The 115,343-nt window shown below is 52.0% G+C and carries 91 protein-coding genes, 1 tRNA gene and 2 riboswitches (1 of these 94 running past the window's edge); of the genes, 64 read left to right on the forward strand and 28 right to left on the reverse strand.

The window, feature by feature from the left end; genetic code table 11:
- The first annotated feature begins 182 nt into the window (after positions 1-182).
- From NSS83_RS22145 to NSS83_RS22185, 9 genes are all read left to right on the forward strand, one after another.
- On the forward strand, positions 183-3,410 hold the full coding sequence (locus NSS83_RS22145) for a cellobiose phosphorylase (RefSeq protein WP_341346478.1): 3,228 nt from the start codon (positions 183-185) through the stop codon (positions 3,408-3,410).
- 213 nt (positions 3,411-3,623) lie between these two features.
- Entirely contained in the window at positions 3,624-4,289 is a 666-nt protein-coding gene (locus tag NSS83_RS22150; protein WP_341346479.1) for a hypothetical protein, read from the forward strand.
- A 161-nt stretch (positions 4,290-4,450) separates the two neighbouring features.
- A complete protein-coding gene (locus NSS83_RS22155) occupies positions 4,451-5,440 on the forward strand; it encodes an ABC transporter permease subunit (RefSeq protein WP_341014930.1) in 990 nt (329 codons plus the stop codon).
- 18 nt (positions 5,441-5,458) lie between these two features.
- Positions 5,459-6,349 carry a carbohydrate ABC transporter permease gene (locus tag NSS83_RS22160; protein WP_341182839.1) on the forward strand — a complete coding sequence of 297 codons (891 nt, stop codon included), beginning with the start codon at positions 5,459-5,461 and terminating at the stop codon, positions 6,347-6,349.
- Positions 6,350-6,448: 99 nt separating this feature from the next.
- Positions 6,449-8,131 carry an extracellular solute-binding protein gene (locus NSS83_RS22165; protein ID WP_341346480.1) on the forward strand — a complete coding sequence of 561 codons (1,683 nt, stop codon included), beginning with the start codon at positions 6,449-6,451 and terminating at the stop codon, positions 8,129-8,131.
- 67 nt (positions 8,132-8,198) lie between these two features.
- A complete protein-coding gene (locus NSS83_RS22170) occupies positions 8,199-10,097 on the forward strand; it encodes a histidine kinase (protein WP_341346481.1) in 1,899 nt (632 codons plus the stop codon).
- Positions 10,094-11,677, forward strand: a complete 1,584-nt coding sequence (locus NSS83_RS22175; RefSeq protein ID WP_341346482.1) for a response regulator — start codon at positions 10,094-10,096, stop codon at positions 11,675-11,677. Before NSS83_RS22170 ends, NSS83_RS22175 begins: the two co-directional genes overlap by 4 nt.
- Before the next feature lie 212 nt (positions 11,678-11,889).
- A complete protein-coding gene (locus NSS83_RS22180; RefSeq protein WP_341346483.1) occupies positions 11,890-12,693 on the forward strand; it encodes an AAC(3) family N-acetyltransferase in 804 nt (267 codons plus the stop codon).
- Between the two features lie 93 nt (positions 12,694-12,786).
- The gene (locus NSS83_RS22185) at positions 12,787-13,422 is read left to right on the forward strand and encodes a histidine phosphatase family protein (RefSeq protein ID WP_341346484.1); all 636 of its coding nucleotides are present in this window, start codon (positions 12,787-12,789) and stop codon (positions 13,420-13,422) included.
- A gap of 465 nt (positions 13,423-13,887) precedes the next feature.
- Here NSS83_RS22185 and NSS83_RS22190 read toward each other — a convergent pair whose 3' ends face one another.
- The 3 genes from NSS83_RS22190 to NSS83_RS22200 form a co-directional block, all read right to left on the reverse strand.
- Positions 13,888-15,018, reverse strand: coding sequence for an IS4 family transposase (locus tag NSS83_RS22190; protein ID WP_341182832.1), 1,131 nt, complete (start codon positions 15,016-15,018; stop codon positions 13,888-13,890).
- 472 nt (positions 15,019-15,490) lie between these two features.
- Complete coding sequence (locus NSS83_RS22195) at positions 15,491-16,762, reverse strand: MFS transporter (protein ID WP_341182831.1); 1,272 nt, start codon at positions 16,760-16,762, stop codon at positions 15,491-15,493.
- A 5-nt stretch (positions 16,763-16,767) separates the two neighbouring features.
- Positions 16,768-17,673, reverse strand: a complete 906-nt coding sequence (locus tag NSS83_RS22200; RefSeq protein WP_341182830.1) for a winged helix-turn-helix domain-containing protein — start codon at positions 17,671-17,673, stop codon at positions 16,768-16,770.
- A 169-nt stretch (positions 17,674-17,842) separates the two neighbouring features.
- Between NSS83_RS22200 and NSS83_RS22205 the strand changes: the two genes are divergently transcribed.
- Both NSS83_RS22205 and NSS83_RS22210 read left to right on the forward strand, forming a co-directional pair.
- The gene (locus NSS83_RS22205) at positions 17,843-18,445 is read left to right on the forward strand and encodes a sigma-70 family RNA polymerase sigma factor (RefSeq protein ID WP_341182829.1); all 603 of its coding nucleotides are present in this window, start codon (positions 17,843-17,845) and stop codon (positions 18,443-18,445) included.
- The gene (locus NSS83_RS22210) at positions 18,432-19,583 is read left to right on the forward strand and encodes a DUF4179 domain-containing protein (RefSeq protein ID WP_341346485.1); all 1,152 of its coding nucleotides are present in this window, start codon (positions 18,432-18,434) and stop codon (positions 19,581-19,583) included. Before NSS83_RS22205 ends, NSS83_RS22210 begins: the two co-directional genes overlap by 14 nt.
- A 185-nt stretch (positions 19,584-19,768) precedes the next feature.
- Here NSS83_RS22210 and NSS83_RS22215 read toward each other — a convergent pair whose 3' ends face one another.
- Together NSS83_RS22215 and serS are read right to left on the reverse strand one after the other, a co-directional pair.
- Complete coding sequence (locus NSS83_RS22215) at positions 19,769-27,709, reverse strand: 5'-nucleotidase C-terminal domain-containing protein (RefSeq protein WP_341346486.1); 7,941 nt, start codon at positions 27,707-27,709, stop codon at positions 19,769-19,771.
- 649 nt (positions 27,710-28,358) lie between these two features.
- Positions 28,359-29,639, reverse strand: a complete 1,281-nt coding sequence (gene serS / locus NSS83_RS22220; protein WP_341346487.1) for a serine--tRNA ligase — start codon at positions 29,637-29,639, stop codon at positions 28,359-28,361.
- Positions 29,640-30,049: 410 nt separating this feature from the next.
- Here serS and ssuE point away from each other — a divergent pair, with 410 nt between their 5' ends.
- The gene (gene ssuE / locus NSS83_RS22225; RefSeq protein ID WP_341346488.1) at positions 30,050-30,619 is read left to right on the forward strand and encodes an NADPH-dependent FMN reductase; all 570 of its coding nucleotides are present in this window, start codon (positions 30,050-30,052) and stop codon (positions 30,617-30,619) included.
- 147 nt (positions 30,620-30,766) lie between these two features.
- Here the strand turns inward: ssuE and nrdG are convergent, their stop codons facing one another.
- On the reverse strand, positions 30,767-31,294 hold the full coding sequence (nrdG, locus tag NSS83_RS22230) for an anaerobic ribonucleoside-triphosphate reductase activating protein (RefSeq protein ID WP_341182817.1): 528 nt from the start codon (positions 31,292-31,294) through the stop codon (positions 30,767-30,769).
- Entirely contained in the window at positions 31,291-33,276 is a 1,986-nt protein-coding gene (locus NSS83_RS22235; protein WP_341182816.1) for an anaerobic ribonucleoside triphosphate reductase, read from the reverse strand. The genes nrdG and NSS83_RS22235 overlap by 4 nt, the downstream gene beginning before the upstream one ends.
- A 309-nt stretch (positions 33,277-33,585) precedes the next feature.
- A riboswitch (cobalamin riboswitch) is annotated at positions 33,586-33,817 on the reverse strand.
- A 340-nt stretch (positions 33,818-34,157) separates the two neighbouring features.
- Here NSS83_RS22235 and NSS83_RS22240 point away from each other — a divergent pair.
- From NSS83_RS22240 to NSS83_RS22255, 4 genes are all read left to right on the forward strand, one after another.
- Positions 34,158-34,466 (forward strand): MTH1187 family thiamine-binding protein, encoded by a 309-nt coding sequence (locus NSS83_RS22240; RefSeq protein WP_341182815.1) that lies wholly within the window; start codon positions 34,158-34,160, stop codon positions 34,464-34,466.
- A 47-nt stretch (positions 34,467-34,513) separates the two neighbouring features.
- Complete coding sequence (locus NSS83_RS22245) at positions 34,514-35,293, forward strand: sugar phosphate isomerase/epimerase (RefSeq protein WP_341346489.1); 780 nt, start codon at positions 34,514-34,516, stop codon at positions 35,291-35,293.
- Positions 35,294-35,391: 98 nt separating this feature from the next.
- Positions 35,392-35,463 (forward strand) — tRNA-Thr (locus NSS83_RS22250).
- 148 nt (positions 35,464-35,611) lie between these two features.
- On the forward strand, positions 35,612-36,760 hold the full coding sequence (locus tag NSS83_RS22255; RefSeq protein WP_341182813.1) for a hypothetical protein: 1,149 nt from the start codon (positions 35,612-35,614) through the stop codon (positions 36,758-36,760).
- Here the strand turns inward: NSS83_RS22255 and NSS83_RS22260 are convergent.
- Positions 36,739-37,488, reverse strand: a complete 750-nt coding sequence (locus NSS83_RS22260) for a YukJ family protein (RefSeq protein WP_341346490.1) — start codon at positions 37,486-37,488, stop codon at positions 36,739-36,741. The genes NSS83_RS22255 and NSS83_RS22260 overlap by 22 nt on opposite strands.
- Before the next feature lie 99 nt (positions 37,489-37,587).
- On the opposite strand from NSS83_RS22260, the gene NSS83_RS22265 reads away from it, so the two are divergent.
- Positions 37,588-38,010: an ASCH domain-containing protein gene (locus NSS83_RS22265; RefSeq protein WP_341182811.1), complete on the forward strand. Its 423-nt coding sequence runs from the start codon at positions 37,588-37,590 to the stop codon at positions 38,008-38,010.
- Positions 38,011-38,372: 362 nt separating this feature from the next.
- Here the strand turns inward: NSS83_RS22265 and NSS83_RS22270 are convergent, their stop codons facing one another.
- A complete protein-coding gene (locus tag NSS83_RS22270) occupies positions 38,373-38,750 on the reverse strand; it encodes a hypothetical protein (protein ID WP_341182810.1) in 378 nt (125 codons plus the stop codon).
- Between the two features lie 748 nt (positions 38,751-39,498).
- A riboswitch (cyclic di-GMP riboswitch) is annotated at positions 39,499-39,592 on the forward strand.
- A gap of 82 nt (positions 39,593-39,674) precedes the next feature.
- On the opposite strand from NSS83_RS22270, the gene NSS83_RS22275 reads away from it, so the two are divergent.
- From NSS83_RS22275 to NSS83_RS22325, 11 genes are all read left to right on the forward strand, one after another.
- Positions 39,675-42,641: a choice-of-anchor A family protein gene (locus NSS83_RS22275; protein WP_341346491.1), complete on the forward strand. Its 2,967-nt coding sequence runs from the start codon at positions 39,675-39,677 to the stop codon at positions 42,639-42,641.
- 781 nt (positions 42,642-43,422) lie between these two features.
- Positions 43,423-44,388, forward strand: a complete 966-nt coding sequence (locus NSS83_RS22280) for an alpha/beta hydrolase (RefSeq protein ID WP_341348757.1) — start codon at positions 43,423-43,425, stop codon at positions 44,386-44,388.
- 495 nt (positions 44,389-44,883) lie between these two features.
- A complete protein-coding gene (locus NSS83_RS22285) occupies positions 44,884-46,419 on the forward strand; it encodes an HD domain-containing phosphohydrolase (protein WP_341346492.1) in 1,536 nt (511 codons plus the stop codon).
- A 299-nt stretch (positions 46,420-46,718) separates the two neighbouring features.
- Positions 46,719-47,108 (forward strand): NusG domain II-containing protein, encoded by a 390-nt coding sequence (locus NSS83_RS22290; protein ID WP_341182807.1) that lies wholly within the window; start codon positions 46,719-46,721, stop codon positions 47,106-47,108.
- Complete coding sequence (locus tag NSS83_RS22295; protein ID WP_036700635.1) at positions 47,092-47,655, forward strand: Gx transporter family protein; 564 nt, start codon at positions 47,092-47,094, stop codon at positions 47,653-47,655. The genes NSS83_RS22290 and NSS83_RS22295 overlap by 17 nt, the downstream gene beginning before the upstream one ends.
- Before the next feature lie 19 nt (positions 47,656-47,674).
- The gene (locus NSS83_RS22300; protein ID WP_341346493.1) at positions 47,675-48,541 is read left to right on the forward strand and encodes an ATP-binding cassette domain-containing protein; all 867 of its coding nucleotides are present in this window, start codon (positions 47,675-47,677) and stop codon (positions 48,539-48,541) included.
- The gene (locus tag NSS83_RS22305) at positions 48,517-49,425 is read left to right on the forward strand and encodes an energy-coupling factor transporter ATPase (protein ID WP_341182805.1); all 909 of its coding nucleotides are present in this window, start codon (positions 48,517-48,519) and stop codon (positions 49,423-49,425) included. The genes NSS83_RS22300 and NSS83_RS22305 overlap by 25 nt, the downstream gene beginning before the upstream one ends.
- A complete protein-coding gene (locus NSS83_RS22310; protein ID WP_341182804.1) occupies positions 49,418-50,209 on the forward strand; it encodes an energy-coupling factor transporter transmembrane component T in 792 nt (263 codons plus the stop codon). Before NSS83_RS22305 ends, NSS83_RS22310 begins: the two co-directional genes overlap by 8 nt.
- 21 nt (positions 50,210-50,230) lie before the next feature.
- A complete protein-coding gene (locus tag NSS83_RS22315) occupies positions 50,231-52,156 on the forward strand; it encodes a U32 family peptidase (RefSeq protein WP_341182803.1) in 1,926 nt (641 codons plus the stop codon).
- A 124-nt stretch (positions 52,157-52,280) separates the two neighbouring features.
- Positions 52,281-53,564, forward strand: a complete 1,284-nt coding sequence (locus NSS83_RS22320; RefSeq protein WP_341182802.1) for an aspartate aminotransferase family protein — start codon at positions 52,281-52,283, stop codon at positions 53,562-53,564.
- Positions 53,565-53,581: 17 nt separating this feature from the next.
- Complete coding sequence (locus tag NSS83_RS22325) at positions 53,582-54,466, forward strand: UbiA-like polyprenyltransferase (RefSeq protein ID WP_341182801.1); 885 nt, start codon at positions 53,582-53,584, stop codon at positions 54,464-54,466.
- Between the two features lie 819 nt (positions 54,467-55,285).
- On the opposite strand, the gene NSS83_RS22330 is transcribed toward NSS83_RS22325, so the two are convergent.
- The 4 genes from NSS83_RS22330 to NSS83_RS22345 form a co-directional block, all read right to left on the reverse strand.
- Entirely contained in the window at positions 55,286-56,266 is a 981-nt protein-coding gene (locus NSS83_RS22330) for a polyprenyl synthetase family protein (protein ID WP_341346494.1), read from the reverse strand.
- 18 nt (positions 56,267-56,284) lie between these two features.
- Positions 56,285-56,734, reverse strand: coding sequence for a hypothetical protein (locus NSS83_RS22335; protein WP_341182799.1), 450 nt, complete (start codon positions 56,732-56,734; stop codon positions 56,285-56,287).
- Positions 56,735-56,972: 238 nt separating this feature from the next.
- Positions 56,973-58,850, reverse strand: coding sequence for an FAD-dependent oxidoreductase (locus NSS83_RS22340; protein ID WP_340757404.1), 1,878 nt, complete (start codon positions 58,848-58,850; stop codon positions 56,973-56,975).
- A 49-nt stretch (positions 58,851-58,899) separates the two neighbouring features.
- Positions 58,900-59,805, reverse strand: coding sequence for an FMN-binding protein (locus NSS83_RS22345; protein ID WP_341182797.1), 906 nt, complete (start codon positions 59,803-59,805; stop codon positions 58,900-58,902).
- Positions 59,806-60,289: 484 nt separating this feature from the next.
- On the opposite strand from NSS83_RS22345, the gene NSS83_RS22350 reads away from it, so the two are divergent.
- From NSS83_RS22350 to NSS83_RS22370, 5 genes are all read left to right on the forward strand, one after another.
- A complete protein-coding gene (locus tag NSS83_RS22350; protein ID WP_341182796.1) occupies positions 60,290-60,493 on the forward strand; it encodes a CsbD family protein in 204 nt (67 codons plus the stop codon).
- 193 nt (positions 60,494-60,686) lie between these two features.
- Positions 60,687-62,102, forward strand: coding sequence for an ATP-binding protein (locus NSS83_RS22355; protein ID WP_341182795.1), 1,416 nt, complete (start codon positions 60,687-60,689; stop codon positions 62,100-62,102).
- Positions 62,103-62,203: 101 nt separating this feature from the next.
- Positions 62,204-63,478 carry an MFS transporter gene (locus tag NSS83_RS22360; RefSeq protein ID WP_341182794.1) on the forward strand — a complete coding sequence of 425 codons (1,275 nt, stop codon included), beginning with the start codon at positions 62,204-62,206 and terminating at the stop codon, positions 63,476-63,478.
- Between the two features lie 24 nt (positions 63,479-63,502).
- Complete coding sequence (locus tag NSS83_RS22365) at positions 63,503-64,165, forward strand: oxidoreductase (protein WP_341182793.1); 663 nt, start codon at positions 63,503-63,505, stop codon at positions 64,163-64,165.
- 109 nt (positions 64,166-64,274) lie between these two features.
- Positions 64,275-64,655, forward strand: a complete 381-nt coding sequence (locus NSS83_RS22370) for a RidA family protein (RefSeq protein ID WP_341182792.1) — start codon at positions 64,275-64,277, stop codon at positions 64,653-64,655.
- A 121-nt stretch (positions 64,656-64,776) separates the two neighbouring features.
- On the opposite strand, the gene NSS83_RS22375 is transcribed toward NSS83_RS22370, so the two are convergent.
- Positions 64,777-65,541, reverse strand: a complete 765-nt coding sequence (locus NSS83_RS22375) for a TspO/MBR family protein (RefSeq protein WP_341182791.1) — start codon at positions 65,539-65,541, stop codon at positions 64,777-64,779.
- Positions 65,542-65,739: 198 nt separating this feature from the next.
- Here NSS83_RS22375 and NSS83_RS22380 point away from each other — a divergent pair, with 198 nt between their 5' ends.
- From NSS83_RS22380 to NSS83_RS22395, 4 genes are all read left to right on the forward strand, one after another.
- Positions 65,740-68,190 (forward strand): TIM-barrel domain-containing protein, encoded by a 2,451-nt coding sequence (locus tag NSS83_RS22380; protein ID WP_341346495.1) that lies wholly within the window; start codon positions 65,740-65,742, stop codon positions 68,188-68,190.
- Between the two features lie 125 nt (positions 68,191-68,315).
- Positions 68,316-68,534 carry a hypothetical protein gene (locus NSS83_RS22385; protein ID WP_341182789.1) on the forward strand — a complete coding sequence of 73 codons (219 nt, stop codon included), beginning with the start codon at positions 68,316-68,318 and terminating at the stop codon, positions 68,532-68,534.
- A gap of 328 nt (positions 68,535-68,862) precedes the next feature.
- The gene (locus tag NSS83_RS22390; protein ID WP_341182788.1) at positions 68,863-71,952 is read left to right on the forward strand and encodes a DEAD/DEAH box helicase; all 3,090 of its coding nucleotides are present in this window, start codon (positions 68,863-68,865) and stop codon (positions 71,950-71,952) included.
- Between the two features lie 39 nt (positions 71,953-71,991).
- Positions 71,992-72,966 carry a hypothetical protein gene (locus tag NSS83_RS22395; RefSeq protein WP_341182787.1) on the forward strand — a complete coding sequence of 325 codons (975 nt, stop codon included), beginning with the start codon at positions 71,992-71,994 and terminating at the stop codon, positions 72,964-72,966.
- Positions 72,967-73,955: 989 nt separating this feature from the next.
- Here NSS83_RS22395 and NSS83_RS22400 read toward each other — a convergent pair.
- Together NSS83_RS22400 and NSS83_RS22405 are read right to left on the reverse strand one after the other, a co-directional pair.
- Positions 73,956-74,618: a GTP pyrophosphokinase family protein gene (locus NSS83_RS22400; protein WP_341185151.1), complete on the reverse strand. Its 663-nt coding sequence runs from the start codon at positions 74,616-74,618 to the stop codon at positions 73,956-73,958.
- Between the two features lie 284 nt (positions 74,619-74,902).
- Positions 74,903-75,277 carry a hypothetical protein gene (locus NSS83_RS22405; RefSeq protein WP_341182786.1) on the reverse strand — a complete coding sequence of 125 codons (375 nt, stop codon included), beginning with the start codon at positions 75,275-75,277 and terminating at the stop codon, positions 74,903-74,905.
- 278 nt (positions 75,278-75,555) lie between these two features.
- Here NSS83_RS22405 and NSS83_RS22410 point away from each other — a divergent pair, with 278 nt between their 5' ends.
- The 3 genes from NSS83_RS22410 to NSS83_RS22420 are packed head-to-tail and all read left to right on the forward strand — an operon-like array spanning position 75,556 to position 77,596.
- Positions 75,556-76,386, forward strand: a complete 831-nt coding sequence (locus NSS83_RS22410; RefSeq protein WP_341182785.1) for a zinc ribbon domain-containing protein — start codon at positions 75,556-75,558, stop codon at positions 76,384-76,386.
- 36 nt (positions 76,387-76,422) lie between these two features.
- The gene (locus NSS83_RS22415) at positions 76,423-77,241 is read left to right on the forward strand and encodes a TrmB family transcriptional regulator (RefSeq protein ID WP_036722147.1); all 819 of its coding nucleotides are present in this window, start codon (positions 76,423-76,425) and stop codon (positions 77,239-77,241) included.
- A 49-nt stretch (positions 77,242-77,290) separates the two neighbouring features.
- Positions 77,291-77,596, forward strand: a complete 306-nt coding sequence (locus tag NSS83_RS22420; protein WP_341182784.1) for a hypothetical protein — start codon at positions 77,291-77,293, stop codon at positions 77,594-77,596.
- 345 nt (positions 77,597-77,941) lie between these two features.
- On the opposite strand, the gene NSS83_RS22425 is transcribed toward NSS83_RS22420, so the two are convergent.
- Both NSS83_RS22425 and NSS83_RS22430 read right to left on the reverse strand, forming a co-directional pair.
- Positions 77,942-78,895: a diacylglycerol kinase family protein gene (locus tag NSS83_RS22425; protein ID WP_341346496.1), complete on the reverse strand. Its 954-nt coding sequence runs from the start codon at positions 78,893-78,895 to the stop codon at positions 77,942-77,944.
- 190 nt (positions 78,896-79,085) lie between these two features.
- Positions 79,086-79,424 carry a hypothetical protein gene (locus NSS83_RS22430; protein WP_341346497.1) on the reverse strand — a complete coding sequence of 113 codons (339 nt, stop codon included), beginning with the start codon at positions 79,422-79,424 and terminating at the stop codon, positions 79,086-79,088.
- 527 nt (positions 79,425-79,951) lie between these two features.
- Between NSS83_RS22430 and NSS83_RS22435 the strand changes: the two genes are divergently transcribed.
- The 7 genes from NSS83_RS22435 (at position 79,952) to NSS83_RS22465 (ending at position 85,965) form a co-directional block, all read left to right on the forward strand.
- Positions 79,952-80,140, forward strand: a complete 189-nt coding sequence (locus NSS83_RS22435; RefSeq protein ID WP_019913840.1) for a hypothetical protein — start codon at positions 79,952-79,954, stop codon at positions 80,138-80,140.
- 409 nt (positions 80,141-80,549) lie between these two features.
- Positions 80,550-81,599, forward strand: a complete 1,050-nt coding sequence (gene coxB, locus NSS83_RS22440; RefSeq protein WP_341182781.1) for a cytochrome c oxidase subunit II — start codon at positions 80,550-80,552, stop codon at positions 81,597-81,599.
- Between the two features lie 128 nt (positions 81,600-81,727).
- On the forward strand, positions 81,728-83,566 hold the full coding sequence (gene ctaD / locus NSS83_RS22445) for a cytochrome c oxidase subunit I (RefSeq protein ID WP_341185150.1): 1,839 nt from the start codon (positions 81,728-81,730) through the stop codon (positions 83,564-83,566).
- Positions 83,567-83,572: 6 nt separating this feature from the next.
- The gene (locus NSS83_RS22450; RefSeq protein ID WP_341346498.1) at positions 83,573-84,199 is read left to right on the forward strand and encodes a cytochrome c oxidase subunit 3; all 627 of its coding nucleotides are present in this window, start codon (positions 83,573-83,575) and stop codon (positions 84,197-84,199) included.
- Between the two features lie 4 nt (positions 84,200-84,203).
- Entirely contained in the window at positions 84,204-84,527 is a 324-nt protein-coding gene (locus tag NSS83_RS22455; RefSeq protein ID WP_341014852.1) for a cytochrome C oxidase subunit IV family protein, read from the forward strand.
- Between the two features lie 28 nt (positions 84,528-84,555).
- Complete coding sequence (ctaG, locus tag NSS83_RS22460; protein ID WP_341185149.1) at positions 84,556-85,464, forward strand: cytochrome c oxidase assembly factor CtaG; 909 nt, start codon at positions 84,556-84,558, stop codon at positions 85,462-85,464.
- Positions 85,465-85,500: 36 nt separating this feature from the next.
- Entirely contained in the window at positions 85,501-85,965 is a 465-nt protein-coding gene (locus NSS83_RS22465) for a DUF420 domain-containing protein (protein ID WP_036722160.1), read from the forward strand.
- 525 nt (positions 85,966-86,490) lie between these two features.
- Here the strand turns inward: NSS83_RS22465 and NSS83_RS22470 are convergent.
- Entirely contained in the window at positions 86,491-87,174 is a 684-nt protein-coding gene (locus tag NSS83_RS22470) for a helix-turn-helix domain-containing protein (protein WP_341346499.1), read from the reverse strand.
- A 162-nt stretch (positions 87,175-87,336) separates the two neighbouring features.
- On the opposite strand from NSS83_RS22470, the gene NSS83_RS22475 reads away from it, so the two are divergent.
- On the forward strand, positions 87,337-88,347 hold the full coding sequence (locus tag NSS83_RS22475) for a phosphotransferase (RefSeq protein WP_341346500.1): 1,011 nt from the start codon (positions 87,337-87,339) through the stop codon (positions 88,345-88,347).
- Between the two features lie 320 nt (positions 88,348-88,667).
- Here the strand turns inward: NSS83_RS22475 and NSS83_RS22480 are convergent, their stop codons facing one another.
- Genes NSS83_RS22480 through NSS83_RS22490 form a run of 3 tightly spaced genes read right to left on the reverse strand, consistent with a single transcriptional unit; the run spans position 88,668 to position 92,745 of the window.
- Positions 88,668-90,257, reverse strand: a complete 1,590-nt coding sequence (locus NSS83_RS22480) for a methyl-accepting chemotaxis protein (protein ID WP_341346501.1) — start codon at positions 90,255-90,257, stop codon at positions 88,668-88,670.
- A gap of 29 nt (positions 90,258-90,286) precedes the next feature.
- Positions 90,287-92,287 carry a chemotaxis protein CheA gene (locus NSS83_RS22485; RefSeq protein ID WP_341346502.1) on the reverse strand — a complete coding sequence of 667 codons (2,001 nt, stop codon included), beginning with the start codon at positions 92,285-92,287 and terminating at the stop codon, positions 90,287-90,289.
- A 29-nt stretch (positions 92,288-92,316) separates the two neighbouring features.
- A complete protein-coding gene (locus NSS83_RS22490) occupies positions 92,317-92,745 on the reverse strand; it encodes a chemotaxis protein CheW (protein ID WP_341182775.1) in 429 nt (142 codons plus the stop codon).
- A gap of 211 nt (positions 92,746-92,956) precedes the next feature.
- Here NSS83_RS22490 and NSS83_RS22495 point away from each other — a divergent pair, with 211 nt between their 5' ends.
- The 6 genes from NSS83_RS22495 to NSS83_RS22520 all read left to right on the forward strand — a co-directional run bounded on the left by NSS83_RS22495 (position 92,957) and on the right by NSS83_RS22520 (position 99,108).
- The gene (locus tag NSS83_RS22495; RefSeq protein ID WP_341182774.1) at positions 92,957-93,916 is read left to right on the forward strand and encodes a tyrosine-type recombinase/integrase; all 960 of its coding nucleotides are present in this window, start codon (positions 92,957-92,959) and stop codon (positions 93,914-93,916) included.
- An 884-nt stretch (positions 93,917-94,800) separates the two neighbouring features.
- Complete coding sequence (locus NSS83_RS22500; RefSeq protein ID WP_341182773.1) at positions 94,801-95,529, forward strand: hypothetical protein; 729 nt, start codon at positions 94,801-94,803, stop codon at positions 95,527-95,529.
- Between the two features lie 52 nt (positions 95,530-95,581).
- The gene (locus tag NSS83_RS22505) at positions 95,582-95,992 is read left to right on the forward strand and encodes a GntR family transcriptional regulator (RefSeq protein WP_341185148.1); all 411 of its coding nucleotides are present in this window, start codon (positions 95,582-95,584) and stop codon (positions 95,990-95,992) included.
- Positions 95,992-96,921: an ABC transporter ATP-binding protein gene (locus NSS83_RS22510; RefSeq protein WP_341346503.1), complete on the forward strand. Its 930-nt coding sequence runs from the start codon at positions 95,992-95,994 to the stop codon at positions 96,919-96,921. Before NSS83_RS22505 ends, NSS83_RS22510 begins: the two co-directional genes overlap by 1 nt.
- A 2-nt stretch (positions 96,922-96,923) precedes the next feature.
- Entirely contained in the window at positions 96,924-97,826 is a 903-nt protein-coding gene (locus tag NSS83_RS22515) for an ATP-binding cassette domain-containing protein (RefSeq protein ID WP_341182771.1), read from the forward strand.
- Entirely contained in the window at positions 97,819-99,108 is a 1,290-nt protein-coding gene (locus NSS83_RS22520; RefSeq protein ID WP_341182770.1) for an ABC transporter permease, read from the forward strand. Before NSS83_RS22515 ends, NSS83_RS22520 begins: the two co-directional genes overlap by 8 nt.
- 264 nt (positions 99,109-99,372) lie before the next feature.
- On the opposite strand, the gene NSS83_RS22525 is transcribed toward NSS83_RS22520, so the two are convergent.
- The gene (locus NSS83_RS22525; protein ID WP_341346504.1) at positions 99,373-100,839 is read right to left on the reverse strand and encodes a 6-phospho-beta-glucosidase; all 1,467 of its coding nucleotides are present in this window, start codon (positions 100,837-100,839) and stop codon (positions 99,373-99,375) included.
- Positions 100,827-102,740 carry a beta-glucoside-specific PTS transporter subunit IIABC gene (locus tag NSS83_RS22530; protein WP_341346505.1) on the reverse strand — a complete coding sequence of 638 codons (1,914 nt, stop codon included), beginning with the start codon at positions 102,738-102,740 and terminating at the stop codon, positions 100,827-100,829. The genes NSS83_RS22525 and NSS83_RS22530 overlap by 13 nt, the downstream gene beginning before the upstream one ends.
- A 357-nt stretch (positions 102,741-103,097) precedes the next feature.
- Here NSS83_RS22530 and NSS83_RS22535 point away from each other — a divergent pair, with 357 nt between their 5' ends.
- The gene (locus NSS83_RS22535) at positions 103,098-103,937 is read left to right on the forward strand and encodes a PRD domain-containing protein (RefSeq protein ID WP_341346506.1); all 840 of its coding nucleotides are present in this window, start codon (positions 103,098-103,100) and stop codon (positions 103,935-103,937) included.
- Positions 103,938-104,130: 193 nt separating this feature from the next.
- Here NSS83_RS22535 and NSS83_RS22540 read toward each other — a convergent pair whose 3' ends face one another.
- Complete coding sequence (locus NSS83_RS22540; protein ID WP_341346507.1) at positions 104,131-104,742, reverse strand: TetR/AcrR family transcriptional regulator; 612 nt, start codon at positions 104,740-104,742, stop codon at positions 104,131-104,133.
- Positions 104,743-104,908: 166 nt separating this feature from the next.
- On the opposite strand from NSS83_RS22540, the gene NSS83_RS22545 reads away from it, so the two are divergent.
- The 6 genes from NSS83_RS22545 to NSS83_RS22570 all read left to right on the forward strand — a co-directional run bounded on the left by NSS83_RS22545 (position 104,909) and on the right by NSS83_RS22570 (position 109,764).
- Positions 104,909-105,910: an NADP-dependent oxidoreductase gene (locus NSS83_RS22545; protein ID WP_341346508.1), complete on the forward strand. Its 1,002-nt coding sequence runs from the start codon at positions 104,909-104,911 to the stop codon at positions 105,908-105,910.
- A gap of 140 nt (positions 105,911-106,050) precedes the next feature.
- Positions 106,051-106,749 carry an SDR family oxidoreductase gene (locus NSS83_RS22550; RefSeq protein ID WP_341346509.1) on the forward strand — a complete coding sequence of 233 codons (699 nt, stop codon included), beginning with the start codon at positions 106,051-106,053 and terminating at the stop codon, positions 106,747-106,749.
- Between the two features lie 675 nt (positions 106,750-107,424).
- Positions 107,425-108,039 (forward strand): sigma-70 family RNA polymerase sigma factor, encoded by a 615-nt coding sequence (locus NSS83_RS22555; RefSeq protein ID WP_339312557.1) that lies wholly within the window; start codon positions 107,425-107,427, stop codon positions 108,037-108,039.
- Positions 108,040-108,058: 19 nt separating this feature from the next.
- Positions 108,059-108,196 carry a YvrJ family protein gene (locus tag NSS83_RS22560; protein ID WP_339314738.1) on the forward strand — a complete coding sequence of 46 codons (138 nt, stop codon included), beginning with the start codon at positions 108,059-108,061 and terminating at the stop codon, positions 108,194-108,196.
- Between the two features lie 3 nt (positions 108,197-108,199).
- A complete protein-coding gene (locus tag NSS83_RS22565; protein ID WP_341346510.1) occupies positions 108,200-108,439 on the forward strand; it encodes a helix-turn-helix domain-containing protein in 240 nt (79 codons plus the stop codon).
- A 506-nt stretch (positions 108,440-108,945) separates the two neighbouring features.
- Positions 108,946-109,764, forward strand: coding sequence for a hypothetical protein (locus tag NSS83_RS22570; RefSeq protein ID WP_339312559.1), 819 nt, complete (start codon positions 108,946-108,948; stop codon positions 109,762-109,764).
- 96 nt (positions 109,765-109,860) lie between these two features.
- On the opposite strand, the gene NSS83_RS22575 is transcribed toward NSS83_RS22570, so the two are convergent.
- Positions 109,861-110,466, reverse strand: a complete 606-nt coding sequence (locus tag NSS83_RS22575; RefSeq protein WP_339312561.1) for a hypothetical protein — start codon at positions 110,464-110,466, stop codon at positions 109,861-109,863.
- Positions 110,467-111,241: 775 nt separating this feature from the next.
- Here NSS83_RS22575 and NSS83_RS22580 point away from each other — a divergent pair.
- Positions 111,242-111,541, forward strand: a complete 300-nt coding sequence (locus tag NSS83_RS22580; protein ID WP_341346511.1) for a hypothetical protein — start codon at positions 111,242-111,244, stop codon at positions 111,539-111,541.
- A gap of 66 nt (positions 111,542-111,607) precedes the next feature.
- Here NSS83_RS22580 and NSS83_RS22585 read toward each other — a convergent pair whose 3' ends face one another.
- Positions 111,608-112,492, reverse strand: coding sequence for an AraC family transcriptional regulator (locus NSS83_RS22585; protein WP_341348758.1), 885 nt, complete (start codon positions 112,490-112,492; stop codon positions 111,608-111,610).
- Positions 112,493-112,640: 148 nt separating this feature from the next.
- Between NSS83_RS22585 and NSS83_RS22590 the strand changes: the two genes are divergently transcribed.
- Entirely contained in the window at positions 112,641-114,299 is a 1,659-nt protein-coding gene (locus tag NSS83_RS22590; protein ID WP_341346512.1) for a family 43 glycosylhydrolase, read from the forward strand.
- 114 nt (positions 114,300-114,413) lie between these two features.
- Positions 114,414-114,620: a hypothetical protein gene (locus NSS83_RS22595; protein WP_341346513.1), complete on the forward strand. Its 207-nt coding sequence runs from the start codon at positions 114,414-114,416 to the stop codon at positions 114,618-114,620.
- A gap of 523 nt (positions 114,621-115,143) precedes the next feature.
- Here the strand turns inward: NSS83_RS22595 and NSS83_RS22600 are convergent.
- Positions 115,144-115,343 carry the 3' portion of a hypothetical protein gene (locus NSS83_RS22600; RefSeq protein ID WP_341182765.1) on the reverse strand. The gene runs 256 nt beyond the window's last position, so only the last 200 of its 456 coding nucleotides appear in the window; its start codon lies off the right edge, out of view; the stop codon is at positions 115,144-115,146.

The raw sequence follows: 115,343 nt of genomic DNA on the forward strand, positions 1-115,343 counted from the left end.
TGAATCTATCAGCTCTCCCTTCCTGCGGCTTTATGAAACTGTTGTACTTTGTTTGTATGAAATGCAATTGCCCTGCAAGTTAAATCCCATAAGCAAGCTCCGCACTTAAGCACTGGTTGCTATAGCAGATCGGCTGAAGCGGGGCACATAAGTATTGATAGATACTTTAGGAGGAGTAATTAATGAGCCATTATACTTTTGATTCAGGAAAATTTATCATCGAGCAGTTCCACGAAGGCAAGCCGTTTGCCAGCTTCCTGCCCGGCCTGGCCGGACTGAAGGGGATTCCGATGTGGACATTCTATGTGAACCGCGGCCAAGGGATCAGCAGCTTCGGCGTGCGGGACAAAAACTCGCCGATCATGGAGTTCTCGCCGGCCAACATCTCCTACAAGAATGTAACATCGACCGGCTTCCGCACCTTCATCAAGCTGAAGGGGAGCAGGGAGATCTATGAACCGTTCCAGTCGGCCCGTCCGGACCCTGAAGCCAAGCGGATCATGACCATTCTGCCGAACGGTCTAACTATTGAGGAGACGCATGAAGGACATGGACTGAAGAACACGGTCCACTACTTCAACCTTCCCGGGGATGATTATGCTGCGCTGGTCCGTCAGGTGGAGATTCAGAACATCGGCGGGGCTGAGCTTGAGCTTGAATTGCTGGACGGTCTGCCGGAGGTACTTCCGTTCGGGGTAGAGAACAGCAACTATAAGGAGATGGGGAACCTGCTCCGCAGCTGGATGGATGTGTTCAACCTGGAGAACGGAATCCCGTTCTACAAGCTGCGCTCGGGCACGAATGACGATGCCGAAATCGGTAAGATCGAGAGCGGGCATTTCTATCTCTCCTCCACAGCGGAAGGGGAGCTGCTCCGCCCGCTGGTAGACTATGAAGTGATCTTTGGCGGGAATACTTCACTGACCTATCCCGACCGCTTCGCGGCGCTTCCGCTGGCAGAGCTGCTGGCACAGCCGCAGTATCCGGTCAACAAGGTGCCGTGCGGCTTCAGCGGCACAGCCCGGACACTGGCCCCGGGGGCTTCGCTGAAGCTGAACACGATCATCGGGCATGTGAATGATATTGCCCGGATCAATGAACGGACGGCGGAGCTGTGCCGTGAGGAATATTTTGCTGCCAAATCCCTTGAAGCTGCTGCGCTGACCGAGGAGTTAACTGCGGATATCGCCACCCGGACGTCCTCGCCGGTCTTCGACGCATATTGCCGCCAGTCCTATCTCGATAATTTCCTGCGCGGGGGTTATCCGTTTATCTTTGACAATGGGGAAGAGGGCTTCGTCGTCCATCTCTATTCCCGCAAGCATGGTGATATGGAACGGGATTATAATTTCTTCTCGCTGGCTCCTGAATATTATTCGCAGGGGAACGGGAATTTCCGCGATATGAACCAGAACCGCCGCAACGACGTCTTCTTCCATCCCAAGGTGGGCAGCTTCAATATCAAAATGTTCTATAGCCTGATTCAGGCAGACGGCTACAATCCGCTCAGTGTGCAGGGCACCAGCTTCGAGATTCTACCGGGTGCGGAGGAGCAGCTTAAGACCTGGCTGGCCGGGGCGCTTGCGGAGCAGCATGCGGGACTCAACAAGCTTTTGGCCGGACGCTTCACCGCAGGCAGTCTGATTAACTATATTGCCGATCAGCAGATTGCGTTAGCCCTAAGCGAGCAGGAATTCCTCAGCGGGGTGCTTGCGCTGTCGCAACAGAACATTGAAGCCGCCTTCGGCGAGGGATTCTGGTCGGATCACTGGACGTATAACCTGGATCTGGTGGAAGGCTATCTGGATATTTATCCTGAGCGCCTTGGGGAGCTGCTGTTCGGAGATGAGACGTATGCGTTCTACGACTCTCCGGCCTATGTCCTGCCGCGCAGCGAGAAGTATGTAATCAGCGGCGGCAAGGTACGGCAGTTCGGAGCCCTGCTGGAGGACGAGGAGAAGCTGCACAAGCTGAAGCGCAAGGCATCCGGTACCGAGTGGCTGCGCACGCAAGGCGGGCACGGTGAGATCTACCGGACCAGCCTATTTGTGAAAATGCTGTCGCTCGCTCTGAATAAATTCGCCACGCTTGATCCCTACGGTATGGGGGTGGAAATGGAGGCGAACAAGCCGGGCTGGAACGATGCAATGAACGGGCTGCCGGGCCTGATCGGCTCCGGGATGAGCGAGACGCTGGAGCTGAAGCGGATGCTGGTCTTCATGGCGGAAGCGCTGAAGAACAGTGCGGAGCTTCCGTCCACAGTTGCCCTCCCATCGGAGATCGCGGCGCTGCTGACACAAGTAGGTCAGGCTGTAACGGAAGTGCTGGACGGCTCGCTGGACCCATTCGCGTACTGGGACCGCGTGGCCTCGGCGCGTGAGGCATACCGCGCGGACATCCGTTTCGGGATTACTGGTGAGACCAGCGATGTCTCCCTTAAGGTGATTCGCGGAATGCTGGAGCAATGGCTGCGCAAGACCGATCAGGGGATCGCGCGTGCGGTGGAGATGGGCGGCGGACTGGTTCCTACCTATTTCCGGTTCGAAGCCACGCGCTTCCGGCCGGTCACGGATGCAGCCGGCGAGCCGGTCATCAGCGGCTATGGACTGCCGAAGGCAGTCGTAGAGGAATTCGAGGCCTCGGCGCTGCCGTATTTCCTGGAAGGTCCGACCCGCTGGCTCAAAACGCTAGATGATCTTGAGACGGCCAAGGACATATACAGCAAGGTGAAGCAGAGCGGGCTGTTCGATCCGGTCACCTCGATGTACCGCACTTCGGTATCGCTGGAGGAAGAGGGGCATGAGATCGGCCGCATCCGGGCGTTCACCGCAGGCTGGCAGGAGCGGGAATCGAACTTCCTGCACATGTCGTATAAATACTTGCTTGAGCTGCTGAAGGCGGGGCTGTATGAAGAATTCTACAGTGAGCTGAGAACATCGCTGATTCCCTTCCTTGACCCTGAGGTCTACGGACGCAGCACGCTGGAGAATTCCTCGTTCATCGCAACGGGCGGCAACCCTGACCCGCATACACACGGACGGGGATTTGTAGCGCGGCTGAGCGGCTCTACGGCCGAGTTCCTGAGCATGTGGAGAACGATGATGGCAGGCAGCAGCCTGTTCGCTATGGAGGATGGCGAACTAACACTGGCGCTGCATCCGGCCCTGCCCGGCTGGCTGTTCGACGGGCAGGGAGAGGTCTCCTTCAAGCTGCTGGGCAGCACGGAAGTGACGTACGTGAATCCGCGTCATGCGGATACCTTCGGCGATAGCAAGGCGGTTATTCAGCAGATGAAGCTGGAATTCCGCAGCGGCGAGGAACGCAGTGTATCCGGCGGCCTGCTGCGCGGCGCAGATGCCGAGGCCTTGCGGCGCGGGGAGATTGCCGCGATCCGTGCGGTGATGGAATAACAGTTATAGAATGTATGGAGAGGAGGTCCTTGGGGGCCTCCTTTCTGATTGTCTGTTGTGAATAAGGCGAGTAGGCCGAATGTACTTGGAAAACCGATCACAATCGCAACGTGCTGACGCGGAGGCCTGCATAAGTGCAAATCCTGTCAAGCAAACAATTAGCTTATAATAGTGGGTATATATCTGTTAACAGGAGAGGAGCAGGATGAAGAAATGAGCGAGCTTAAGATGGGACTGATTGAGAAGTACTCTATGATTGTTCCGGCCGCGCAGCGGGAGGCATGGGAGGCGAAGGGTTGGGTGGAGGAACCTGCGTTCAGGGATTTCCACTATGAGGCGGAAGAAGGCGAGACGATGATGACCGCCAGACCCCGGACCCTGACAGAGATCGACACAGACTCGCTGCGGGGCAGTAGGGCAGTGAGTTTCTCTACCCATCTGGGAACCTATGGCATGGGCGGCCCCGGGTTCTTCGGATTGTTGCTGGAGAAGGAGGGGATTAGGCAGTATATTGTGTATGCCGTTTGGGCATCGGGCCAATATATTCTGCTGGATGGGAGAGTGATTGAATGCCACCTGAGATATAACGGGAGCCACCGGCCGTGGTTATCCAGCTGGGCAGGGGAGCCTGAGGAAGAGAACTGGGATGAGCTTACAGCAAAAATAACCGGGAGCGTAGTGTCCGCTGTCCAGCTGACGGATGAGGAGCTGCGGCTTGAGCTGACGCAGGAAGGCACGCGATCCCAGCTTATTTTCTACAAATACCATCAGGATCTGCCGCCGCTCGGAAACGGCCAGCCGCGCAAGCCTGCCTTTGAGGACAGCGTGATCGGTGATTATATTGTACTATCGGAGGAGCAGGCGGTTCTGCATGTGTAACAGGCCCCGGCTTGGGGAGTTCAGAAGAATGCTCCAAGCCGAAAAATGAGCCCCTAAATACGAAAAATGAGGCCTTTTACCGTATACCTAAAACGCATACAATACTTACATAGAGATGAAAACGCTTCACAATAAAGATAGGTATTTTGGAGGTCCATACGATGGAGAACAAACGTAACACCAAGCCGAATCCGGCTATGGGGCCGCTCATTCCGGCGTCAATCGAAACCGGTTCAGGTCGCAAAAACACACTGTGGAGAAAGTTTGTAGCCCAGCGTCATCTGCAGACCATGGCCCTGCTCGGCGTAGTCTGGATGATCATTTTCAACTACATCCCGATTTATGGCTTGATTATTTCCTTCAAGGAATATAACATCGTCAAGTCGATTGCCGAAGCCCCATGGGTAGGGCTGGAGCATTTCAGGGAGTTGTTCGCTGACGAGGATCTGCCGAATGTCATCCGTAACACGCTTGGCATCAGCTTGATTAAGCTGTTCATCGGTTTTCCGCTGCCGATCATATTCGCCCTGTTCCTCAATGAGGTCCGTTCCATCAGATACAAGAAGGCTATTCAGACGATCTCCTATCTGCCGCATTTCCTGTCCTGGGTTGTGCTTGGCGGGATTCTGGCCACCTGGCTGGCTGATGTAGGGATTATCAATAATATTCTGCTTGCACTCAATCTGATTGACAAGCCGATTACCTATCTGGCTGAGCCCAGTTACTTCTGGACCATTATTATTACTTCCGACATTTGGAAGGAGCTTGGCTGGTCCGCCATTATCTATCTCGCGGCCATCGCCGGCGTATCTCCGGAAATGTACGAAGCAGCAACGATTGACGGAGCGGGACGCTTCCAGAAAATGTGGTTTGTCACACTGCCGGCAATCCGGGCAACAATCAGCATTCTGTTCGTTCTGGCCGTCAGCGGGGTACTGAATTCCAACTTCGACCAGATTTTGGTCCTGCGGAACTCACTCAATGACAGTGCTTCTAATGTAATTGACTACTATATCTATCAAACGGGTATTGTCTCCAACCGCTTCTCCTATTCTGCGGCGGTCACCCTGGTCAAAGCGGTTATAGCACTGATTCTGCTGCTGATTGCCAACCAGGTATCCAAAAAAATCAACGACACGTCGCTGTTCTAGGACAAGGAGGACCTATATATGTTCGCTCTAAAACGTAAAACCAAAGGTGAAGCCATCTTTGATATCGTCAATAATCTGGTCATGCTCTGCGTCTGCTTCCTGACGCTGTATCCGATCTGGTATGTGCTGGTCAATTCCTTCAATGACGGGAACGACGCCATGCTGGGCGGGATCTACTGGTGGCCGCGGATGATCACGCTGAAGAACTTCGAAGCGGTATTCGCAAGCCCGGGCATTATGCTCGCCATGGGGATTACGGTAGCCAAGACCGTGCTTGGTGTCGCTGTCCATGTATTCTTCACTGCAATGGTGGCGTATGCTTTATCCCGCAGGGATCTGGTAGGCGGCAAAATCTACATCCTGATCGGCACTATTACGCTGTTCTTCAACGGCGGTCTGATTCCGACCTTCCTGCTGAACCGCGACCTTCATCTGCTGGATAACTTCCTGGTCTATATCATTCCGGTGATGTTCAGCTTCTTCGATCTCATTATCTTCATGACCTTCTTCCGGGAGATCCCCGAGGGTCTGGAGGAAGCGGCCCGGATTGACGGGGCCAATGACTGGTCTATCTTCCTGCGTATCGTTCTTCCGGTCTCCATGCCGGTCATTGCTACCATTGCGCTGTTCCACGGCGTGTATCAATGGAATGATTATTTTGCCGGAATTATCTATATCAACAATGTGGATCTGCAGCCGATTCAGACGTATCTGTTCCGTGTAGTCGCCCAGTCCAGCTCCAATACCATGATGGTGGCTGTCCAGGGTAACGCGGCAACGAGATCGGTAACGTCCCAGTCCATCAAGCTGGCAACCATGGTTGTCACTACGCTGCCTATCGTATTCGTCTATCCGTTCCTGCAGCGTTATTTCGTCAAAGGCATGATGATCGGCTCCATCAAGGGCTGATGATCTCCTTGCTACCAGGTAACTCCTCCAGCGCCCGGGTGTCTTATGGGCAACGGGGTTGAGCTTATAATTATTATTTTCTAGAAAAGGGGTAAACAAATGGGTATGAAACATAAGCCAAAGAAAATGGGCCTGCTGCTTGCAGGGCTAATGCTGACCTCCTTGGCGGCAGGCTGCTCCAGCAGCAATAACGCAAGCGGGAGTAATACACCGGCGAATGCGGAAGCTACCAAAGCACCAGCCACAGAAACAACAGCACCTGCACTGAACGCAGATGAGCCTGGCTGGAAAAGCGATACTTCACCGATCACCTTCGACTGGTACCTGAACTTTGCCTGGTTCGCCAACAAGTGGGGCGTTGACCCGACTTCGCAATATATTACGAAGAAGACCGGCGTTAACGTGAACTTCATCGTTCCTGCCGGCAATGAGAATGAAAAGCTGAATACGCTGATTGCTTCCGGCAAGCTGCCAGACTTCATCACGCTCGGCTACTGGGAAGATGCAATCAAAAAAATGGTGGAAGGCGAGCTGGTGCTTCCGCTGAACAAGCTGGCTGAGGAATATGACCCGTACTTCTTCAAGGTCTCGGATAAAGATAAGCTGGGCTGGTACACACAGCCGGACGGTAACGTCTACGGCTATCCTAACTCCTCCTCTTCTCCTGCCGACTACGAGAAATATGGTGATACTTATATCTCGAACCAGACCTTCGCAGTCCGTAAGGATATCTATGAAGCGATCGGCAGCCCGGATATGCGCACACCTGAAGGCTTCCTCGGCGCTCTGAAGGCAGCCCAGGAGAAATTCCCAGAAGTGAACGGACAGCCGCTGATTCCGCTCGGTCTGCATGAGTTCACCGAGAACGGCAATGATTCCCTTGAAGGCTACATTCAGAACTTCCTGAATATCCCTTGGGAAAAAGACGGCAAGGTCTATGACCGTGAGACGGACCCTGAGTATGTCCGCTGGATGAAGACCCTCCGCCAGGCGAACCAGGACGGACTGCTTGCGAAGGATATCTTCATTGACAAGCGTGCTCAAATGGAAGAAAAGATCGTACAGGGCCGCTACTTCGCCATGCTCTATCAACGTACGGACTTTGCTTCCCAGCTCGGTACGATTTTCCAGAAGAACCCTGAGCAGGTGTACATTGCAGTAGACGGTCCGGCTAACACCAAGATGGATCAGCCTGCACTGAACGGCCCCGGGATCTCCGGCTGGACGGTAACCCTGATCTCGAAGGATGTTAAGGATAAGGCGCGTGCGATTAAATTCCTCAGCTATCTGAACAGTGAAGAAGGCAACAAGGATCTTTATCTGGGCGAAAAAGGGGTCAGCTATGATACAATTGACGGCAAGGACCAGTTCCTGCCTGAAGCGCATAAGCTCATGAACTCAGACCGTGCAGCCTTCGATAAGCAATACGGCTCCTCCTTCACCTTCTGGATGCTGCAAAATACGAATATTACCGACCAGTGGAAACCGGAATCCGTTGAACCGTTCAAGCAACTGGAAGACTGGACCAAAGGCAAATCGATCAATACTTCAGAGTTCCAGTTAATCGATCCTACGGGTAACTCACCGGAAGGCATTATCGCCACCAAGCTGAAACAGCTCCGCGGCAAGACGATGCCGAAGCTGCTGATGGCTGATTCCGATGCGGAATTCGACAAGATCTGGACGGAATATATTGCGAAGAAGGAAAAAGAAGGCCAAGCGACCTTCGATGCTTACCGCCAGACGAAATATGAAGAGAACAAGAAAAAACTCGGAATGTAAGTTTTAAAATATAAGACCCAAATGGCCCGCATACTGCGGGCTTTTGGGCTATTTTCAAGAGGTGGGCATGAGAGAGAGAACAGGGGCATTATGGAACTCCTTCCACTACTGGTGGGGGCGGAGGTCACTGCAGAGCCGGCTGATTGCGGCCTATATCTTCATTATTCTGGGACCCAGCCTGCTGGTGTCCTTCTATTCGTATAAGGAAATCAACAACACCTATATGCGGGATTCAATTGAGAAGAACAGCTATCTGCTGCAAATGGAGAGAATGCATGTACTCAACCAGATTGAGGCCATGGAGCGGGCGCTTCAGATGGCGTATAACGATAAAAGTGTGCGCGATTATCTGATCAGTGAGGATGACCCGACCCTGGGCGAGCTGATTGATTTCAATACGACTACCTTTTTGAATTTCAGCCAGATCCAGTTCAATAACCCCAACATCGAGCATCTGTATCTGTTCTCTGCCAGTCCGAATGTATATGAGATATGGCCGGTTATTTTCCGTGAATCCCGGGTGTCGAGGGAGCCCTGGTTCCAGCAGGCCATGAAGCTGGAAGGGAGGCGGAATCTCTGGTCCTTTCAGAATACGGACATCGATCTGATGCAGCGCTCCTCGGGGGGATCCGGACAAGGTCAGCCGAAGGTATCCGTGCTGCGGGAGATCAGTATTCCGGCAGGGAATCATATCGGGATGGTCCAGGTGGATATGCTGCTGAGCAAATTCACGCCCAAGACCTATACCTCTGTACAGGATAACGAATCCCAGATGGTCATTGTCGATGATGCGCTGAATCTGTTCACACGTACCGACAACTCCTTCCTGACCACTGATTCCGGGCTGAGCGCAGCGATCAAGGAGCGGCTGGCCGTCTACCGCAAGACCGGGGAATGGGAGATGGATTACAAGGAGAACGGGAATTCGTACCTGCTGATTCAGGCGCCGGTGGAGCAGATCGATGCCTCCCTGGTCACGGTGGTCTCGATGAAAGGTCTGATGAAGGATATTTCGCGGACCCGCAATTTGATTATCGGGGTAAATATCGGTTTTATTTTCCTGGTTACGGCGATTACGTATGTGCTGAATGCATTCATTCTGAAGAATCTCCGCCGTCTGACAGAGACGATGAAGAAGGTACGCCGGGGCGAGCCGTATGGCAGCATTAAGGTCAGCGGAGGCGGAGAGGTCGGAGAGCTGGCGCATCATTTCTCCAAGCTCATGAATACGATCAATACGCTGGTTGCCCAGGCGGTCTATAAGCAGGCCCTGTCCAAGGAGGCAGAGCTGCGGACCCTGCATAATCAGATCGATGCCCATTTTCTCTATAATACACTGGAGAATATCAAGATGCTGGCCGAAATTGAGAACCAGCGAACCATCTCGGATGCACTGACCCGGCTGGGCGGGATGATGCGTTATAATTTCAAGTGGACCGGGGAATATGTGAAGCTGAGAGACGAGCTCCGCCACATCGAGAATTATATAGAGGTTATGAATATCAGGTTCGAACACACCATTCAATTGGAGCTTCATATTGACAGCGCTTATCTGGAAGTGGAGGTGCTTAAGATGTCATTGCAGCCGATTGTTGAGAACAGCGTGAAGCATGCCTGGAATGCAGACGGCGTGGAGTTAACGGACCGGATTGTGAAGATTGAGCTTACAGAGGCGGAGGGCGATATTTTCATTGTCTTGCGCGATAACGGGCTGGGGCTGACGCAGGAGCGGCTGGTAGAGCTGCATGAGGCGATCTATGCGAAGGAAGAGCCTGGAGCAGACGCTTCCGGGATCGGCAGCGGAGGATATAAGGCGGGAGGCGTCGGGCTGCGCAATGTGCATCAGCGCCTGCAGCTCTTTTACGGGGAAGCCTATGGACTGGAAGTGCAGAGCGAAGCAGGGAAGTGGACAGCGGTGTATATGTCTCTGCCCAAAGTTCTATTGACGGGGGATAATCAGCGATGACAAATCTGATGATTGTGGATGATGAGAGAATGATCCGTCAAGGTCTGAAGGCGATGATCGAACGGGAATATCCGTCGGTCTACAATATAGCGATGGCGGGAAACGGTGCAGAGGCACTGGAGCAGTACAAGCGGGAACGGCAGGATGTGATTATTACCGATATCCGGATGCCGATCATGGACGGGATTACGCTGCTGGCTCGGCTGTCTGCCGAAGCAGGGGCGGGCGGAGCTCCGGCTGTCATTATTCTCAGCGGCCATGATGATTTCGAATATGCCAAAAGCGCGATCCGCTACCGCGTCAAGGATTATCTGCTGAAGCCGATCCGCCGCGAGGAGCTGTTCGAGATTCTCGAACGCATAGCCAAGGAGGGGGAGGAGCGGGAATCCAGCAGCCATAAGCAGCTGCAGGAAGCAGAGGGCTACCGCCGCGAGCTGCGGGCGGCCCGCCTGCGCAGCCTCCTGTTGCAGCAGGAGGGCGAGGTATCGGCTGCCCAGCAGGAGGAGCTTGCGGGGCTGACGCTGCCTTTTACAGTAGGGGTGCTGAACTATTATCATAGTGACGGTACACGGATGAAGCCGGCAGAAGTGCAAGGGCTGCTGGAGCAACTGGGCGGACCGCTGGAGCACAAGTTCACGGAGATTCTGACGGACGGGGACGGGAAGCTGGTGCTTGTCGGAGAGGGGGAGAGCTTCCTGGAGCTGGCAAGTAAGGCAGAGTCCAAGGAGCTTACGCGGCTGCTGCTCGGAATCAGCAGGGAGAGCCACAGCGCCGACCAGTTCCGTGCCTGTTATCTGGAGGCTTGCCGGGCGCTGCAATATACCTTCCTGTCGCCGCAGGCCAGCTTCGTGGACTATGCGGATATTCAGGCTGGACGGCTGAGCTTCCCGCACCCGGAGGAGGAGCTGCGTAAGCTGCTCAATATGCTGGGAACCGGGCGAGAGAAGGAGATCAAGGCGCTGCTTGCGGTTATTTTTCAGACGGAGCATCTGTTGAGGCTGGATCTGAGTTACCTGGAGAATGTAGGGCGGAGTATGAATGAACGAGTATTGGATGAGGTATTCCGAACACACGGCGAAGCTTCGGTGGAGGTACTGAAGCTCTACCGCCAAGTGGGCAACCTGCATAATTTCCGCCATTTCCACGACTATTACCGTGCGCTGGAGCATCTGCTCCTAAGCGTTAACGATTATATTATAGGCATCAAATCCGCTCACACCGAGCATGCCGATATGGAGGAAGCAATGGCGTATATCGAAGCGAACTACGCCCGCCCGCTGAACATGGCGATGGTCAGTAATTACGTGTCCCTCAACTATTCTTATTTCAGCGAAGCATTCAAGGCTTATACCGGGGAGAGCTTCGTGCTGTATCTCAAAAAAGTCCGCATCGGCCACGCCAAAGAGCTGCTGGCCGATAACCGGGTCAAGCTGGCCTCCGTCTCTGAGTCCGTCGGCTTCGAGAACAGTAAGCAGTTCGCGCGGGTATTCAAGGAGCTGGAGGGCATCTCTCCCGGGGAATACCGGGCCAAGCTGCTGATGGGACGTTATCCCGGACAGGCTGAGGATAAGGAGTCTTAACGCTGGAGCAGGTGCAAGTGCAGGAGTAAGGAGCAGGTGTAGGTGCAGGAGCAGGAGCAGGAGCAGGAGCAGGTGCAGGTTCAAGTGCAGGAGCAGGTGTAAGTGCAAGTGCAAGTGCAGGAGTAATCACGGGCGTAAGATGTGGGCCGGGTGGCAAGGCTGCCGGTTCTGGTCTATGATAGGAGAGATGAACGGCTGGGAGGTGACTTACCATGGAGGAAGTACAAGGAACATTGATTACAGTAGATAGGCTCGCCGCCGATTTCCGGCGGTTGGGTGTGCAGGAGGGAATGACGCTGCTAATGCATTCCTCCTTCAAATCTCTCGGGCAGTGGGTGGCAGGCGGCCCCGTTGCCGTGATCCTCGCGCTGGAGCAGGTGCTGGGTGAGGAAGGGACACTGGTGATGCCGACGCAATCCTCGGATCTGACCGATCCGTCAGGCTGGAGCAGACCGCCGGTGCCGGAGGAATGGTGGCCGGGCATCCGCGAGCATATGCCGGCGTACGACCCGGACCTCACGCCGATTCGCGGCATGGGGATTATCCCGGACTGCTTCCGCAAGCAGCGGGGGGTGCGGCGCAGCAGTCATCCGATTGATTCTTTTGCCGCCTGGGGGAAGCACCGGGATGTCATTATTGACGGGCATGGCCTGGAATATGCCTTCGGAGAGCAGTCGCCGCTGGCCCGGATCTATGAGCTAGGGGGAAGCGTTCTGCTGCTAGGCGTGGACCATGGGAACAATACCTCGCTGCATCTGGCGGAGCACCGGGCGGATTATGCCGGGAAGCAGGAAGTGATCGCAGGCGCTCCGATGCTGGTGGACGGTGCGCGTCAATGGGTGGAGTTCCGTGATTACAACTGGAATTCGGATGATTTCGCTGAGCTTGGCGCGGACTTTGACAAGGAGACCGGGCAGATTGCCAAGGGCATCATTGCAGCATCTGCGGCGCAGCTTGTCCCGCAGCGGGAGATCGTCGATTATGGGGTGAAGTGGCTGGAACGCAGCCGTAGGTAGACCCTACGGATACGGCGGGCAGAGGCTGAAGTGATGCCGGAGCGGGACGATGTAAACATCGATACATACTTGGGTAAAGGGGAATCAGAATTCATGACTACTACGGTGTATATTACAAGACACGGTCAGACGGAATGGAATGTGCAGAAGCGGATGCAGGGCCATCAGGATTCTCCGCTTACGCCGCTGGGGGTACAGCAGGCAGAGTGGCTGGGCAAGGCGATGCAGGATGTCCATCTGGATGCGGTATATGCCAGCTCCAGCCCGCGGGCGCTGCGGACGGCAGAGATTATCCGGGGCGACCGGGAGATTCCGCTTACCGCCTATGACGAATTCAAAGAGATTAACCTCGGCGTCTGGGAAGGCCGGGAGGCCGGTGAACTGGAGGAGCAGTACCCGGAGCAGCACCAGTTGTTCTGGGGCGACCCGGCGCTGTTCAGCATCAAGGGCGGCGAGACCTTCGCCGCCGTGCAGGAGCGTGCGCTCGGCAAGCTGCGTGAGCTGATAGACCTGCATGAAGGCGGCACGATCCTCATTGCCACCCATACTGTAGTGGTGAAGGTGCTGATGGCTTATTTTGAAGGCCGGGCCATGGAAAAGCTGTGGGATCTGCCCTACATCCACCCTACCTGCCTATGCAGAATTGATATTACAGACGGCGTGCCGGAGATCGTGCTGCACGGAGATACCAGTCATTATGTGACTAGTGAGGGCGGCCTGGAGTCCTAAGCAGCAGTTACTGGATAGCAGCACAGCAGGTGCAGTTACGATAAACAGGCGATGCGCATGTGGCATCGCCTGTTTGGCGTGGGGCGGCTTGCGGCGTGTGACAGTTGCAGCGTGTGCGGAAATCCTGCATAAAATGCAACAATGGGGCTCGATAGGGGCGACCTGCGCAGAAATTCCTGCACGAAATGCAACAAACCAGCTCCTGCCAGCGCAGAATCGTCTGAATTCCTGCAAAAGTTGCAACAATCCAGCTCCCGCAGCGCCGAATCGCCGGAAATCCTGCAAAATGTGCAACAATTCGCCATAACCAGTAACAAATTTAGTGAAATCCTGCAAAATATGCAACATTATGGATTGATAGGGGCGACGTGTGTAGAAATGCTGCACGAAATGCAACACTGTGGCTCGATAGGAGCGGCGTGTGCGGAAATGCTGCACGAAATGCAGGCGTGTTGATTACCTATATTATGGGATTTCAAAAACACCTATATGATCTTTACGCCTGAGCAGACTCAACTGAATCTGCCACTCCAGCGGAAGATTAAATATACGCCAGTACTGCATAAATTCCCAAAGAGTCAGCCTAGCAAAGACCGGTACCTTCGGATGAATTTCATCAAAAATGTATTTCAGAAGCACATACGCGGTAAGGGCCACAAACAATTGGCTATATACTGCATTTTCGGTGGTTCCAAATAGACATGGGACATTCAAATGCTGTTTCACCCAGCGGAAAAAGACTTCAATCTCCCATCGTGCTTTGTAAATTTCAGCAATCACCTGAGCGGACTCTTTTCTCAAATCGGTCACGACACGTACGACTTCACCCCGGTCATTTTCAAATTCAACGACGCGGTGGCGCTGGGCGGATTGGTGTTTCCCTTGACCAATATAACAGGTGATATCGCGTACGATTTGGGTGTCTCCCTCCGCCGGTCGCCGAAGCTTTCGCGGCATCACCAAATGGAGGTTGTCTTTCAGACGAATCACAAAGGACTGACCTTGCTGCACATATTGATCCAATCGACCGATTTTGCCATACGCCCGATCCTGAACTAAAAGGTAGTCCTTATCGGCCAAGACTTCTCCAAATGGAGCGTCATTACGCCGGGCAATCGATTCGACCACCTTCACGGGTGAATGCTGTCCCTGCGAAAAAGCAACGTGCAGTTTAATGCCACCTCTAAATTTTTTATACGGAGCCCAAGACATGCGGGAGTTGGCTGCCGTAACCGTCGTAGAGTCAATCAGCAGCAGATCTTTAGGCAGATTCAGGTGCCGCCGGGTTTGCCGGTTACATTTCTGGACGAGCATTTGAAACAAACGCTTGAAGATATCGTAAGGCACTTCACCGGCTTTGCCCGAAAGGGTGGAGTAATGAACCTTGGGCAAACCGTAGTTCGAGCCCACCCGAGCACTTTGACGAAAGCCATCCCATTGGTGGTAGCAGGCTTGGACAAAGTAGTCGAACAACACACCGACGGTCATTTTGGTTCCCGTATCCTCGTAGTCCTTGGTTTGCCCGCTTACCTTTTGGACTTCTTCCGAAGTTAATACTTGTTTGAACACGGCCAAGAATGGGGTATATTTATTCATGAGGTCGCCTCATTTCGGTTTGGTTTGGTCGTACTTACCATTACCCGAAATGGCGGCCTTTTTTGTCCCTTTTTATGGGAAATCAACACGCTTACACGAAATGCAACACTGTGGCTCGATAGGAGCGGCGTGTGCGGAAATCCTGCATGAAATGCAACACTGCGGCTCGATAGGGGCGGCGTGTATGGAAATGCTGCATGAATTGCAACACTGCGGCTCGATAGGGGCGGCGTATGCGGAAATGCTGCACGAAATGCAACAAACTAGCTCCTGCCAGCGCAGAATCGTCTGAATTCCTGCAAAAGTTGCAACAATCCAGCTCCCGCCAGCGCCGAATCGCCGGAAATCCTGCAAAATGTGCAACAATGCGCCCTAACCACCAGCCGCAAACGGTAATCACTATAGAATCCCATCCGCAGACCGTTCTCAGTGCGCCGCCCCAAGCCCATAACCCATAATAAGTGTGTTTAATTTACAAAGAGATATTGCCTGTCAGTGCAGCCTCCTGGCGCTGGCGGTCCCGCTGCTCCAGCACAGACAGGTCGCCGTCTAGCATTTTCAATCCAGGCAGGCGCAGAGCCACTCCGGCGTAGAGCACCGGAAGCAGGCCTGCGGCAAGCAAAAGCACAGGCACCCCATACAGCTCGGCGACCGTACCGGCGGCCAAGGCGCCAACCGGGGACAGGCTCCCGCCAATCAGGAAGCGGACCGAATTCACCCGGCCCTGAAGCTGACCGGGCACGAGACGTCCGTGTAGGGAGGAGCTTAAGGAACTGAAGAACGGCCCCATCAGTCCGGCGGCGAATACGGCGAACAAGGCGAAGGCATAGCTGGGGATGAAGCCCCACAGCATGGTGACGATGCCCGAGCAGCCCAGGCTGCCAAGCATGACGGCGCGCCGCTGCTTAATCTCGCCCATGAGGGAGATGGCCCCGAGTCCGGCAAGGTAGCCAAGCGCAGACACTGTAGATAGCGTGCCTACAGCCGCCGCATCGCGGTGCAGCACCTCGCGGACATAAGGGACCATCATCGTCCATATGGCAGTGGAGCTAAGGTTACTGACGGCAGCCATCATCATGATCGTCAGCATAGCGGGGAAGCGCCGGTAGAACGAGAAGCCTTCGGCCACCTCCCGCAGATAGCCGGACACGGAGATGCCAGCGGCAGGCGGCCCGGCGGGCTTCCCCATCCGGGGCAGCCACAGCAGCATGGCAATTGCAGCCATATAACAGACGGCGTTGACCCCGAGCGCCGGCAAGGCCCCGCTGGCCGCGGTCAGGATGCCGGCAAGCGCCGGTCCGAGCAGCGCAGCGGCACCCTTGCAGCCGTCAATGATGGCGAAGGCGCGCATCAGCTTTCCGGTCCCTGCGATTCCGGGGATGACAGCCATGGCCGTCGGCAGGAACAGCGCGGAGCAGGCGCCGCTCAGGCTGGCGGCCGCGAACAGCTGCCAGAGCTGGAGATGGCCGGCAAGACCCATGCCGAGCGGAAGCAGGAGTGCCAGCAGCCGCAGCACGGCGAGGCAGGCCATGAACCGCACACGGGGCAGCCGGTCGGACAGCGGCGAGCCGAGCAGGCGCAGCACCTGCTCGGGAATCATGGAGCTGAGGGCAAGCGCCCCCATCGCTACCTTGGAGCCGGTCAGGTCATAGACCAGCCACTCCATGGCCAGCAGCCCAAAGGCATCGCCGAAGGCGCTGAGTGAAACTGTGGATAACAATCCGTAATAGCTCCGTTTCTGCAACCCGCTCACCCCTTCAGATAGTCCTCAATTTGCCCGGGCAGATCATCCAGCGCCTCCAGCCGCAGGCTGTAGGAGACAGTTTTGCCGCTGGTGTGAACGATGACCAGACCTGCTGCGCGCAGCGCGATCAGGTGGTAGTGAATCGTGCTTTTGGACAGCTGGACCGCCTTCACGATCTCCGTGAAATTCATCTGACGTCCGGTAAGCTGCCGGAGAATGAACAGCCGGGTCTCATCCGATAACGCCCGGGTAAGCCGCAGGAGCGCGGCAGCAGGCCGTCCTTCTCCGGGAGGGAGTGCATCGCAGGAGTAGCTGGTGAACACAAACTCATCATATTGAGAGGAGATGACCAGCGGACGGGCATGATACTGCGGAGTGATAATAACCTGCTTCAGCGTCTCCGACGGATAGAGCCGCATCCCTCCGGTAGCTGCCTCGTACACTGACATATCATTCTTGCCGTCCAGCATCGCTGCCCGTACTGCGGCCTCCTGCCGCAGCCCTTCTATAATGGCCGGATCAATACTGCTGAAATAGCTGTCATTCCACACCCGGATTACTTCAGCCGCTGCATCCCGCAGACCGGCAAGATTCGCAGGCACACTCTGCCCGAACCGCCCGGCAATGTCGTACAGCTCTCCCGGAGACAACCCCTCGAACCAATCCAGAAATTCCTCTGCCGTACGTTCTCCGGGACAGCTCCAAATGTAGGGAGAAAGACTGAAATTATCGGTGAGCTTCATCACTTCCTTCATACGCTGGAGCATGACAGGGGCGAACTGCGTCTGGACCTGGCGGACCCAGAGGGTCCCGGCATCCATAGCCGTATGGTTTTGCTTGCCGATAAAAGCGTTAAGGCTGGTAATGCATTCATAGATAGGCGCGAAGTCTACGGTTACTTTATAATCCATAAGGTATTCCTGCTTTCTGGTGTAGTAGAGTTAATTGTTCTATAAACATAGAACTTAAATTTGTTTTATCATAAACGAACAATTCGGGTTTGGCAAATAATTCTTTTTGGCGGGAGTGTCACAAAACACAGCTTTTTGCAGTTATACAGGCAGAGAGGAGAGAGAAGCTGTGGAACAAGCAGAAATCAGCGGGCCGGATAAACGGCCAGAGCAGGAAGCAGCACCGGAGCCGGCAGTGGAGCAGACGGTAAAGCAAATCCAGCAGGGGGATGTACAGGCATACACCGTGATCATTAGACATTTTCAGCGGCCGATCTACTTGTACTGCTACTACTTGCTGGGGAACCGGGAAGAGGCGGAGGATGCGCCGCAGGATATTTTTATCAGGGCACTAGAGCGGCTGCAGCAGTATTCGGAGGAAGTCTCTTTCTCGGCTTGGCTGTACACTATTGCGCGCAACCATTGCCTCGACCGGATTAAGCGCAGGAATAAGAGTTTCAAGCTGCTCAGTCTCTACAGGCAACATCAGCAGGAGGAAGAGCAGGCCGGAGACACAAGATATACAGAGATTGTCCACGGTCTGCTGGAGAAGCTGAGTCTGGAGGAGCGGCAGATTCTGCTGCTGCGGGCGCTGGAGGAGCATAGCTTTGAGGAGATTGGGATCATCATGGACATGAAGGCCGGGACGGTCCGCAAAAAATATGAACGGCTGCGCAAAGAGCTCGGACGCCGTCAAAATAGTGGAGGGAGAATCGCCCATGAACCAAGTTAAACGGGAGGAAGCCGAACTGGAGCGGATTGGACGCATGATCCGGGAGACCCCGGTTCAGATTGATCTGGAGGAACGCATCATGCGCCGGGCGCAGGGCGGGCAACGGTCAGGCATGAAGGCAGAGCCTAGAAGGCTAAGAAGAACAGGCCGGATGCTGCGGAAAAGCGCGGGGATCGCAGCGGCTGTACTCCTGCTTACCCTGCTGATTGCAAGCACTGAATGGATCTCGCCTACGCTGGCGGCATCCATTAAGCAAATACCGGGGATGAACTCAATCTTCCGGCTTGCCGGGGATCTGGGGCTGCAGAGTGCGGATGAGCAGGGGCTCGCAGCAGTACCGGAGCGCAGCGATACCCACGGCGGGTTAACGCTCAAGGTGTCTGAGGTGATGTACGACGGAATCCGCGTATCCCTTGGGATGGAGCGCCAGACGGATGTGAAGAAGCTGCAGCAGGGCGATATCAGCGGCCTGATGACAGATATCAAGCTGTCGGTGGACGGCGAAGATATTAACACCTATGGTCCGCTTGGCGGCAGCGGCGGCGGTTCCTTTGGTCCGTTCCTGCTGCGCGGGAAGGATGCCGATTCCAGGATCATTCAGTTCACGGATCTGCAGAATCAGGGCGGGCGGGCCTTCCCGGACACCTTCGATCTGACGCTGACTGTTGATATCCAGGGCATCGCGGAGCCTTTTGAAATCACGTTGCCTGTGGTCAAGAAGACCTATCGTAACAGCATTGCGGAGCCCATTGTCCGCAGCAGCACCGGCATGACCTTCACGCTGGAGACGCTGGAGCTTACGCCGATTACTACAAGACTCACCACACGGATTGAACGGCCTGCGGGGCAGCCTGTCGATGCGGTGAAGGACTTCTTGGGCTATGATCTTGTAGATGATGAGTGCAACGTATTGCAGGAGATTAATGGGGGGACCGGCTGGAGCGCCACGGGAGGAAACACTCTGCTGTCAGCAGCCCTATTCGAACCGCTGAAGCATCCGGGCGGACAGCTTACGGTCAAGCCCTTCCGGACACTGTCCATCAACAAGGACGGAGTGCGGGAGAAGGAGTATATCCCGGAATTTGAAGTGACTGTGCCGGTATCAGTGCCAGTACCATTGCCGATCACGGAGAAGTAGTCTTATGCTTCACAAAATAACCACAAAGCGGAGCTCCAGCTTCGATGATGACTCAGGTACTTTGCGGGGACCCCAAACATAAAAATTCTTATCTATCAAAAAAGGCGGTTCCCGCCAGCGCATCATGCGCCTTGGGAACCGCCTTTACTGATTTAAACCTCGTATAACGCTGTGGCGTGCGCGTGTTAGTTAATGAATTGCAGCGACTTCAAGGTCTTCTCCAGCATCGTAGCCGCTTCCGCACGGGTAGCCAGCTTCGCCGGAGCGAACGCACCATCAGGGGTTCCCTGAATGATGCCTGCTGAGGCGATCTCCGCTACCGCTGCTCTGGACCAGGCCGGGATGCTTGAGGCATCACGGAACTTAGCCAGCACAGCCGGATCTGCCGTCAGGGTCTTGCCGGTGTATTTCATGGCTTTGGACAGAACGGCTGCCATCTCCTGCCGGGTAATCGGACTGCCTGGCTTGAAGCTGCCGTCTGTGTATCCGGTAATCAGACCTGCGGCAGCGGCTGTCTGTACGGCCTCTGTATACCAGGCACCTGCGCTAACATCCTTGAAGGAGGTTCCAGAAGCTGCCGGGGCAAGGCCCAGGGAACGGGTGATCAGTGCCGCGAACTCTGCCCGTGTTATGGACTGTGCAGGCGAGAAAGCAGTATTGCTGGTGCCGGTAATCACCAGCTTCGAGGCCAGCAATTCAATGGCGGATTGTGCCCAGTGCCCGGTAGTGTCACCGAAGGTCTTGGACGACTTCACCACAGTATAATAGCTGTTGCTGTTGCGCTTAATCGTTACTTCCGTATGTCCGTCTGCCGGACTACCAAAGACGGAGGGCACGAAGGATAGCTTACCTGTGGCCGGGTCAAAGGCGACACCAGTCGCACCCTTGGCATCAACTGCACCAGTGGCCGTGATTGTCCGCTTCACATAAGTGCTGCCGAAGCTGTTCAGCGGAACGCTGGTGGTACCTGCCTGGGCACTGATGCTGAATTCAATGACGGGCGCAGCAACAGTGATCGTACCTGCCTGCGCGGCGATGGCCTTGTTCAGGCTGTCCAGTATAGCGGTATCTGCCTGAAGCAATGAGACCGTAATTGTGAAATCACTGGTGCCAAGCCGGGCGGCCAGAGCCGTTCCGTTAATTAGACTTAGCGGCAGGGAATAGGAAGCACCGCCGGTAGAGATGAAGGTCAACACTGTGTCCGGATGTGCCGCCGCCTGCTGCACCAGCACACTGCCTGGCAGTACAGCCTGCGCGCCGCCAGCTGAAGCCGTGAGCGGGAGCTTCAGCTCATTAGTACCGGCAGGCAAGGCTGCAAACTGAGCGGTGAGATCCGCTGCAGTGAATGTGGTAACCTGCGGCGCTGCTCCTGCGCTTGGAGCAGGGGTGGCCGATGGCGTTGCCGTAGGAGTCACTCCCCCGGTTCCACCTGGATTAGATCCGCCCGGACTGGTGGTTGGTGCTGGAGTCGGCACTGGTGTCGGTGTTGGTGTCGCGCCTTTGAGATCGGTGATGCGGCCTTCCGTACCAATATTCACCTGTTTGAGTTCTTTCAGATAATCGGTAAATACCTCATAGTCTGGCAAATACAACTCATAATAACGTCCGTCTGCTTTGGCCTGGGCCAATGAGCGGTAGAAGTCACCACCGCCAGCCATGAAAGAGTTGGTAGACAGAATGTAGTACGCACCAGGATCAATGGCGGTGTAGCTGCCATCGGCCTGCTTGATTTCTACAGAGATAATGCGCTGACCTTCCTGCTCTACAACATTTGTCGACGGGGTTATGATTTCCTCAGGCTTAGTGGAATCATAAGTGTATCGCATCCCTGAGACCTGAGCGAAACGGCCCTGGTCGTCTTTCAGCCCGCTAACACCATTCTCCAAAGCATCGATAATTTCCTGTCCAGTCACCTTCAGGGCAACCAGACTGTTGGAGAATGGCATTACCGTCAGCACTTCACCGAGGGTAATATCCCCTTGGTCAATACCGGCACGGATACCCCCGCCGTTCTGAATGGCTACGAAGCCCTTGATGGAGGAAAGCTCAGACTCTGGGATTAGCTTGCTAACCAGCTCCTTGGCTTTAACATTGATGCCGTCAGCAATCAGGTTGCCGAGATTGGTCTCTTCCTTACGGACCACACGGGTAAGTTTGCCGTCGATTAACCGGTCGTAGACCAGAGGGACAGCAGAATTGCCAACCACAGTCTGGCGAATTACGGCCAGATCGGTGTCATACTCAGCAAGCATTTCTTTGGCCGTAGCATCTTCGGCATACTTCGTTGTGTCGATTAGCTTACCGTTGTAGGTAGTAATGATGCCGTTATCGTCGAAATTAACATCGAGTTCGCCGAGGTACGTGCCGTATTCACCGGTCTGTACTATCAGTGTAGGCTCGGTGTCTGAATTGAAGACCACAGGAGCATCAAGCTTGGTATGGGTGTGGCCGCCGACGATAACATCGATGCCTGCAACCTCTACCGCCAGCTTCTGGTCAACGTTGTAGCCCAAATGAGATACAGCAATAATTTTGTTAATGCCCAGTGCCTGCAATGATTTGACTGTGTTCTCGGCGCTGGTCTTGTAATCTTTAAAGGAGATATTGTCGCCTGGTGAGGACAGACCCACCGTATCCTCGGTAGTCAGCCCGAAGATTCCGATCTTCTCGCCATATACTTCCTTGATGATGGAAGGGTAGATATGACCGTCTTCTACCGGAGTAGACTTATCTGATCCTCCGACCTTATTTACAAAGATATCCTTCAGCTCATTGTCTTTGGTAGTAAAGTCAATGTTGGAGCTGATAAACGGGAATTCAGCTTTGTTAACAAAGGCTCTTAGTGTTGGAAGTCCTTTGTCGAATTCGTGGTTCCCGAAAATCATGGCATCGTATCCGATGTAATTCATGAACTTCAGATCGGCGAGCCCTTCGAACTTAGTGAAGTAAAGGGTGCCGGAGAATACATCTCCTGCATCGAGCAGGATGGAATTATCGGTACGCTCCTGCTTAATTGCCGTCATCCGTTTAACCACTGTTTCCAGATGACTGTGAGTATCATTAGTGTGCAGGACTCTCAGAGAGAAGTCCTTATCTGGAGGTGTTGCACCCTTGAGGTCCGTAATCCGGCCTTCTACACTGGAAGTCACCGGATTATGTTTGTCCAGGTAGGACAACAGAACTTCGAAGTCCGGAAGACCAAGTTCATAATAACGCCCATCTGCCTTGGCTGTGGCAAGTGCACGGTAGAAGTCGCCGCCGCCTGCCATGAAGGAATTCGTGGACAGGATATAGTAGGCTTTGGGATCAATCGGCAAGTAGGAACCATCTGCCTGCTTGATCTCAACCGAAATGATACGATTGCCGGCTTGTGTTACCGTACCTGTTAATGGATCTACAATTTCAGGTGTCTTGGTAGAATCATACGTGTACTTCATACCTGATACCTGAGCGAACCGGCCTTGATCTGAGCTGAGTCCGCTGACCGAGTTCTCCAGTGAAGAAATAATTTCTTCTCCGGTAACTTTCAGTGCGACCAGACTGTTGTTAAACGGGAGGGTCGTCAATACTTCCCCCATGGTAATGTCGCCTTTGTCAATGGCTGCCCGGATACCGCCGCCGTTCTGGATAGCAACAACACCTTTGATGGTATCAAGATCAGCCTTCGGTACAAAGTTTGGCATGAGTTCTGTTACTTTCTCCGCGATACTGTCAGCAATCATATTGCCGATTGGCGTCTCTTCCTGCCGCACAACGCGAACGGATTTGCCGTCGATGGTACGGTTAGTATAGAGATCCACATTGGATTTTCCTACTACTTCAGCGCGGACAGCCGAAAGCTTGGAATCATATTCAGAAGCGAGCTTGGCTTTGGCCGCCGGATCGTCAGCATATTTAGCCACCTCCAGCAGCTTGCCGTTGTACGATACAATGTCGCCGTTCATGTCAAAGGTTACATTCAGTTCTCCCAGAAACTGGCCGTATTCTCCAGTCTGAACGACCAGAACAGGTTTACCTGTACCAACGTTGGTAACCGGTTCAGGAGGGTTGTCGATCTTGGTATGAGAATGACCACCGACAATGATGTCAATGCCGTCGACAGCTGCAGCGAGATCCTTGTCTACGGTATACCCCAGATGGGTTACCGCGATAATCTTATTAACCCCTTTGGCTTCGAGCATCGCTACAGTGTTCTTCGCGCTCTCTACATGATTCTTGAAGCTGATCTTATCTCCCGGTGAAGATAATCCTACAGTATCCTCAGTAGTCAACCCGAAGATACCAACCTTCTCCCCATAGACGTCTTTGATCACGGCCGGATAGATGTTGCCGTTGTAAGCCTTGTCCCCTTGGGCAATGGTGACAATGTCATCATGGAATTTGTCCGCAAGTTCACTGTTCTTGGATGTGAAGTCAATGTTGGAGCTTGCAAACGGGAACATTGCAGCCTCTACAAAATTCTTGAGGATTTCTGGATGTTCCTTGTTCTGGTCAAATTCATGGTTACCGAAGGTCATCACGTCATATCCGATGTCATTCATGAAATCAACGTCAGCCATTCCCTTGAACGTAGTCGAATATAGCGTTCCGGAGAAAACATCGCCTGCATCAAGCAGCAGGGTATGGCTATTGCGTTCCTGCTTGATAGCTGTGGTCCGTTTGGCAATTGTCTCCAAGTGGCCATGTGTGTCGTTGGTATGCAGAACACGCAAATCGAAATTGCTTAGATTGAATTGGGCTACGACCGGATCATGGTCGGATACCCGCCCGCGGGATTCCGGAAAGTCTGCGTTTAGATGGACGACATCGACCGTTGCCGAATTCGCGATATTTTTGCTGGCCAGAATATGGTCAAGTACTTGCGAGTTACCGTCATAGGTGTAGGTGTATTGCTCATTCAGCGGCAATTTCTCGATCAGATTGTCGAGCTCATTGCCTTTGAGAATGGCGGCGGTCTTGGTGAACTGGAAATCGTTCAAATCCCCGAGTGCCACAATATTGGCAGATGGATTGGCTGTCAGTACATCTTTGACAAAGGCGTTCACGACAGCAGCAATTTTGTGGCGCTGCACTTCACTTGAAAGCACTGGAGGCTGAACATTTCCGAACGGTCCGTTGTCACCGGATTTTGAATTAAAGTGGTTGGCAATTACAATGACTTTCTCGCCATTAAATTCAAATTGTGCTGCGAGCGGCTTGCGGGAATTCGCAAACGCACTGTTCGTCGGGTCGATTCTTCCCGGATTGTAGGTCAGCTCATCCGAAGCTGCGTCATAACTGACCGCTTGCAGGGCAGAGCCCTTTTGTCCGGTAATGCTGTCCGAAAGCTTGACTCGTGCCGTATTATACAGGAAGCCCACACGGATGTTGCCGCCTGGTGCCCCGCCGTCCGCGTTGTTTACAGGAGCAATATCGACATAATTGTAGGCCGGACCACCGGCTGTCTGAATGGCCTGGATCAGCTCGGCTGCACTGGCTTCGACGGTACCATTGTTGGCTTCCCCATCGCTATCCTGCATCTCTACAACGCTGATGATATCCGGCTTTTTCAGATTTACTGTGATAGATTGGGCCAGCTTCTGAATCTTCGTGGCACCTACGCCTGGATAGTAGTTCTCAATATTGTAGGAAGCAACCAGCAGCTTCTCTTCATCTACAGTAATGGTAGAAGTCTCCTGTGTGAAGCTGCTTGGGGTGATGCCCGGCAGGCTGCCAAAGGCAGGAATAACTTTGTAGTTGCCATTGTTGTAGCCGATAACGCCTGTAACATCACCATTGAATTTATCACCTGTACCGACCTGCTGGCCAGGATCACCGTAGGCGATCAGGAGGCGCTGCGGATTGAGATTGTCTACTCCTCGTAGCACGAGGCCTCCGGCAGGTGTAATGACATCTTCTTCCGTATTATCCACTCTTGCAGGAATATTATATACGATCGACGTACCGCCTCCGCTTGTCCAGTAAGGACTAATTATCGTGGGGGTAGGAAGGGTAACGAGCATACCTTCAAGAGACTCATAGAAATCCATGGCATCCTCAGAAGGCTGGAATTCAGCTAGGCTATCATTATCGATGATGGAAGAAGGGATAACCCGTCCGCCCTTGCCCAGTACTACAGGTTCCGGCAGGTCTGCTCCCTTAGCTATTGTATGGATGGTGCTGAGTGTAATTTGTGTGGAAGTCATGTTGCTGCTGCTTCCTTCATTATATTCGGATACAACTCCCGAGACGGATACATGATCGCCGATATCGGGCTTCAGGCTGACGCTTGTGCTGTATACGAATATTCCTTCGGATGTACTGTCATTATCGTCAGGTTCAGGGTCCTGAATGAAGAAGCCTTTATAATTGCCGTTTGCAAAAGTGTATCCATATTCAGTAACAATCCCTTCGATATCTGTAACAGTCTGTCCGGCATATTCAGAAGTGTGGGATTCTCCTTGAATATCGTGGATGCGCGGAAGCTCTGAAGCTACATATTCGAAAGTATAGACCTTACTGGTCTGGCTCTGGGATGAAGCAATCGCCTTAATCACAGTGTCAGCTATTATCGGAATTGGTGCGGTGTACAACGTGCCGGATGTTGTTGGCTCTGATCCGTCAAGCGTGTAATAGACTGCTGCTCCTGCGGTAGGACTGGACAGCGTAACAGAGCCGCCGATGATAATCCGGCCCGCGCCGGGACTTGCGGTAACAGAGAACAGTTCTTCTACCAGGCTTTCCGCACTTAGTGGAATGAATTGATAAACAGCATTAAATTGTTCGATTACACCAGTGATCCTGTCAAAATGTTTCCCGGCAGTCAGCTGAGAAAGTCCGGAGTAAATCGTAAAAGTCTGGCTGCCTTGACTGGCGGTGACCGTATTTCCATCTTTACTATTAACCGTCACATCTTCCAAAGTGACGAGTTGGGCTTCATGGGCTTCACCATTTGCAGCTGTCAAGTCTGCGGCGGTGATCAATTTGGCTGGAGGGACGCCTACATTTGCAGTGATAACTTTATATTCAAGTCCTGCAGCAGGCTTGAGCTCCTGCAGATTGCTGTAAATATCCATAGTACCTTGAACCTCAACGAGATCTCCGACCTCGGCGAATGTCGGGAAGCCGTACAGTACGATGGCTGCGGTTGCATCCTGAATATACATTTTTGCGCCGTCGATACGGGTAACTACACCTTCAGTCCAGACATTCTGGCCCTTGAGCGCAGGTCTGACAGAAGCAATATCCTGCTTCTCAAGGATGGTGTAATCGTAAGTCGACACCGGGCCGTACACTGAATCCGATACCGAGGCATAAGTCTTGATGGTGGTGGGTGCATTTAGCAGAATGGGTCCGCTGTATGGTTTGAATTCTTCGTCAGCGCCGTCTGTGTAGACTGCGGCGTACACGGATGCGCCTACGGTTGATGTACTAAGGGAGATGGCGGTGCCTGCGGGCCAGGCATTTGCCGCCGGAGAGGCAGTGACCGGTTCTACAGCCTGAGTCTGGCCATAGCTGCTGTTGCGGGGATCAGGGGGCTGGACGGTGAAGTCCGTGGTGTTATTATCGGTATCGAAGCTACGGTTATCGGCAGGGCCAATATCTGAGGTTTTGCGCACTGCAGCAACCGTACTGTTTAGCGCTCCTGTAGGTCCGCTGCCTTCATAAGAAGTTGCAGTTCCGAAGCCAACCATATCCACACGTACATTGGAGGCATCTACGAGGTCGACTTTACCACTGGAAGCTCCCATTTGTAATGTTCCTGTATAATCAGGGGCTGGTAATTCTACTGTACCTCCGGTACCAGCCGATTGCTGGATCAGAAAGTATCCCTTGGCTTCAATGGTACCTGTTATTACGGAGAAGAGGTCTGTTGTATCAAGGTTACCATTGACTCCGGCACTGGCATAACGCACCTTCCATCCGGTCAGATCAACCGGCTGCTCCGTAGGATTGTATAATTCAATGAAATCATTTTTGTATTTAGCGCCGCTGTTACCGCCGCCCCCGTAGACTTGTGAGATTACAATATTACTATTATCCGGTGTTGCCTGAGCACTTTGTCCGGCAGGTGTTACCAGTCCGAGCAGCATCAGCACGGATAGTCCTGCAGACAGCCATCTTCGCATCCTGTGAGAAATAACCATTATCCTAAACCCACTCCTCTCAAAAACTATGATTTGCGATCCCGATAATTCTACCATTCAATTGTAAAATAAAGGGTCGTTTCATATTAATATATATTAAAATGAGAGCAATTCAAAATTATAATAGAGAAGTTTATTCGAAACGCATAAAAATAGTAGTTATGTTTAGTACAAAATCTATATAAACAGCTATTCTCCAACAGATGAGGAATGGCTGTCTTTGTTAATGTTTAGGGAAATGTGATTTTCTTCTACTGTGGATACATCCAAAAGAGGCGTCAGACATGTATGCGGAAAACAGTATACAATGGGCCTGTGCAGGGGTGATCGGACCGAATGTATGCGAAAAACAGTATAGCAATGGGGCTGTGCGGAGGCGAGCGGACTGGATGTATGCGGAAAACAGTATACAACGGAGCTGTGCGAGGTCGAGCGGGCGAATGTATGCGAAAAACAGTATACAATGGGGCTGTGCGGGGGTGAGCGGGTGAATGTAAGCGAAAAACCGATTACAATGTGCTGGCGGGAAGGTGCGTAAGCCGGGTGAAGCTCATAGAGGGCAAAAACCAGGGGCATTACTGCCCCTGATCTCGCCTCATGCTTTTATTGTCCCAGGGTGCCCCAGAAGTGGACGATGAGTAAGCGGAGGTCACTTGGCTTCGATCCGCTCCACGCCGCCCATATAAGGCCGCAGCGCCTGCGGAATATAGATCGAGCCGTCCTCCTGCTGGTGGTTCTCCAGCAGTGGGATCAAAATGCGGGGCGTAGCTACCGCTGTGTTGTTCAGGGTATGGCAGTATTGCAGCCGCCCGTCTTCATCACGGTAGCGGATGCCCGAGCGGCGGGCCTGGAAGTCGAGCAGATTGGAGGCCGAGTGGGTCTCTCCGTAAGCTTCTCTGCCCGGCATCCAGGTCTCGATGTCGTACTGCTTGTGGGTCTTCATCGCCATGTCTCCGCTACAGACGGCGACTACCCGGTAAGGCAGCTCCAGCAGCTGGAGAATATGCTCGGCATTGCCGAGAATCTCCTGGAGCATCTGCTCCGATTCTGCCGGATCGTTCTTGCACATGACCACCTGCTCGATTTTCGAGAACTGGTGGACCCGGTACAGCCCGCGCACATCGCGGCCTGCCGAACCCACCTCGCGGCGGAAGCAGGCCGACATCCCGGCCAGCCGCAGCGGCTGAGCCAGCTCCAGAATCTCATCGCTGTACAGTGAGACCAGCGACACCTCCGAGGTCCCGGCCAGCCAGCGCTTCTCGCCGGTCAGCTCGTAGGTCTGATCCCGGCCGCCGGGGAAGAACCCGGTCCGCTCCAGCGCCTCCGGCCGGACGATCACGGGGACGTCCATCGCGGTGAAGCCGCGCTGCATCAGCACATCCAGCGCCAGCCGCTGCACAGCAAGGTGCAGCAGCAGTCCGGCCCCCTTCAGCACATAGCTGCGGGGCCCGCCTGCCTTGACGCCGCGCGGAAGGTCCATAAGGTCGTGCAGCTCTCCGAGCTCGACATGGTCCCGTGCGCGGAAGCCGAAGACCGGCGGCGCGCCATGCAGCCGCAGCTCCACATTCGCGCTGTCATCCGGTCCGATCGGCGTATCCGCCGACACGGGATTCGGCGCGAGCAGCAGCAGCTCTCCGCAGCGGCGTTCTGCCTCCAGCAGCTCCGCCTCCAGCAGAGTCAGCTGGCCGTTGATCACCCGCACCTGCTCCTTGGCCAGCTCGCCCCCCGAAACGTCGCCCCCGCGCAGCAGGCGCTCCACTTCCTTCGTCAGCGCGTTGCGCTCCGCCCGGCGCTGCTCGGTCTCCCGGCGGGCCAGCCGCCGCCGGTCATCCCACTCCAGAAGTTCCTCCAGGGGGAACTCCAATCTTTTCCATTCGGCAGTCTTCCGTACAATGTCCTCATTCTCCCTGATCCAATTCATATCCAACATCTGCATCCGCTCCTTAAGTTTGGGTGAAAAAAACGCAAAAAACGCCCTCATCCATGGGACGAGGAGCGTCAGCTCGCGGTGCCACCCAGGTTGACCCGATTCACATACAGCAGCCTTCGCTATGCGGAAATGGGGTCCTCTTTGGTCTTCGCGGTAACGGGCGAAACCCGGTAAACTTAGGGAACAGGAAGCTGCTCCGGTCGCAGACGCCTCGCGGTTGGATGCCGGTCGTTGGCCTGGTCGGGATATAGGTTTGCCGTTTATTATAACCAGAGAGGCAGCGGTTTGCAAGCATATATGGGGTTTGACAATATTCCTTGTACTCTGCTAGGATTATTACTAATTTAAAGTATTGGCGCCCGGCGAAACAGCCCGGCCCAGCCTATCATGCGGACGGAAGAGGTGCGGAAATGGCCAAAATAGTCGTAATTAACGGAACACCCTCCCTGGTCTCACGGATCAATGCCGTGATTGAATATGCAGAGAGTGCCCTGCAGGAGCGCGGGTATGAAGTGGAGCGGATCAATGTGGCAGAGCTTCCGGCGGAGGATCTGATTCACACCAAGTTCGAGAGTGAAGCTATCGTCAAGGCGAACGGGCTCGTGGCGGAAGCCGACGCGGTAATTGTAGTCAGTCCGGTGTACAAGGCGTCTTATACGGGAGTGCTCAAGACCTTCCTGGATCTGGTGCCGCAAAAAGGGCTGGCAGGCAAAATCGTGCTGCCGCTCTTCATGGGCGGAAGTCTCGCGCATCTGCTGGCGATCGACTATGCGTTGAAGCCGGTACTGTCCGTGCTTGGTGCCCGCTACATTCTTGGCGGCGTCTACGCCGTAGACTCCCAGGCGGTGCGAAATGACCAGGGTGTAGTTGAACTGGCGGAAGAGCTGAAGCTCCGCCTGGACAGTGTGCTGGAAGAGCTGGCGGAAGAGACGGAGCATAAGGTGGGGCGCAAGGCAGGGTCATCTGGAGCTGCGGAATAATATTATGCTACTGGTCCCACCCCGCCGGGGGGACTGTAGTTGAGACAAGTCTGTCCGGTAAAACACAAAGGCACTAAAGCACCCGAATGGGGGCATTTAGTGCCTTTTTTAAAATGTTCACGCTATACATAATCCTTCCGGCAATGTTCATACCCCTTGAAAGCTCAGCTCCGGCTCCCACAGAACGACCCTATCTCCCGCCAGACTCGCCGGAATATCGATAATCCGCTGGTTGCTGCTTCCCCGGTAGGAGAGGGTAAGGTCTTTGAGCTCTTCGACGAACCGTCCGTCGATCACGACCTGGCACAAGGCCAGCAGCTTCCATTCCGCAGAGCCCGGTGAAGCCGTAAGCTCCTCGTACGTATAGCCGGTATAGATCCATACCGGGAAGTCCGGCAGCTCGGCGCGCAGCTCATGAATGAAGCCAGCAGCCTCCTCAGCCGAGAAAAAAGGGTCCCCGCCCGCCAGCGTCAAGCCGTCCAGCAGCGGATTGCCTGCAATCTCCTCTATGATCTCCCGCCGCCGCTCCGGGGTGAAGACTTCCCCGAAGTTAAAGTTCCAGGTCTTCGGGTTGAAGCAGCCCGGGCAGCGGTGGCGGCAGCCGCTGAAGAAGAGGACGGCCCGCAGGCCTTCCCCTTCATTGATCGACTCCGGGTAATATCCGCAGATGTTCATAGATGCTTAACACGGTCCCGGACTTCGGCTTGCTTGGCGGCATTGAAGCGGGTCTGATAGTCACCGGTCAGATACCCGGTAACCCGGCGCAGACGGCGGATATGGGTGGTATCCTCATGGGCATTGCAGGTCGGGCAATTCGTGCCGATGACCCCTTCATAGCCGCAGCCGGAGCAGCGGTCAATCGGATGGTTAATGCTGAAGTAGCTGATGTCCTGCTCCAGCGCGTATTTGATGATTTTGACGAAAGCTGACGGGTTGCTCCGGGCATTGCCGTTCAGCTCGACATAGGAGATCGCTCCGGCGTTGCAATATTCATGGAACGGAGCTTCCAGGCTAATCTTCTTGGCTGCGCTCAGTTCATGGTAGACCGGAATGTGGAACGAGTTCGTATAGTATTCACGGTCGGTTACGCCAGGGATAGAGCCGAGCACGTTGCGGTCGATCTTCGTGAACTTGCCGGAGAGACCTTCGGCCGGTGTTGCGAACAAGGTGATGTTGAGGTTAAGCTCCTCGCTCTTGCGGTCGCAATATTCACGCATGTGGCGGACGATGGCTACAGCCTTGGCGTGAATCTCCATATCTTCGCCGTGGTGCTTGCCGTACATAGCTTTCATGCATTCTGCCATTCCAATGAAGCCCAGCGACAGACTGCCGTGCTTCAGCAGTTCGCCTACGCTGTCATCAGGGGCAAGCTGCTCGCCGCCCTCCCAGACGCCTTCACGCATCATGAAATCGGAGGCTTTGGCCTTCTGGGAAGCCTGAATACGGAAGCGGTGCAGCAGGCCGTCGAGCGCAATATCCATATAGTGAGTGAGGTCATCGAAGAACCCTTCTTCATCAGCAGCGAGACGGCGGTTGGTTATCGTGCCGTGGGCCAGACCAAGACGCACCAGGTTGAGCGTGTTGAAGGACAGGTTGCCTTTGCCGGAGCAGTGGTTACGTCCGAAGCGGTCGCCGAGCACACGGGTGCGGCAGCCCATGGTAGCGAATTCGGTATCCGGGTCAGCCGGATCATAATATTGCATATTCAACGGAGCGTCCAGGTTGGCGAAGTTCGGATACAATCTGCGCGCCGAGCACTCGGCTGCCTTCAGGAACAGCTCGTAGTTAGGATCACCCGGCTGCTGGTTGATGCCTTGCTTACATTTGAAGATCTGAATCGGGAACACCGGCGTCTCTCCGCTGCCCAGTCCGTTCATGGTGGCCGTCAGCAGCGAGCTGATCACAAGCTGGCCCTCCGGGGAGGTACAGGTGCCGTAGTTGATGCTGGTAAAAGGAATCTGTCCGCCGGAGCGGCTGGACATCGTATTCAGGTTATGTACCATACTCTCTGCGGCCTGCAGAGTCTCGCTCTCTGTCTCCTTAAGGGCAAAACGGAAGGCGCGCGGATACTGCTCAGCCAGATCGCTGCGGCTCATCGTAATCTCCCCAAGCTCAGACACTTCTGCATTCTCCTCGAAATACTCCAGACCTTTGCGGAAGAGCTTGGAGAAGGATTTGGTAACATAAGGGGCCAGATCATAATCCAGCTTGTTGGCGGATACGCCGCCGTATTGCGCATTCTGCTGTGACTGGAAAATAATCGCCACCAGCGACATCGCCGTCATAATCGAGTTGGGAGGCCGTACACTGCCGTTGCCGGTATTGAAGCCTTCACGGAGAAGCCGTTCGAACGGAATGAAGATGCAGTTCGTGGTTCCAATGGCGTATTGATCAAGGTCATGTACATAGACGACATTATCCAAGGTAGCCTGTACCAGCTGTGGCGGCATGGTGAAGTTGCGGGCATACCATTTGGAGTATTCACTGCCGAACTTGCTCATTTTGCCGGAAAAGCTCTCCCCGTTCAGGTTGGCGTTCTCGCGCAGCAGATCCAGATCCCGGCTGTCGATAATATCCCGTCCCAGATGAATGACCTCTTCCAAAAGATCCTCCTGTGCAGCTTGTCCTTCGTTATAACGTTTCTCCAGCAGTGTCATTATATAACTCTCTCCTCTCGGGTATTGTAAGCGTTAAAAAAGCACCTCCGGCCGGGAAGGCCGGAAATGCCCGAATGCAGGATGCAAAGCTCCAGAAAGCGGAAATTTGCCTGTGGTCTGGGTGGAATATACGAGCAGACAAGGGACGAATAGCTTTCGCCCGTTCTTGTATATTCCGCAGAGCCGATACCTGAAGATAATCATTTGATCGTCCTCAGGTATCGGCAGCCTCTGGCCCGATTGACGGAAGGCTAACTCTGCTATGGCAGGCCGCATACGGACACCTCCCCTGTTCCTCGCAGGAGTCTAAGCGGTGCCACCGAAACAGGCAGGTCTCCTGGCTTCCGGCAACTCCTCCGGCGCCTTCCCGGGGGGCTTATTCCGCCCCTTAGTGGCAATTAGCCGGAGAATGCGGCCCTGGGCATCGCACCCTGGGAGCATCCGGTTACAGTGGCGGGACCGCAGCGGCTTTGCACCGCGCTTCCCTATTAAGTCTCACCTCTATTACTAGGGGTGAAACACCTGTTTCTACTATATTTTGATATCGTTCAATAAACGTACCGCAATATATTGTGTTTGTAAATGTTTTTTTGCAATCCCGCACGGGGAGCGGGTTCGGCGCTTTTACTCACAGCTGATCCACAGTTAGTCCACAGGTAATCCACAACTTTCCTCTAAATCTGCCTTGAATTTTTCATAAATTCTCCGAAAATACGCCACAAAGAATCCATAAATAGAGTGCGTCTAATCCTCGTAATCTTTTTAACGAATATTGAGAGAGTAGCGGGGCGGGCAGGGGATTTGTGGGAAGCTTGGCGAAGCGGTACAATAAGAGGATAATCAGGGGGCAGGCAGATCAGATAATCAGGAGGGTGATTACGATGGCAATTGGCGAAGTGACCGTTATTCCGGTTGGCACAGGCAGTACCAGCCTCAGCAGCTATGTGGCCGAGATGCAGCGCGTGCTGGAGACGGTGGAGGGCATAACCTACGAGCTTACTTCCATGGGAACGATTATTGAAGGGCCGGTAGCGCGGATTCTGGCTGCGGTAGAAGCGCTGCATGAGTCGCCGTTCACCGCCGGGGCGCAGAGAGTCTCAACCTCGCTCAAGATCGACGACCGGCGCGACAAGCCCTCCACCAGCCGCAGCAAGCTGGAATCCGTGGAGCGCAAGCTGCAAGGAGAGTAACCATTATAGTATCTAATCAGAATTAACCGATAAGGAGCGGATTCTTCATGACAGAAGCAGCACAGCAGATCGGAATTCAAATGTATACATTGCGTGACCAGACGGAACGCGATTTCCTCGGTACACTGGCCAAGGTGGCAGAGATGGGGTACCACGCAGTGGAATTCGCCGGTTATTTCGGTGTATCTGCAGGGGAACTGCGCCGTAAGCTGGATGAGCTTGGCCTGGCTGCCCCTTCGGCGCATGTAGGCCTGGACTTCAGCAGTCTGGATAAGATGGAACAGGCATTAGCCAAAGAGATTGAATACGGTATAGAGCTCGGACTGCAATATATGATCACCCCGTCGGCACCGCTTCCGCCGAACCCTTCCATAGAGGATGTAACAAGAATCATTCCATTCCTGGAGAAGGCTTCCGCGATGGTCCGGGCGGCAGGGATGCAGTACGGTTATCACAACCATGATTATGAATTCGCAGAGGTTGACGGCAAGGCGGTCATCGATATCTGGCTGGAGCAGATTCCTGCGGAGCAGATGCTGGCAGAGTTCGATTTGGGCTGGGTACACAGGGGCGGAGCTAACCCGGCTCAATATGTATCACGGTACGCCGGACGTGTTCCGCTGGTCCACATTAAGGATTTCGGAGCAGACAATGAGGAGACTGATCTTGGAAAGGGAGAGGTAGATTTCCGGAGCGTCTTCGAGATCGCGGAGCAGAGCGGAATTCTCTATTATATTGTAGAACAAGAGGCTTATGAGGTATCCTCCCTTGCAAGCGCTAAGCTCGCGCTGGATTATTTCCGCGGGCTGGGACTGATGCACGGCTAATGCACGGCTGAGGATACAGCAACCAGCGGAAAAAGGGGTTGCGTTTTCCGCTGGAAGAGTTATAATATTTTTTGTTTGGCAGACACAGAGGTCTGTAGGCTGGTGTAGCTCAGGGGTAGAGCAACGCACTCGTAATGCGTAGGCCGGGGGTTCAATTCCCTTCACCAGCATATTTGTGAAGTCGATAGTGGCGCGGGTTTCCGGTTTTTTGGAACTGCGCCTTTTTTCTATACAAGCATCAACATCTACCATTCTTCTACCCTTTAGTTAAGTAGAGTGGGGAGCATATGGTTGGATGCTAGGAGGCAAGGATCTTATATGGGAAACCGGACATTCCTGGTTGTTACCAGTGCCGATACAGAGTGGATTGATTATGAGAATACAGCTTTCGAGACGAATAATTTTCTCGCTCCAGTATGGTTTTGTCTGGTCAGCCAAGACCAGTTTCAGCGCTATAGCAGCCAGCTTATGCAAGCTTGGAGCAAGATTCAACCCCATATGGACCAACCGGATGTGGAGGATTTGCCGGAGTGGGAACATTTTTCCGAGGCCTTCCAATGGCAGATTCCATGGGCGGATGCTGCAGAGCAATTGCGCCTGAGTTTACCGGGCACGCTGGCCCGTTTCCCGGCGCTTGCCACTCCTGTACAGGAGTGGCTGGAAACCTTATCGACCCATGTACAGCGTTATTCTGCTGCCGTTATTCATCTGGAGCTTTCGCAATATTTCTCGTTCACGGGCGATCCTGCCCTATATCTGAGAGATATTCAAGAGTACGTTACCCTCTGGCAGTCGCCGCAACCCTCGCAGGAGAAGGTCTGGCAGGGAGCAGCCGATAACTTTTATATGCTGAGTGGGGAGCATTTGCCATGGAGAGAACGAACGGCGGCTCAACCGGAGCAAGCTACCGATATTCAGCCAGCACAGTCCATTCCTACAGCATCCGGGAAGCGCCAGTCCAAATGGCGGCAGGAGCTCTACATCTGGTTACTTGCGATTCTATCCGCAGCCCTCTTATTTGCCGTCTATGTCAAGACCTCCAGGGGTTGGTTGGCGGTGCTCTGCTTCTTCATCCCCTCTCTGAGTATCGTTTTGTGGAATATAATTATCGGTCGTAAACAAACCTCCCGCCATCAGCTCGAAGCGGCTAGGACCTTGAAGAGGAACAGTCCCCCTTCTGATGCTGTGCTCAGAATTGAGTATTTCGACGGGCGTTCACCTATTGGGGCGGATGGCATGGAAATGGGTCCTTCGGAGGATAAAGCGTTACCGGATCTTATCCCCTGGCTGCAAATCCTGCAAGCAAAGGTGCTTTCATCTCATGAGGTTGAGCTCATCGTTTCTGCTAACCATTCACCAGTTGCTACCTTACAACTTCATTTGAGGCTGGATGAACAGTTGGATGCCAAGGCTATCGTATCAGCGGTTAATGCGATGGTGTTGGCTCATGACAAAGCATTGGTATGATTACATTCACTAACCGGCTTAGTGGCATCTCCCTGGTCGTTAGTACACCAGGATTGGGATTGGAAGGCCAGGAAGATAGCCACCCATCTGTTCGTGTTCTGGAAATGAATAAGCACTCCGCCGTCCTGCCATGTACCATTTTCTCGGGCGTACCCGCCCGCATTGCCTTGATTCATGTGGATATTATGAACGCCCTGTCCAGGAGAGAAGCCGAAGTATTTGTCGGGTTTATCCACAGGCCCCCAAGGTTCGCCGAACGCATACAGGGTGGCCCTCTGCTTGTGTGCTTCCTCGATGTAAGAGGTTATTTTGTCATAGAGATTATTGTGAGGATCGCTGTCCTGCAGTTCATTCCCGCCTGTATTAGGCAGAGCCACCATCTTGTTAGGGATCACGAGGTTTCCCCGGATGTAGTCAAGGGCAAGGCTCCGGTTCTCCCTGGTGATCTTCGTGAAGCCGGACTCAAGCTTGAGCCAGTGGGCTGTTTCTTCCGATTTTAAATCTTCGCCCACATAATAAAGTACCTGATTGGCAGTGTCTTCCGGTAAATGCTCGGCTTTATTGCTTGATTGGATGTTGATGGCTAATCTATACTTTTTGTGGTCATCGTCTTCAACGTCAACCAGCACCTGGATATGATTGTTTTTGTAGCCTAGCTTATATATGGTATTCTCATTGGATAATTTGCATTTTAATACCCCATACCCTTGATCTAATCCGTTACCCATCGCTCATCAGTCCTCCTTCATAGCTATTATTCTTTCCCATAGGAGGCCATAGTAATTCTTAGTAAAAAGTTGATCAAGATAAGGAGGCAAGCTGCACCTATGAAATGCCTAACCATTCGCCAGCCGTGGGCCACCTTAATTGCGCTGGGAGAAAAACAAATCGAAACCCGGAGCTGGCGGACCGCTTACCGGGGGGAGTTAGCCATTCATGCCGGGATGCAGGTGAATAAGGCGATCTGCCGGACGGAGCCGTATCAGTCGTTGCTGGCCCGTCACGGCTACACTGCGGACAATCTGCCAACCGGCAGGATCATTGCGGTCAGCCGCCTTGCGGATTGCTGTGAGGTGACGCCGGAGCTTGCGCAGCAAGGCTGGCCGGGTGGCAATGAATATGTATTCGGCAATTATGCCGAAGGAAGGTATGCCTGGAAGCTGGAGGAAGTTGTTCCGCTGGTACATCCTATACCTGCTAAGGGACGTCTGGGTTTCTGGGAATATCCTGTGCTGGAAGAGGAATTGTGAATTTCTTGCCGGCATTTTGAAGAAAAATTGCTCTGGATTGGTTATCAGCTGGTATAATTGGGATATTCGGCGGGAAATCTTCCTATATATAAGGATAGTTGTGCTCTGAGGCGGTCTACCGCTGGAGAGGGGCAGAAATGCCGGGAAGGAGCGTATGCATAATAGATGGGAAGCCTTCTAATTGCATGGCTTTGTATGCTTTGTTTGTTTCTTGCGTTCCGGGATCAGGTGAGCCGGAGAATCCTGTATCCGGTAGCTGTGGTGGTTATATGCGGCACGTTAGGGTATTGGACGTTGTTAATGTAACCGCATCCGGGTGATCATTTCATGCAGAAGTCTGCCGCTTGCGGCAGGCTTCTTTGTTAGCTCTGCTTCGGGCCCTGCTCCGTCTTCTCCATACCCAGATATCTGCGCATATGCAGAGTGGCCTGGGCGGCAATCACATCATCCAGCAGCAGCATCCGCTCGTGATAACCCCTGCAGACGAATCTGGCTTCAACGCCCGCCTCCAGCCGCTGCTGTTCATAGACCTTCAGACCACGGGCGCGCATCCCGGCACGGGTCTCCCGCAGATCGGCAGAAGCGGCATGGACGGCCCTCTGGATCACCTCCAGATAAGGCGCAGGCGTGCGCAGCTCTGAGGATATAGCAGAAGCATCGCGCTCGAAGGCGGATAGAATAAGCGGCAGCAAAATATAGGATTTGACCAGCAGGTTATCCTGGCTCTCTGCTCTGTGCATCCCTCTCAACTCCTTGAAGAGAACGTATATTCGCATTGTAACTCACCTTTCAAAAATTAATCAATGGGTTTTATAAATTAACTTAAATAATGTGATATTTTTCACAAAAAAATAGAACGAATTATTATATATTAAAATTGAAATAATAAAGATTGAAAAATAAATCAGCTCAAAGGAGAATGGCAATGAGTCATGAAGGAAGTCTCCGCCGTGGTTTGGTATTCGGGATCATTCTAAGTGTTCCGCTATGGGTATCGATGATTGGCTGGATTCAGCTATTCGGGTCTGCCTAGGCGACATTTTATTCAAAATATATGAATTCTATTAGCAGGTGTCGTCCCTATGGGCGGCACTTTTTTTAGAGCTGACATGCCCGCAAATAGGTAAAATTGCATTGAATAGGAGCGGACAGTAAGCCGAGACGGGGTGAGACTAATAAAATAGGACAAATGCATCAAATTTTAATAATATAAATTCATATAATTATAGAGAAGAGAGATAAACGGCTGCAGCCAATTCTCTGATTTCTCGACTTTTTTCGTCGGCGGCTAAAAAGAGACTCGCCCATAAACCCTTATGGTACAAGGGTTAAATGAGGAGTCATCGCGAAAATAATTTCAAGAAATATACTGGGAATGGATTGACAATAGGGTGGGCGAGCGGATAAACTGAAATTAGTACAAAAGTAACAAATGTCATAGACTCAACAACGAATTTACATAAGCAAATCACAATTTCATACCGAAATCATGTACAAACGCAAACCGTATCGAAAGAACGGGACGCAAAGTCAGGAATCTACTGTCTCTATAAGTTGAGGCTAAGGTCGTCCGGCCGCCGTGAAGCTAACCCTTCGTGGCGGTCTTTTTTGTTGTTATAGTCGCGTGACAGATTCATAGAATAGTAACTAGGAGGTGTGGACTATTGAAAAAAAGAGTACGTAAAACAGCCGCCATCATAATGGCGGGCCTATTGACCTTATCCAGTGCCTTTACGTGGGGGACAGATGTTAGAGCAGCTTCAGGGGTACCGTATACTCCAACACCGGTTTTAGGAATCGCAGGGAATTTTAATGCTTTTATTCTCGGGGATTTTACGCAAGGCAATGATCAGATTGAAGGCCGCCTGGCAGCGGCAGGGAACATTACCCTCACCGGAGGTTACGGGGTAGCCAGAGCATACAGGGATGCTGCGCCGACGGATGTACTTGTGGCCGGCAAGAATTTTGTACATTCAGGCAGTGGAGAGATCTATGGAAATGTGGTATTTGGGGATAGCTTTACCGCCAATGAGCCTGGTGTCAACATCAAAGGCGGGAAGAAAAATGCCAGCCCGATTGATTTTGCCGCCGAGCAGCAGATGCTGATCTCCCGATCTACAGAGTATGGGGCCTTGGCCGATACGAAATCGGTAGCCAATAACTATGGGACACTAACCATAAATGCGCCGGATGCCTTCAATGTTGTTCATCTGGATGCCCCGACTCTGGCAAAAACAAATAATATCCAGTTTAACATTGCCCCGAACGCTACGTTGATTATTAATATTAGCGGGTCTACAGTCAATGTGCCTAGTTTTGCAATGAATAACGGCAGAGCCAGTCAAGTGTTGTTCAACTTTTACGAGGCTTCTGAGGTGAATATCGCTTATACCTCTTTCTATGGTAGTATTCTCGCCCCCCAAGCGGATGTTCATTATGCCGGAGCAGAGCTGTACGGGACCCTGATTGCAAAATTTTTTAGCGGCGGGGTTGAGATGCACCTTGGAATGTACGAGGGAGAGGGGCCGCCGCCGAGTCCGACGCCGACCGCAACGCCGACACCTAGTCCATCACCGACACCAACGGCTACACCAACGCCGACAGTGAAACCTACACCGACAGTAACGCCAACACCGACAGTAACGCCTACACCGACAGTGAAACCAACACCGACGGTAACACCGACTCCAACAGTAACACCGACACCGACCATAAAACCATCACCTACACCTGTGTGCACTCCAACTCCAAAGCCAACGCCAACAGTGAAGCCGACGCCAACGCCAACTGTGAAGCCGACGCCAACACCAACCGTAAAGCCGACGCCAACACCAACAGTGAAGCCGACGCCAACACCGACAGTGAAGCCGACACCAACACCAACAGTGAAGCCGACACCAACGCCAACTGTGAAACCAACACCAACGCCAACAGTGAAGCCGACGCCAACACCAACTGTGAAACCAACACCAACGCCAACCGTGAAGCCGACGCCAACAGTGAAGCCGACGCCAACGCCAACAGTGAAGCCGACGCCAACACCAACCGTGAAGCCGACGCCAACACCAACAGTGAAACCGACGCCAACACCAACCGTGAAGCCGACGCCAACACCAACGGTAAAGCCGACGCCAACACCGACAGCGGTGCCAACACCAACAGTGAAGCCAACACCAACGCCAACAGTGAAGCCGACACCAACGCCAACTGTGAAACCAACACCAACGCCAACAGTGAAGCCGACGCCAACACCAACCGTGAAGCCGACGCCAACACCAACAGCCGTACCGACACCAACGCCAACGGCAGTGCCAACACCAACGCCGACAGCGGTGCCAACACCAACGCCAACGGCAGAGCCAACACCAACGCCAACGGCAGTGCCAACACCGACGCCAACAGCGTTGCCAACACCGACGCCAACAACAGTGCCAACACCGACACCGACAGCAGTACCGACACCGACGCCAACGGCAGAGCCGACACCAACGCCGACAGCCGTACCGACACCAACGCCAACGGCAGTGCCAACACCAACGCCGACAGCGGTGCCGACGCCAACACCAACGGTAGAACCTACACCAACGCCAACGGCAGTGCCAACACCAACGCCGACAGCGGTGCCTACGCCAACACCAACGGTAGAACCTACACCAACGCCGACAGCCGTACCGACACCAACGCCAACGGTAGAGCCGACACCAACACCGACAGCGGTGCCGACACCAACGCCTACGCCGACAGTAGAGCCAACACCAACGCCGACGATAGAGCCAACACCGACACCAACGGTAGAACCGACGCCGACGCCAACGGCCGAGCCGACACCAACGCCGACGGTAGAGCCAACGCCAACACCGACGGTAGAACCAACGCCGACACCAACGCCAACGGCCGAGCCGACACCAACGCCGACGGTAGAGCCAACACCGACACCAACGGCCGAGCCGACACCAACGCCGACGGTAGAGCCAACGCCAACACCGACGGTAGAACCAACGCCGACACCAACGCCAACGGCAGAGCCGACACCAACGCCGACGGTAGAGCCAACACCGACACCAACGCCGACGCCGACACCAACACCGACGCCGACACCAACACCAACACCAACACCAACACCGACGCCGACACCAACGCCGACACCGACACCAACACCGACGCCGACACCAACGCCAACGCCGACACCAGAGCCAACACCGGCACCAACGCCAGATCCGACACCAGTAACAACGCCAGCGCCAACATCGCCGCCGTTCAGTTTCCCTCCAGTGCCTACGCCGACTCCGATCATCGGATTTATCGTGAGTAATGATGTGGTTGTGAATGATGATCCGTTGCCGCTTGGACCTGTAGCAACTCCGATAGCTACCACAGTACCGGCCCCAACGCCGACACCGGTTGTAGCAGTTGCGCCAATAGCAGCAACACCGGAGCCAACACCGTCAACGGAACCGGCACCCGATGTAGTCCTTATTGATGATGAAGTTCCTCTAGGCGGTGTGCCTGTGGATGGAACTCTGCCGAAGACGGGTGAATCCAGTCCTGCACCTTATTATTTTGCCGGTTTGGCACTCGCGGGTCTGGGCTTGATTCTTAGAAGAACCACCAGAAACAGCACACGTAAGTGAATCACCGGAACTGAGATTTATATAAACAAACGATGACCCTGTAATTTGACAAGGGCTGCTTTCGGAGAAGAAGTTCTCCTGGAGCAGCCCTTTTTTCGTTGTTCAGGAAATTATGATTTACGTCCAATGAGGATAAGTTGTGCATAAAGTTGGGGATAAGTGTCTTGGAGCATCGGCAGGATGACTATATTCTGGATCAGTAATAGGAATGACTTCGCTAATTTCACCGAACACATGGACAGGCGTGTGGGCCGAATGTGGTCAAAAAACCGACCACATTCAATGCGGCGGAGGCGTGTGGGCCGGATATGGTCGAAAAACCGATTACATTCGGTGCGGAGGAGGCGTGCGGAACCGGATATGGTCGAAAAACCGATTACATTCGGTGCGGAGGAGGCGTGCGGAACCGGATATGGTCGAAAAACCGATTACATTCGGTGAGGCAGAGGCGTGTGGGCCGAATATGGTCGAAAAACCGATTACATTCGATGAGGCAGAGGCGTGTGGAACCGAATATGGTCGAAAAACCGATTACAATGGCGATACCGCAAGCCTTTTGTTCCTTTTGATACTTAAACAGCGGAGCGTGCTCCCAAGCGTCGCCGTAATTCATACATGAGCCGTTACTGTTACTGTAGAGAAAGAGGTTCGACTGAATCTTGCCTTAGCCCCGGCTGAATTTTCAGTTGGCCTTACTCCCGTGCTATACTAGGCTCAAATTACACTAAGCAGTTCCCTGGCTGGGGAATGGTTGCTTACTGAAGGAGGAACGTTGATGTGGATGATAACCCTGCTTGTGGTGCTGATCGTGGTGGCCGCAGGGGTGGGCTATGCCGGATTCTATTTTTATGGAGTAGCCATTAAGCGGGCCCCTAAGGAATTCCTGGCCAAGACCCCAGACCTTAAGATCGATCCGCCGCCGGTGGCTGGAGCCTCGTGGGGAGAAGGGGCGGAGTGGGTATCCCGGCAGACCTTCCGTGAGGTGGAGCTGGTGTCTGAGGATGGCCTCAGGCTGCAAGGCTATTATCTGGCGTCAGAGCGTGCTGCCGGACGGACGGTCATTGTTGCCCACGGGTATTCCGGGAAGGCCAAGGATATGGGAGCGACCGCTAAGAACTATTATGAGAATCTGGGGTATAATGTGCTGCTGCCTGATGCCAGAGGACACGGGCGGAGCGAAGGGGATTATATCGGCTTTGGCTGGCCGGAGCGCCGGGATTATCTGAAATGGATCGGATTTGTCCTGCAGGAGAACGGTCCGGACGCACAAATCGTGCTGCATGGCGTATCTATGGGCGGAGCCACGGTGCTGATGACGTCCGGCGAGGAGCTTCCTCCGCAGGTCAAGGCGATTGTCGCCGATTGCGGCTACACCTCGGTCAAGGCACAGCTGTCCTATCAGCTGAAGCGGATGTACCATCTGCCGAGCTTCCCGTTTGTGCCGGTAGCCAGTCTGGTGACCCGGATGAAGGCCGGTTATTCCTTCGGGGAGGCGTCTGCGCTGACACAGGTACGCAAGGCCAAGGTGCCGATTTTGTTCATCCACGGAGATGCGGATAAGTTCGTGCCTTATGCGATGATGAATGAGCTGTATGAGGCCTGCCGGAGTCCGAAGGAGCAACTGGTAGTGCATGGAGCGGGGCATGGCCTATCCTACGATACGGATAAAAGCACATACATCCGCACAGTAGGCGAATTCGTAGAACGCTATGTACACAGCCCGGTTACCGCTGCATCTGTAAGATAAAAGTCCCTAGAACGTAGACGCGCCCGATATCCGCTGACAGCGGTTATCGGGCGCTAATTATGTTCCACACATGGGGCCTTTCCCTGAAGAACAGGGAAGCAGCAAACCATGTCTTATCGGTATATAAATCCCCCGCCGTTTGTGAGCGAAACGGGTGTCGTTATTCCTTGTTATTTCCAGCAGCCGTGTGGCGAGAGAAATCCTTCCAATACGACAAAAGCCCTACCTCTCTTTTGTCCTTGCGGCTCCGTGGCCGCGCCAGTGTGAATCGGAATGCTATGTTCGAATTTAGTCTCATAAAAAGGAAAAGTACTGCAAGAAAACGTAAGATATTGTGTCCAAACCGCCGATAATATAGAGAAGTGATTCATCGGCCTGACATCTTCTTGGTGGGGATATACATACTCGAAAACAAATATTATTTTATTATAGCACGGGTATAATAAATATGCAACTGTACATTGGGCTGCGGCCGGGATGGAAATGAGGGGACCGATGGAACTATACAGAATTTTTTTGAAGAAACAGATCCGGAACTATATCTTCGGCTCAGCTGTAGCGGTACTCGCGGTCGGGAGTCTGCTTATGCTATCTTCCCTGGAGATCAGCCGGGTTGAATATTACCGCCTCCTGCTGGTGCTTCTTTGTTCCTTTGTGATTATGGCGTCCATAGAGATTACTGTCTTTCTCAGACAGACCAGACCTATACGGGCTGCGCTGATTCAGGAGCATGCTGCGCTATCGATGCTGGAAGAAGCATATCTGCACACGCACCAGCTGCCCAAACGGGCCATTCAGCGGATTATGGGGCCGCATCTGCTCGGATTATCCGTTCCGGCTCTGCTGCTGACCTTCTGGATGATTCATGCCGGCTGGGTTACGTTCCCTTATTTCTATCTGATCCTGGCCATGTGTTGCGCTGTGCTTGTGGCCTGTATGCATGCCCTGATTGAATTCTTCCTGACCTGCACCTCCATAATTCCGCTGATTAAGGAGTTCAGGAACCGTGCGCTGGAGCAGTATAGTGTTGATTTTTCCCTGGAGGGCTATGTGTTCGTGCCGATACGTCCCAAATTCCTGGTGAGCTGTATGCTGATCGGCACCTTCCCGCTGTTCCTGTTTATTATGGCGACACACATTCGTATGAACGGTGAGGGGGATTCGATAGTCGTCGTCGGGCTTCAGAGCTACTGGGCCTGGGCAGGGATGGTGCTGCTGATTGGCACGCTGTTCTCCTCCATTGCGGCCTGGCTGCTGACGAACAGCGTACAGCATCCGATCCATGAGCTGTATCAGGCGATGAACCAGGTGAAGGACGGCAATCTGGTCCAGGTGCAGGATGAGTACTCCGATGAGTTCTCGAAGCTGGTGGCAGGCTTTAACATGATGGTCCGCGGGCTGCAGGCACGGGAGCAGCAGAGCCGCCAGCTGCTGGACAGCTACTTCTCCACCCTTGCCGTGGCGCTGGATGCCCGCGATTCGTATACGGCAGGACACTCGCTCCGTGTAGCGGAGTATTCGGTGATTATCGGCCAGCTGGCCGGACTGAGGGGGCAGGAGCTGGATGATCTGCGCAAGTCAGCTCTGCTGCATGATATTGGTAAGATCGGGGTGAGAGACAGCATCCTGTTCAAGGAAGAAGCCCTAACCGATGAGGAGTTCCTTCAGATTCAGAGCCATACGGTGCTGGGAGAGAATATTCTGCGCCAGATTGAACCGGCGGACAAAATGGCACCCTTTCTCGGCGGCGTCCGCTCGCATCATGAGCGTTATGACGGCCACGGCTACCCGGATGGTCTTGCCGGTACGGCTATCCCCCTGCATGGCCGGATTATTGCGGTAGCAGATGCTTATGATGCAATGACATCCAACCGGCCTTACCGGAAAGGGATGGACCATGAACGGGCGCTCGGCATTTTGGAGCAGGGCAGAGGCAGCCAATGGGACCCTGAATTCGCCGGATTGTTCCTGGGGTATTTCGGCCGGAAGCCGGAAGCCCTTAAGGATGCTCAGCCTATCCAGGCGGGGTAATACTTTAGATGAATGCATATCCTAATATTCCTTGAAATATAAGAATTTATATGTTTCACCTGATAAACTGTTCTTCTATTTCTCGCTGAAACGGTACCGTCCTTTAAAAGGACGGTACCGTTTCCACTTGCCGAAGCGGATACTATCCAGTTTATGGAGGTTCCGCTTCAGCTTTGCGTGCCTATTTTGTGAACTGACAGGGAAATGCGACAATTAACGACTACATTCATTGAAGGATTGAGAGCGGACCGTTATAATTATTAAGTCTGGATTTTAATTAAAAAATAAGGGAGATTTCTATGAAACGCGCAGATGTGCTGCTGATTTCTGTCGTTCTGATTGCTGCGCTCGCTTTTCTCGTGCCAAGATGGCTGTCAAACGATGCTGATAAAGGTGGGCCGGGCAAAGAACTCAAGGCTAATATAACAGTAGATGGTAAGTTATTCAAAACGATAACCCTAACCAAAGAAGAGCAGACTATTGAGGTCCGCACCGAGCGGGGCTATAACATTCTGAAGGTGCATGATTACGGGGTTGAGATGTTCGATGCGGATTGTCCGGATAAGGTGTGCCTCGGCTTCGGCTTCATCACGCTGCCCAAGCAGACGATCGTCTGTCTTCCGCACCGGGTATTGGTTGAGATTGCAAGTGCGGCCGGGGAGGATGAAGTAGATGGCTATGTCCAGTAGTGAATCGGCTACAGCGCTGAAGCGGACCGTAATAATTGCTATATTCGCTGCCGTTGCTGTGGTGCTGAGTATTGTGGAGGCGCAGATCCCGCTGGCCGGAGTGGGGCTGATGCCCGGGGCGAAGCTCGGCTTCGCCAATATTATGATTTTGACCTGTATATACTTTTTGCGCGGACGTGATGTCCTGGTGCTGGTGATCCTGAAGACACTGCTGACCGCCTTCCTGCTCGGCACGCTGTCCAGCCTGCTGTTCAGCCTGTTCGGCTCCCTGTTCAGCTTCATTGTAATGTTCGCGCTGGTGAAGCTTGGCCGCAGAAAGTTCAGTGTCATCGGTATCAGTATTGCGGGAGGATTGGCCCATAATACGGGACAGCTGCTGGCAGCCTCGTTCGTATTTAATTCAACCAGTATTTTCTATTACCTGCCGGTTCTTCTGATCACCGGTATTATTACAGGCATTGCTGTCGGCTTCGCCGTCCGGTATGTGGTTGACTCGCTATCCAAAATATCCTTGTTTGAAGAGTTCCTGAACGGACCGGGTCACTAGCTGCGGAAGGATGAGTAACATGAATCAAGCGTACAACGATACAAAAGCTGGTGAGAAGCCGGCAGTTATTGCCCTTGAGGGCGTATCCTTCGGCTATGATCCGGAGCATCCGATTCTCCATAATATCAACGTGTCGATCCCGCGGGGTCAATGGGTGAGCATTGTAGGGCCTAACGGCTGCGGCAAATCGACCCTGGTCAAGCTGCTGAATGCGCTGCTTCCGAAGAGCGCCGGCCATATCTCTGTCTGCGGACATACGCTGCAGGAAGAGACGATTCAATCCATCCGGCAATGCATCGGAATGGTCTTCCAGAACCCCGATAACCAGTTCATCGGGCAGACGGTGGAAGAAGATATTCTCTTCGGCCTGGAGGGTCTGTGCCTGCCTTACGAAGAAATGAAGGAGCGGCTTGAATTCTATACCGGTAAGCTCGGGATCAGCCATCTGCTGTCCAAGCATCCCGGAGAGCTGTCGGGCGGGCAGAAGCAGCGTGTAGCCATCGCCTCGATTCTCTCTATGAAGCCAGGCATCGTCATCTTCGACGAGGCCTCTTCTATGTTGGACGAGGGCAGCCGCGATGAGCTTATGGGGATTCTGCGCGACATGCAGGCAGAGGGCAGCTACACGATCCTGCTGATTACTCATGATGCCGATGAGATTCTGGCGTCGGACCGGGTGCTGGCGCTGCACGGGGGAAACATCGCGGCAGATGTATCACCTGCTGAGCTATTCCGTGATGAGGAGCTGCTGGAGAAGTGTCATTTGCGGGAGCCTTATACTTGGCAGCTTGCCCGTGAACTGGAGAGCCGGGGAATTACGGTGGATGTACCCGCCAGCGAAAAGGAGCTTATAGACACACTATGGCAATACAACTACAGCAAGTAAGCTATACGTATGCTGACCGCAGTATGTGGAAGCAAACGGCGCTGCACGGGATTAATCTGGAGATTGCCGGGGGTTCGCTGACCGGAATTGCCGGAGCCACCGGCTCCGGCAAATCTACGCTGCTCCAGCTGTTCAACGGCATTCTCAAGCCGACAGAAGGCACGGTGCAGGTGCTGGATGTAACGATAACTGCAGGGGAGAAATCACCGAGGCTGCTTCCGCTGCGGCGGAGGGTAGGCCTCGTCTTTCAATTCCCGGAGCAGCAGATGTTCGAAGATACGGTGGAGAAGGATCTCTGCTTCGGGCCGCTGAACTTTGGAGTCAGCCTGGAGGAGGCCAAGGAGCGGGCGCGCAAGTCCATGACGGATATGGGACTGGATCTGGAGCTGCTGGAGCGCAATCCCTTCCGGCTCAGCGGAGGACAGATGCGCAAGGCGGCCATTGCCTCGGTGCTGGCGATGGACCCGGATATTGTGGTGCTGGATGAGCCGACAGCCACCCTGGACCCGGTAAGCCGTGCGGAGCTGATCGCTCTGCTGGAGCGGCTATGCCGCGAGCAGGGACGCACGATCATCATCGTGACGCACCGGATGGATGAACTGCTGCCTTATGCTGACAACTGGGTCCTGCTCAAGGAAGGGGAACTCGCCTTCCAGGGCAGCGGCGGCGAGCTGGCTGCTGATCCGGCGATTCTTGAGCGCTGCGGACTGCGGGTTCCGCAGTCTCTGCGTTACTGGCAGGCTGCCGCCGGGCGCTTTGGCCTTAGAGGCGAGAAGCCGCTCCTTACAGCAGAGGGCCTCGCGGGGCGGCTTGCGGCCTTGCTGGAAGAGCGCCGCACGCTGAATGCCTCCGGTTCGGAAGAAATGGGGGATGGCCATGAATGAGCGTCTGCTGCTGGGACGCAGCATTGATACGGGCTCCTGGGTCCATAAGCTGGATGCCCGGTCCAAGATTACCGGAATGCTGCTCTATGTAGCCATCATCCTGCTGTCCACTTCGTGGATATCGATCGGGCTTGTCGCGGTCTTCTCCATCGTGGTGATGGCGACGACCCGCATTCCATTGAAATATTTCATTAAGGCTGCGAAGCCTTTACGTTATCTGATGTTGTTCATCTTCATCGTACAGGCGCTGTCCGTGAAGGAAGGGGAGGTGCTATGGTCGCTTGGCTCATTCTCGCTGCATGCGGGCGGTCTGCGTCTGGGGGCATTCTCGGTAATACGCATGCTGTTCCTGCTGACCTTCACCGCGCTGCTGACCTTCACGACAACGCCAGGCAAGCTGAACCAGGGGCTGGAGGGTGTGCTCGCCCCGCTGAAGAAGCTCAGGCTGTCACCCGACCGGATTACGCTGATGATCAGCATCGCGCTCCGCTTCATTCCGACGATTCTGGATGAGGCGCAGATTATTCTGAAGGCGCAGGCCTCGCGCGGAGCGGATCTGAAGGAGCTGCCGCTTAAGGAGAAGGCGCGCATGCTCGTTTCACTGCTGGTTCCGGTCATCGCCAGTGCGTTCCGGCGGGCCCAGGACCTGATCTATTCGATGGAAGCCCGGGGCTTCCGCATGGATGCGCCGCGCAGCCGGTATCACCGGCTCAGGTGGGGCGCGGCGGATACGCTTTTTGTTGCTATGTTCGTTGTACTGGGAGTTGCAGTAGCATTATTGTAAGACATTTAGGGGGATACGGAAATGGCACGTTATTTTAATGGTAAAGAAGTGGAGTTATTGGCACCTGCGGGAACCTTCGAGATCTTCAAGGCTGTCATTGAATCGAAGTGTGATGCGGTGTATTTCGGCGGTCCGGTGCTGAACATGAGAATGATGCGCAAGGGCTATAACTTGAGTCATGAAGAGATTATCGAAGCCTTGAATATCGCCCATAGTATGGATAAAAAAGTATATATCACGGTAAATAATCTGTTCAGCGAAGAGGATGTAGAAGAGGCCAGAGCGTACCTTAGCTTCCTGGACACGGTCCGCCCGGACGCGCTGATCGTGCAGGATATGGCGGTGCTGGAATTGATCCGCGAGATGGGGCTGAATCTGCCGGTTCATGCTTCCGTCATGATGAATGTGCATAATTTGGAGATGATCCACGCGCTGAAGGAGCTGGGCGTCAGCCGGGTCGTTACCTCCCGCGAGATGGATCTGCAGACCGCGAAGCTGCTGGGCGCAAAAAGCGGCATGGAGCTGGAATATTTCATTCATGGTGATATGTGCTCTGTCCACGGGGCGAACTGTTACTTTAGCTCCCAGGTGTTCGGAATGAGCAGCAACCGGGGCAAATGCATGAAGCCTTGCCGCTGGGATTACCGGATCAAACGTGATGGCTATGTCTTCCCTGCGGAATATCCGCTGGCGGTGAAGGATATGTTCATGTATGAGCATCTTCCGGAGCTGATTGAATCCGGCATTACTTCCTTCAAAATCGAAGGCCGTATGCGCGATAAAGACTTCATGGTGATGCTGTCCAACAGCTACGGCGATGCGATTGACCGTTATATTGATGATCCGCTGGGCTTCGACCGCACCAAGGATTCCAAAGAGCTGTATAACAACCGTAAGCGCGATTTCTCCACGGCGTATGCTTTTGGCAAACCGGGACTACCTAATATCAACCGCCGTTATGAGGGAACAGGCAAGTTCTACAGCACCGGCAAAGTGTTCAGTACGCCGACTGCCGAACGTGAGCTGTCTGCGGAGCGGGTGACGGAGCTGCGGGGGCGAATGGCTGAAGACAGACGCAGCATCCTTAACAAGCCTGAGCTGGCAGTACGTGTGAATAATATGGAGCAGGCGCGTCTCGTACTGGAGATGGGGGTAGACAGCTTGTATCTGCCGGGCGATGTGTTCGAGCCGGACCGTCCGTTTACGAAGCAGGATATTAAGGAGCTTGGAGCGGTAAAAGGTCATACCAAGCTCTATCTCGGCCTGCCGCGGATGATGAATGAGCTGCATTTCGACCAGTATGATCATCTGCTCAGCGGAGAGCGGCTGCCGATTGACGGCCTGATCATTACGAACCTGGGAGCGATCCGCCGTTACCGCACGACCGGTTATCCGATGATGGGCGATGCTAATCTGAATGTCTACAACCATCTGTCTGCCGGGCTGTATGCGGGACTGGGCCTTACTAAGCTGACCGTTTCACCGGAGATGACACTGGAGCATTTCGCCTCCTTCACCTCACGCAGCGACTTGCCGCTGGAGGTTGTGGTGCACGGAACGCCGGCGCTGATGTATATGGAGCATGATCTGTTCGAGAATACAGAGGTGATGGAGCCGATTGGGGAAGAAGACAACCAATATGTCCGCAATGATGTGCTGGTGCTTAAGACTGACAAGGGCGAGAACCCGGTCTACCGTGACCAATATGGCCGCTGCCATCTGTTGTTCGCCAAGGAACTATGTTATCTTCCGATGCTTAGTGAAATGAACGGCCTGGGGATTGCCAGCTTCCGGATAGAAGGCGCAACATACAGTATCAAGGAACTGCGCACCATTATTGCTGCTTATCAGGCTGCGATGGATGGAACGAAGCCGGAGGATGATCTGCTGGGCGGACTGAAGCCGGTATATGCGGGGTATACCCTCGGTTCACTGCAATTTAACTAATGCTAATAATTCAATTTTAAAATAACGCTGCTGCGAGTATAATAAGGGCATATGGCGCAATTATAAGTACCTTTTTTCACAAACTCATGTTGAATCATCAGCGATTGAAAGCGAGGGGAATCTCATGGAACAGAGCGTCATCATTGGAAGAGAAGCGGTAGCTGCCAAAAGAAAGCAGTATTTCTACCCGTGCACCGCACATTTTTACCGGGATGCCCCGCAATTGGTACGCGGAAGCATGCAGTACGTCTACGATGAGAACGGCAAGGAATACACCGACTTCTTCGCGGGAGTCTCTGTGGTTGCCTGCGGCCACTGTAATCCGGCTATTACTTCACGTACGATAGCACAACTGCAGCAATTGCAGCACACCTCGCCGATCTATCTGACCCAGCCGAATGTAGACTTAGCGGAACGTCTGGAAGAAGTGCTGCCGGGCGCGTTGCGCCGGACATTCTTCGTCAACAGCGGCTCAGAGGCGAATGAAGGGGCGCTGCTGCTGGCGCGGATGCATACGGGCCGCAAAGGCTTCATTGCTCTGGAGGCCGGCCTGCATGGCCGGACCAATCTCACTATGAGTGTGACCGGGCTGCAAATGTGGAGAACCGATGCTTACCTCGATGAGGATGTAACGTTCATTAAGCGCCCGTATCATCCGGAATTGACGCTGGAGGAAGCGGCGGCTCAGTCCATACAGAATTTGAAGGAAGTACTCGCTGCCCAGGGAGACACCATCGCTGCTATGATCGTGGAGCCGATTCAAGGGAACGGCGGTATCGTCATGCCTGCGCTGTCTTACTTCCGTGAGGTGAAGGCGCTGCTTGAGCAGTACGGCGTACTGCTGATTGACGACGAAATCCAGACCGGCTACGGCCGGACGGGAGCAATGTTTGCGATGGAGCATTTCGGCGTCGTGCCGGACATTATCAGCATGGCTAAGGCGCTGGGGAACGGAGTGCCTATTGCTGCCTTTTCTACGACGGATGAGATTGCGGCATCGCTGAACAAGCCTTCCGCCTCGACGTTCGGAGGGAATCCGGTCTCTGCGGCTACAGCGCTGGCGGTGCTGGACTACATCCGTGATGAACGGCTGGCGGAACGTGCGGCTGAGCTCGGCGGGCAGCTGAAGCAAGGCTTGCTTGCTCTCCAGGAGCGTTACCCTGCGTTGATTACTGATGTACGGGGCAGCGGACTTATGCTGGGGGCTGAGCTGGCCGGCTCGGTGACTGAGGACGCTGCGGCTGTGACAGACTATGTGCTGGAAGAGCTGAAGGACCGCGGATACCTGATCGGCAAAAACGGGATAGGCCGCAACGTTCTCGCCTTCCAGCCGCCGCTAGTTGTCACTTCCGGGAATATCGATGCCCTGCTGGATGCACTCCGTGAAGTGCTGCAAGCGATCCACTAAGAAAGAGGCCTAACATTATGGTTATCATTAATGCTTTTAAACATACGGCGCTTAAATTGAAAATGTTCAGCGAGCTGGTGATGTTCTCCCATACGCTGTTCTCCCTGCCGTTTGCCATCATCTCGATGGTGTGGGCGGCTGGCGGCTGGCCTTCCGGCCATATGATGTTATGGGGACTGATCGCGCTGATCGGGGCACGCAACGGGGCGAATGCGTTCAATCGTTTGGTGGACCGCACCTTCGATGGCAACAATCCGCGTACCGCCCACCGGCATCTGCCGCAGCGTCTGCTCGCCGAGAAAGAAGTCATTCTGTTCATTATCATCAATTATGCTCTGTTCATTGTGGCTTCCGGCATGCTGAACCTGCTCTGTCTGGTGCTGTCACCGGTAGCCATTGTACTGATCTCATCCTACTCTTATACGAAGCGCTTTACCTTCCTCAGCCATCTGTATCTGGGCTTCGTGATTGCTTCGGCACCAATTGGCGCCTGGTTTGCGGTTACAGGGAACATCGCGTTCACGCCGTTCGTGATCGGAACCGTGGTAATGCTATGGATTGCCGGCTTTGATATCATCTACGGAACTCAGGATATTGAGTTCGACCGGAAGAACGGCTTATGGTCCATCCCGAGCTTCTTCGGCCTGGAGAAAGCGCTGCGGATCTCCAAGGGGCTGCATTTCATTATGGTAATGCTGCTGCTGTTCCTGTACCTCTGGCGTGATCTCGGCTGGATGTATCTGGTCGGCATCGGCATTGCTACGGTACTGCTCATGGCGGAGCACAAGATCATCAAGCCTGCTAACCGTAAGCTGATGAAGGTGGCTTCTTATAATTTGAATCAGGTGATCAGTATGGTGATATTACTTTGTACGCTGATTGATTATTTTTACGTTAATTAGAGGTGGGGGTGGGGGGCGGCGCGTCGGGTGCGCTGGAGGTTGGGGCGCTGCACTGCGCGGAATATTTGGACTTCCGGTCGCTGTTAACTTCGGATTCCCTGATTATAACCGCTGGCTGCGGTAGGAATCCGAAGTTAAAGGCGAACGCTTCGCTCCTCCAGTTCCAAAATTCCTCTCCGTTCCGTCCTAACCTCCCCAGGCAAGATTAACTTCAAAAAGACAACAGGCCTCCCCAGCAGGGGCAGGCAGCAAAAAAAGCGCGAAAAGCTTAGAGCTTCGCGCTTTTCTTCTTTTTGGGCAGCAACCTTAAGACCGAGACCGAGACCGAGACCGAGACCGAGACCGAGACCGAGACCGAGACCGAGACCGAGACCGAGACCGAGACGAACCTCGAACCCGGAACCCCGAACCCCGAACCCCGAACCCCCCCAAACCTGTAACATCCCTGTAGCTAAACACGTTCACGTTCGCTTCGCTGCGTTCACTTGTTTAGCGAAGTGGCAGTAACCATTGGCATGGCAATTGCATTCCGTACATTAGAATCCGGTGAAATTAGTCTTAAAATCGCATCGGTTGCACTTTGTACAGTAGAATTTGCTCAATGGATGTGAAATGGGCACTTTTTACGAAATCAATGGTACAAAATACAACAGAACACGTTTGAGCTTAAGAATTGGTGGAATCTGTTGTACAAAGTACAATCATCAGCATTAGATTCCAAGGGTCCATCCCTTGAACCCGCCAAGGCAACAAAAAAGAGCCTGATTAAAGGCTCTTGATTGGGAAAATATTAAAACGTGCCGGCGGGCAAGACCCGGATCAGCGGTCACGCCCGGCGAAGTATTGCAGCAGGGTCTTCAGATCGGCATGTGCAGGGAAGCTGGAGAGCTGCTCCACAATTCCGGCAGCCTGGGACAGGTAGCCCTGGCTGAGGGCCTCTGAGCGGGCTAGGGCATCACTGCCTCTTACCAGCTCCAAGACCTGCACGATGTCCGCAGGAGAAGAGTCAGGGCCTATTCTGCGGATGACAGGAGCAAGCTCAGCATCCTGTAAGGCGAAGAGCACCGGAAGGGTAACCTGACCGTGGCGAAGATCGCTGCCGGCCGGCTTGCCGAGGACATCCGCCGATTGCGTGAAGTCCAGGATGTCATCCTGAATCTGGAATGACATCCCCAGCGCTTCGCCGAAATCATAGAGAAGCTGGGCAGTCTCTGCACTGCTCTCCGCCGACAGTGCGCCTACCCGCAGGCAGGTGGCCATCAGCAGCGCGGTTTTGTTACGGGACTTCTCCAGATATTGCTCCAGTGTAAGATCATAATCGAAGGCATGCTCCAATTGCTGGTATTCACCGAGACATAGCTGGCCCGTAGCGACAGAGGACAAATCGTGAACGTAACGGTCCTTATCCCCGGTGTACTTGCTAAGCAGTTCAATAATGCGGGCAGACATATAATTACCGATATGGACAGCGGATAGAATCCCGGTCTTGATATGCAGCGCAGGCTCGCCCCGCCGCAGCTCGGCGTTATCAATAATATCGTCATGAATCAGTGAGGCCACATGGATAAATTCAGCCGCAGCGGATAATTGCAGGGTTCGGCGTTCGGCGGATTTCAGTCCAAAACGGCTGCCGACAATGACCATCAGCGGGCGGAGGCGTTTGCCGCCGGAGCCTGTCAGTTCAAGAATGCTCTGCGCCAGCTGCGACTTTTTGGGAACATCCTTATCGCGGGTCACCAGATTCTTAATTTCGCGGTTAATTTCATTCAGATCGATATTCAGTGCTTCATGCAGCTTCATCGTTCGTGTTCCCACCTGTCAAATGGCTTTGCTGGTACGGCTTCGTTGTCTGCGCTCCTGAATGAGGAATTCACCCAGCTCCCTGGCAGGATTGTGTTCCGTGAACTCTCCATTTGAACGTTCGATCTGCATTTTTTTGATGGAAGGGGCCATGTAGGCCACCAGATCCAGCTCCCGGCATTTCACTGCAAATTGCAGATAGAAGCTGTAGAGGTAATCTCCATCCAAAATATTGCGGGTCAGGTCAGGATGATGTGGGACACATTCCATATGGCGCTGTGCTGCCACGGTAAGAATGGTATAAATGCCTAGTAAATGGATTTTGCGGTCATATTCCAGATCATGGCGTTCCAGTACCGAGAGCATTTGCTCACATTCTGCCGGAGAGAGAGACAACTGAATTCCGGCAATATCAGACATTTCAGCCTGAAGCAACCGGAACGTATCTTCAATGATTTTTTGGTCCACAAGCTTCTCTCCTTCTTGTCGGTTTTGCTGGAGGAACCGGATCCCTGATTATCCCTACAAAACCACTTTGTTGAAAATGCGCACATAAATGTACAAGCACCTCGTTAAACAAGGAGAGTAATGTGTCCTAGGGACACATTACTCTTAAGAATATCCTATTCAGCTTGCAGCAGCGCAGCTTATGCATCCGCCGCTGTTATAAATGAATGTAGTTCTTAACCACCGGTTACCCGGTTCATCAGTCGGTATACAGATACCAGCGCCGGACGAGGGGAATCCTCTTCCACTGCTTCTTGAGCCAAGGAAGAACATAGTAATCCAGACCGAACACGCTGCCGGAACCGCCGATGCAGGCAATCGCTGCCCCAACATACCAGAGCATTTCTGTTGCTGCCATCTTGGTGGTCCAGATCATAACCGCCATACCTATCGTGGCCAGAGCCGAGATAGCTGTGAACAGACCAACGATCAGCATTACACCGAAGACGATCTCGGCACAAACCATACCGATTTGGAACCATTTAGCCAGGAAGGTGTAAGAACCGTCCGGGTTGTAGAACATGAGATCCATGAACCAGTTAGAGATATCATAAATGAAGCCTGGAACCGGAAGAGCCGATACAGCTTCTTTGGCAGTGGATACTGCGGAAGCGGCAGACTGGGCATCTACGGTAGTTTTGACTGCATCCACAGCCTGACTTGCTGCTGATGTGGCGTCTGCATAAGGAGCCGCAGGAATCAGGAAAATCTTATTTGGATCAACCCAGATTTTGCGGATCTTCTCTATACCTTCATATAACCACATTCCCCCGAGCAGCATACGGAGCGGAACGAGCCAGAAGTTCGGCGAGCGCTTGGAGAAGTAACCGCCGACGAAGCTCTTGCGGTTCTCAACATGGAAGAACTCGTGCATCATGTATGTCCAGACCTTGTTGAAGCCCACAACCTGGGACAGATAGAACATATTGATGAAATGTTTGGACAACATAGCCATGAAGCCGGTCAGCATGAAGAACTTGCCCGGAAGACCAACGTTCGCTACACCGTAGCGGCTGCCGATCGAAACCATAGTGCCGTGGAAGCCTGGTTTGTATGCTTTTTTAGGCGTACCCTTGATATCGGCAGTGATATTCCCTGCGATAACTGGAGCGGCTTGTTCAGCATTCTCAACCATTTGCGGAACTGGACGCTCTTCGCCTTCAGGGATGAAGAAGATGTTATCCCCTACAACGTATACGTTCTTATGGTCAACACTTTCAAGGTGTTCATTGGTAACAATACGTTTGCGGCCTTGCTGCTGAACATCAAGGTTGCCGACGATTTCGGAGCCTTCAACACCGGCTGTCCAGACGATGGTCTGTGCATCCACGATGTTCTTCTCGCCGAGGGCAACGGAGCCTGCGCCTACTTCGGTGATTTTGGCGCCGGTAACGATTTCTACCTTCAGCTTGCGCAGACGGGCTTCGGCTTTCTGAATCAGCTTATCCGGCAGGATAGGCAGAATCTTCGGAGCCATATCAGCCACGACCAGTCTGACTTCGGAAGGATCGATGAAGAATTCTCTGCAGAGCTCGTCGCGCTGTTCGGCCATTTCACCTACAAGCTCAACGCCGGTGAAGCCGGCACCGATGATTACGAAGGTCAGCATAGCGCGGCGTGTAGCCGGGTTCTTTTCCTTCGCAGCTTTGGTGTACATGTCGCGGATCTGACGCTTCAGGGCAACTGCATCATCGTAGGACCAGAAGGAGAAGGTGTTCTCTTCTGCTCCAGGAATTCCGAAGAAGGTTGGCTTGCTTCCTGTGCCGATGACCAGATAATCATAAGCATAAGTGGCTTTGTCGGACTTTAGCTTCTTGTTCTTGAAATCAATGTTGCTGATCTCATCCAGAACAACATCTACCTTCAGGCCGGCAAAGATTTTCTTCAAGTCAATTTTGATCGAATCCTCAGGTGCGCGATTCGCAGAAACCTCATGCAGCTCAGTCAAAAGAGTGTGATATGGATTTCGGTCGATCAGTTTGATTTCTACATCTTTGTCGTTCTTAAATTTCTTTGCCAGTTTCTTAGCCGTGAGTACGCCGCCGTAGCCGCCGCCCAAAATGACTATTTTCTTCAAGAGAAACTCACCTCATTCATCTGATTAGCTGCAAAAGGGTAGCGAATAATTATTTCGCGCCTTCGAGTGCTTTTTGTGCAAGTGTGAAATATTCACCAACGTGGATAGATACGCCGGAGATTGCGTCTGTCTTACCTTCAGCATCCAGGGTAGGAGCTACGCCTTTGTTCTCAAGGAAGTATTTCTCGGCAAGGGCGATTTCTTCATGCCATTCAGCAGCAGCGCCGCCGGCTTTCATGCCGTATTTGCCGTCTACAGAATATTGTTTCTTATCGTCGCCTGCAGCATTCACACCGCTGAAATTAACAGCTACAACGTTGCCGTTAGCAACAGACAGAGCTACAGTGGACTTCCAGCCGGATTTAGCATCCATTTCGCCTTCAGCGGTATATCCGCCATCTTTGTATGGGCCTGCTTGTGCAGGGCCGGCAGCAAGTGCAGCCTGAGCCGCGCCAACGAAATCACTAACGTGTACGGATACACCGGAGATTGCATCTGTTTTGCCTTCAGCATTTACAGTAAGAGCAGCAGGATCTTGTTTTTCAATCAGGTAGGCTTCAGCAAGAGCAGCCTGTTCATGCCATTCGGACTTTGCACCACCGATTTTAACCAGACCGTAGTTGCCGTCCTCGGATACTTTTTTCTTCAGGTCGCCCGCATTTTTAACATTGAAAGCATTCCAGTCAGCTTTGGTGATTTTGCCGCCTTCTACAGTCAGTTGTACAAAGGTCTGCCAGCCAGTCTCTGGATCGGCATCCACTGTACCGTAGTAGGTTCCGTCCTGGTACTTGCCTGTTTCGGCTGCTGGTGCAGCAGTTGCTTCAGCTGCGGCAGTAGCAGTTGCTACAGGTGCTGTTGTTGCAGCAGCGTTCTCTGCTTTGTTGCTGTTGCCACAACCTGCGAGTAAAGTACCCAGTACCAGAGCGCTCGACAAGATTACAGAAGCTTTTTTCATTTTGATATGACCTCCAAGAAAATAGTTTAAAATATATATATTAAAATGTAAAACATTTTAATAGCGTTGGAAGTGATAAAAATCACTTTATAAATGATAAATGTCACTCTCATCTCGGTCTTAAGTCCCTTTTTGTAGCAGGCATACGACATATATCGGCAGGCAATAAGAAAAAATTTAATCATATCGTTTCTTGTTCGATGGCATTTTAGCACAAGCATTGAAACTATCATGTGAAAATAATCACTTAAATCATAAATAAATTTACTTCTGAAGTATATCAAATTTTAAGATAGTTGAATAGCTTTTTATAAAGACTTTTATGTGACAAAAGTTGAGTTATTTTGCACGGTTTTACCCCGTTGCAGGTTGCAGCCCCTGCACTCCTTGGCGATTCAGCGAAAAGTCATAGGGGTAATAGATCACAAGCAATTATAAGCTTTCGCCAGACATTAAATTAGACAACTAAGGAGATGAGCTTGTAGTGGATAACAATGTGATCAAAGGTAAGTGGCTGCAGATTAAAGGTGAAGCCAAGAAGCAATGGGGCAAGCTGACAGATGATGATCTGGATGTCATCGACGGTGAAAAAGACAAGCTGGTAGGCAAGCTGCAGGAGCGTTACGGCCATTCCAAAGATGAAGCCGAAGCGGAGTACCATAAGTGGGAGTCCTCCCACCGCAGCTAATCAGCAGTTCATAATAAAGGAAAGAGCGCAAATTGTATCTGATTTGCGCTCTTTTGCTGTCTTCCGGACATGCGGCAGCTTTCATTCTCATATATATACATATGCAATAGCCCTCACGCTTCATGTTTTCATTCCTCCAGTATGATACTATAAACATTATATGTGAACTTATTTTCGCTGCAGGAGTGAAGCCATGGAATATGTCAAAATCTTTTTTGTGAATACAGCTTTACTAATCACTCTGTCCTATCTGGCGAATCTAATATACAAGTACACCGTAACCCACGCATCCGAGCCTGTTAAAAGAGTAAGCTGGGTGCTGCTCGCGGTCTTCGCAGGGTGGATCAGCACCTTTTTCGGCTACAGACTGCATGAGCATGTCATTTTTGACCTGCGGTACGTACCGCTTATCATCTCAACACTGGCTTACCCCCAGCCCTTGGTTCTGATTATCATTGGAATCGCAACCGGGCTTACGCGCCTGACCTTCGGAGTGAACGAGGCAGCGCTGGTAGGCGTGCTGAATCTGACTATCCTGGGCTTTGTCTGTGCCGCTCTAAGCCTATGGATGAAGCGTTCGTCTTTCTCGATGATGCATAAGGGGATTGTCACCATCTTGGTAGTCAATGTAGTGAATGTGCTGAATATTGCCGTATTTGGGGTCATTCCCACACATGATTACATAACGAAGATTCTGCCGGTTACCTTTCCCGCAGGCCTTGTCCTCAGCGCTCTGTTCGCGCTGATTATCCGCGATTTCCATCTGGACCTGATGCGTACCGGACAGATCATTAGAGCGAATAAGCTGTTGTCCGAGCAGACGGAGGAGCTGCATAAGAATAAAATTGTGCTCGAGGAAAGAGCCAAGCAGCTCATGCTCGCCTCACAGTTCAAATCGGAGTTCCTGGCGAACATGTCCCATGAACTAAGAACCCCGCTGAACAGCATTATTAATCTGTCCCAGATGATAGAAGAAGGCGATGGGTCCCTGAGTGCGGAGGAGCTTGCTGAATATGGCGGGATCATTCACCGGTCGGGGGAGGATCTTCTGTCGCTCATCAATGATATTCTCGATCTGTCCAAGGTGGAGGCCGGGAAGCTGGATATTATTATAGAGGATTTAAATACCAGCGAGGTCCCTGATCTGCTCGTTCAGCAGTTTGGCGTCTTAGCCAGACAGAAACAGCTCACCTTCAGCGTCTCTCTGGACGAAGGGGTACCGGCCGTGATCTACACGGACCCCCAGCGGGTGCAGCAGATTCTGCGCAATCTGCTCTCGAATGCGTTCAAATTCACGATGACTGGCGGGGTCACTATGAATATCCGTGTAGTGGAACGTCAGGAGGGGGCTGCTTCGCAGAAGTGGATTGCCTTTGAGGTGCAGGATACCGGAATCGGCATTCCCCCGGAGAAGCATGATTTGATCTTCGAAGCCTTTGAACAGGCGGATATCAATGTCAGCCGCAAGTATGGCGGTACGGGACTGGGTTTGTCTATCAGCAATGATCTGGCCAGGCTCCTGGGCGGATTCATTACCCTGCATAGCCATGAAGGCCAGGGCAGTATATTCTCCCTACATTTGCCTCTACATTCAGGCGCGTCCGTCTAATCCCCGCAGCTCCAACTTTATTTGTGATTTCGGTGTATTGACAGGAATCTGGTGCTGAGTAGAATGAAGCAAAAGCCGCATCAAAGGAGAGTCATTCCCCCATGAACATCATGAGAAGCCGGCCGCTGCGGAACCGTTCCAAGGATTTGCGCAAGGCCTCCGTACACCGCAAGAATCTGCAGATCGCTACCTTTGAGGGGATACCATCCACCATATTCCAGGTGCTGCTGCAAGGCCAATTTCTTACAGGATTCCTGTTATACCTGGGTGCCAGCTCCAGTCAGATCGGATTTGTCCTGGCGCTTACTACGCTGGTGAACGTCGCACAGATCGGTGTGGCCTTCCTGATCCAGAGGCTGCCGAGCCGTAAGTGGGCGCTCGTGACTTTTATTGGCTTACACCGTCTGTTGTGGGGATCTACGGGGCTGGTTCCGTTTATTTTCCCGCAAGAGCACTGGGTTACCGCCTTCATCGTTCTGTATACCATTGCTTTCATTGCGAACACCGCCGGTGGTGTGCTCTGGAACTCGGTTATCAGTGACCTGGTGCCTGCAAGGGTCCGGGGCCGGTATTTCGGCATTCGTAATACATTCCTTAATGCACTGGGAAGCCTGGTGATGTACGGGGGCGGTATTATTCTTGACCGTTATCCGGGCGGACACGGATTCCTTATCCTGTATATTGTAGTGTGGATTTTCTCGATCTCGAACATCGTGGTGTTCTTCTTCTACCCGGATGTGCCGTTTGAGAAATCCGAAGAGAAGGCCTTTCTGCCGATGCTCAGGAAGCCGCTTCAGGACAAGCTGTTCATGAAATCCACGCTGTTCCTGTCTGCATGGCTGCTGCTGCAGAACCTGACTGTCCCGCTGTATTCGTATGTCATGCTGCAGCTGCTGAATATCAATTATGAGAAGCTGTCCCTGTTAAATGTGGCACAGACGGTCTTCATGATGGCCAGCTTCTATGTATGGGGCAACCTGAACGCCAGGCACAGTAACAAGAGGCTGCTGCTCTGGACCTTGCCGATTATCGCGGTCTCTTCCCTAATCTGGGGGCTCTTGTCCGTGCTGCCGATGCTTCCTGTATTATTCGCAGCCCATATTGTGTTCGGTGTGGGCGTGGGCGGCTTCAACCAGCTCGCGTTCAACTTCATTATTGGCGATACGCCGAAGCGCGAACGGCCGATGTATATGGCAATGTATGCGGCGCTTACCGGACTGGCGGCCTTCTTCGGCCCGCTGCTGGGCGGCCGTATCTACGAATGGATTAAGGAATGGCCGCAGTGGATGCAGATCTACGGCATGCAGTTAGTGGTAGGCGTGCTGATGATACTCCTGGCACTGCTGCTGGGCCGCCGTATTCTGAGGGATGAATAGGAGGAAGATAAGGAGGCTATTTCGGTGAGAAGAATTGCATTGGTACTGGGAGCTACAGGCCTGGTCGGCAGTGCGTTGACCCGGGACCTGCTGGGCGGGAGTTGGGACGAGGTCCGTGTACTGGTCCGCCGTCCGCTTGCGCTTGAGCATCCCAAGCTGAGACAGATTCAAGTAGATTGGGACCGGCTTGAGCAATACAGCGGGGAATTCGCCGGTGTATATGCAGTATTCTGCTGCCTGGGAACAACAATTAAGCAGGCGGGTTCGCAGGAGCAGTTCGAACGTGTAGATTTGGAATATCCGCTTGCCGCTGCGGCCCTGGCCAAAGAGCATAACGTGAAGCAGTTCCTGGCTGTGTCCTCTATGGGAGCCAGCGCCAAATCACGCACCTTCTATAGCCGGATTAAGGGGCGGACGGAGGAGGGCCTGATTGCTGCCGGATTCCACGGCCTGCATCTGTTCCGGCCGTCCCTGCTGCTGGGCGACCGGGCAGAATTCAGGCTGGGTGAACGCGCAGCGGCTGTGCTGATGAAGGCGCTGGATTTCGCCATGGTAGGCAAGGCTGCGAAGTTCCGGGCCATTCCAGCAGCCACGGTTGCGCGGGCGATGATGAATATTGCTCTGGCTGATACAGGCGGCGTGCATATCTACACGAATGAAGTCATTCATGTGATCGGCAAGCATTAACCGGGCAGCAGGGTTTGCAAACCGCAGACTACAGGACTTACAATAGGCATACGATTAGAATGTATATAGCGGTCTACAGGCCGCGTACAGCATGCAGGAGGCGTTCACTATGTCCAAGAAACAAGTAGCTACAAACAAAGCTCCCGGAGCGATCGGCCCTTACAGCCAGGCGATTGTTGCCGGCAACTGGGTCTACACTTCAGGCCAGCTCGGAATGGACCCGCAGACGGCGGAACTGCCGGTCAGTGTGCAGGAGCAGGCACGCCAGTCGCTTAACAATGTGAAGGCCATCCTGGAAGAGGCCGGAGCATCAATGGATCAGGTAGTGAAGACAACCGTGTATCTGAAGGATATGAATGATTTCGCGGCGGTTAACGAGGTGTACAGCACCTTCTTCACCGAGCCCTACCCGGCCCGCAGTGCCGTTGAGGTAGCCCGTCTGCCGAAAGACGCGCTGGTCGAGATCGAAGCGGTAGCGCGCAAGAAATAAGACCCCGGCCGGTTACAACCGGTCAAGGTATAGCACAGCGAAATCCCCCGCACGTGAATCAGGCGTGCGGGGGATTTTGCGTTCACATATCCCAAAACAGAAAACCATTAATTCAATTTATCTAGTATCTGCTGCGGGAACGGCGCGGAGTCAGCAGCAGCCAGATACTGTAGAGCAAGAGAAGTCCTGCTGCAATCAGGCTGGTGAAATACACCTCATTCGTGTCCTTATGCTCCATAGCAATGGCGATGTAGGCCCAAACGAAGACGAGCGGGTAGATGCTGTCCCGGTACGGGTAGCTTACCAGCACAGCCAATACAGCACCGACGCAGAGCATGATGACTGCCCAGAACGGGGCACTGAGTCCGAAGCCGTCCCAGTCATTCTTCACCAGCACAACGCTGACATTGACAATGGTGGCTACCGAGATCCAGCCGAGGTACAGGCTGAACGGCAGCTTCACGAGCCATTTCTCGCCAGCCGTGGGATCTGCGATGAAGCGGGTCTTGCGGTAAATGACGATCAGAGAGAGCAGCAGAAGCACCATCGCCACCAGCGACAGCTCAATGTACAGATAATGCCAGAGGAGCAGCCAGCCCATATTGAAGATACAGCTGAGCATGAACCAGATCCCGATCCGCTGGACAGACTCCCTGCCCCCGGTATCGCTGCGGAACTGATAAATAATGAATCCCGCCAGCAGCAGATAGATCAGGGACCAGATGGAAAAAGCATATCCGGCCGGTGTGAGGTACGTATGATACCTGTCCGAGATTTCGGCGGTGCTGTTCCCGCCAAGCGGCAGGACGACCGAAAGGGTATTGACGGCAATGACGCCGAGGAAGAGCAGCAAATTCCCCCACTTATAAGGATTAGTTCCAGTCATATGACCACTCCCTAACTTGGTTTATAATTACGTTTTGGCCTTGGCCTATATAGAATATACCCGCTTTGGCAGCAAATAAGACTAATCCGGCGAAAAAAATGACCAATTGGTCATAACAATTGCGGATAGTATTCCTGAGGCCCGGGGTAATATGTAGTCAGGAAGTAGATCAGCAAGCAGCGAAGGGAGAGAAGATACATGGAGAGCAGTGAGGCGATACGCCCCGAGAAGATGGGGCCGCTGGTGATGAAGGAGACCTGGAACACGCCGGGCAGTGTGGTGTCCTGGGAACGCTCCGAGAATATCTACATTGTCAGGGGGGAATGCGCCGGAATGGCTTTTATCTTTCTGAGCGATGATATGTTCCGGATGAAGGTCTTCCATGATAAGGTGCCGGACCTGACCACCTCGGAAGCGGTGCTGAAGGACTGCTGTATTCCGCATCTGTTTCCGGTAGAGGAGACGGAGGAGCAGCTCATTTTCTCTACGGGTGCCATCCGGCTGATTATTGAGAAGGTCTCATTTCTGCTCCGTGTGGAGAATACGTCAGGCAAGGTGGTTATGCAGCAAAATCTGACGAGCTGGAACCCGCGCGGCGCAAGCCATGCCGAATATGATATGCAGCCGGACTCGCATTTCTACGGACTGGGTGAGAAGTCGAGCTTCCTGGATAAACGCGGGGAGCGTTATACGAACTGGAACACCGATGTGTTCGCCCCGCATCTGCCGGAGATTGAAGCGCTCTATGAGTCGATTCCGCTCATTATCCACATGCACGGTGACCTCTCCTACGGGCTGTTTCTGGATAATACGGGCCGGAGTGATTTCGACATGCGCTCGCACGGCATTGCTTTTACCATTGGCTGCTCTACAGGAGCGTACGATATCTATTTCATTAACGGGCCTGAGATGAAGGATGTCGTCAAAAGATACACCACGCTCACCGGCCGGATTGCGCTTCCGCCGAAGTGGGCGCTTGGTTACCACCAGTCGCGCTACAGTTATATGAATCAGCAGGAGGTGCTGCAGCTGGCCAAGACCTTCCGTGAGAAGAATATCCCGTGCGATGTGATCTATCTGGATATCCACTATATGGACGAGTACCGCGTATTCACTTTTGACCCTGTTAACTTCCCTGATCCGCAGAAAATGATCTCGGAGCTCGCGGAGCTGGGCGTGCGCATTGTCCCGATTGTCGATCCCGGCGTCAAAAAAGACCCCAAATACGAGGTGTATAAGCAAGGTGTGCTGGAGAAGCACTTTTGCCGCCGCCTGGAGGGCGATATTTTCTTCGGTGAGGTGTGGCCGGGGATCAGCGCCTTTCCGGATTTCAGCGACAGCCGGACTGCCGAGTGGTGGGGAGATCTGCACAAATACTACACGGAGCTTGGCATTCAGGGCATCTGGAACGATATGAACGAGCCTGCGGTCTTCAATGAGACCAAGACAATGGATCTGGATGTGATGCATTTCAACAACGGGCGGCCGGTTACTCATGAGGAGTACCATAACTTGTACGGGATGATGATGTCCAAGGCGACCTATGAGGGGCTGGCCGAGCATATGGGGGGCGAGCGTCCGTTTGTGCTGACCCGTGCCGGGTATGCGGGCATCCAGCGCTATGCGGCCGTATGGACCGGCGATAACCGCAGCTTCTGGGAGCATATGGCGATGGCGATGCCGATGGTGCTCAACATGGGGCTGTCCGGGCTGGCCTTCTCGGGGCCGGATATCGGCGGGTTCGCCCATCATACGTCGGCGCAGCTGCTGGTGCGGTGGACGCAGATGGGTGTCTTTTTCCCATACTGCCGCAATCACTCCTCCATCGGGACGCTGCGCCAGGAGCCGTGGTCCTTCGGAGAAGAGGTGGAAGGGATTCTGCGTGAATTCATCGGGCTGAGGTACCGCTGGATGCCGCATTTGTATAATCTGTTTCATGAAGCGGAGAAGAGCGGTCTGCCTGTCATCCGTCCGCTGGTGCTCGAATATCCGCGTGATCCGCATGTCAGTAACCTGTGCGACCAGTTCCTGCTGGGTGAAAATGTGCTGATTGCCCCGGTCTACCGCCCGGATACGGATCACCGCTCTGTCTATCTGCCGGAAGGCCGCTGGCTGGATTATTGGGACGGGGAGATCCACGAAGGCGGACGCCATATTCTTGCGGCTGCGCCGCTGCACATCATGCCGATGTATGTGAAGGCAGGAAGCTTCGTGGCCGAAGGCCCGCTGAGACAATATGCGCTGGAGGATACGGAGGAGACAATTATTTTCCACCTCTATGGGGCGGAAGCGGCTGAGGGCTTCTCTTCGTCCTTCAGGCTGTATGAGGATGACGGCCACAGCTTCAGCTACCGCAAGGGGCAGTATACGGAGCTTACCGTGCAGGCTGAAGGCGGGGAAGGTGTGCTTGCACTGAAGTGGGCATATGCGGTGCATGACTACAAGCCGCGCCGGGAGACGCTGCGGTTCGCGCTCTGCTATCCGTTCTTCACTGTTGCTGCGGTAGAGGGGCTTGCGGAGATTAGTCTGGAAGAGCTGAATGAAGGGGCGCTGGGCTGGGCCCGGAACGGCAAGAACGGCGCGATCATCGTTCAGGTAGCGGACGCTGCCGGGGGCGGGGAGCTGCGGATTCTGGCGGATACGGATTAGGGGGCAGGTAAATATAACCCGTCATAGTGTGGTAGTCCAGCACGAGTTGCTGCACGGGATTGGAGGACCGGCTTGCCTGGAGAGGCAGGCTGGTTCTTTCTGCTGTGCTAGGGGAGAGGCGGCTGATGCAACCCCAACCTGATGACAGTGATGCTGCACTTTTCGGGACTTTCCGCGGCTATATGCTGCCCAAAATGCAACAATCCCTGTATTATTTCGAGCATTACTCCAAAATGTTGTATGAAAGGCATGAATCCCGCTCATCCAAGCGGCTGGTAGAGAGAATTGCTGCCATTCTTACAACTTTCCCCCTGAAGGCCGTCTATTATTTGAACCAGAGTTGACATTTGTGCAACACCTTGGTGCTTTGCATCATTTATGGCCCATTTGGCGCTGCTATCCCGCTGCCTGGACAGTAATGGCCTGATCTGAACAACAATCTGCTGAATATCACAGAAAATGTGCAGAAAAGTTTTTAAATATAGGCTTTTTCGTATAAGATGAAGGGATGAAGAAAAAGTTGCAGCAAACAACGTAACAGGAAGGCTGTACGGTTAGAGCTATTATCGCCGGAGCAGCTTCATAATATATTTCTCGCGCAGCAGGAGGCAGTCTTCCGGAGTGGAAGGGCTGCTCTTGCTGTTTGCTCACAAGAATGGAGATCAACCAACAATGATTAAGCATCTGTATGCAATATGGTTAGGGGACGTATTATTCTGCTTCTCGGGCGAAACCTCCGAGCCGAAGGTGGACGCATGGACACGTGTGATCAAACGGCTGGAGCTCCGCAGTGGCTGGCGTCCTTTTGCGGGTGCTGCCCTGCGGCTGGCGGAGGTGAAGTATCCTGCGGCCGCTGCTGCGGAGGGCAAGCCGGCGCGGCGCGGACTGCCTGGACGCACGCTGGAAGGACTGGCGCTGTCTCCGAAGGATGCCTTCGAGCTGCTGCTGGCCTGGGATGAGCAGGCGAGCCGCGCCCAGGGCATTGAGCCTGGAGGAGAGCTGCGCTACTGGTCGGCAGCGGCCCGCTTCGCGCTGGAGCTGATGGGCAAAGGCGGGATTGTGCCCGGAGCTCAGCCCCCGCGCAAGGTGGGCTCGCGGCGGCGCGGCGGCGAACAGGCTGCTGCCGTATGCTGGTCACCGGCGTTCCGGGAAGAGGCGGATAAGGAGTTCTTCCTGCAGATGGCGGCTTCTATGCCGGTGCTTGCGCTCGGCACGCATGTAGCAGAGGAAGGCGACCTGTCCTCGCGCGAGGAAGCGGGCGGGTATGTGCTGTATTCCTTCCTGCAGGCGGTCATGACCGCTGAGATCAAGAATGTGGTTGCCGCCCATGAGAGCGCGCTGGCGCCGTATAAGGCTAACTACCGCCGCGGCTATTCTCCGCTGACTGAGCTGTGGTGGAACAGTCTGCTCACCGGCAGCCGGGATATTCCCGTGCAGGGGACCCCGGCTGAGGTGACGGAGCTGCTGACCGTGGTGAACGAGACGGCGGCCCATGAGGTGCCGCATTTCGAGACCGAGGAGGCCCGCAGCGGACAGCTTAGTCTGGGCCTGCGGCTGGAGCCGCCGGCGGAGGAGAGCGAGCTGTGGCAACTGACCTTCTGGGCGGAGAGCCGGGAGGAGGGGGAATTCTGGATTCCGGCGGAAGCGGTGTGGAGCAGCCGGGAGCGGGAATTCACTCTCTGGGGCAAGCGATACCGCAATATCCAGCAGCAGCTGCTTGCTGCGCTGGGACGGGCGGCGAAGAGTTCGCCGGATATCCGGCGATCGCTGGCTGAACCGGCTCCGCGCGGAATTGAGCTGGCGCCGGAGCGGCTGTATTTCTTCCTGAAGGAGAGCGTGCAGCTGCTGCGGGAGCGGGGAATTACGGTGCAGATGCCATCGCGCTGGAGCCGTGAGGGACGTCGGCGGATCGGCATGAGAATGAAAATGCAGCCGCCGGTTGGCGGAATGGATGGTCCGGTTCAGCCGGCGCTGGGCATGGAAGAGCTGATCTCCTTCCGCATTGAAGCCTCTTTGGGGGATTCGGACATCACTGAGGATGAACTGAATGCCCTGGTGGAGGCGGGTGTGCCTTTTGTGCGCTTCCGGGGAGAATGGATTGAAGTGGACCCGAAGGAAGTGCGTCAGGTCCTGAAGTATATTAAGCGTGGTGAGAGCGGAGAGATGACCGCAGCCGACTGGATGCGCCTGGAGGCTGAAGAGGGCGAGGAGCGGCTGTGGAAGGGTATGTCGGTTACCGGCATGGAGACCTCGGGCCTGCTGGCTTCCCTCATGAATGGCGATGTGCTGCGCGGAATGCCGCTGCGTCCCGTGCCGGAGGATCTGAACGGGACACTGCGTCCTTATCAGGAGCGGGGGTATCAGTGGCTTACCACGCTCAGCAATCTCGGCTTCGGCGTCTGCCTGGCTGACGATATGGGCCTCGGCAAAACCATACAGGTCATCACCTGCCTCCTGGACCGGGCGCTGAATGCCCCGCCAGGTGAGAAGCAGGAGCCTGTGCTGATTCTCTGCCCGACCTCGCTGCTTGGCAACTGGCAGCGGGAATTGCAGCGCTTCGCCCCTTCGCTTAGCCTGCATATTCACCATGGAGGGCGGCGGGTGCGCGGCGAAGGGTTCAGGGAACTGGCGGCCAGCCATGAGATTGTGCTGACTACCTACCATTTGGCGGGCCGGGACAGTGAGGATCTGGCCGGGGTACGCTGGTCTACCGTTGTGCTGGATGAAGCGCAGTATATCAAGAATCACCGCACCAAGCAGGCGCAGAGCGTCATGAAGCTGAGCGCGCCGAACCGGATCGCAATGACCGGGACTCCGGTGGAGAACCGGCTGGGCGAGCTGTGGTCGATTTTCCATTTTCTCAACCCAGGCTATCTGGGTACGTACCATTCCTTCCGCCAGCGTTATGTGTCGGGAGAGGGCGGCGAACGGCTGCGTGAGCTGCACCGGCTGGTCTCGCCCTTCCTGCTGCGGCGTCTCAAGAGTGACCCGGATATCTCGAAGGATCTGCCGGAGAAGCTTGAGCTGAAGTCTTATTGTCCGCTTACGGAGACCCAGGCCGCGCTGTATCAGGGGGTTGTGGATGAGATGCTTGGCGTCATCGGTGAGCGCTCGGGCATGGCCCGGCGGGGACTGGTGCTGTCTTCCCTGACCAAGCTGAAGCAGATCTGCGATCATCCCCAGCTGTTCCGCAAGGACGAGGGGCGGAGCCTGCGCAGTGAGCCTTCGGGCAAAATGGACGTCATGTTCGAGGTGCTCGACAGCATCTCCGAGCTTGGCGAATCAGCGCTGATCTTCACCCAGTATGTAGCTATGGGCGAACTGCTCGTCAGCCGGCTGGCCCGAAGATACGGGCAGACACCGTTGTTCCTGCATGGCGGCATCTCGAAGCGTGATCGCGACGAGATGGTGCATGCTTTTCAGGAGGGAGAAGGTCCGGCCTTCTTCGTTCTCTCGCTTAAGGCAGGCGGCGTCGGCCTCAATCTGACTCGGGCCAACCATGTGCTGCATTATGACCGCTGGTGGAACCCGGCTGTAGAGAATCAAGCGACGGACCGCGCCTTCCGGATTGGACAGCACAAGAATGTACAGGTGCATAAGCTGATCTGCCAGGGAACGCTGGAAGAGCGGATCGACGAGCTGATTGAACGCAAAAAAAGCCTGTCCGAGCAGGTCGTCGGCTCCGGCGAGAACTGGTTGACCGAGATGTCGAACCATGAGCTCAAAGAGCTGATTGAACTGCAGGGACAGGATTGGATGTAGATTGTGCAAAAGATTGTAAGGCAGAAGGAGGAAGCATCTATGAATGAGCTGCTGGAGCTGCGGCTGGAGGTGCTGCCCGGGGTCATCAAGGCCACCGGGACTGTGGGGCCTGCTGCTGAAGCAGCAAACAGACGCAGCAGCAAAGCTGGAGCGGGGAAAGAGAAGCAAGGGGAGCTGGGCCGGCGGGTGGAGAATAAGCAGCTGGTGCAGCCAAGGGAAGGAGAGCGGGTGGAAGCAGTGCCGCAGGTGCAGCAAGGAGAAAGGGCAGGGAACAGGCAGGGGGCGGAGCAAGGGCAGGGAAAAAGGACGGAACCCGTGCTGCAGGTACAGCAAGGACAGCAGGCGCCACTATCGCAGGTGCAGCGGGAGGCTGTCACTCTGCTTATTCCACAGTGGACACCCGCCCGGAAGAATGAAGTGCTGCATCAGCTCGCTGCGCATCCGGGTGAACTGTATGACCTGCTGCAGGGCAGCCTGAATGGCGGGCTTGCTGCGCTGGAGTTGCTGCCTGCGGATGATGAGTTGAGGCTGGCAGCGGATGAACAGGGCACGGGTCTGCTGCCCGCCGAGAAACTGGTGGAGCGGATCAGTCAGCAGCTTACCCAGGAGCCGCTGCTTGCGTTCGCCCTGCGCGGACTGTCCAAGGAAGAGCTGCTCTCCGGTGTGTTCGCCCTGTGGGCGGAACAGGAGAACGAGCGGAGTGCGGAAGAAGATGCGCCTGCATCTGTGTCGCTCGCGGCCGAGTTAGCCCGGCTGGAGCGCAAGGGTCCGGCTGTATCCTCTGGAGAATGGCTGGCCGAGGCTGCGGCTGAAGGCTCACTGCACCAGCCGGGGCCGCTGTTTCATGAGATCTCCTCGCGTCCTTTTCCGGCAATGCCTGAGGTAATGGAACCGGAGGAGGATTGGAGCGCACTTCTGCCGCAGACACCGAAGGCCCGTGAAGGGCTTGCGCTGCTGATGCGCCGGGTCTCGGAAGCCGCCGCGAAGCGGGCGGCGGGCTTGAATAAGCTGTAGCTGCGGGTTCGTGAGGTGGGCTTGAATAAGCTTTGGGTGCATGGGTTCGTGAGTAGGGGCTTGAGTAAGCTCCAGGTTCGTGGATTTATAGCTGGGCTTTGAGCAAGTTGTAGGTGCGTGGATTGGTGAGTAGGGGCTTGAGTAAGCTGTAGGTGCATGGGTTCGTGAGGCGGGCTTGAATAAGCTGTAGGTGCATGGGTTCGTGAGTAGGGCTTGAATAAGCTCCGGGTTGCACGGATAGGTTCAGTGGGATTGAATGAGCTGTAGGCTACAATGTTTGTTCGGCGACTGAAGCTGCTCTTTAAGTAATATAGAGTGTAAACTAGACCAACTGGTGGAAATGAATCAGATGCTGGGACACGAACGCAAGAGATGATCTTACAAGTAATATTAGTTTTGAGAGCAGTGCGCCGGGTAGGTTGCGGGAGGCTGCAAGGGAATGAAGGGGATAAATCCCACTGAATCAGCCAGAAGTCGGCGGAATGGAGAAATGAAAGGGAAAAATCCCTTTGATTCAGCCAGAAGTCGGCGGAATGAAGAAATGAAAGGGAAGAATCCCTTTGAATCAGCCAGAAGTCGGCGAAATGGAGAAATGAAAGGGAAAAATCCCTTTGATTCGGCCAGAAGTCGGTGTGCTGAGGTAGCCAATATTCTTCGGGCGGGAATGAGGTGCAGAAGTGCCCCTGAATTGGCCTAAACCGGGCGGAAGGCGGGAATGAGGGGCAGAAGTGCACCTGAATTAGCCCAAACCGGGCGGGAGGCGGGAATGAGGAGCAGAAGTGCCCCTGAATTAGCCCAAACCGGGCGGAAGGCGGGAATGAGGTGCAGGAGTACCCCTGATTTAGCCCAAGCTGGGTGGTAGGGCGGCCCTACCACATCAAGCCAAAAACAAAAGAGGAGCACAAAAGTGCCCCTCTTGTAGCCGGATAAAGGCCTAGCTGCGGCCAATTCATCCTAAGTTTATGTGTGTTCTGTACTGCACTGCACAATTAAGACTCGTTACCGCTGCTGCCTTCTGACAGCTCCAGGATCTCCCGGCGCAGACGGAGCATCTTCTGGTCGAGCTCATCGGCGGCACGGGCGGCTTCCTTCAATTCCTCGGCCACATGAGAGGGCAGCTGTTTGTCGAATTTATAGTAGAGAATATGCTCCATGCTGGCCCAGAAATCCATGGCTAGCGTACGTAGTTGCATCTCTGCCTTCACCCAGCGTGTGCCATCCAGCAGCACCAGCGGTATCGCCACGATAAGGTGCAGGCTCTGGTAGCCGTTCGGCTTCGGATGGGCGATGTAATCCTTAATCTCAAGCACACGGATATCCTCGCGGGCGCACAGGTGATCCACCAGCCGGTAGATATCCTTCACGAAGGCGCAGACAATCCGCATCCCTGCAATATCATGGATGTGCTGTTCCATATTATCCAGGTTCAGCTCATAGCCCTTGCGCTGCATCTTTTGCACAATGCTCTTCGGTTCTTTGATCCGGCACTTCACATGCTCGATCGGGCTGAAGCCGTCACGCACCTGCCACTCGGTCCGGATGATATCGATTTTATTCTCAAGCTCATTCAGAGCATGGCGGTACAGCGCCGGCAAAGCCTTGAAATTCTCAACCTGCTTGGCAAAATCCTCGTTAATCTGCCACTTCTGCATATCCTTCACGTGGACCTGCAACTTGTTCAATGTTACTTTTGTACTATCATATTCTTCCACTGAAACTCTCCCGGTGATCGTAATTTGTGACTGTAGACCATGAATGGATGACTACGGCAATCATATACAGCGCTAGCTGCGGTTCTGATTCTATTTTAACCGATGTACAGCCCCGGAAGCAAAATAAAACCGTAACCCTGGCCGAAGAGAAACATTCTTCCCTCCGGCGCGTATTAGCACAGTATAGGCATTAATCCGTTCTTATGGCGTAGCTCCGTTCATTCTTATTTGTTGGTGGGGGAGCCAGTGCCGTAACCTTCATCCTGGTAGCCCGTATTCTCGAGCTTCTGCAGGACGTTCAATCCTTCGATCTGAAGGCGGGTCTCGTCAGTGCCGTGGTCGTGCAGATACTGGAACAGGCGGATGGTGGCGTCATCGAACTGCTCTGCGGCATCATCATGATCGGCTGACTTGTAGGGAACCAGAGCACGCCTGAAGGCGTATTCATCCCCGCTGGCCAGATCGGCCAGGAGATCCTGAAGCACGGTCAGCCCGTCACTGGACAGCAGAACTTCGTAGTCACCGGATTCGCCCCTCTCTTCCTGAATCAGACCGTGATTCACTGAGACGAAATATCGGTTAAGGTTATCGTTAGGCACAATTCATCCCTCCATCATTCGATAATGTACGGGTACGCAGGAACGAAGAACAGCAGAAGGCAAAATGTATGATTGCTTCTTCCGCAGCATACTCATTCCAATATGAACGCTAGCCGCTCTACTTGGTATTTACCACATGACGACAAATAATGAATCTGCCGTGGACTTTTGGTATGATAGAATCACGTTTCCGCTGCTGCATGGAGCGGCAATCGGAATGGAAGGATATACGCGGCTGCGAATCAGCCTATTCTCACTCTGGAGAAGGAGGAACTACAATGAATTTACTGCAACGCATTAAAGACGGTGCCAGCCGGGTGAGTGAAAAAGCGCAAAGCTCGGTGGAAGTGAGCAAGCTGAATGGGCAGATTTCGGATATTGAGCATGAGATGCAGGTTGAATTTCTGAAAATGGGGAAGCTGTTCTACGAGGGATATCGTTCAAGGGATATGTCGGTGGCTGAAGGCAAGATGATCGAGCTTGCGCGGGGCTGTAACAAGCTGCAGGAGCAGATCGAGGACGTACGCTCAAGAATTGCCGAACTGAGGAATGAACGCTTGTGCGCCTGCGGTCAGATCGTAGGGCTGGATGCCAATTTCTGTCCGCATTGCGGACGTAAGCTGGAAGCACGCAAGCCGGAAGATAAAGAGATTTCACTGCGTAAAGAGCCGGCTTCGGCGGCCGCCGCTGCTGCAGCGCCATCTGCGGTTACCGTACATACGGTGCTGGAGCATGAAGATGAGGAAGACCAGTACTACGGCGAGGAAGAGCTGACCGAAGCGGAACGCGAGCTGGCGAGAAGACCCGAAGCACGTGTGCAGTACGCGGAGGTGCTGCCCGAACTGGAGGAAGAGACAGAGCTGGAGGAAGCAGAACGGATGGCTTCAGGTTCTGACCGGAGCCGCCGGGAGGCAGATGAACTGGAACGGGAACGGGAGCGGCAACTGGAGCTGGACCGCCGGATCAGGGACTGGAAAGCAGGTGAGCCAGCCGAAGAGCGGGTGGCCGGAGACGCGGATACACGGGAGATCGTGAATTGCCAGATCTGCCGCGCCGATCTGCCGAAGGGCTCCATGTGGTGCCCGCGCTGCGGCTCGGAACAAATATAGACAGTGTAGTACTGACAGCTTAGGGGGACAACATAGATGGAACAGTTGCTGCTGCATCTGCGCAATTTGGGTTTCACAGAGATGGAATCCAAAATTATGGTTGAGCTGGCCACCAAGGGCCAGGCTTCGGGCTACGAAGTGGCAAAGCAGCTAGGAGTATCAAGATCGAACGTATACGCGGCGCTTCAGCGCCTGACTCAGCAAGGCTATGTGCGCTGCGGAGAAGGGGAGCCGGCACGCTATAGTGTGCTGGACCCGGAAGAGCTGGCCACGATGATATCCGGCCGGGTGCAGGCCTCGCTTGCCTATATGGAGAGTGAAATGCCGCGCGGGGGGCCGGTCAGCCCCTCCTTCTACAACGTGGAGGGTGACCGGAATGTCATTGGAGAGCTGGTCCGCCAGCTGAATCTTGCCGCTCAAGAGATTGTAGTGGATGTGTGGCGGGAGGAAGCCTCGCTGCTGCGCAGTGAGCTTGAGCAGGCGGAGAAACGCGGAGTGAAGCTGCTGTGGGCTTTTGACGGCGGCGATGCTGTACCGGCACCTTATCCGGTATGGCCGCCCCTGCCGGGTAAGCCGGAACGCAGCGGAGGCCGTAAGTTCTCCTTCGTCGTGGACCGGAGCTGGTGCATGCTCGGCATGCGTTATGAGGACGGGAGCGCCCAGGCCGTGATTACCGAGCATCCGGTGCTGGTGGAGCTGCTGCTCAAATCTTTTACACAGGAATTGGTATTGTTCGAGCTGGAGGAAGATATGGGTCCCGAACTGCAGCGGCGCTACGGGGAGCGCTACAGCCGGATCTACAGCAAATATGTGCTGCATGATCAGGAGGAATCCGGAGAAGAGCCGGAGGAATAGGGCTGGAGTAGTAAGTGCCCAAGTTCACTAAGCAAGGGAGGTGACAAGCATGGAGTGTATTGTACATTTTGAAGTGCAGCATGCAGATGGCATCAAGCCGCTGCGCGGACTGCTGTTCCTGGAAGAGGGCAAGACCCCGGGAGAACGGGAGCTGGTGGAGATGTTCAAGGACATGAAGTTCAACGTCCGGCTGGATAACCGGGAGAAATGGATTTTCAAGCCCGTGGCTCCGGGAGAAAGTTATTCCGAGATCCGCATTACCAGCTTTGACAACGGGAAGAAAAACAGCAAGCCGGAGGGTGAGCTGAAGTCGATTGTCGGCAACTTGCTGCCCCAGAAGCCAACAGGGCTGTAACCGGAGCGGCGGGGTTCCAGATAACAAAGAGCAGGTCCAGAGGAATTCCCGGGGCCTGCTCTTTGTGTTGGGAGAAATATTATTCCAACTTTTTCATTAGCCAAACCAATCTGCTTCCTTCTAACGGACCTGAGAGACTCTATTCCTTGGAGAACACCACTTTTGGTGTCTTAACGGACAGAGTGGACCTTAAGGTAGCTCAAAACGATACTTAAGAGCAGTATTTCAGAGAATAAGGTCCGTGTGGTCCCTTACTTGCCTGATTTATGACTTTCATCCAGAATAAGAGCGCCTCAGTCCGTTATGCCGAGCCACATATGTGCCTACAGTCCCGCCGCACCCGTCCTAGACGCTGGCGTGACAGGAACCAGGCCCGGCTTCGCCCGGCGCCCCGGCTGCTGCCAGCGGCGAGAGCACGCGCAGCGCGCCCGGCTCGCAAGCCACGGCCAGCGGCGCGGTGCCCAGCGCTTCGCCGTCGCCGATGGCGTGGCGCGGCTGTGCGAAGTGCACGGCTACGCTGTGTCCGCGCAGCATCGTGACATAGGGCAGCTTCGTGTGCCTGCCCTTCACCACCGTCGGGAACAGCCGCAGCAATTGCCCGCGGCTGACCCCGTGCACGACGCAGACGTCAAGCAGGCCGTCGCCTGATTCCGCCTGCGGGCAGATCAACAGCCCGCCCCCGTAGCTGGGCAGGTTGCAGACCGAGACCAGCCACGCCTGATCGAAGGCCTGCTCCTTGCCGTCGCAGGTCACGCTGACGCGGCAGGGCTTGAAGGTCATCAGCGTATGCAGCACGCCGATGATATAGGCTAGGCGCCCGGCGCCAATGGCGTTACACAGCCGCTTGTAGCGGCTGCCGTTCACATTGACGGCCACCTGCGCGTCGAAGCCGCTGGCCACCGCGGTCAGGGTGAGGCCACCTGCCGCGTGAAGCAGATCGGCTTCGATGCAGTGCTCCTGCAGCGCGTGATCCAGCGCTGCCCCGGGCGCGAGCGGGATGCTGAACCCGCGCGCGGTGTCATTGCCCGAACCCGCCGGGATGACTCCCAGCGGGACCCCCCTGCGCCGCAGTGCGCCCAGCACACTGTGGATCGTGCCGTCGCCGCCGACAACGATGGCGGCGCGCCAGTCCTCGCGGCGGGCCAGCGCGTGCAGCACCTGGCTCTCTGCGCTGTCAGCGCTCTGTGTGAATAGCGCTTCATACGCAGCGGCCCGCTTCTCAAGCAAGGCCTGGATGGTGTGCCAGGTCCGCAGCCCTGCTCCGCCGCCGGAGCGGGAATTGATGATGAACAAATACATGGATGCTTCCCCCAGCCTGTAGATTCCTGCATGTCTTATCCCATTGTAAGGAGCGGACAGGCAAAAGGGAAACTATTTTGAAATACAAGAAATTATAGGTTTCACACGATAACTTATCCTTCTATTTCTCGCCGAAACGAATACCGTTCTTTTAAAGGACGGCATTCGTTTCCACTTGTGCATCATGGAGTTACAGCTGCCGTAGCTGGCTTTCGGCGATTTCCCCCACCCAGGGGAGCTTGAACCATCTGCTGCCGAGGGCATGGTAGATCATCAGGAGCCAGACTGCGAAGCTGCAGAGGGAGATCAGGGCGCCCGCGAGATCACCGAGAAGCGGAATGAAGCCGCTGAGTACATGAGCGATCATAAGGACTCCGAAGGCAATCAGGGATTGAAGCGAGTGGAACAGGACGAAGCGGCTGCGCTTCTCCAGAGCGAGGAAAATAATCGCACCGATAAACGGGAAGAAATAACACAAGGCAGCGGCAATGTTATCGGGCAGTCCGGTGGATGATCTGAAAGGCGTCAAAGGGCTCACTCTCCTTGGATTGTAGAGGAAAAGGCAAGGGACATTCGTGCTTCTTCCCTACAAGCCTATGAGGTGTCCAGGCAAAGTATGAGCTATGCGGAGCTGCTGTCCAATAATTTCTGGGGATAGGGGGCATACTATTGTCAGGTTCCGAAACGAGAGGGCAAGCATATACTATAAAAAATTTCCATTTGCATTTTTACATGGAAAGGTGGAAGTTAATCTGGAATATGATACAATATAACGATAAGGCCCGAAAGGAGTGATTCAGCAAGTGGCTCTTCGGGTAATTAAAGTGTCAAGGTGTCTTTGCAGTGGGACATCCTTACTCTCAGCCCAAATCACGACGAACCTGCTTCACCGGCAAGGCGGAATTCCAAGGTACTGGAATGGCAGTCTGGACGGGTAATGCAAGCCGCGTATGTGTAATTGGTTCTTAACTTGCATTTCAAGGTTACGGCGAACTTTTCATCATGCATTCTCTACAACGGAGCATTCATTTTCAATGTTTTGGGAGGGAACTGATCATGGCAAGTAAAGGTCATAACGAAGTCAAGGAAAGTCTACGGGAAATGACACGTATTTTCCGGCCCAAAGATCCCAAGAAATTTGTGAAAGAGTATGTCCGGAAGTATCGGATCACGGGAGGCTATGAGGAAGAGCTGACCATGGTGGTGGAGCATGAACTGGTTAGAATGAATTCATCCGTCTCCTGAAGAAGCGGGCAGATTCTGTTTCGTGCTGTGTGATGCCGGGCAACTATATATGTAAGCTACATTCAAGCGATAACATCCATGAGGATTCTCATAAACCGTGCCCGGACAGCCTGCTGCTTCTGGAATCGGTTTTTTTTGTATGTTCTTTGCAGATTATCCTCGTATGTCAAATGAATGTTTAGACACAAATACATATGAATACGCTTCAGAAGTAGTTTAACAGTTTTCCGGAAAAATTGAAAGCGCTTATAAAATCAGTATTGACAAGCTTTCGGAGACTTTAAAATGATTTTGTGAATTTGTTGTGAACGATTGACAAAATCGTAGGCCGAACTTATATTAATAGTGATTGTTATAATTGACAGGAAAATACTCTAATCTACGAATTCGGGAAAAGCGGGGTAGATCAATGATGAAAACATGGCAGGCTGGTAAGCGGCTTCTTCCCATGACCGCAGCACTTGGACTCCTTCTGGCCGGATGCGGGCGGGAGGACTTGTCGGTACTCAGACCGCAGGGACCCGTAGCGGAAAGCTCTTACGGACTGATGAAGCTGTCAATCACGATCATGATTGTGGTGCTGCTGATCGTCTTCTCCATTGCGGCTTATGTATGGATTCGCTTCCGCCGGAAGAAGGATCAGAATGAGATTCCGGAGCAGGTGGAGGGCAGCTTCAAGCTGGAGGTGCTGTGGACAGTCATCCCGCTTATTCTCGTCATTGTGCTGGCGATTCCTACGGTGAAGGTGGTGTTCGCTGCCGGCAATGATCATTCGGATGACAAGGATGCGATCAAGGTCAAGGTGACCGGCCACCAGTACTGGTGGGAGTTCGAATATACGGATTATGGAATAACGACCGCGCAGGATCTGATTATTCCTACAGGCAAGCACATTGCCTTCGAGCTGAGCACCAAGGACGTGCTGCACTCCTTCTGGGTACCCTCGCTGGCCGGGAAAATGGACACCAATCCAGACGGCACGGTGAACCGCTTCAGCTTCAGTGCGCCGAATGAAGGCGTTTACCGGGGGAAATGCGCAGAGCTGTGCGGACCCTCCCACGGGTTCATGGAGTTTAAGGTGAAGTCGGTCAGCGGTGAGGCCTTTGACAAGTGGGTGGCTTCGATGAAGGCACCGGAGTCGGTGATGCCGGAAGACCCGGTACTGGCTGAGAAGTTCAAGTCCCAGTGCCTTAGCTGCCATGCGATTGGCAGCATGCCTGCATCACCGGTCGCTCCCAGCCTGACCGGAATTGGTTCCCGTGAATCCGTTGCCGGGATTTTGCTTAATGATGACACCCGTGAAGACGGAGCGCCGGTTCTGGAGAATCTGAAGACTTGGCTGCATGATCCGCAGAGCGTGAAGCCCGGCAACAAGATGCCGAATCCGAAGGATAAGGGCTTAAGTGATGAAGAGATCGACGGCATTGCCGAATTTTTGGCCGGTTATACGCTGGATTAGGGGCCTATGACTGAAGTGGAAGCAGCATATTTGATAAGGGGGTACGTACCTTGGCTCACGCAGCGCAATCCTTGCAGCCCTCCCAGCCCTTGAAGCCCGGCCACAGCGCCAAGCGGCATACCGGGCTGATGGACTGGATTACCACCGTCGACCACAAAAAAATAGCCATCCTGTATCTATGGGCCGGCGGCCTGTTCTTCGGCATCGGTGGCCTGGAGGCAATCCTGATCCGTATCCAGCTGATCAAGCCGATGAACACCTTCCTGGATGCCCAGACCTTCAACGAACTGATTACCATGCACGGCACGACCATGATCTTTCTAGGAGTCATGCCGGTTATTTTTGCGCTGATGAATGCGGTGATTCCGCTGCAGATCGGCGCGCGGGATGTCGCCTTTCCTTTCCTCAACTCGCTGGGCTTCTGGACCTTCCTGTTCGGCGGTCTCTTGCTTAACCTCAGTTGGGTGATGGGTGGCGCACCGGATGCGGGCTGGACAGCGTATACCCCGCTCTCCGGTAAGGGATACAGCGCTACGCACGGGGTGGACTTCTATACGATCGGGCTGCAGATTGCGGGCCTGGGCACCCTGATTGGCGGAATTAACTTCCTGGCTACCATCATCACGATGCGCGCGCCGGGGATGTCCTTCATGCGGATGCCGATGTTCGCCTGGGCTACCTTTATTACCTCAGCCATTATTCTATTTGCCTTCCCAGCGGTTACCGTAGGACTTGTCCTGCTTACCTTCGACCGGATTCTGGACGCCAATTTCTTCAATGTTGCCGGTGGGGGCAATCCCGTACTGTGGCAGCATATCTTCTGGATCTTCGGCCATCCCGAAGTATACATTCTGATTCTTCCGGCCTTCGGCATCATCTCCGAGGTCATTCCGACCTTCTCGCGTAAGCGGTTGTTCGGATACAGCTCCATGGTCTTCGCGACGATTCTGATCGCCTTCCTGGGCTTCATGGTCTGGGCGCATCATATGTTCACCACCGGCCTCGGTCCGGTCGCGAACGCCTTGTTCTCCGTGTCTACTATGCTGATTGCCGTTCCGACCGGGATCAAAATCTTCAACTGGCTGTTCACCATGTGGGGAGGACAGGTACGGTTCACGACTCCGAACCTGTTCGCGGCCGGGTTCATTCCCACCTTTACGATGGGCGGGGTAACCGGGGTGATGCTGGCCTCCGCGCCGGCCGACTTCCAGTTCCATGATACGTACTTCGTGGTGGCGCATTTCCACTATGTTATTGTCGGCGGTCTGGTGCTCGGGCTGTTCGCCGGGCTGCACTACTGGTGGCCGAAGATGTTCGGGCGCATGCTCAGCGAGACCTTGGGCAAGTGGACCTTCTGGACCTTCATTATCGGGTTCCACTTGACGTTCTTCGTGCAGCATTTCCTGGGACTGATGGGGATGCAGCGGCGCGTATTCACCTATTTGCCGAACCAGCAGTTTGATACGCTCAACCTGGTCAGTACAGTGGGGGCGTTCCTGATGGGAGTGGGTATGATTATCTTCCTGGTAAATGTGTTCTTGACCTCCAGACGGCCGGCGGATGCGCCGGAAGATCCGTGGGAAGACGGGCGGACCCTGGAATGGACGATCCCATCGCCGCCGCCGGAATATAACTTCAAGCAGACGCCGCTGGTGCGGGGCCTGGATGCTTTCTGGAAAGAGAAAATGGCCGGGCATAAGGGGATGACCCCGGCGGAGCCGGTTGGCCCGATTCATATGCCGTCGGCCACGATTCTGCCGTTCCTCATGTCCGTCGGTATCTTCATTGCAGGCCTTGGCTTCATGTTCAGCCGTGATGAATTCAGCAGCAGCATCATGAGTTTCCTGTTCAATAACTATATTGTTACGGCGCTGGGGCTTCTTATTACCTTCGGATCAATGCTGATGCGGTCGCTGTTTGACGATCACGGCTGGCATATTGAACCCGAAGAGCTGGAAGGAAGGTGAGCAGAGATGACAACGGCACATGCTGAAGCAGCGGACGGTACATTCCCGCATGAACCTGAGAAAGCGACCCTGGAAGGACGGAATAAAGTGCTGGCCTTCTGGCTGTTCCTCGGAGGGGAAGCGGTACTCTTCGGCACCCTGTTCGCGACCTTCCTGGCGCTGCGCAATCAGACGAATGAGGGACCTTCGGCGGCGGAGCTGTTCCATCTGCCGCTGGTTGCGGCAGCGACCCTGCTCCTCCTGGTCAGCAGTCTGACCAGTGTGTTCGCCATTCAGGCTATGCACCGGGGGAATGTGGCCCAGCTCAGGAACTGGCTGCTGGTAACCGTCCTGCTTGGTCTTGCATTCCTGATCCTGGAGATCTACGAGTTCAGCGTATATGTCAGACATGAGGAATTCGGGATGACGACGAGTGCGTTCAGCTCGGCCTTTTATACGCTGGTCGGGTTCCATGGTGCCCATGTGGCGTTCGGAATTCTGTGGATCGCCGTGCTGATCGGACAATTGCTGCATAAAGGATTGACGGTCGTTACCGCACCGAAGATCTATGTGTCGGCAATGTATTGGCATTTCATTGATGTGGTGTGGGTCTTTATCTTCACAGTCGTATACCTGCTCGGAAAGGTGGGGTGAAGCCATGACGACGAAGCAGCCTTCAACAGATTCTGCGGTGAAGCACCGGCACCGTCCGGAAGGACCGCAGCGGCATATTGTGGTGTTTGTATTCTCCGTGGTGCTGACGCTGATCGCTTTTGCCGCGGTGGCGGCCGGAGGGGTGAATGCTACCTTTGCGATCATCCTGCTGCTGGTAATGGCTGTGCTGCAGGTGTTCCTGCAGATGGGCTTCTGGATGCATCTGAAGGACAAAGGGCATATGCTCCCGATTATCTTCATGCTGGGCGGTTTTTTTATCGCAGGCACCTGTATTGTAATGGCGCTCTATTGGGTATGGTGGGATTGATTCTATCTCCGGGGAGGTCTTGAGGATGATACCGGGATTGCAATATTTCAGCTTTACGGAACTATGGAGTCCGCTGTTTCTGGCCCTGATGCTCCTCCTGACTGCCGGATATTTTGTGCTGATCGGACCGCTGGCCTCCCGTTTTGAGGGCAGCACTGCAGTCCCCTTCTGGCGGAGGGGGCTGTTCTTATGCGGAATGCTGGCCCTCTATCTCGCGCAGGGAGGACCAGTCAGTCTGCTGGGACATATCTTATTTTCCTTCCATATGGTCAGTATGGCCTTGTCCTATCTGGTGGCGGTCCCGCTGATTATGCTCGGGATCCCCGACTGGTGCTGGCGCGCCCTGCTGCGGGTGAATCCGCTGAAGGGACTGGCTTTTCTCGCGAAGCCGGTGGTGGCGGCCCTGCTCTTCAACGGCCTGTTCTCGCTCTATCACATCCCCGTCATCCATGATTATGTCATGCTGCATTTCACCGTTCACCGTCTGTATTATGGCGTCCTGTTCCTGACCTCGGCGCTGATGTGGTGGAATCTGATCAACCCCCTGCCGGAATACCGGGCGCTTAGCGGTCTGGGACAGGTGGGTTTCATCTTCCTGAACATGGTGCTGCTGACACCGGCCTGCGGGCTGATCATTTTTGCGGGCTCCCCCCTCTATGCTACATATAGCGACCCGGGCACCTGGGCGAAGGCGATGGGCTACTGTGTTCCGCAGAGTCCGGCTGCATTACTGCAGGCTTTTGGCGGTCCCGGCTTCTTCGGATCTCTGTCCCCCAAGGTAGATCAGCAGGTTGGAGGCATCGTGATGAAGTTCATTCAGGAATTTATTTTCGCCTCGATGCTTGCTTATGTGTTCTATCATTGGTATAAAAAAGAGAACGGACAAGAGGACACAGATGTGTCCGCGTCACCCTCTGCACTGGCGGAGGAGGTCTGAACTATAATGAGCTGGTAAGTACCGAGGGGGATATTCATGGATATTTTCACATTGTTTCCTACGATCAGCACATCGTTCATCGTCATAAGCGCGGTGCTGGTGGCAATCGGCTGGAGACAGATCATTCAAGGCAAACGCGAAGCGCACAAGAAGACGATGATTGCGGCTGCGGTGGCAGCGATTCTGTTCTTCCTGGTGTACTCGTCAAGAACGGTGTTCGTAGGCAATACCTCCTGGGGCGGCCCGGATGAGCTGACGACGATCTACCATGTCTTCCTGATCTTCCACATCGTGCTGGCTACCGTCGCTGCCGTATTCGGCATCACTACGCTGACGCTCGGCTTCAAGGCCAAGTATGCCAAGCACCGGAAGTGGGGACGGGTGACCTCTGTCATCTGGTTCATCACCGCCATCACCGGAGTTGCTGTCTACGTGCTGTTGTATATCTTCTATCCAGGCGGCCACACGAAGCCGGTCTGGGAGATCATCCTGGGCGCTTAAGCCGAGGGGAAGAGAAGCCTGGAATCATAGGGGAAAAGCCTGTCCATCTGCCGCTGCTGCGGGGGAGGGGCGGGCTTTTTTAGGCTGAACGAAATCGAAAATGATTAGGTTGCTATATCTTTTTTGCTGCTACCAGTGAAAAAAAGATGTGCTCCATTATTGCTGGTAACTCCTGATGATACACATTAGGATAACGTGTCATATTAGTAAGTTTGGCATCCGCGGGGGGATGAATATGATAAGGCTCAGTGGATGTCTGATAGCGCCTATCATCTTTATGCGGCTCGCTGTGGAATTTTAAAATATCTGCCCCGTGTTCATCCACCCAGTCGTAGAAGTATATCTCTATTCGTCCCCTGCTGAGATGTTCAGTTATAAGTAAACGGGACATATCCGTGAACACAAATGTGTGCCGGGTAAATGAGATGGAGGTGAACAGACCGCTGCCATCCCCATCACATGAGTTCATAATAATATTCGAAAAGTCTTTCTCCAACTGGCTGATGTTGGATGGAGGGCGAGTATTCAGTCCCAGTTCCTTTCAACGGAGTACAGCAGACTGGACCATTGTACTGCGTCCCGAGATTGTGCTGGGGTCAAATCAGTTTTTTTGCCCAGTGTCTCTTCGAATGTTCCGCCATATTTTTTTTCAAAATGAACGACAGCATTAAGTATTTCAGCCATTTCCTCAGCTGCTGTCATTTCTTTATTTCTGCCTGAACGTATTTGCTCTGCTTCATAACGTATTGCAGCATCTGCTATAGCTGACTTCATTCCAGTAGGAGAAGTATAAACTGCGTTCTCAGGAAATCTAACTTGTTTGTAACGCTCTCCTTTTTCAACACCGTCAAATCGCCCAAGGGCAATCCAATTATGGATCGTAGCAATACTTACCCCGAAGAATCGGGCGACATCTCCTGTTGTGTAGACTTTAGTGCCTAATACTTCAGCCTCCATCCCTACAGTAACCATGTGGATTAGCACTCGTTGCAGAGCCTGCTCGGAATTACCATGAACCAAATGACTATCCACGGCCTGAAGCACTTCTGAAGGATTATGAATGGAATTCCGTTCAATATAATTGGCCAAAGCCTTAATAAACATTGACATCTGCGTTTCGGTCTCGTGTAGATGTGTCTTGAATACTTCGGAGATCGACAATGCTTCTGACAATGCTCTTTCCTTTTCTGTTACATTAAACATATACATCACCTCAACTCCATTCTAACACTTCTCGTTTAAACTTAAAACAACTTAAAATTTACCGTGATTAACTTAAACTTAACTTATATTATTGCCTGTTTTCGAATGATATAATGTATGTTATTAAAAAAATCCAGAAATAGAAGGTATACATACAAAGGAGAAATTATGGACCCACACATCAAACGAATGTTCATGGACGAACATGCTGCTGAAGGTGCTAGGCGCTTTGGGATTAACCCTGAGGAGCTGATCTTCATTGGAGGCTTTCAAAACTTTATTTATTCCTATATTCGCGATGAATCCCAATATATTCTTCGGTTTACTCCGGGGACACTTCGTACCTCTGAAGGAATTGCAGCCGAAATCGAATGGATTCGTTACCTCGCGGAGAAGGGGGTGTCAGTGTCAGCTCCGGTCTCATCGGTGAATGGAAGGGATGTTGAGCGTATTCATGGGCATCCGATGGATTTTTACGCAGCCTCGTTCAATTATGCACCCGGCACAAAAGTTGGATATCCGGAGTGCCTGCGGAACCCGATGCTATACGAACAATGTGGCCGTATTACAGGCCGTCTTCATGAACTGGCTAAGCGGTACAAGCCGGTATTCAGAAGACATACCTGGGAGACTAACGAATACCTCGTGCGGGCAAAAGATTATTTACCGGCAGAGCTTAGGCCCATTTTGCATGCCCTTGATGAAATAAAAGCAGAGTTGGCCAGTCTGCCTGTTACCTCAGATAATTTTGGATTAATTCACGGGGATATCAACGTAGGTAATTTCATGGTAGATGAATCAGGGAAGATCACGCTTTTTGACTTCGATGAGTGCCAGTACAGCTGGTATGCTGAGGATATTGCTATCCAGCTCTATTATTTACTATATGTATTTGGAGAAGATTCGAGGTCTGAACGTAAGGAGCAATACGAGCTTTTTATCCGGCATTTCGAGCTAGGCTACACGGAGGATGGCAGGCAGCTCCCCGATGGCTGGAAGAGTCAGCTGGAGTTGTTTCTTAAACTGCGTGAGATTATCGTAGTTGTGGGCATGCACCGGAGTTGGGATTTAACACAGGCTGACGATTGGACCCGTGGGTTCTTGCAAGAGAGTACAGTGCGTATTACCAAGGGGATTTCGTTAATCGATGGGTTCGGGGAAGAGGGGCCACAATCATAGTTGGAAAAAGCACATTTAATTTCAGTGATACAGACGGTTGCAGGTAAGCAATTGGAAAAAGTCCACCTAATTTCGAGAAATTCCTCTGTTTAGACGAAATTGTAGAAATTAAGTGTTGTTTGTCCCACTACTGTTTGCAAATGGGGCGATGCCGTCAAAATAGATGGACAAAATCCAATTAACGTCACTGGTTGCGTTTAGAACTGTACACTTTTCCCGGCCGATCCCGCAAGAACAAGTGGAAACGGCTTTGCCGTCCTTTAACAAAAAAACCTGCAAGCTCCCAAAGGGAACTTGCAGGCAGCCGTATAAACCAAGAACTACAACCGGAACGAAGACACCGTGCTCTGCAGCTCCTCGGCCAGGCTGGCCAGGGACTGGGCGGAAGAGGCGGTCTCTTCGCTGCTGGCGGCGGACTGCTGGGTGGTGGCGGAGATGCTCTCCACGGCAGCGAGGACGTTGGTGGACTGGGCGGCTTGTTCTTCGCTGGCGGCGGCGATTTCGGATATTTTCTGGCCGGCGTTGTTGACCATCGTCACAATCTGATGAAAAGAAACACCGGTCTTCTGCGACAGCTCCGCACTCTCCTGCACAGCGCTTACGCTGTAGCGTGTATTCACCTGCATCCCCTTGATGATGCTGGTGATCTGCTTGGTGGCCTCGCCGCTGCGCTCAGCCAGCTTGCGCACCTCGTCGGCCACAACCGCGAAGCCGCGGCCCTGCTCGCCTGCTCTGGCTGCTTCAATGGCGGCATTCAGAGCGAGCAGGTTGGTCTGATCTGCAATATCCTCGATGACATCGATAATCTCACCGACCTTCTGCGAGTCCTCCTCAAGCTTAGCCATCTGCCCGCTGACAGCCTGCATGCTCTCCATCGACTCCTGAATGATGCTGTTCCCGTTCTCGGCAATGGTTACCGTCTCATCGGAAATCATCGAGGCCTGCTCGGTATTCTGGGCTACAGAGTGGATTGCACTGGAGAGCTCTTTGAATAACTCGCTGATGGTCCCGGCATCATCCGCTGTAGTCGTGCTGCCGCTTGCCACCTCTTGCGTACTGGCGGAGATCTCCTCGGCGGCGGCGGACAGGCTCTGGGAATGCAGCAGGATGGAGCCCACTGTCCTGCGGAGGCTAGCGACCATCTCGTTCACCTTGGCAGCCAGAATGCCGATTTCATCTCTGGTATCGATATCGGATTGGCTGCGCAGGTCGCCGTCAGCCACCTTCGAGAGAACCTTGACAACCTTCGCCAGCGGATTAGAAATAATGCGGGAGATGATATACCCTAACAGGATGCACAGAATGACCGCACCGATAATGATGCTGAGGGTAATATTACGCGAAGAGCTATAGAGTGCAGCTCCGTTCTGTCTGGCCTGATCCGCTTCCTTGGTGTTGGTGAGAATCAGTTCGTTCAGGATCTGCTTCAAGGTATCGCCTTGATTGTTAAGCGTGCTGCCGCGCAGCATCTCCAGCAGCTTCTCGTCCTGTCCGCTCAGGGAGAGGCTGACAAGAGAATCGTAGGTTAGCAGATAGTCATTCCATGCTGCTTCAAAAGGGGCAATGGCTTGAACCGAATCCGCGCTCAGCTTGGTTTTGCGGAAGGCTGCGATGTTATCGAGTACGTTCTGCTTCTCTTTTTTATAATCATCCACCCGCTGCTGGCGTTCTTCAGGGGTCTTCTTAATGTACAGATCCCTGACGATAACGCGCATGACGGAGAAGCTGTTCTGTGAGCTTTGCAGGGAGGAGACGGGAACCAGGTTATTCACATACATGTCGTCCAGACTGTTATTAATCGAGCCGAGGTTGCTTAGTCCATAGAGGCCCACGAAGGAAAGAATGACAGCGACAGTCAGGAAGGACGAGATTAATTTCACGCTTGTTTTTAGATTATAGAACCATTTCATACCTGTTTCCCCCAATAAAGATGATTTTGTTAAGCGAAAACTCCCGTAGTGAAAAATAAGCTGGCTATGTCTATGATCAGTGCGATATTTCCATTTCCCAGGATGGTAGCTCCTGATATATTCTCAGTCTTGCCCATGTAGGCGCCGAGCGATTTGATTACGATATCCTGATTGCCGATAAGTGTATCCACGGCCAGTGCCAGCCGTTTCTCGCCCCGCCCCACGATAATCAGCGGAATGGATGCTGCGCTGCCGCCAGCAGCGGAGGGAAGGCGCAGGATATCCTGCAGCCAGACCACCGGTACGAGCTGGCCCCGTGCGGTAATGACAGGCTGGCCCCGGACAGAGCTGATCTCCTCTGGAGCGACGCGGACGATCTCGGCCACACTGCTCATGGGAATCACGAAGGTGGCTCCCCCGGCATGAACGAGCAGACCCCGGATGATGGCGAGCGTCAGGGGCAGGCGGATTCGAAAGCGGGTGCCTTGCCCCCGGGTGGTCTCGATATCGATCATGCCGTTAATCCGTTCAATGTCATTACGGACGATATCCATCCCGACTCCGCGGCCGGAAATATCACTGATTTGCTGAGCTGTGGAGAAGCCGGGCCGGAAAATAAGCCGCAGCGCCTCATCCTCAGTCATCCCGCCGGCCTCTTCTGCCGTAATGATGCCCTTCCGCAGAGCAGACTCTGCAATCAGGGCGGAATCGATCCCGGCCCCGTCGTCCTCGATGACCAGGATGACCTGGTTGTCCTCGTGGGAGGCGGCGACGCGGACGGTTCCTGTCTCGCTTTTGCCGGACTTGCGGCGGATTTCCGGGGTCTCTATGCCGTGATCGACAGCATTGCGCAGCAGATGGATCAGCGGGTCGCCAAGCTCCTCAATGAGCGTCCGGTCCAGCTCCGTCTCTTTGCCTTCAAGAACCAGCTCAACCTGCTTGTCCAGGGAGCCGGACAAGTCCCGGACCATGCGGGGGAGACGGCTCAGCAGCTGCTCTATCGGCAGCATCCGCACCTTAATCATGCTCTCCTGCAGCTCGCTTGTAATCATAGCCAGATGGTCGGCAAGCTGGCCGAGCTCCTCTGTCAGATCATTGGTTCCGTATTGCTGGTGGAATCTGCGGTTCAGCAGATGGAACCGGGTCTGGTCAATGACCAGCTCGCCCGCCAGGTTCATCAGCTTCTCCAGACGCTCCACCTGGACGCGGATGGTTTGCGGTTTGGTTTTGTCAGCGGCAGATGGCGGAGATTCGGGTACTTCCGGGAGCTCCAAGCTCCTCGTCTCCGGATGGGGTGGTCTCATGTATTCACCGGGACGCGGAGAATCGTTAAGCACTTCTTCTATGTATATACGATCAACATCCATAATGGATAAGACCTCCTGACGGAGCTCCTCGATATCAATCTTGGGTGACAGCAACCAGGAAGCCTCGTCAATCCGGCTGTCGTGGTCCTCTATCGCTTCCAGCTCCGGCTTCATGCGAAGGACTGCAGCGACACTCCGCAGCTTGGCATCGATCAGGTGAAGACGGGGCAGCTTCATCTCACAGCCGGGAGAGAGCCACACATGCACCCAGAACAGCTGGAGGGGAAGCTCCGTCTGACTTGTCTGTACAGCAGGGAGCTTATCCTCAGGCTTCTGCTGTCCCGCCATTCCGAATGTACTCAGCCGCTGAATCAGACTGGACACATCTGTGCTCTCCTGATCCGTAGCAGCGATCTCGCTCTGCAGCGCGCGCATGCCGTCCAGAGCTTCGAAGAACAGACGGATCAGCTCCGGCGTGACCGTCCGTTCCCCGCCCCGCATCTGATGAAGCAGATGCTCCAGATGATGCGTGACCTCCTTCAGCCCGTTGTAGCCCATAGAGGCCGAGGAGCCCTTAAGGGTATGGGCCGCCCGGAAGAACTGCTGGATTCCGTCTGCGGTCTCTCCAGCCTGCTCCAGTCTGAGCACCTCATCCTCGATCAGCTGCAGCTGGTCCTCCAGCTCCTCCAGAAAAATCCCTCGGTATTCCGATAAATCAACCATGGTTCGCCTTCTCTCCGTATAGCCTTTATTTAGTCGCGCAGCAGGATCTCATCCAGCCGCAGAATGCCGACCAGCTCGGAAGAAGAGAAGCCTACTCCGTTGAAGAAGGAGCTGCTGATTCCGGAGATGCTGCCCTGTGCAGGCTGAATATCGCTGAAGGTTGTCACTTTATTCACGTTGTCGACAATGACGCCGAGAGACTCCTCCTGGTGATGAACCACCAGAATGCGTGTATGCTTGGTATGGGCCACTTCCTCCATCTGGAGCAGCACTCTAAGGCTAAGCACCGGCACGATTTTACCCCTGAGATTGATAATGCCCTTAACATAGTGACGTCTGCCGGGGATCTCCGTTATTTCCTGCATTCTTATAATTTCATGGACATCTGAGATCGGGATCGCATAATGCTCGTGATCTATCCCGAATTCAACATATTGTTTCTGCAAAACAGTCTCCATAGTTACCCTCCGGCTTCTCATATTACTTAGCTGGCCCGCAGCCGCTATTCTGTCTTACCTCTCCCTCCTGAGTTCTTCGCGTTACCTTCTGCTGATCTTGTGTGTTCCGGCCTTTAGCCATCTCTGTGTGATAATGGGACAAAATACCACGAAAATGTCGTACAATATCACTTATGCGACATGTTTAATCCTGAGGAGTGATGAAAAAAGAATGAGCCAGACCGAATTTAGCCGTACGGCGCTCAGCTTGGTGTACCCGGAAGAGGGCTGCCTAAGTGATGATCAGATTGTTCAGATGTTTATGGCTACCTGCTGTACGAATGTTAATACCGGTCGAAATTATAAGCGGGCGATTGCCGATTTCCGCAGATTTATTGCTGGTACCTCTTTGCGGGAAGTGAGCTGGAGGGAGATTGAGGCGTATAAAATTTTCCTGACGCAGGGGGGCTACAGCTCTCAGAGGCAGCTGGCACCGGCAAGCATAGCGGCATTCCTTGCGCCGTTGAAGTCTTTTTATAAATGGGGGAGTGACCAGCATATCGGTTTTTTTGCAGTGAATCCGACCTCTTCGGTGCGCATCCCCAAAATAACCGTGACCAGCCGCAAAAACTTCCTGACCAAACGGGAGGTGGGAGAATTACTGAATGTACTGGAGAAGCAAGGACTGCGCAATTATCTGATCGGGCTGACGCTGGTGGTACTGGGTCTGCGGGTATCGGAGCTGACGGCGATGAAGTGGGGGGACTTCCATAATGATCTGCTGGAGACCTCAGTCTGGCTGACCGTGGAGAACGGCAAAGGGGGCAAGCCCAGAGAAATCAAGGTTCCGCCGACTCTCTGGCAGCTGTACTCCAAGTTGTCTGATACCCTGCCAAGGAAGGAAGAGGTCACCCCGGAGCAGAGGATGTTTCCGTTATCTTCACGGCAGGTGGAACGGATTATTAAGAACGCCGGAGCAGCCAGCACGATTGAGAAAAAGCTGACGCCGCACTGGCTGCGGCATACGAATGCCACACTGGCCTTGCTCCAGGGAGCATCGCTTCAGCAGGTTCAGGAATCGCTGGGTCATTCCCACATCAATACCACCCAGCGGTATCTCCATACTGTTCAGCAGATTCAAAAGGCTGCCCCGGATTTTGTAGAGGACAGCCTGCGGACGTTCATTCAATAAATGGAATTCGACAAAAATTGCAGAGACGCGAATTGAATAAAGTTGTGGAAGCGGAGGGGCTGATCCGGCGAAGTTTCTATACAGAAGTTAGGAAATGACCTATAATAAACGCATTGCTGTTTGATTATGCGCAAGTATGCATGGTTTCTCTTGTTCAGCTCCAAAAAAGTCGCATAAGTGATATTGTACGACAAAAAACGTCAAAGTATACATACTGACTTAGCTTCTTGTGGTTTATTGTAATCAAATCCGGCACTTGTGCCGTAAATCCTGCGTATGCTCCTATAAATGAAGTTCAACCCCGCCCATGTGCGGGGTTTTTTTGTTGTAATAGGAAACTATATTTCCTGCCGCTGCGGAAAAGGTGTGTGTGAATTTGTGGATAAGAGTAAACCGAATACAATGGGCAGGTATAGCGGCACACGGCCTGAATGTATGTGGAAAACAGCATACATTGTGTTCGCAAGCAGGCACACGGCCTGAACGTATGTGGAAAACAGCATACATTGTGCTCGCAAGCAGGCACACGGCCTGAACGTATGTGGAAAACAGCATACATTGTGTTCGTAAGCAGGCACACGGCCTGAACGTATGTGGAAAACAGCATACATTGTGTTCGCAAGCAGGCACACGGCCTGAACGTATGTGGAAAACAGCATACATTGTGTTCTTGCAAAGGTAATTTTGTTCACCCGTTAGGGTGATTTGGTTGTGATTGGAAATCGAAAAAATAAAAATAGCCGAGGTTTTCTATTGACAGTGAAAAGCACAGGTCATATACTGTGTATATAGATATATACAGTAAGCACACATAGATACACACTGAAGTTAAGCAGATCTGGCGGCTCTGCCGCTCAAAGAAGAATAAAGCGAGGTTAAAGGTTATGACGACGTTAAAGCAAGCTTGGGTCATTGTACGCAGCGAATTCCACGGTGACCGCTGGAAGCTGCTGTGGGCGCTGCTGTTCTCGCTCCTGTTCATGGGATATTTTGCTGCGCTGTCAGGAATGGTCATTGATGATAGTCTCAGCGGGAGTGATGGAAGGATGCTGAGCGATGTTCTGATGATTACGATGACTCTCATGCTGAGCATCAGCTTTTCCCGGCGGACGATGAAATATCTGTCTGAAGATTCTTATACCCGGATGCTGGCGTATATGCGTGCATTACCGGTGCCTGCTGAGGTTATCCTTTGCAAAAGAAAGCTAAACGCGCTGTTCGCCATTGCTATGAACGGCATGCTCTACTTCAGCTTAATATACCTAATCAGCCCGGGGTTGCGCAGTGAGCTGCCGGTATCTGCTTATCTCGCCTTCGCCTTCACCTGGGTGGGGTACGGTCTGATTGTCTCCGGACTCTATATATTGATTGAGTTCTCGGTGAGCGGCAAAGTCTACTTCTGGTCCATATCGGTCATTATGATACTGTCGGTAGGGGCTGCGGGACTGGTCTACCTGACGGGAGGCAATATTCTGCTCGCTACGGTCGCTGTCTCCAGGTCATGGGGGCTGGGCTCTCCGCTGATGTGGGGTGCGCTTGCGGCGGGTGCTCTATCCATGCAGCTATTCTCCAAGTGGACGATTCGCCGGCTGAAGAGCCGTGATCTTGTATGAGACGGGGCAAGGCGTTCATCCGGGGGCCGGGCCTGGAAGGCAGGTGTAAATGATGTGGATACCTATACAAATTAATGAGAACAGCGCAGAGCCGTTGTATCATCAGATCGAAACGCAGCTCAGATCGCTGATTATCTCGGGCACGATTACAGAAGGGACGCTGCTTCCTTCCATCCGCGAATTCGCGGGTGACCTGAAGTGCAGCGTTATTACAGTCCGCCGCGTCTATCAGGATCTCGAGAACGAAGGCTTGCTGCGGACCCGGCAGGGGACGGGTACCTTCGTATCCCATATCGGGACCGGTGCCATGGAGGACTATAAGCAGGTGACCGTCCGCAAGGCGCTGGAGAGCGCCGTGGAGGCAGGGCTGTCCGTGCATTGCAGTGAAGAGGAGCTGACCAGGCTGTTCACAGAGATTGTGAAGAGCAAATACGGGAAGCAGGCAGAAAGAGGGGGAAGCTGATGGGCCAGCAAGCTATAGAACTGCGGGATGTTTGCAAGAAGCGGCGGAACAAAACCATCGGGCCGATGAATCTCAGGCTGCCGCAAGGATATATTACAGCGCTGGTGGGCCAGAACGGCGCGGGTAAAAGCACGCTGCTGAATATGCTGCTGCAGCTGATTTTGCCGGATGAAGGGGAGATCCGCTGGTATGAAGAGACTTACCGCGGCGTGCTGCCGATGGAGCTCCGGCAGACCATCGCCTATGTGCCGGAGATGCCCCAGCCTGAGGAGAACTTCTGGACGCCTGTTGAGGCGGCTGCCTTCCGCAGCCACTGGTATCCTTCCTGGGACCAGAGCTACTTCGGGGAGCTAATGCAGAGGTTTGAAGTGCCGCAGAATGCCAGACTGGGTAAAATGTCTAAGGGAGAGCGGCGCAAGTTCGAGCTTGCCGCCGCCCTCGCGGCGAAGCCCCGGCTGCTGCTGCTGGATGAGCCGTCTTCGGGCCTGGACCCTTTTGCCTGGAAGACTATGATTGATACGCTGCAGAACTATATGGAGGAGCACGAGGCGACGATTGTCATCTCGACCCATATTGTGGATGAGGTGCGGCGGCTGGCCGATTACATCGTGCTGATGCACCAGGGGCAGCTGCTGGGAATGGCCGAGAAGGACAGCCTGTTTGGTTCATGGAGTGAAATATGGGTTCAAATTGAGGGAGAGCAAGAGCTGCAGGAACTGGCGGCCGAGCTGCCGCAGGCGTTGGAGCTGAAGCTGGAAACGCCGGGTATAGCTTCATTTTTAACCCAGCAAATTTATCTGTATGAGAAACGCATTCACGATTTGGGCGTAAAGGTACTCAAGAGCCGCAGCCTGGAGCTGGATGAAATTCTAAGCTTATGGACCCGGGGACATCGTCCGGTTCTGATCGACCAGAAGAGAGGGGAATAAGAATGGAAGCATTGCAGTTGAAGCAGGTAGTGAAGCAGTACGGTGAGAAGACAGCCGTCAACGGAATCAGTCTAAAGGTGGAGCAAGGCGAGATTTACGGTCTGCTGGGCGCCAATGGTGCCGGCAAAACAACAACTATGCGCATGGTGCTCGGCCTGATCTATCCCGACGAAGGAAGCATCCTCTATAACGGCAAGCCGTATAGTAAGGAGCTCCAGCATCTGATGGGCTATCTGCCGGAAGAACGGGGATTGTACCCGAAGGTCAAGGTAAGCGATCAGATTATCTATCTGGCTCAGCTGCGCGGGATGTCCGCCAGTGAAGCGGATAAGAGCTTGAAGTACTGGCTGGAACGCTTTGATGTACCTGAATATTACAATAAGAAGATTGAAGAGCTGTCCAAGGGTAATCAGCAAAAGATGGGCTTCGTCGCCGCTGTGGTCCATAAGCCGAAGATTCTGATCCTGGATGAAGCCTTCAGCGGCCTCGATCCGGTCAATGTGGAGCTGCTTAAGGATACTGTTCGAGAGATGCGGGATCTGGGAACGAGCATTCTGTTCTCCACGCACCGCATGGAGCATGTTGAAGAATTATGCCGCAATATCACGATTCTTGACCGTTCGAACACCGTAGTTCAAGGAGATATCCGTGAGATCAAGAAGGGGTATCCGCGGGAAGAGGTTGTACTGCGCACCGCCGGGGAAGTTAACGGACTTGCCGGGATTGCCGGAGTTACCGGAGTGCAGCGGCAGGAGCGCGGGTATGTGTTATCCATCAGTGACCTGGGAGCGGCGCAGCGGATTCTGCAGCTGGCTGTGGCTCAGGGCGAGGTCGAGCACTTCGAGATTAAGGAACCGACGCTAAACCAAATCTTTATCAGAGCGGTGGGTGAATCCAATGAATAAAATGGCAACCATAATCGGCTTCACATTCAAGAACAAGGTAAGAACGAAATCCTTCATGATTACTACCCTGATTCTGGTGCTTCTGCTCAGTATCGGGATGAATATTCCCTATTTTATCAAGGTCTTTAAAGGCGAAGACGGTGCCAAGGATGCGACGCAGATCGGAGTCGTTGCCGAGCAGGGCTTCCGGCCTGCCGAGCTGCTGCTCGCTTATACTCCGCCGGCTGAAGCCGAAGATAAAGTCGTATTTACCGCTTATCCTTCTGCTGATGACGCTGCGCTGAAGCAGGGTCTGCAGGATGAGAAGATCGAGGGGTATCTCACCTTTGCCGCAGAGGGTAGTGAAGGTGTGCCTCCGGTAACGTATCACAGCAAGGACGGAGACATCAGCAGCAAGCTGAGAACGAATCTGCAAGCTGCTCTGCAGCAGGTGAATACCGGGCTGATTGTCGGTGATAAGCTGACCGAGAGCCAGGTGGCGGCGATCTTCGCTCCGGTGTCGATTGATACTGCGCAGCTAAGTACGGACGGGGCGGCAGGTGGCGCAGACCAAGTTCGGGATAAACCGCCCATTAACTATGTTGTAGTCTATATCCTGCTGATTCTGTTCTTCATGTCGGTGATGATGACCGGCAACATGATTTCAGCCGAGATTACCTCGGAGAAAAGCTCGCGCATAATGGAGATTCTCATCACCAGCGCTTCGCCACTCACCCAGATGTTCGGCAAGGTCATCGGAATCTTCCTCGTCGGATTGATGCAGATCGCCATTATCTCGGCTGCCATCGCGCTCAACCTGATGCTGCCGCATAATTCCACGATCCTGAGCGATTTCGATCTGAATCTGGGACAGCTTAATGTCAGCATGATCGTCTATGGCTTCATCCTGTATATCCTGGGTTACTTCCTGTACGCCCTGATGTATGCCGCTGTCGGCTCGATTGTCAGCCGGACAGAGGATCTGGGACAGGCCGTGATGCCGGTCATGATGCTGGGCTTCGTCAGCTTCTACCTGCCGCTGTTCAGTATCTCGAACCCGGATACCCTGCTGGTGAAGGTCGCCAGCTTCGTGCCATTCACCTCTTCGCTCAGCCTGCTGCTGCGGATCGGGGTCGGCCATGTGGCCTTCTGGGAGATCATGGTCTCGCTGGCGATCCTGCTGGCTACAACCTTCCTCTTCGGCTGGCTCGCCGCCAAGATCTACCGCACAGGCGTCCTGATGTACGGCAAGCGCCCTAGCATCAAGGAGATTAGAAAGGCTATGAAGGCTTATAAGATTTAGGGTTGGATAGATGTGTGTTGCTTTGGATTTCAAGTATTCGGATTTTGAGGAAAAGGACGGGGTTAACCCAAATTGATTTTTCCAAACAATTTGGCATCTCACAGGGGACTTTGAGCGATATAGGAGGCTGTATATCGTCATGGTTCCCATAAAAGAATTAAGTAAAGAAATAGAAGTTCAGAAAAAAGGAATTAGTAATTTCAATCCAAGAAAAACAGCGCGCACCAGTAGAAATGGTACGCGCTGTTTTAGCTTTTTTAAAGGTTACCCGAGATCTTCACCATTACTCTCAATTACTTTTTGATACCAATAAAATGAATCTTTTTTCAGCCGGTTCAAAGTGCCGCTTCCATCATCATTCTGATCAACGTAGATAAATCCGTAGCGTTTCGACATTTCAGAGGTTGACGAGCTGACAATATCAATTGCACTCCAAATGGTATAACCGAGCAGATCAACCCCGTCCAGAATGGCTTCTTTCATCTGACGGATATGCTCACGGAAATAATCCATACGATATTCGTCATGAACATTGCCGTGCTCATCGAGTTGATCAAGTGCACCTACCCCGTTCTCAACGATAAATAGAGGTTTCTGATAGCGGTCGTAGAGCTGATTGAGTGTATAGCGTAAACCTACAGGGTCAATCTGCCATCCCCAGTCTGAAGCTTGTAGATGCGGATTCTTAATACCACCCACCAGATTGCCTGCGGTTTGTTCGAGATGCTCTGGGTCGGCGCTGGAAATCATCGACATGTAATAGCTGAAGCTTACGTAGTCTACAGCTCCTGCCCGCAGGATTTCCACATCTCCTTGCTGCAAGGTTAACTGGATATCATGTTCTGCAAAGTAACGGTCCATATAACTAGGATAGTAGCCGCGTGTTTGAACATCCGTGAAGAAGAAATTGCGGTACTGATCATCGTGAAGCATTTGCATGACGTCTTCCGGTTTAGAAGTTGCTGCATACGTGGTGAACCTTGCGATCATACAGCCTATTTGAGAGCCGGGAATCAGTTCGTGACCTAACTGAACAGCTAAGGCACTGGCCACAAACTGGTGGTGAACGGCCTGGAAGCATTCTTGTTCGAAATGAGCAGAACGATCCTTCAGAAGCCCGACGCCTTTGAAAGTGGAGAATACAGAAGCATTAATTTCATTAAAGGTAATCCAGTACTTTACCTTGGGGTATCTTGTAAACAGAACCTTAGCATAGCGCATATAGAAATCAATCAGTTTTCGGTTGAGCCAACCACCGTACTCCTCAACCAAATAAAGCGGCATATCGAAATGTGAAATGGTAACTAACGGTTCAATGCCGTATTTCTCCAGTTCAGCAAAAACCTTACCATAAAAGACTAGGCCTGCTTCATTAGGGAGTAACTCATCTCCTTGAGGGAATATACGGGACCAGCTTATAGAAAAACGGAATACTTTGAAGCCCATCTCGGCAAATAGCGCAATATCTTCCTTATAATGGTGATAGAAGTCAATGCCATATCGTTTAGGATAATTTGCTGCGGATGAATCCTGTATGGCTAGAGCAATAACCTCATTACTGATGTTCTTATGATGATTAATCTCTTTACGATTCAGACCCTTGTTGTAGGGAACCACATCACCTACGGAGAGACCACGCCCATCTGCATTGAATGCTCCTTCTGCTTGGGATGCGGCTATGGCGCCACCCCACAAAAAGTTTTCTGGAAAGTTTCTTCTCATTTCTTCCACTCCTCTATATGAATGATGGACAGGATTTGCTCACCTTGCGATACTTCTCCCTGCTGACGGGTAGGAATGACATCGACGTACTCCATTGTGTTGGTAATAATAACAGGAGTAGCAGTTGGATAGCCAGCTTTGCGAATTTCGTCCAGATCAAATTCCACAAGGAGCTCCCCGGCAGTTACTTTCTGCCCTTCCTCAACGATAACGTTAAAATGCTTCCCCTGCAGTTTTACAGTATCCACACCAATGTGTACCAAAAGTTCAACGCCATCGTAAGATTTCAGGGCAATTACATGCTTTGTCCGGAAGACAGTCTCAATCGTCCCATCAAAAGGTGCAAACACTTTACCTTCACTTGGCTGAATTCCGAGCCCTTTACCCATAGCCCCTTCCGCGAATGCTGCGTCCGGTAGTTCCTTAAGCGGAATAATTTCACCTTTAATAGGGCTGCCGATAGAAATAGGATTCCCTAAAGAAGGAGCAGTGCTGCTTTGATTCTTAGGTGTGACATTTACCGGCTTGGTCTCGTTGTTAGTAGTATTCTGATCTTTAGTAATTCCGAAGAAGTAGGTCAGGATACAAGCAAGACCCGCTGATATTAACACTCCGAATATAACAAATATAAAGCTGTTCGCTTTGAAAACTGGCATGGTAAACAAGCTTGGTGGCACATAGGCAGTGGCGCTTGTATTAAATAAGGAAAGGAAGGCGGCACCGATACCTGAAGCGATTAATGCAATGAAGAAAGGTCTTTTGTATTTCAAATTCACACCAAACATTGCCGGTTCTGTAATCCCTAAAAATGCTGAGAGTGAAGCTGAAGCTGAGAGTGATTTAGCAGATTTGTTCTTGATTACCAAGAACACACCTAAAGCTGCACCTGCTTGTGCCATGTTAGCCGTTAAAGCACTCACCAAAATGTAGGAACTTCCCGTTTGGGCAATTTCTTGAATTTGCAAAGGAGCAAGTGCATAATGCATGCCGAGCATGGTCAGAAGAGATCTTGTTGCACCCAGCAGGAAGGCTGAGAAAATTCCACCGGTATCATAAAACCAACGAATAAATTGGGCTAGTCCCTCACCGGCATAAGATCCCAATGGTCCAAGGACGATCAATTGTACCGGTACCATAATGAATAAAACGATCATTGCGGACAAAATAATTTTAAGGAAATGCGGGATGAGCTTATCAATTTTGCGGTTTACATAGCTCATTACCCATACAGACAAAATAATAGGGATTACTGTAGATTTGTAGTTAACGAAGAGGACAGGCAAACTAAACAAATCTAATGATTTGATACCTGTTTCTGCAACTGCCTTGGCACCATCCATGATGGTAGGATACATGTAAGCGGCAGCCAGAGCCAAGGCGATATACTCGCTGGTTTTGAATTTTTTGGCTGCGCTTACAGCGAGGAAGAATGGCAAGAAATAGAATACCAGATCCCCCAACATGTTAAGGAAAGTCACGACAGTGGAATCGCTTGCGACCATATGGAAATTCACAAGGGAGGAAGTAATTGCTTTAGTTAATCCGCATGCAATAAGAACAGGCAAGATAGGGGAGAAGATCCCTGCTATCGTTTCAATTACCGCATTTATAGATCCCTTAAAGCCTTTTTTAACTGGAACATTTGTTGTAATTACATTATTTGGGAGTGTGACGATTTTCTCCAGTTCTTCGTAAACTGCCTTTACTCTTGCACCAATGACAATTTGGGTCTGTCCGCTTTGATTTTGTGCCTTCAGAACACCATCAAGATTACTGATGGAATTCAAATCAGCTTGTGCATCATCTTTCAGGTTGAGCCTAATTCTTGTGGCACAATGTGTAAGATTTGCTATATTATCTTGCCCACCGATTTGTTGAAGAATGCTTTTGGCTAACTCTTTGTCTTCCAAGTGATTTCCCCCTTGATAACATCGATTAATTGGATTGTCCTTTCTGAAAACAAAAAAGACCAAAAGCAGTGAGGGAGATCCCACGCTTTTGGTCATGCCTGATCGAATCAGTAACAATCCATACGAGGAATATAATACGCTCTTGGAATTTTGTAAACCCTTTTTTAAAATAATAATGGTTCAGTTAGGAAAGCAATTCTTGCTAATTGACAACGCAAATGAGCGATGTTAATCTTTACATTAGCTAGGATTGTTACTGATTCGATCAGGCGTGCCCTAAGCATTCAATTCATACAGGAATTTGGTATGAATTAAGTGTTTAGGGCTTTTTATTTTATGTATAAGAGGGGATAGCCAGTGCGCATAAAAAAGGTATTTAATAACAATGTTGCTTTAGTTATCGACCATGACAATAAGGAAATTATAGTTATGGGGAAGGCCATTGGATTTCAAAAATATCCCAAAGATTTGATTGACGAGTCACTAATAGAGAAAACATTTGTTCTCGAAGTTCCCGGAAATACCGAGAAGCTCATTGGTCTGTTTAATGAGATCCCTTCAGAAGATATTAATCTCGCGGATGAACTTATCGAAAAAGGGAAGATAGAGTTGAATAAAACTTTTAATGAGAACATGATTATTGGATTAGCCGATCATATCAGCTTTGCACTCAAACGGGCAAGAGAAGGGCTCTTTATTTCCAGTCCTCTGGAGTGGGAAGTAAAGCAAGCGTTTCCTAAAGAATATTTGTTTGGGAAAAATGCTCTTCAATTAATTGAAAAGACAACCGGGATTAAGCTGCCTGAAACGGAAGCGGCTTTCATTGCTTATCATTTTGTGAATGGGCAAATTGAGATGGGCTCATCCGTGGATAATGATCATTTACGAAATGTGTTGCTTAAGATTCTTGATATTGTGAAGTATCATTTTCAAATCGATCTGGATGAGAACTCACTTAATTATTCAAGATTTGTGACCCACTTAAGATATTTCATTAAACGTCAGACCAGCGGTGAAAAATTGGCGAATAGTGATCAGCTTTTGTTTAATGTAGTGAAGGAGAGTTATTCAAAGGCATTTCAGTGTTCTTTAAAAATCAAACGCTTTCTTTCGAGTACCTATGATTGGAATGTTACGGATGACGAACTGCTCTATCTGACGGTTCATATTCAGCGTGTAAGCGATCGTACAGAATGAGCTTATAACAATGAAAACGCTGTTAAATTGAGATTTTAGCGAAGGGGATGAGCTATTTATTAGCCCACGTAGTATCGACTGAAATCTTCAATTTAACAAATATGGTTCCTCACAAGTGTGATGGATTTCTCACAAGGAGCAGTTACTTCAGGTAACTGCTCCCTGTTGTATATTCAGCCATCCCCTCCAGGATTCAAACCCCTTGTTTGATTAAACTCCAGAGGCGTTCAAATCGTTCTTGGTAGTCTGGTGAATTCCAGGATCCTTTAAAAGAAGGGAGACTAAACACTGCAAACGCAGATAGAATGGCCTCTGCACGTTCAAAATGAGGATCATGATATTCCATGAAACCATCAATTATTTGATAAGAATCCCAAAGCACATCACGTAATACCAATGGATTACTGTCCACATATTGTGTATTCAAGGCGAACATTTGGGGATTTTCATTATAAGCGCGTTTTTTGGCATTAACAAATGCCCATAGCCAATCGTGGAGCACTTCCTGCGGGGAGGCTGAATTAGTCATGTTTATACGGATTTGTTCTGAAATCATCCGGTTGAACCAGCCTTTAGCTACTGCCGCCCACAGTTCTTGTTTGTTTTTGAAATGTTTATAGAGTGCAGCGTGGGTGATGTTCAATTCATCCGCTATTTGAGAGAGTGTCACCTCAGATTTTTCCGTACGCTCAATTAATGTCTCGGCAGTTTCAATAATAAGCTCCTGTGTGATTTTAGCCATTTGTTGTGGCAGGTGAATGGGGGAGTGCAGGCACTTACGATTAACCCCCCAGTGTAACACCATGCTGCCAACCCTTCTTTCGTTAATTAATAATATCCACTTATAGTTTAGCATGAAAAAACAAAGTAACAAATGTTGACTTTTGTAACTTCTAGTCTTATGCTTGGTGTGCAAGTTACAAATCATCGTAAATGTTACTTAGGATCTTGCGGATAGGAGGGTATTAATTATGAAGGCGGCACAGATCACCAAATATTCCAAACCGTTTCAAGTTGAAGTGCGCGATATTCCAGTCCCGGAAATAAGTGATTACGAAGTTTTGGTTAAAGTAAAGGCGGCGGCGGTTAACCACTTGGAGCTGCTCATCGCTACCGGAAGCGTGAAGTTAATCCAGGACTATGAGTTCCCCTTGACCCTTGGTAACGAACTCACAGGTGTTGTTGAGAAGATGGGTAAGAAAGTCGCTGGCTTCAAAGTAGGTGATGCCATTTACTCCCGCCTGCCGCTGCGAAAAATTGGAGCATTTGCCGAATATGCGGCGGTTCATGTAGCGGCTATGGCTCACTTGCCGGGTAATCTGGATTTTGTAACCGGTGCGGCTGCGCCTTTAACAGGATTGACAGCCTATCAAAGCCTGCATGAAGAGTTAGCTGCCAAAGCTGGCGAAAGAGTGTTCATTCCAGGGGGCTCTGGTTCATTTGGCCAAATGGCGATTCCTATCGCTAAAAGCATGGGGCTGAAGGTCATCGTCAGTGGAAGTCCACAGGCGCGCGAACGTACAATGGCCGCGGGAGCAGATCAATACATTGATTACAAGGCGGAGAACTACTGGGAACGACTTCGTGATCTTGACTATGTGATTGATACCTTGGGCCCCGGTGAATTTGACCGCGAACTCTCCATTATTAGACCAGGCGGCCATCTTCTTTCTCTACGGACCGGACCAAACAAACGATTCGCCAAAACTATGGGCTTGGTAGGTTGGAAGCAAAAACTATTCAGTATTGCTGGTGCTAAGTATGATCACAAAGCCAAGAAGAAGAAGATTGAATATCATTTTGTGTTTGTACGCAGTGATGGAGAACAATTACGGCAAATCACAAAAATCATTGAAGAGAACCAAATTATACCCGCGGTAGACGCCCGGGAGTTCCACATTGAAGATATTAATGAAGCTCTAAATCTGGTTGCTACAGGTCACCCCCAAGGGAAAGTGGTTATCCGATTTTAAATATTCATATAATTATTTACCGATCGTTCTCAATATGTTATATTGAATTTATAGGACATCACTGCATGATGAGATTAGGTTATTATATCTTCTCCTGTGCATTTTCTAGAACGATTATTCTCATATAGGGAGCGAATACAATGAACATTTCTGAACAAGTGGCATTGGTTACTGGAGCAAACCGGGGGCTTGGCCGCCAGCTTACGCTTGAACTTCTAGCTAGAGGGGCTAAGGTCTACGCGGGAGCAAGAAATCCGGAAACTCTGGATATTCCAGGAGTTACACCTGTAAAGCTTGATGTTACCAACCCTCAAGAGGTAGCGGCAGCAGCCAGCCTGGCTAAGGATGTTACGATTCTGATCAACAATGCAGGATCATCTACAGGCGCTTCTTTGCTGGAAGGGGATGTGGAGCAGATCCAGCTGGAATTGAATACGCATTTCTTCGGTACGTTATCCATGGTTCGCGCTTTTGCACCGGTCATCGAGAATAACGGGGGAGGATCGGTTCTGAATATTCTTTCCGCATTATCCTGGTTTAGTGGCGGAGCTGCGGGTGCCTACACGGCGGCAAAGGCTGCAGCATGGGCGCTGACGAACGATCTTCGTTTGAATCTGTATCCTCGTCATATTAGAGTAGCAGGCTTACATGTGGGTTATATGGAGACAGACATGACGGCCGGCCTGGATGCTCCCAAATCAAACCCTTCAGATATTGCGAAAATAGCTATTGACGGCATAGCAGCCGGCAGCTTCGAAATTCTTGCCGACGATACCAGCCGTATGATCCAAGCCGGACTTGCAGGCGGCGTGTCCGCCCTCTACCCGAATCTGTCCTAATCCCAATATTACGCAGTAGCAGCGGCGCAGAAAGAACGGGCTTCCATATTTCACCTGGAACACCTCTTGGAGGGATTCAAGGCGGAGAAGGCCTTGGCTAAAGGAAAAGTATACAGGAATCCCGATGATGACCAATCTGGTCAACCATCGGGATTTTTGTTCTAAATAAGTAGTTTGCTAGAGAAGTATTAAAAATTATCTGATGTATTATCGTCGCAAAAATCATGTATGACATTCTCAGCATCGTAAAGAGACACTTCAAGGTTGATTCACTTGATATTTTTTCCAAGCGATTGATTAAGGATAGGAATGTTAATAACCGGGGCTTCCGGCGCATTCTGCTTCGCGGCATTGAAAAAGTGACGTTAGAGTTCGCTTGGCTTTCACTTGCCCACAACCTGATTAAGTAAGTAGCGAACGGTCAAAAACGAAAAGGGGCGATTTTCCAATAAAGGAGAATCGCTCCTTTTTAGTGTTCCATTAATCCTATGTAAATATTTATTCGGAATACGAAGGAGTAAGTACCCAAAATACTTTATTTGAAGTTTATCATCACATAGAAATATATGGTGTTTTTAGATATAATAGAACATATGTTCGCATAAAGGTTGATTTTGGAAGTGGTAGTTTCACTTTAATAATTAAAACAATCTTTATGCTGAGGAGGCTAACAAAATGAATTTACATTCATTGAATGAAAAAGAGACGCTAATAGTAGAACAATTCTTTCATAGTGACACAAATCAAACTTTTCAGAATCCAGTTTTTACGTCATTCTTTGAAGAACAACAACACCTTAAATACTTAGTCCAAGCGTTAAAGGGGAATCAAACTAGTTTGCAACTACTTAATTCAGCATTTAAGAAACATTATTTCAGAATGCGTTTTATTAATTATATTTCTTCGACCATTCGTTATGCTGCGATTGGCTTTATACGTAAAATGAAAAAAATTAAAGAAAGGAATCCTCTTTTAATGGACAATATTGATCTTGAAAACAATAGCCAAGATGAACTACTTTATATTTATTCTCCATGTTTAGATCACTATTTTACCGAGGAAAAGTATTTTACTGAGAATATTGAAGATGAACTACTTTATTATGCTTGGACAGAACTAAGCGCAAAGCAAAAACAAGTAATTATGTTATCTTACGTTATGTCATACCAAGATACTGAAATTGCAAGATTTCTTAAGATTAGTCCGCAAGCTGTATTTAACAACAGAAAAAGAGCATTGATTAAATTGAAAACATTTTGCACTAATATGGTGGGTGAAATAAGTGGATAACGAAACTTTCACAATCTTTATGACTGCCATTAATAATGTAGGTTTCCCAATTGTAATGATTGGTTATTTAATTCTTCGATTTGAGAAAAAGATTGATGCGTTAACTAATGTTATAGAAAAATTATTAACATCGATTAAGAACTCAAAGGAGAAATAACTTATGGAAGAAGATCTATATACATTAGTATTAATGGCTCAAAAAGGAGATAAAGTATCATTAGAAACAATCCTGGAGATATTTTCTCCAGTACTTAATAAACAAATAAAGATGGTTGATCTAAATGAACAAGAAGATTTATTACAGAATTTAAAAGAAATATTAATCGATAAAACACTTAGCTTTGATACTGATTACTCACCTGGTTTCTTGAATTTTAAAGTTTTGCAGAAAAACAAATAGGGGGAAATAATTATGTCCAAGAGTAATATGGAAAGACAACTTGATATACAGAAAGAATTATGCAGATTAAGTACGGTGTTGCTCTCTGCTTCTAATAAAGATCAGGAATTTTTCACTATGATCGGGAGACTTTACGCCATAAAGTTGAAAGAGATACAGAGTGAATGTTTTAATTCGAAGGAAGGAGAGTGTAGAATTGTTAATTCTCAGTGTTGAAATAAGATGAGGTTAAGAGTTCTATATGTGGAACTCGGATACGAGGAGATTTGTGGAAATGCAATAAAGTTACAACTAATTCAAAAACCCTTCCGCTAACCCACTGGGAATTGGAAGGGTATATTTTTGTTTAATGAGCTATACTTCACATAGGTTTTAAGGTGCGGATAGGGCATAAGTTGACTACAACCTAAAAAACTATAAAATATTACATTATTTACACTAAATTTCATAATTGATGTTGTATAATATTGTTATCTATAAAATATAGTTTCAGAGGAGTTTATAAGATGATAAAAAATAAACTGCATGTCGTGACAAGTTTACTTGCATGCACATTACTTATTTCAGCCTGTAACAGCAAGGATTCAATACATTCTAAAAATAATACTAATATTTCAGGAAACCCTTCTCAACAAAACGGAAAAATTGATTCGAACTCAACCGAAAATAATAAGATCATACAAATTGATGGAGTTAGTTACACAATTCCTTTAAATAATAAAAAAACAGAAAAGTATAATTTCGCCATAAAAACCTCTGAGGGTATTGTTTGGTCACCATCACCTAAAATGGATATTGCTCCTGGAACTGAGACGAATCCATATTATTTTCCTACTGCCCCATTCTCCTTCTACTTAAGTTCTCCTGATAAAAAAGCACTGCGTATAGATAAGGCCAAAAAGTTATTTACTTTACCTTTGCATGACGGGAAAGCTAATTTAGTAGTGGATGAAGTTTTTGGATTAGGAGATTACATTATTTATCATACTTCATCTGTATTTTCTGATGGTGCTCAGCCATTAAGACAACAGGCATGGGTGATGAGAATAGACAATCCTACCTCAAATAAAGAAATCCTAGAGTTTCATTCAACGGGAGGCAAATCTTATAGTTATGCAGTTGATGAAAAAGAAAGACTATATGTATCTGTTTCTGTAATTCCAGGAAATGCAGATGGTAGTGATAGCTACGAAGTTTATGTTTATAATATTTCAACCGACAAAAAGGAAAAAGTCCAAAATTATTCGCTTAATAAACCATCAATCGACTCAATCCAGTTTAATTATAATGAGAAAAAATATTCTTATAAACTTCATGCTAAATAAACTCTATCTATGATATTTCTATATGAAGGTAGACATGAATAAACAAAGAGGTATTGTGTTTAAAATATAACACAATACCTCTTTGTTGTTTAAATTCTAGCTGCAGCAACTAGGTGCCAGGGTTGTCCCTATTTTTGTTTTGGAAATGCTAGGGTAAAATAGCTCCCACCAACGTTGTAGAATATTCCCAGCCGCATTAGGAATTGAACCAACAGCAGAGCCCGAATTGTAGTAATAACTTTCAGCCCATCCCATTGCTCCCATAGCAGCACATCCAGCTCCAAAACCAGGTGCATAATAGGTGCCAGCGCCTGGAATTGCACCGTATAAGTTACTTGCTGGAATAGTATAACCATTTGCGATGGCATCTTTAATATACTTTGAAGCAGAACGTCCATTTGCATCAATAGCATTTACATTAAAGTTTGTTCCAGTCATAAGGTTAATGAAGTCTGTAACCCCAAGACAGATATTCGCATAGGGGTGGTTTGGACCACTCCCATAGGCATTTGCTGGGTTATTATAAGGGGTGTTAATATTTTTTTTCCCTTTTCCACTCTCGTGGAACCACATAATTAAAATCATTACGTAAGGAACACCCGTCTTATAACTTGCCCAGTCAGCATATTTCCCATAGATATTCTCGAACGTTGAAGCTGAAAGCTCGACTCCGCCTCCATTTGTTGTACATGTAAATGCCATAAATAAACACATCCTTTTTTTTATTTAAGCTTGAGTGACCCATTTTAATGTTTCTGGGATACGTCTCTTGCTTATGTTTAATAAAGTGAATCGTAACCCTTTAAAATCAACTAATATAGAGAAAAAACATAAAATCAACCTTCTCATGAGATACGAACGGATATAAACTGGATCATCTGATTTCTGAAATTAAAGCACTGAAAGGAAATTGAATAGCAAAAGCCCATACGCCGGGTTGGCGGATGGGCTCCTTTCAGATGTGTAGACTGAAGCGCTACACAACCTTGTTACATTTTATAATCAGGAAGGCTATGGGAAGCTTGTTTCTCGCAATCTTATGGGGTTCATCTATTTCCGAGAATTCTAACAGGCCATAGCTCGTCTAGGAACTGACTCTGAAAGAAAATTAAAGATGTATCTTGCAGATACAAGCGGCAGTAGGAAGCCCATTCACCAGGAGAGGCGGACGTGCTTTTCCACATGTGCGAATGAAGGGGAGATCCGGAGGGGCACTACACAACCGAGTCGGAAGGTTTGAATCCCTACATGGTTTGTTTCTCTGGTTTACAATGAATCATTATGGTTAAACTCCGTCAGATAGTGTACCTTAGTACTATTAGTAGTTAGGAGTGGTGACTTGTTGTGAAGAAAAGTAGACGAACCCCCGTGCTGGTCGCGGTCTCGATTCTGTTAATTATTATCAGCAGCCTGATTCCATCGGATAAATCCGCTTAGCTGGGGGCCTTACAGACTCTTCTGCTGGGCGTTGGACTGCTTGGCTGCTGCATGGCCTTCTGGCGGTTCGCCAAGGGAGTATGACTCTGAGTTCAAGGGGATTGAACCAGAACTTAAGCCGGGAATGAAGATCGTCGCTGCAATCAAAAAAGGGGTAGGGGAAGAGCAAAAAGGAAGCTACTCTTTCACCCGTTATGGGACATATTATGTAGTTGATGGTGACTATGTTCTATCTGCATTCGAGGGACAGAGTGAAGAGATGAAAGCTTTCTCCAGGGATACCAACGGTTACAAGCTGAATCATCTCATTGCTGAGATTAAAGAGCTGAAGGAGAATTAAATAACGATAACTTATTGGCATAACAACAAAACACCCATCCGCCCCATAAAGGCAGATGGGTGTTTGCTATACACCATTATTTTTACGATAGTCGGAGGGGTTGATTCCTGTCCATCTTTTAAATTGTCTGCTGAAGTGAGAGAGGTTCTTGTAACCTAAACGACTTGAAATCTCATTTAAAGATATTTTGGGCTGCTGTAGTAGTATTTTGGCTTCCTGCAGCTTTAAGTCGGATAGATAGGTGCGGGGCGACATTTTATATATTTTTTGAAATACCTCTAATCCGTAGTTGGGGCTGATTCCAAGCGAAGCAATGATGGGCTGGATGTGAATGGTGTAATCTGAATTTCCCTGGGTGCAATTTTTCTTAAAAGCTCTCTTGATGGCTTCGGCAATTTCTTTGGCATACTTCGCAGTGGTCATGGATTCGTTAGCATGTATCCCCGTCTGTACCGGCTGGATATCTACAAGCACCTCCAATAACTCGAACAAGACCATTTGTGCTTTTAGCTTTGCTTTGGTGAACGACAACTCAGGCTCATGCAGAATATCGATCCATTTTTGAAGGCATTTTTTCAGCTGGCTATGATACAAATGGGAGGGCTTATAGACCCAGTCACAGTTCTTCATAATTCTCATCCGTAAGGAAGGCTCGTCTATATCGAAATGAGCGCAGAAATAGGTCATTGATGTAGCGGAAATGCATTTATTCGTATGCTCGAACCCAGGCGGAATCAGCAGAATATCATCACTGTTCACAATGAATGGTTCATGATCCATCCTAGTCTCTTGAGCCCCATCCAGCACAATTAGAATCTCAAAGGCATGGTGGGATTCTGTAGTCATGCTCCAATCGGCAGGAACGGTCTGTGTATGTGCGCCAAAAAAGCGTATATTCCAATCAATGCGCGGCAGCAGCAGCGTCTGTGCACCTGTGAGATAGCTATTCATATGTTCCAATTTGCAGCACCTGCCTTTGATTTGGGTAAATCTAGCCGTACTCATCCCATCGCATAAGTACGTTAGTAGTTATTATAATATACATAGACAACAGGAAAAGGGTAAATAATATGGCTAAACAGCGAAGGGAAGCAGAGAAATGACGAAGATTAGTAATCCTATAATCCCTGGAATGGCACCAGATCCCTCTATTATTAGAGTGGATGATGTGTATTATATTGCGACATCCACGTTCCATTGGAATCCCGGCGTTCAAATTTTCAAATCAACCGATTTAGCGAATTGGGAGCTGACTGCCTCCGTATTAAATAAAGGTGAAGTGAATTTGAGGGGGACCAATACTCCGGCCGGGATCTGGGCGCCGCATCTATCCTATGATTCTAGGGCGAACCGGTACTGGTTAGCCTATTCGCATATGTTGAACATGGCAGGCCGTGAATTCAACTCGGATTCCTATTCCATGTGGGCAGAAGATATCCATGGACCCTGGTCGGAGCCCATCTATCTGACATCCATAGGCTTCGATCCGGCGCTCTTCCACGATGAAGATGGCAAACACTATGTGTCCATTCTTGAATGGGAGACCCGTGAAGGGTATCAGGCACCTGGACATATTGTGATCGCTGAATTTGATTTGAATGAGGGTAAGCTGGTTGGACAATGGCACCGGGTGACGCAAGGCTTCACCAGCCGCGGCTGTGCTGAAGCACCGCAGATCTATAAATATAGAGAGATGTACTATCTTTTATTAGCTGCGGGCGGAACTGGCTATGCTCATGGTGTGGAGGTGGGACGTGCGGAAAATATTTTTGGTCCCTATGAGCCGCATCCGTCGGGAGAGCCGATCATCACCTCCTCGCCGCGCCATCTATTTTCACTTGGCAATCCGGATGCCGGGCATTTTGAGATGTATAATCCAAGTTCAATTATGCAAAAAGCAGGTCACGGCTCATTAGTGCAAACTCAAACAGGCGAATGGTATATTGCTCATCTCATGTCACGGCCTGTGGAAGGAACGCTTTTGAATCCATTAGGCCGTGAAACCTCTATTCAAAAAATGCATTGGACAGAGGATGGCTGGCTGGAAATGAAGGATGGATCGAATGTAGCGAAAATGGAAGTTGAGGGGATGACAGGTGTTGAATTAGAGGCCGATGGAATCTCTCATGACGTATTTGATGATTTTAATCAGGAGAAATATGATCTTCATTTTCTGACTCCATACCGGGACCAGCAAGCGGCATGGGTGAATACGGTTGAACGTCCGGGTTACTTACGCATTCATGGAGAGAATTCTTTGTTCTCGCAGATCCATCCGGCGATTATGGCCACACGCGCAACTTCCCTTCATTATGAAGTTCAGACCAAGGTGGAGTTTCATCCCGATCATTACTCGGAAACGGCGGGTATGGGGCTATACTATGATTCGAATAATTGGCTGTACGTTCACTTGACCCACTCCGAATTAGAGGGTACCGTTCTATACGTACTTCAGGCCAAGCTGGGACAACGCATTGAGCTAGTCCACCATTACATTCCAGTCCCTGAAGACACAGCGGAGTTGAAGATAATTTATCATTCAGGCATCGCGAGTATCCTTTACCGCTTCGGAGATAACGGGGATTGGCAAGCTTTTGTAGAAAACATTGATGTACTCTATCTGTCGGATGAAGGCGTGAACGGGGAGCCGGGGGAGATTGGCGGATTTACAGGCTTGTTCAATTTCATCGGTTCCGTTGATGCCCACCAGCATGACTCCTTCGCTGATTTTGACTACTATGGAGTGAAGAATTACTAGCCAAGGACGCCATACGTTCTTCCGCCCGGGTGTGCCCGGAGCCGTGGTGAACTGGTGAAAACGCCGGAGATGGTGTACCTTAGTAGTATTAGTCTTTAGGAGTGGTGAAGTGTTGTGAAGAAAAGTAGACAAACCCCCTTGCTGGTCGCGGCTTCTATCCTGCTGATTATTATCAGCAGCCTAATCCCGTCGGATCAATCGGCTTGGCTGGGGGCGTTACAGACCCTTATGCTGGGAGCCGGATTGCTCGGCTGCTGTATGGCCTTTTGGCGGTTTGCCAAGGGCGGTAAGGGTGGTAAGAGTGGGAAAGGCAAGAGCTGAGTTCTAGGTAATGGACGGTTGGCGAAGACAGGATCAGTTCATGGGATGGTTGAGCTATGTAAGGTGAGCCAGGCACAGTATGGGTGCGTGCTGGTGCTGAGAGTCAAGGACGAAGTCGCGGCGGATGCTGCGGCTTTATTTGATAGATAAGAATTTATATGTTTCGGGGTCCCCGCAAAGTACCTGAGGCATCATCGATGCTAAAGCCCCACTTTGTGGGGGGATGTTGTTTTGTAGGCGGACTCAGAGGCCCTTATTTTGTGAAAAAGACCGATTATCTCCCCGTTGCGGACTGAGAGGACGTTAAGGGGCTGGGTGGAGCGAAAAATTTGGCGGAATGGGTTAAATAAGCGCCTCTCAGTCCGCATGGACTTCAGAATGGTCCCATTTGCCGAAATAGCGGATCTGTAGTCCGCAGCCCGCCCGCCACATCAGACTCCTTCTGCCGCATCCGTATCCTGATTCCGCCACATCCAACTCATTCCGCCGCACTCATTCCTATAGCCCATGCTAATCCCCCGACTCATCCCGCCGAAGGGCGGTGGACCGCAGGCAAGGCCGAATGTGCGGCTGCCATCTGTTCGCGTATTCCTCTTAGCCGGGCCTTCAGCTCGGGAATGCTGCACTCCAGGATCAGGCTGATGTCGGGCAGGGGGAGCTGGATGCCGTACCATAAGGCACTGGCGACATGATCGTCCCATTTAAGCAGGGCAGGAGCGCAGC

Source organism: Paenibacillus sp. FSL H3-0469, from assembly GCF_038051945.1.
In the GTDB taxonomy this organism is placed as follows: Bacteria; Bacillota; Bacilli; order Paenibacillales; family Paenibacillaceae; genus Paenibacillus_AQ.

Coding starts and splice junctions, on each gene's coding strand:
- NSS83_RS22305 (WP_341182805.1), top strand. CDS start 48,517: ATGGCAATACAACTACAGCAAGTAAGCTATACGTATGCTGACCGCAGT.
- NSS83_RS22330 (WP_341346494.1), bottom strand. CDS start 56,266: ATGAAGCTGCATGAAGCACTGAATATCGATCTGAATGAAATTAACCGC.
- NSS83_RS22310 (WP_341182804.1), top strand. CDS start 49,418: ATGAATGAGCGTCTGCTGCTGGGACGCAGCATTGATACGGGCTCCTGG.
- NSS83_RS22210 (WP_341346485.1), top strand. CDS start 18,432: ATGAACCAAGTTAAACGGGAGGAAGCCGAACTGGAGCGGATTGGACGC.
- NSS83_RS22325 (WP_341182801.1), top strand. CDS start 53,582: ATGGTTATCATTAATGCTTTTAAACATACGGCGCTTAAATTGAAAATG.
- NSS83_RS22255 (WP_341182813.1), top strand. CDS start 35,612: ATGGGAAACCGGACATTCCTGGTTGTTACCAGTGCCGATACAGAGTGG.
- NSS83_RS22455 (WP_341014852.1), top strand. CDS start 84,204: ATGACGACGAAGCAGCCTTCAACAGATTCTGCGGTGAAGCACCGGCAC.
- NSS83_RS22385 (WP_341182789.1), top strand. CDS start 68,316: ATGCAACCCCAACCTGATGACAGTGATGCTGCACTTTTCGGGACTTTC.
- NSS83_RS22470 (WP_341346499.1), bottom strand. CDS start 87,174: ATGTATATGTTTAATGTAACAGAAAAGGAAAGAGCATTGTCAGAAGCA.
- NSS83_RS22510 (WP_341346503.1), top strand. CDS start 95,992: ATGGGCCAGCAAGCTATAGAACTGCGGGATGTTTGCAAGAAGCGGCGG.
- NSS83_RS22160 (WP_341182839.1), top strand. CDS start 5,459: ATGTTCGCTCTAAAACGTAAAACCAAAGGTGAAGCCATCTTTGATATC.
- NSS83_RS22215 (WP_341346486.1), bottom strand. CDS start 27,709: ATGGTTATTTCTCACAGGATGCGAAGATGGCTGTCTGCAGGACTATCC.
- NSS83_RS22245 (WP_341346489.1), top strand. CDS start 34,514: ATGACAGAAGCAGCACAGCAGATCGGAATTCAAATGTATACATTGCGT.
- ssuE (WP_341346488.1), top strand. CDS start 30,050: ATGGCCAAAATAGTCGTAATTAACGGAACACCCTCCCTGGTCTCACGG.
- NSS83_RS22565 (WP_341346510.1), top strand. CDS start 108,200: ATGGAAGAAGATCTATATACATTAGTATTAATGGCTCAAAAAGGAGAT.
- NSS83_RS22515 (WP_341182771.1), top strand. CDS start 96,924: ATGGAAGCATTGCAGTTGAAGCAGGTAGTGAAGCAGTACGGTGAGAAG.
- NSS83_RS22570 (WP_339312559.1), top strand. CDS start 108,946: ATGATAAAAAATAAACTGCATGTCGTGACAAGTTTACTTGCATGCACA.
- NSS83_RS22345 (WP_341182797.1), bottom strand. CDS start 59,805: ATGAAAAAAGCTTCTGTAATCTTGTCGAGCGCTCTGGTACTGGGTACT.
- ctaD (WP_341185150.1), top strand. CDS start 81,728: ATGGACTGGATTACCACCGTCGACCACAAAAAAATAGCCATCCTGTAT.
- NSS83_RS22505 (WP_341185148.1), top strand. CDS start 95,582: ATGTGGATACCTATACAAATTAATGAGAACAGCGCAGAGCCGTTGTAT.
- NSS83_RS22240 (WP_341182815.1), top strand. CDS start 34,158: ATGGCAATTGGCGAAGTGACCGTTATTCCGGTTGGCACAGGCAGTACC.
- NSS83_RS22490 (WP_341182775.1), bottom strand. CDS start 92,745: ATGGAGACTGTTTTGCAGAAACAATATGTTGAATTCGGGATAGATCAC.
- NSS83_RS22425 (WP_341346496.1), bottom strand. CDS start 78,895: ATGTATTTGTTCATCATCAATTCCCGCTCCGGCGGCGGAGCAGGGCTG.
- NSS83_RS22295 (WP_036700635.1), top strand. CDS start 47,092: ATGGCTATGTCCAGTAGTGAATCGGCTACAGCGCTGAAGCGGACCGTA.
- NSS83_RS22520 (WP_341182770.1), top strand. CDS start 97,819: ATGAATAAAATGGCAACCATAATCGGCTTCACATTCAAGAACAAGGTA.
- NSS83_RS22390 (WP_341182788.1), top strand. CDS start 68,863: ATGATTAAGCATCTGTATGCAATATGGTTAGGGGACGTATTATTCTGC.
- NSS83_RS22315 (WP_341182803.1), top strand. CDS start 50,231: ATGGCACGTTATTTTAATGGTAAAGAAGTGGAGTTATTGGCACCTGCG.
- NSS83_RS22410 (WP_341182785.1), top strand. CDS start 75,556: ATGAATTTACTGCAACGCATTAAAGACGGTGCCAGCCGGGTGAGTGAA.
- NSS83_RS22190 (WP_341182832.1), bottom strand. CDS start 15,018: ATGAATAAATATACCCCATTCTTGGCCGTGTTCAAACAAGTATTAACT.
- NSS83_RS22450 (WP_341346498.1), top strand. CDS start 83,573: ATGACAACGGCACATGCTGAAGCAGCGGACGGTACATTCCCGCATGAA.
- NSS83_RS22550 (WP_341346509.1), top strand. CDS start 106,051: ATGAACATTTCTGAACAAGTGGCATTGGTTACTGGAGCAAACCGGGGG.
- NSS83_RS22260 (WP_341346490.1), bottom strand. CDS start 37,488: ATGGGTAACGGATTAGATCAAGGGTATGGGGTATTAAAATGCAAATTA.
- NSS83_RS22590 (WP_341346512.1), top strand. CDS start 112,641: ATGACGAAGATTAGTAATCCTATAATCCCTGGAATGGCACCAGATCCC.
- NSS83_RS22280 (WP_341348757.1), top strand. CDS start 43,423: ATGATAACCCTGCTTGTGGTGCTGATCGTGGTGGCCGCAGGGGTGGGC.
- NSS83_RS22180 (WP_341346483.1), top strand. CDS start 11,890: ATGGAGGAAGTACAAGGAACATTGATTACAGTAGATAGGCTCGCCGCC.
- NSS83_RS22400 (WP_341185151.1), bottom strand. CDS start 74,618: ATGCAGAAGTGGCAGATTAACGAGGATTTTGCCAAGCAGGTTGAGAAT.
- NSS83_RS22395 (WP_341182787.1), top strand. CDS start 71,992: ATGAATGAGCTGCTGGAGCTGCGGCTGGAGGTGCTGCCCGGGGTCATC.
- NSS83_RS22545 (WP_341346508.1), top strand. CDS start 104,909: ATGAAGGCGGCACAGATCACCAAATATTCCAAACCGTTTCAAGTTGAA.
- NSS83_RS22380 (WP_341346495.1), top strand. CDS start 65,740: ATGGAGAGCAGTGAGGCGATACGCCCCGAGAAGATGGGGCCGCTGGTG.
- NSS83_RS22465 (WP_036722160.1), top strand. CDS start 85,501: ATGGATATTTTCACATTGTTTCCTACGATCAGCACATCGTTCATCGTC.
- NSS83_RS22495 (WP_341182774.1), top strand. CDS start 92,957: ATGAGCCAGACCGAATTTAGCCGTACGGCGCTCAGCTTGGTGTACCCG.
- NSS83_RS22355 (WP_341182795.1), top strand. CDS start 60,687: ATGGAATATGTCAAAATCTTTTTTGTGAATACAGCTTTACTAATCACT.
- NSS83_RS22145 (WP_341346478.1), top strand. CDS start 183: ATGAGCCATTATACTTTTGATTCAGGAAAATTTATCATCGAGCAGTTC.
- NSS83_RS22375 (WP_341182791.1), bottom strand. CDS start 65,541: ATGACTGGAACTAATCCTTATAAGTGGGGGAATTTGCTGCTCTTCCTC.
- NSS83_RS22555 (WP_339312557.1), top strand. CDS start 107,425: ATGAATTTACATTCATTGAATGAAAAAGAGACGCTAATAGTAGAACAA.
- NSS83_RS22300 (WP_341346493.1), top strand. CDS start 47,675: ATGAATCAAGCGTACAACGATACAAAAGCTGGTGAGAAGCCGGCAGTT.
- NSS83_RS22485 (WP_341346502.1), bottom strand. CDS start 92,287: ATGGTTGATTTATCGGAATACCGAGGGATTTTTCTGGAGGAGCTGGAG.
- NSS83_RS22585 (WP_341348758.1), bottom strand. CDS start 112,492: ATGAATAGCTATCTCACAGGTGCACAGACGCTGCTGCTGCCGCGCATT.
- NSS83_RS22285 (WP_341346492.1), top strand. CDS start 44,884: ATGGAACTATACAGAATTTTTTTGAAGAAACAGATCCGGAACTATATC.
- NSS83_RS22150 (WP_341346479.1), top strand. CDS start 3,624: ATGAGCGAGCTTAAGATGGGACTGATTGAGAAGTACTCTATGATTGTT.
- NSS83_RS22155 (WP_341014930.1), top strand. CDS start 4,451: ATGGAGAACAAACGTAACACCAAGCCGAATCCGGCTATGGGGCCGCTC.
- nrdG (WP_341182817.1), bottom strand. CDS start 31,294: ATGAACATCTGCGGATATTACCCGGAGTCGATCAATGAAGGGGAAGGC.
- NSS83_RS22265 (WP_341182811.1), top strand. CDS start 37,588: ATGAAATGCCTAACCATTCGCCAGCCGTGGGCCACCTTAATTGCGCTG.
- NSS83_RS22270 (WP_341182810.1), bottom strand. CDS start 38,750: ATGCACAGAGCAGAGAGCCAGGATAACCTGCTGGTCAAATCCTATATT.
- coxB (WP_341182781.1), top strand. CDS start 80,550: ATGATGAAAACATGGCAGGCTGGTAAGCGGCTTCTTCCCATGACCGCA.
- NSS83_RS22540 (WP_341346507.1), bottom strand. CDS start 104,742: ATGGTGTTACACTGGGGGGTTAATCGTAAGTGCCTGCACTCCCCCATT.
- NSS83_RS22235 (WP_341182816.1), bottom strand. CDS start 33,276: ATGACACTGCTGGAGAAACGTTATAACGAAGGACAAGCTGCACAGGAG.
- NSS83_RS22290 (WP_341182807.1), top strand. CDS start 46,719: ATGAAACGCGCAGATGTGCTGCTGATTTCTGTCGTTCTGATTGCTGCG.
- NSS83_RS22415 (WP_036722147.1), top strand. CDS start 76,423: ATGGAACAGTTGCTGCTGCATCTGCGCAATTTGGGTTTCACAGAGATG.
- NSS83_RS22500 (WP_341182773.1), top strand. CDS start 94,801: ATGACGACGTTAAAGCAAGCTTGGGTCATTGTACGCAGCGAATTCCAC.
- NSS83_RS22200 (WP_341182830.1), bottom strand. CDS start 17,673: ATGGATTATAAAGTAACCGTAGACTTCGCGCCTATCTATGAATGCATT.
- NSS83_RS22435 (WP_019913840.1), top strand. CDS start 79,952: ATGGCAAGTAAAGGTCATAACGAAGTCAAGGAAAGTCTACGGGAAATG.
- NSS83_RS22560 (WP_339314738.1), top strand. CDS start 108,059: ATGACTGCCATTAATAATGTAGGTTTCCCAATTGTAATGATTGGTTAT.
- NSS83_RS22370 (WP_341182792.1), top strand. CDS start 64,275: ATGTCCAAGAAACAAGTAGCTACAAACAAAGCTCCCGGAGCGATCGGC.
- NSS83_RS22575 (WP_339312561.1), bottom strand. CDS start 110,466: ATGGCATTTACATGTACAACAAATGGAGGCGGAGTCGAGCTTTCAGCT.
- NSS83_RS22360 (WP_341182794.1), top strand. CDS start 62,204: ATGAACATCATGAGAAGCCGGCCGCTGCGGAACCGTTCCAAGGATTTG.
- NSS83_RS22320 (WP_341182802.1), top strand. CDS start 52,281: ATGGAACAGAGCGTCATCATTGGAAGAGAAGCGGTAGCTGCCAAAAGA.
- NSS83_RS22175 (WP_341346482.1), top strand. CDS start 10,094: ATGACAAATCTGATGATTGTGGATGATGAGAGAATGATCCGTCAAGGT.
- NSS83_RS22170 (WP_341346481.1), top strand. CDS start 8,199: ATGAGAGAGAGAACAGGGGCATTATGGAACTCCTTCCACTACTGGTGG.
- NSS83_RS22185 (WP_341346484.1), top strand. CDS start 12,787: ATGACTACTACGGTGTATATTACAAGACACGGTCAGACGGAATGGAAT.
- NSS83_RS22165 (WP_341346480.1), top strand. CDS start 6,449: ATGGGTATGAAACATAAGCCAAAGAAAATGGGCCTGCTGCTTGCAGGG.
- NSS83_RS22475 (WP_341346500.1), top strand. CDS start 87,337: ATGGACCCACACATCAAACGAATGTTCATGGACGAACATGCTGCTGAA.
- serS (WP_341346487.1), bottom strand. CDS start 29,639: ATGTTGGATATGAATTGGATCAGGGAGAATGAGGACATTGTACGGAAG.
- NSS83_RS22480 (WP_341346501.1), bottom strand. CDS start 90,257: ATGAAATGGTTCTATAATCTAAAAACAAGCGTGAAATTAATCTCGTCC.
- NSS83_RS22420 (WP_341182784.1), top strand. CDS start 77,291: ATGGAGTGTATTGTACATTTTGAAGTGCAGCATGCAGATGGCATCAAG.